A 113335-nucleotide genomic window follows, 5' to 3' on the forward strand; every position below is an offset into this window, starting at 1 on the left:
TCCGGTACGACACGGAAGGGGCGGTACGGGATCTCCCGCACCGCCCCTTCCGCGTCCCGGGCTACTTCACCGCGAGCACGAGGGTGTCCGAGGGCGACGCCCAGACCGGCCGGGCCTCGGCGAAGCCGGCGGCGCGGAGGATCTCGGCGTGACGGCGCGAGGACGGCATGTCGCCGTCGGCGTGCTCGCCGTAGATCTCGAAGCGGCGGGCGGTCGGCTCGGCGAGGACCGGGTCCGCGGCGGCCACGGCCCACCACTGCGCCCAGTCGAGGGCGCCCTCGGCCTTGGCGCGGTCCATGGCGGCGTGGCGGTGGGCCCGCTCGGCGGCGTTGATCCGGGGGGTGGTCTCGTCGATCATGTGGTCGGCGTTCATGAAGACGCCGCCGTCCGGGACGAGGCCGGCGAGCTGACCGTAGAGCGCGGTGAGCGGCTCGGTGTGGAGCCAGTGCAGCGCGGTGGCGGTGAGCACGGCGTCGTACGAGCCGTGCGGAAGCCTCGTGACCCACTCCGGGTCCTTGAGGTCGGCGGTCACGAAGGTGACGCGCTCGTCGCCGGCGAAGTACCCCTCGGCGATGGCGAGCAGGGCGGGGTCGAGGTCGACGCCGACGCTCGTCGCCTTCGGGAACCGCTTGAGCAGCCGATCCGTGATACTCCCTGTACCGCACGCCAGGTCCAGGACGCGGGGCTCCGGCCCCACCACGGCCTCGACCATGTCGAGCATCACGCGGAACCGCTCCTCGCGGTCCGGCATGTACCACTCCTGCTGACGGTCCCAGCTCTCCTGCCAGGCCGCCCAGTCGGTTCCGGTCGTCGCCGCGTCCGTCATCGCGCTGCCTCCACCCTCTTCGTAATACCCTCGGAGGGGGAACGTCCATTACCCCCTTCGCACCCGACACTAGACCTCCGCCGTAAGGACTACAAGTGGAACTGGCCTATTACTCGGATTACGCCGTGCGTCTGGTCAACACCGAGGAGCCGGCCCGTAACAAGGACTCCCTGACGTCGGTCGAGGCGGTCCGCGAGCTCTTCGGCACGGCCTCCCAGATGGCCCGGCGGGCGACGGACGCCGATGTGACGCGCTTCCGTTCGGTACGGACCCGGCTGCGCGCGGTCTTCACGGCGGCGGACGACGGCGACCACACCCACGCGGTGGACCTGCTGAACTCGCTGCTCCTGGAGTTCCCGGTCAGCCCGCAGATCTCGGGTCACGACTACCTGGACGACGAGGGGCACCCGCGCTGGCACATGCACCTCGCCGACCACCCCTCGAACGCGACATCGGGGTACGCGGCGATCGCGGCCATGGGTCTCGCCTTCCACCTCACGGAGTTCGGCGCCGACCGGCTCGGGCTCTGCCAGGCGCCGCCGTGCCGCAACGCCTACCTCGACACCTCGACCAACCGCTCCCGCCGCTACTGCTCGGACCGCTGTGCGACCCGCGCCAACGTGGCCGCCTACCGGGCCCGGAAGCGCCTGGAGGCCGAACGGTCCGACGTGACCGGCCTGAGCGCCGAGAAGAGCCAGGAGACCACCACACCGACCGACCGCTGACGCCCGGGCGTGACGGGCCGGTACCGCGCCCGTACGCGTCCCAGCACCAGCTCGGCCGGCACCGCACCGAAGACGCGGCTGTCGCCCTCGGTGTCCGGGTTGTCCCCGAGCACCCACCAGCCGGCGCCCTGTCGCTCGATCAGCCGCTTCACGATGAGCAGATCCTGCTGGAGCGGATGACGCAGCACGGCCACGCTTCCGGGCCGCAGCCGTCCGCCGTAGTGCACGAGGAGCTGGTCGCCGTGGAGCAGCGTGGGCACCATGGACACCCCCGTCACCTCGGCGATCCCGAACAGCGGCCCGGATCCCCGCCCCGGCTCCCGCCGCCCCGCGTCCGTCATCCGGCACCTCCCGATCCGATCGTCCACTCGTACACGAGTCCCATGGTGACCCTGGACTTTTGTCCTAAGCCCTAGGGGGCGCTCGCGAAAACAGCCTTCTCGGGGAGTAATCTCCCACCTGAGAAGACGATCACGAGGAAGGACAGCTCAATGCTCTCCCGCCTGTTTGCCCCCAAGGTGAAGGTCAGCGCCCACTGCGACCTCCCCTGCGGTGTCTACGACCCGGCCCAGGCCCGGATCGAGGCCGAGTCGGTCAAGGCCGTCCAGGAGAAGTACCAGGCCAACGAGGACGCGCACTTCCGCGCGCGTGCCACGGTCATCAAGGAGCAGCGCGCGGAGCTCGCGAAGCACCACATCTCGGTGCTGTGGAGCGACTACTTCAAGCCCCCGCACTTCGAGAAGTACCCGGAGCTGCACCAGCTCATCAACGACACGCTGAAGGCCCTGTCGGCCGCGAAGGCGTCGACGGACCCGAAGACGGGCGAGAAGGCGCTGGAGCTCATCGCCGAGGTCGACCGCATCTTCTGGGAGACGAAGAAGGCCTGATCTCCCTCCGGGCGCCCTGACCTGCTTCCGCGGGTCACGTCACCCACCTGCCCGCACCCGGTCCGCAGACCGCCGAACACGGCGACCCTGACGGTCCGGGTGCGGTCTTTTTCGGGCCACAGGTGCCCATGCCACTGACGGCGACGCCTGGTCGATCACGTAGGCATCGGTGTCAAAGACCTGCGCCCGCGGCCGTGCCCTGGCGCAAACGATTCGCTCGTACAACCTTTGGCTCTCCCGTGCGTCCCATGAGGCGTGAGGCGCTTGGTGCGCCTGATGCATCCGGGAGGAATGACACGTGCCTCAGGCTCGTCTGACCCGACGTCGACTCGCCATCGCCGTCGCCACCGCTCTCGCCGCCACCCTCGGTGCGAGTGCGGCGGCCGTCCCCGCGAGCGCCGTTCCGGCGGTCGGCGGGGTCCGCACGGCGCCCGCGGCGACCACCGCCGGGCACCCGATCCCGTACCCCCAGGGCGGCCGGCTCGACGGGGCCGGGGTGACCGGCTTTCTCACGACCGCTCCCGAAACCGGTACCTCGACCTGGAGGCGGTACGCGGACGGCTCCGGGCAGGCATACTCGAGCGTGACCTACCTGCGGTCGACGCGGACCACCGACTTCCTCGTCTTCCAGGGGTCGTACAGGATCACCCAGCGGAACATGACCACGGGCGGCTCCCTGGAGATCCCCGTCGGGTCGGCGACGGGCGACGCGACGTACGTGGGCGCGGCGGGCGACGCCGTCTTCACGACCCTCGTGACCGACACGGGCACGGTGCTCCGCAAGCACACCGAGGCGGACAACAACGCGACTGTGACCGGCCTCCCCGTGGGCGCGACCTCCCTCAAGGTCGCGCCGGCCACGCCCGACCACGCCAGGGTCACCTTCCTCCAGGGCTCGGTGGGTAAGTGGGGCCTGATCGATCTGGCCACCGGCACCGTCGGCTCCATCCGCGACAGGACGGTCGGTTTCGACGCCGTCTCGGCGACCCACACCGCCTGGGCGGTGGGCGAGACAACGGACCGGCCGCCGCAGGTCTTCGCCGCGGACCTCGTCACCGGCGCCGTGCAGGAGATCCCGGTGGCGCAGGCGACGTCGTGGGGCAACTTCCACGTCGGTCTGGTCGGCGACTGGGTCGTGTACGGGCAGATGGGAGGCTGGGGCAGCTCCCGGCCGGGCGTGCACTATCCCCTCACCGCGTACAACCTCACGACCAAAACGTCGGCGAGACTGCTCGACCACGCGCACGAGCTCGCGCCCGCCCCCGACGGCAGCCTCTACGTACGCGGCGGCCTCCTGGGGCAGGGCGAGGGCATGTACCGGATCGCGGACACGGGGAGCGAGGCGCCGAAGGTCGAGAAGGTCGCGACGACCGGCGAGCCCACCGAGGCCGTCGTCACGAACGGCGCCGTCCCCGCAGAGGTCCTCGACCTGGACGTGAACGACGGGTTCACCTTCCGGTGGAACGCGTCCCGGCAGGTGGAGAACGCGACGGTCACCGTGCGCCACGTGCGCACGGGAAAGACCCAGTCCTCCACACTGTGCTGCGGGATCAAGGAGTTGACGTTCGGCTGGGAGGACGACAACTGGGACGAAGAGGTGCACAACGGCGACTTCACCTGGGAGATCGTCGCCCGTCCGAGCGACGGCATCGGCCCGAACGCCGTCAGCACGGGCACCTTCAAGGTCGTCCGCAGGACCGCGCCGCACGACTTCAACGACAACGGCACCCCCGACCTGCTTGCCCGGGACTCCACCGGCCGCCTCTGGCGCAACGACCTCTTCTACCGTCCGATCGACGAGCAGCTCGGGATCCACGCGGGCGAGCCCAAGGCCCTCCTCGGCTCGGGCTGGAACATCTACGACCGGCTCGAGGCCGGCGGTGACCTGGGCGGTTCGGCGGTCGGTGACCTCCTGGCGCGGGACAGGTCCGGAGTGCTCTGGCTGTACCCGGGCGACGATGTAGGCAACTTCGGCGGGCGGATCAAGGTCGGCGGCGGCTGGCAGATCTACGACAAGCTCGCGTTCGGCAGCGACCTGACGAACGACGGCCGCCCGGACGCCCTCGCCGCCGACACGTCCGGTGGCCTCTGGCTCTACCCCGGCACCGGCGACGCCATGAAGCCCTTCTCCGCCCGCAAGAAGATCGGTGACGGCTGGGGCATCTACAACGACCTCGTGGCCGTCGGGAACCTGGCGGGCGGACCGGCCGGCGACCTGGTCGCCCGCGACGAGTCCGGTGTCCTCTGGCTGTACCTAGGCAAGGACGACGGCACCTTCGCGCCCCGCACGAAGGTGGGCGGCGGCTGGAACACGTTCGGTCAGCTCATCGGAGCCGGTGACGCCGACGGTGACGGACGCCCCGACCTCATCGGCATCAGCGCGACGTTCTACTCGCCGTCGCTGTACAAGGGCACCGACGACTGGAAGACCCCGTTCCGGAGCGCCGAGACGACGTACCTCGGTTCTCCGGTCAACGCGTCGAACCTCGTGTTCTGATCCTCTCCCCCTCACGGCGGGAGAGAACGGAACCGTACGCCCCCCGCGGGGCCACGCCCCCGGGCTCGTCAACCCTTACGGGCCCGGGGGTCCGGTTACGGGCCCGGGGGTCCGGTTACGGGCCCGGGGGTCCGGTTACGGGCCCGGGGGTCCNNTTACGGGCCCGGGGGTCCGGCCGGCGGCCGCTCGGCGTTCACGGTCAGGCGCGCCAGGTCGCCGACACGTTCCGCGAGCGGGGACGGATCGTGGCCGAAGAAGGCCCGGCCGGCGCCGTCGGGGACTTCGAGCCAGTCGCTTCGTTCGTCGAGCCCGTTGCAACAGCCCGGCAGCAGGACGACGCCCGTCGCGGTATCGGTGACCCTCAGGCCCCCGGTGGCGAAGGGGGTGTCCGTCGTGAGCAGGCCGTGCAGGAAGCTCCCCAGGGGATCGGCGGGCTGCGGCGAGGGGCCGTCGTCCTCCGGATCCACCTCGTTGCACTGGGCGATGCGCATCACCGCGGTGCCGACCTCGGCGGGGTTCAGCGCCCCGCTCAGCGGCAGGAAGTCGTACGCCTCGAACTCGGCCACCGGCCAGAGGCCGAAGCCACCGGTGGACGGGTCCCCAGGACGGGGTGCAGAGCGATCACTCCGAGAGTGTGCGGCCGTACGCGCCACGTCGGGGGCGTCGTCATCCCGTGGGCTCCACCCTGAGGGTGTAGCGGAGTTTGGGCTTGGCCGTGGCGCCCAGGCGGTCGTAGAAGCGGATCGCTCCCTCGTTCCAGGCCGGGGTCTGCCAATGGATCTCCGTCAGGCCGAGTGCCTGGGCCTCCGCGCGCAGGGCCTTCATGAACAGGGGCCCGAGGCCCAGGCCGCGTTCCGTCGCGGCGAGGTAGAGGCAGTCCATGTGGAGGTACTCGGCACCGTCCCACGTGGAGAGTTCGGGGGCGCACGTGGCGTAGCCGACGAGGCGGCCGTCGGGGAGCTCCGCCACCAGGCAGCGCAGGCGGGGCGGCTCGGGGCCGAAGAGGAGGCGGGAGAGGCGGTCCGCGAGGCCCGGGGCCGGCGGCGCGGCCTTCTCGTACCCGGCGTGCTCCGCGGCCAGCTCCGCCACCCGGTCGAGGTCCTCCGGGCGCGCGTGCCGCACCCGTGCGGCGGTCAACGGAGCTCGCCCTCCCCGACGTCCGCGCTCGCGGCGGTTCGCGTGCGGTGACCCGGCGGCACCGGGCCGCCCCCATGATCCTTCATACCGTCATCATGCCCGCGCCCACTGACATCCCATGCCTGCGGAGCCACTGCCGGTACGGCGCCGCCCGCAGCGCCGCCTCCCGGTAGGCCTCCGCGAGGTCGGCGTACAGCGGGTCGAGCAGCGCCCCGTCGCGGGCGTAGAGGAGCAGACGTACCGCCAGCGGGTCGTCCCGGAGCGGCCTGATCGCCATGTCCTCGCGTGGCAACGATGTCGGCTGGCAGGGCGCCACGGCCTCGCCGAGGACGATCAAGGACGCCGCCGTGTGGTAGTCGCCGTGCAGCAGCGGCGGGTCGATGCCGGCCTCGCTCAGGACCCGTCGCAGCCCGTCCCACTCGCCGTCCACCGTCGGGTCGACCATCCAGCGGTCCTCGGCGAGGTCCGCGAGCTCCACGACGGACAGCGCGGCGGCCGGATGGTCCGGGGCCATCGAGACGAACTGCGGCTCCCGCTCGACCAGGACCCGTGCCAGGAGGCCGTCCGGCACCCGCAGCGGGCACCCCTCCACCTCGTGGACGAACGCCACGTCCAGCTGGCCCGCCGCGACCGACCGCAGCAGGGCGTTGGCGGAGACGTCCATGTGGAGCGCGATGTCCGTGCCCGGGAGGCCCTGGCGCAGCCGGCGCAGCCATCCCGGCAGCGCCCTGCTCGCGGTCGAACCGACCCGCAGCCGCGGCCCGTCCGTACGAGCCGCCGCGGCCCTGGTCTCGGTGATCAGCGCGGCCATCTGGTCGACGAGCGGGCGCGCCCTGCTGAGCACCGAGCGGCCCAGCGGTGTCGGGCGGCAGCCGGTGCGCCCGCGCGCGAAGAGCTCCGCTCCCAGGGCGTTCTCGATCCGGCGCAGCTGCGTCGTCAACGAGGGCTGGCTCATGCCCAGTTGCCGCGCCGCCTTGTGCAGGCTGCCCGTGTCCGCGATGGCGCAGAGCACGCGCAGATGTCTCACCTCCAGCTCCATGCCCCGAGGGTAGGGCCGTACCGGGGGCCGCACCAGACACCCTCGTCACACCAATTCCCTTTATTTCGAGGGTAGTTAAGACTCATCCCCATCAGGTGATGATGCCTTCGCGCTATCCCCTGCTGCCATCATCCGCAGCGGCCCCGGCTCCCCCGACACTCTCTCCAACCGACCAGGAGGAGCCACCCCCCATGAGACACCCCAAGGTCCTCACCACCTCGCTCGCCGCCACCCTCGGCCTCGGACTCGCCGCCGCGCTGGGCGTCCCCACCGCCTCCGCCGCAGCCGTCGACTCCGCCGCCGCGCCCACCGGGTACGCCGCCTACGCCGGGTCCACCGAGGACGCGAAGGCGACCAAGGCGTTCCACGACGCCGTCATGAAGTCCGTGGCGAAGAAGCGGGCCGCCAACCCCGGCGCGGCCGCCGTCACCGTCGTCTACAGCGCCTCCAGCGCCCCGAGCTTCCGCACCCAGATCGCCCGCAGCACCCAGATATGGAACAGCTCGGTGGTCAACGTACGGCTGGTGGAGGGCAGCAACCCCGACTTCCGCTACTACGAGGGCAACGACTCGCGCGGCTCGTACGCCAGCACCGACGGCCACGGCAACGGCTACATCTTCCTCGACTACCGGCAGAACCAGCAGTACAACTCCACCCGCGTCACCGCCCACGAGACCGGGCACGTCCTCGGCCTCCCCGACCACTACTCGGGCCCGTGCAGCGAGCTGATGTCCGGCGGCGGCCCGGGCACCTCCTGCCAGAACGCCCAGCCCAACTCCCAGGAGCGGGCGCGCGTCGACCAGCTGTGGCGCAACGGTCTCGCCACCGCCTTCAAGTCCTTCTGAGCCCAGGGCCCACCCGGGCCCGTGCTCAGGCGGGGCGGACGGCTTCGGCCGTCCGCCCCGCCGAGAGCGAACATCCTTGGATCCGGGGCGCGTTGCGGGAAGGCTGGGAGGCCACATCCCGGATCCCGGAGGCGTTCGATGACCGCCGAGCACGCGAATACCCTGTACGAGGCCGTGGGCGGTGCCGACGCGCTGCGCCGGCTCTCCGAGACCTTCTACGAAGGGGTCCTGGCCGACCCCCTCCTCGCGCCCGTCTTCGCCGACTTCACCGCAGCCCATGTGGAGCGCGTCGCGGTGTGGCTGGCGGAGGTCTTCTCGGGACCCGCCGAGTTCACGGCGGAGCTCGGCGGGCATCAGGCCCTGCTCCGGGCCCATCTCGGACTGGGCATCACGGAGGAACAGCGGCTTCGCTGGATGGAGCTGATGACGGCGGCCGTGGAGAAGGAGCTGCCGGACGACGCCCTGCTGCGCCGCAGGGTGGTGGAGTACTTCGACTGGGGGACGCGGATCGCCAAGGACGTCTCGGCCTCGGCGCCGGGCACGGACCTCGGCGAACCCGGCCCCACCCCGCGCTGGGGCTGGAACGGCCTCGCCTGACCCCCGCGACGGCGCCGAGCCTCACACGAGCCGGCCCGCGCCCGAACGCCTCGGGACCGCGCCCGGTGCGCCACGCGCCCGTGCGCCACACGCGCCCGGTGCGCCACCCGCCGTCCCTTGCGCCACACGGCCCGCCCCCGACAGGCCGTCGTCAGGCCGTCGTCAGGCCGTCTGGAGCAGGCGGCGGCCGAACTCGGCCCCCGCAGGCAGCTGGCGCTTCACGCGGTCGAGCGCATCCTCGAAGTCGCCACCGGCGATGCCCGACTCGAAAGCCGTCCCGCCGTAGTGCAGTGTCAGGCTCAGGTCCGCCCGCTCACCGAGCGTCAGGAGGCAGCTGAGGGTGGCCTGCTGTGCGGCTCCGTCGACGACGACGGGGAGCGGGAGATCCCACTCCAGGACGCACCCGGTCAGGGCCTCGTCGGCCTTCTCCGCCGCGCACAGGGCGGCGAAGCTCGCGCCCGTGTACTCGACACCCCTGATGCGGGCGGACACCTGCCGTCCGTCCACCGTGATCGCGATCGCTTCCGCGCCGCTGCGGTCCCGGTACCAACCGGTCCAGACTTCCGTCGACTCCGATGACATGCGCGGACTGTAGCGGTCTGACCGGCTCCTTCGCGCGGCCGGTCACCCTGTGGCCGGACTTCTCCCGGTCTCGCCGTTCTTGCCGGTCACGTGCGTGGTAGCGGCTTCCGTGCCGTCCTCGGGAACCACCGTCGGGGCCGCCTCCGCGATCCCTTCCGCGGCCGTCCCCGGCTCGTCGTCCTCCCCGTCGGCGCGCTCGGGTCGGACGTAGAGCGCACACCGCGCGTTACGGCACGGCTGCACTTCCCACTCCGGCACCCAGGCCCCCAGGACCTTGTGCCGCTTCGCGACGATACCGAGGGGCTGTCCGCAGGCCGCGCACAGAGGCGTGGCCCGCGGGTCCCGTACCGTACGCGGGATGTCGCTGCCCATACCTCTCAGGGTAGGGCGCCCCCCTTGTCACCGCTTCCTGGTGTACGTACGGACGAGCACGCCGTTGTCGAAGGTCCGCACCGCGGACAGTTCGAAGTCACGGGCCTCGAAGTCGGCGCCGAACATCGGCATGCCGGAGCCGTAGACCTGCGGGTACGTCTTGATGATCAGCTCGTCGATCTCCTCGATGAGCTCGCCGGCGATCGTGGAGCCGCCGCAGAGCCAGATGCCGAGCGGGCTGTCCTCCGCCTTCAGCTCCCGGATCCGGCCGACCAGGTCCTCGGCGATCAGCTCGACGTTCGGGTCGGGCGACTCGGTGAGCGAGCGGGTCGCGACGAACTCCCGCAGGTGGGCGTAGGGGCTGGTGATGCCGATGTCCAGGGCGACCTTGTACGAACCCAGGCCCTGGACGACGGTGTCGAAGCGCTTGTTGTCGGCGTCGATCCCGAGGGCCACGCGCCCTTGTGTCGAGATGGTCTCCGGGTACTCGCCGCTCATGAACTCCATGAACGGTGCGTCCACGAACTGGTACATGGACGAGGCGTCCCCCTGGGGGTCGCCGATGAAGCCGTCGATGGTGCAGGCGATGTAGTACGTGAGCTTGCGCAAGCCGGTCCTCTTCTTCGGGGAAAGTGGCCGCTGTCGCAACCACGACGGCTATAGTGCTTCACCTGTAGTGGTTACGCAAGAGCTATCTTCCGGCGAGAAGTGGAATCAGGAGGTCCGGTGGTCAGGAACCCCGAGCGGCGCACCGCTCTGCTCGACGCGGCGATCGAGGTGCTCGCGGACGAGGGTGCCCGTGGACTGACCTTCCGGGCGGTCGACGCCCGGGCGAGCGTCCCCACGGGCACCTCGTCCAACTACTTCCCCGACCGGGATCAGCTGCTCTCCCAGGTCGCGGACCGGATCTTCGTCCGGATGACCACGGAGGACGGCGCCCTGGAGACGGCCTTGCGGCCCGAGCCCACGCGGGAGCTGGTCGTCGAGCTGATGCGCTGGCTCGCACGACGGATGGCCGCCGAACGCACCTGCTTCCTCGGCCTCTTCGAGCTCCGCCTGGAGGCCACCCGCCGGCCCGAACTGCGCACCCAGCTCACCAAGGTGCTCCGCGGGGACCTCGACGAGAACATCCGCTTCCATCTCGCCGCCGGCCTCCCGGGCGACGGCGACACGGTCCGGCTGCTCTACTTCGCCCTGACCGGGCTGCTCTTCGACCACTTCACGGTCCCCGGACTCCACGACGACCGTGACCTCGACGAACTCATCGAGACCGTGGTCACGCGGATCGTGCCGGAGGGCTGATTCGTCACGGTCACCGCGTCCGGCGCGTGACGAACTCCGCCAGGGCCAGCAGGTCCCCGGCCGCCGCCAGATCCGGCACCGCCCGGGAGAGCTGCTGCACCGCCCGGGCCATCCGGTCGGCCGCCTGGATCTGCGCCCAGTCCCGGGCGCCCGCCCGCTCGACCGCGTCCGCCGCCGCCCGTACGGCCGAGGCGTCGAGCTCCTTACGGGCGTACAGCTCGGCCAACTCCTTCCCCGCCGCGGTCCCCGAGGTGAGCGCCGCGACCACCGGCAGCGACTTCTTGTGGGCGACGAGGTCCGCACCGGCCGGCTTGCCCGTGCGCTCCGGGTCGCCCCAGATGCCGATCAGGTCGTCGATGAGCTGGAACGCGAGACCGGCCTCCCGTCCGAACGCGTCCATCGCCGCGACCTCCTCCTCGTCCGCGCCCGCGTACAGCGCGCCCAGGGCGCAGGCGCAGCCGAGCAGGGCCCCGGTCTTGGCGGTGGCCATCGCCACGCACTCGTCCAGCGATATCTCGTGCGGGGCGCGCTGCTCGAAGGCACAGTCCGCCTGCTGACCGGCGCAGAGCTCGATGACACAGGCGGCGAGCCGGGCCGAGGCCACGGCCGAGACCGGGTGGCCGTCCTCGGCGAGCAGCCGGAGGGCGAGCGCGAGCATGGCGTCGCCCGCGATCAGCGCGTCGGGGATGCCGAACACCGTCCAGGCCGTGGGCCGGTGCCGGCGGGTCGGGTCCTCGTCCACGATGTCGTCGTGGAGCAGGCTGAAGTTGTGCGCGAGCTCCACCGCCGCGGCGGCGCGCACCGCGGGAGCCGGGTCACCACCGAGCGCGCGGGCGGCGGCGAGCACCAGCGCGGGCCGGATCGCCTTGCCCGCCTGCCCTGTGGCCGGGGAGCCGTCGGCCTGCTCCCAGCCGAAGTGGTACATCGCCACCCTCCGTATGGAGCCCGGCAACGATTCGATGGTGGAACGTAGTTGGGGGTTGACGACGCTCCGCGTCTGGTCGAGGAGCGCCACGGCACCCTGGGTGTCGGCCACGGCGTCCGCCCGAGTCATGGTCACAGTTCCCCTCTTTCGCACAAGGCAGTTCTCGGTAGGGCGGTGTTCGGTACGGCGGGCGTGGCGGGGAGCCGGTCGGCGCGGCCCCCCGCCACGGTCACTGGAGCCGGCGCGTCAGCGCCAGCGGCTGACCTCCACGTTCTCCAGGACGCCCAGCGCGTCGGGCACGAGGATCGCCGCCGAGTAGTACGCCGTGACGAGGTAGGAGATGATCGCCTGCTCGTCGATGCCCATGAAGCGGACCGACAGGCTCGGCTCGATCTCGTCCGGGATGCCCGTCTGGTGCAGGCCGATCACGCCCTGGTCGGACTCGCCCGTACGCATACAGATGATCGACGTGGTCCGCGCGTCCGAGACGGGGATCTTGTTGCACGGGTAGATGGGCACACCGCGCCAGGTCGGGATCCGGTTGCCGTTGATCTCGATGGACTCGGGGACGAGCCCGCGCCGGTTGCACTCGCGCCCGAAGGCGGCGATCGCACGGGGGTGGGCGAGGAACATCTTGGAGCCCCGGCGGCGCGAGAGGAGCTCGTCCATGTCGTCCGGGCTGGGCACCCCGTCGTGGGGCTGGATGCGCTGCCCGTAGTCGCAGTTGGAGAGCAGACCGAACTCGCGGTTGTTGATCAGCTCGTGCTCCTGGCGCTCGCGCAGCGCCTCGACCGTGAGCCGCAACTGCTGCTCGGTCTGGTTCATCGGCTGGTTGTAGAGGTCGGCGACCCGGCTGTGGACCTTCAGCACCGTCTGGGCGACCGACAGTTCGTACTCGCGCGGCGAGCCGTCGTAGTCCACGTACGTGTGCGGGACGACCGCCTCGCCGACGTGTCCGGCGGAGAGGTCGATGGCGGCCTCGCCGTACTTGTTGGTGCGCTGGTGGGGCAGCGCGGCGACGCCGGCGAGATGTTCGGCGAGCGAGGTGGCCCGCTCGGCCAGGTTGCGCACGTCGTCACGGGTCAGTTCGAGGACGGTGCAGGTGGTGGCCGCGCGGGCGGTCCACTCCCAGGTGGTGTCCTCGTGGATCAGCGCGCCGTCGCCGAAGTACGCGCCGTCGGCGAGGACTCCGAGGACCGCCTCGTCGCCGTACGGCCCCTCGCCGATCTGCTCGACCTTGCCGTGCGCCAGGAGGTGGACGCGGTCGGTGCGCTCGCCGGCGGTGGCGATGACCTCTCCGGCCGCGTACTCGCGCTGGCGGCAGCGCGAGGCGAGTTCGGTGAGGGCCTCCTCGTCCTCGTAGCCGCGCAGCGCCGGGAGTTCGCCGAGCTCGGCCGGGATCACCGCGACACGCTCTCCGGTCTGGACGAAGGTGACGCGGCCGTCACCCACGGAGTAGCTGAGCCTCCGGTTCACCCGGTACGTACCGCCCTGGACCTGCACCCACGGCAGCATCCGCAGCAGCCACCGAGAGGTGATCTCCTGCATCTGCGGCGCCGACTTGGTGGTCGTCGCCAGGTTCCGCGCGGCGGCGGTACCGAGACTCTGCTGCGGGGCTGACTGTTCCGCGCGGACCTCGTCGCCAACCGAACCAACGGACATGGAACTCCCTCTCGATGTGAATGACCTGCGAGAGGAAGCCTGTCAGTACGGAGAGTGCCTGCGCCATTACACAAATGAGTGGGAGTGATCGGCTTCCGGCTGGGCATGTCACCCGGTTTCCACTCGAACAGCTCAGCCCGGCCGCCCTGTGGCCCGATGTCCGGAACGACTCGCACACGGTCCGAACGGATGGACCGGAGGGGATTGCTCCGGTACTCCGGTGTTCCGGGCACTTCGGTCCCCGTCCCGTTCCGCTTATCCCGAAGGAGGCGGTCATGGCTCCACCCATGTCACCGAGCAGATTCCTCGACGCCCTCCGCGACGAGGGCCTCTCGGTCGTCCAGGTCGGCGACTGGCGTACGCACAACCGCAATCACAAGGGCCCCTGGGGCCCGGTCCACGGCGTGATGATCCATCACACGGTCACCCGCGGCACCGCGAACACCGTCCGGCTCTGCCGGGACGGCCACGCGGCCCTTCCCGGACCGCTCTGCCACGGCGTGATCGCCAAGGACGGCACGGTCCACCTCGTCGGCTACGGCCGTGCCAACCACGCGGGGGCCGGCGACGACGAGGTCCTGCGCGCGGTCATCGCGGAGAAGCGTCTCCCTCCGGACAACGAGGCCACGACCGACGGCAACCGGCACTTCTACGGATTCGAATGCGAGAACCTCGGGGACGGGAAGGACCCGTGGCCGAAGGTCCAGCTGGAGGCCATCGAGAAGGCCGCCGCGGCGGTCTGCCGGGTGCACGGCTGGACCCAGCGCTCGGTGATCGGCCACCTGGAGTGGCAGCCGGGGAAGGTCGACCCCCGCGGCTTCACGATGGCCTCGATGCGCGAACGGATCGGGGAGCGCCTCCGGTAGCCGCCGCGCCCGCGGTGTGTGCCCGACCGCACTGCCCGACCGCACGCCCCAGCGGCCCGTGCCGGGGCCCGTACCGGGGCCCGTATCGGGAGCCCGTACCGGGAGCGCCCGCGGCGGGCCGGCGGGGACAATGGCCGGGTGAACGCGTTCGACCTCTCCCGCCTGCGGCCCCGGCTCCCTTCCCCCCTGGAGCCGGTCGAGGACGAGCGCTTCACCCGGCGCGGCCTGCGGCTGCTGCTCAAGCGCGACGACCTGATCCACCCGGACCTGCCGGGCAACAAGTGGCGCAAGCTGGCGCTCAACCTCCGGGAGGGCGACGGCCGTCCGGTGCTGACCTTCGGCGGTGCCTACTCCAACCATCTGCGCGCGACGGCCGCCGCCGGACGGCTCCTCGGCTTCGACACGATCGGGGTCGTCCGCGGGCAGGAGCTGGCCGACCGGCCCCTGAACCCCTCGCTGGCGCGGTGCGCGGCGGACGGGATGCGGCTGGTGTTCGTGGACCGTGCCACGTACCGGGCGAAGGCGGACCCGGAGGTACTGGCCGGGCTGCTCGCGCGGTCCCCTTCGGGGACGTACGTCGTCCCCGAGGGCGGCAGCAACGCGCTCGCCGTCGAGGGCTGTACGGAGCTCGGCCGCGAGCTGCGCGGTGCGGCCGACGTGGTCGCCGTCGCCTGCGGCACAGGGGGCACGCTCGCGGGCCTGGCGGCCGGTCTCGGCCCCGGGCAGCGTGCGCTCGGCGTCCCGGTCCTCAGGGGCGGCTTCCTGGGCGAGGAGATACGGAACCTCCAGCGCGCCGCGTTCGGCGGCCCACGGGGCGCGTGGAGCCTCGACGAGCGCTTCCACGGCGGCGGTTACGCCCGTACGGACCCGGCCCTCGACGCGTTCGCCGAGGAGTTCGAGGCGTGGCATGGACTCGCCATCGAGCGACTGTATGTCGCCAAAATGCTCTACGGACTTGTCACCCTCGCCGAGGAGGGCGCGTTCGCCCCGGGCACGACCGTCGCCGCGGTGATCACCGGCGCCCCTTCGTGACGGCCGACCCCGGCACCGGCGCCCCCGCCTGACGCCGGCCCGAAACCCCGCGCCCGTCGTGACGAGCGGTCCGGAACCGGCGCCCGTCCTGACGCCCGGCCCGGAACCCGGCGTCCCGTCGTGACAAGCGGTCGTGACGTCCGGTGCCCCGTCGGGACCAGCGGGCGTCACGGCCGGCGCCCGGGCTCAGGGCATGCCCTCGCGGTACGCCGCCGCCTCCTCCAGGTCGAGGCGGCGCAGCAGCGTGCGCAGCATCTCGTCGTCGATGCGGCGCTCGTCCCTGAGCCGGACGAACACCTCGCGTTCGGATTCGATCATCTCGCGGGAGAGCCGGCGATAGGTGTCGTCGGCCGTCTCGCCCGTGACCTCGTCGACCGCGCCGAGCCGCTCCCACACCGCGTTGCGGCGCCGTTCGAGGACCGTGCGGAGCCGGTCGGCCAGCGGCTGCGGCAGGGTGTTGTGCCCGTCCTCCAGCAGGGCGTCGAGGCGCTCCTCCGCCGCCCGGGACGCCTCGCTCTGCGCCTGGGCCTCCGCCAGGATCTCCGCGTAGGTGTCGCGGCCGGGGAGCTTCAGGAACCGGATCAGCGGCGGCAGGGTGAGCCCCTGGACGACGAGCGTCCCGATCACGGTGGTGAAGGTGAGGAAGAGGACGAGGTTGCGGGCGGGGAACTCCACCCCGTGCGTCATGACCGGGATGGAGAAGGCGATGGCCAGGGAGACCACGCCCCGCATGCCGGCCCAGCCGACGATCAGCGGGGCCTTCCAGTCCACCCCAGGCTCCCGTTCCCTGACCCTCTGCGACATCCACCGCGGCAGGAAGGTGGCGGGGTAGACCCAGACGAAGCGGACGACGACCACGGCCACGAAGACCCCGACGGCGTACCCGGCCGCCTCCCCGATCCCGTACTGCCCGAGGCCCTGGACGACGTACGGCAGCTGAAGGCCGATGAGGGCGAAGACGGCGGACTCCAGGATGAAGGCGACCATCTTCCACACGGCCTCCTCCTGGAGGCGGGTCGCGAAGTCCACCTGCCAGTTGCGGTGTCCGAGGAAGAGGCCGACGACGACCACGGCGAGGACACCGGAGGCGCCGACCTCCTCCGCCGCCGCGTAGGCGACGAAGGGGATCAGGAGCGAGAGGGTGTTCTGCAGCAGGGGCTCGCCGAGCCGGCAGCGGAGCCAATGGATGGGGGCCATCAGGACGAGGCCCACGCCGATCCCGCCGATCGACGCGAGCGCGAACTCGCCGAGGCCGCCCGCCCAGCTGACGCCCTCTCCGACCGCCGCGGCGAGCGCGACCTTGAAGGCGGTGATGGCGGTGGCGTCGTTCACCAGGGACTCGCCCTGGAGGATGGTGGTGATCCGGTGGGGCAGGCCGAGCTTGCGGGCGATCGCCGTCGCCGCGACGGCGTCCGGCGGCGCGACGACAGCGCCCAGCACGAGCGCGGCGGTCAGCGGGAGGTCGGGGACGAGGACGTACGCCAGCCAGCCGACCGCGACCGTGGCGAAGAGGACGTACCCGACCGAGAGCAGGGCGACGGGCCGGATGTTGGCCCGCAGATCGAGGTACGAGGAGTCCACCGCCGCCGTGTAGAGGAGGGGCGGCAGGATGAGCGGAAGGATGATGTGCGGGTCGAGGGTGTAGTCCGGGACGCCGGGGACGTACGAGGCGGCGAGACCGACGGCCACCAGGAGCAGCGGCGCGGGCACCGGTGTCCGGCGGGCCGCTCCGGCCACCGCGGCGCTCGCCGCGACGAGTGCCACCAGCTGCAGTGCGTCCATCCCTCGGTCCCCGTCCCCGGCTCGTTCCACCACGTAACCTGGCCATCATGAGCGAGTGCCCGCACGTTGCCGAAATGCCGCGCCCCGAACCGGTGCCGGTGACCGACACCTGCCCCGAGTGCCTGGCCGACGGCACGCACCCCGTCCAGCTGCGGCTCTGCCTCAGCTGTGGGCACGTGGGATGCTGCGACTCGTCCGCGGGGCGGCACGCCACCGGGCACTTCTCGACGACCGGTCACCCGGTGATGCGGACCTTCGAGCCGAACGAACGCTGGCGGTGGTGCTTCGTGGACGGTTCGATCGTCTGAGGGGTGGGTACGACAATCCTCCGCCGGTCGCTCGCAATTGGGCCCCGCAGACCTCTAGCCACTGTCCGTACTCATGGCCTTACCATGAGTGACAGACGGGGGCCGGGTCCCGACCGGGGTCCACGGCGACACGGCAGCATGGATCGCGATAGCGTCACGGCGGATTGCGCAACCGACTGCGTACCGCCCGGTTCGGGGGCTTTCTCCCCCGGGCCCCGAATGAGCTTGTGCCACCTTGGAGGTGAGGGTGTCCCAGATCGCAGGCGAGCCCGGGTCCCAGGACTTCGTGGAAGTCCGGCTGCCCGCTGAGGGTGCCTACCTGTCCGTGCTGCGTACGGCCACGGCCGGCCTCGCGGCGCGCTTGGACTTCACCCTCGACGAGATCGAGGACTTGCGGATCGCGGTCGACGAGGCGTGCGCCATCCTGCTCCAGCAGGCCGTACCGGGTTCCGTCCTCAGCTGTGTCTTCCGGCTGGTCGACGACTCGCTCGACGTGACGGTGTCGGCGCCGACGACGGACGGGCGGGCTCCGGAACGGGACACCTTCGCCTGGACGGTGCTCTCCGCGCTGGCCGGAAAGGTCGAGTCGTCCGTGGCGGACGACAAAACCGTCTCCATCAGCCTGTACAAACAGCGCGGCGCGGGGCCAGGCCCGGCGTGAGGAGCGGGGACGCGACGGCCGGCATCCCTGAGCAGCAGGCGCGGCCGCATCCGGAGGTCGAGATCGAGGTCGCTACGGAGCAGGCGGTCCAGATGAGCGAGCACGAGCAGCACAACGAGGTCCTCAAGGGTGCCGAGGAGGCGCCGGGGACCCACGAGGAGTCCCCGGAGGCCAAGGCCTCCGAGGACTCCGAGGGTTCCGAGGACTCCCTGCGGTCCAAGGCCGCGGAGGCCTCCGAGCACACCGCGGCCACCGAGCACACCGCGGCCACCGAGCACTCCGCGGTCACCGAGCCGCGGGAGGCTCCGGATCCGCACGACCGGAGCGGGGCGCGGGCGCTCTTCGTCAAGCTGCGCGAGCTTCCGGAGGGCTCCCCCGAGAAGGCGGAGCTGCGCAATCAGCTGGTACGGATGCACCTGCCGCTGGTCGAGCACCTGGCCCGGCGGTTCCGTAACCGGGGCGAGCCGCTCGACGACCTGACACAGGTCGCGACGATCGGTCTGATCAAGTCGGTGGACCGCTTCGACCCGGAGCGGGGCGTCGAGTTCTCGACGTACGCGACACCGACGGTCGTCGGCGAGATCAAGCGGCACTTCCGGGACAAGGGCTGGGCGGTGCGCGTGCCGCGCCGGCTCCAGGAGCTGCGGCTGTCGCTGACGACGGCGACGGCGGAGCTGTCCCAGCTGCACGGCCGCTCACCGACGGTGCACGAGCTCGCCGAGCGGCTCGGGATCTCGGAGGAAGAGGTCCTGGAGGGCCTGGAATCGGCGAACGCCTACTCGACGCTCTCCCTGGACGTGCCGGACACGGACGACGAGTCCCCGGCGGTCGCGGACACGCTCGGCGCGGAGGACGAGGCCCTTGAGGGGGTCGAGTACCGAGAGTCGCTCAAGCCGCTCCTGGAGGACCTGCCGCCCCGGGAGAAGCGGATCCTGCTGCTGCGGTTCTTCGGCAACATGACCCAGTCGCAGATCGCGCAGGAGGTCGGCATCTCGCAGATGCACGTCTCCCGTCTGCTGGCGCGCACACTGGCGCAGCTGCGGGAGAAGCTCCTCGTCGAGGAGTAGCGGGCGGTCGCCATACGGGCGGTCACCCCACGGGCGGCCTTGAGGCGGCCGCCTCGACGCGGCCGCCTTGTCAGGGGCCGCCTCGCCAGGTCACGGCCGCCCCGTCACGGCCGCCTCGCCCGTCACACCCGCTTCGTCACGCCTCGCCGCGGCGGCCGATGCCCAGTGCCTCGGTCGTCGCGGGGTTGACCAGGAGGGCCAGGCCGCCGACGGCGAGGACGGCGAGGGCGATGCCGGCCGGGATCATGGCGCTGTTCGCCTGGAGCAGCTGCCAGGCGACCGGCAGGGCCAGGATCTGGGTGATGATCGCCGGCCCGCGGCTCCAGCTCCGGCGCAGCAGCAGGCCGCGCGCGGCGACACCCGGGATCAGACCGAGCGCGATCAGCGTCGCCCCGCCCATGAGGGCCTGCGTCAGCCCGTCGGGGTCGCCGGTGAACGCCGTCACGAGCACGTACACGCCCCCGATCACCAGCGCGAGGGCTTCGATTCCGGCCACCGCGGCCGCCGCGGTCAACCGGACGGGTCGGGGGCTCTGCTCCGTACTGCTCATACCAGGCAGGGTAGCCGGGCCCATGGCGCGGGCCGGGGGCCAGGGGCCGTCCGACGGGGCGTCCGCCAGGTGGCCACGACTGGGATCGGTACCGCCGGGTAGGTACGCTGGCGGCCATGCGCGCACTTCTTGTGGTCAATCCGGCAGCCACCACCACCAGTGCCCGCACGCGTGACGTCCTCATCCACGCCCTCGCGAGCGAGATGAAGCTGGAGGCCGTCACCACCGAGTACCGCGGCCACGCCCGCGACCTCGGCCGCCGGGCCGCCGAGTCCGAGGACATCGAGATGGTCGTCGCCCTCGGTGGCGACGGAACGGTGAACGAGGTCGTCAACGGACTGCTCCACGGCGGTCCGGATCCGGACCGTTTGCCGGGCCTCGCGATCGTCCCCGGCGGCTCCACCAATGTCTTCGCCCGCGCGCTCGGTCTGCCCAACGACGCCGTCGAGGCGACGGGCGCGCTGCTCGACGCGCTCCGTGAGCGCCGTGCACGCACAGTGAGCCTCGGGCTCGCGTCCGGGACGCCTGGCACCGAGGACGAAGCCGTCCCGGCCCGCTGGTTCACGTTCTGCGCCGGATTCGGTTTCGACGCCAGTGTCATCGGGCGAGTCGAACAGCAGCGGGAACGCGGCAAGAGATCCACGCACGCGCTCTACCTCCGCCAGGTGTTCCGCCAGTTCCTGGAGGAGCCGAACCGCCGGCACGGCACGATCACCCTGGAGCGCCCCGGCGAGGCGCCCGTCGAGGACCTGGTCCTGTCCATAATCTGCAACACCTCCCCCTGGACCTACCTGGGCAATCGTCCGGTGTACGCGTCTCCGGAGGCCTCGTTCGAGACGGCCCTCGACGTCCTCGGTCTGAGCCGGCTCTCGACCCCCGCGGTGGCCCGTTACGCCACCCAGCTGCTCACTTCCAGCCCGGAGCGCGGGCCGCACGGCAAGCACGCCCTGACTCTGCACGACCTGACCGACTTCACCTTGCATTCGAAGGTTCCGCTCCCCCTCCAGATGGACGGAGACCACCTCGGACTGCGTACGAGCGTGACGTTCACAGGCGTTCGCCGTGCACTGCGTGTGATTGTGTGAGTGGAAGGGCCGAAAGTCCTTTCACTCGAACGTTTAGACTGGCATCCACCCCTTAGAAGTACGGCTGTGACCTAGCCGACACCGAGGAATCAAAAAAAACTTTCCGGAAGGGGTTGTATCCGGTGCTGAGGTTTGCGAGTCTCTTCTTGGCGATCGGGACGGCCCGCAAGACCGGCCTCCACTGAGAGTCAGAACCCCTCCTCAATCCAAGGACCACACCAGTTCATCTGGTGATCGGCCCTTCCCTTGCGGGGGGATTCGTGAAAGCGTTCACATTCACAAGCAACCTGCACGTAATACCAAGAGAGGTAGCAGCCATGGACTGGCGTCACAACGCCGTTTGTCGTGAGGAAGACCCCGAGCTGTTCTTCCCCATCGGCAACACCGGTCCTGCGCTGCTGCAGATCGAGGAAGCCAAGGCCGTCTGCCGCCGCTGCCCCGTCATGGAGCAGTGCCTGCAGTGGGCGCTCGAGTCCGGCCAGGACTCCGGCGTCTGGGGTGGCCTCAGCGAGGACGAGCGCCGCGCGATGAAGCGCCGTGCCGCTCGCAACCGGGCGCGCAACGCCAGCGCCTGAACACCCTGACAAGCCTGAGGCAAGCGGCGCGTACATCGCGTACGCAATCACCGCCCCCGAGCCGCAGCGCGCAGCAGTAACCCACAGCATTCGAGCCCCGGACCGATCTCCTTCGGTCCGGGGCTCGCTGCTGTGTGCCCTGCCGCTCGGCTGCTCGGCTCGGGCCGCTCCACTCGGCTACTTCTGGGACCGTACGGGGATGTCGAGGACGACCCTGGTCCCGCGCTCCACGCCCGGCTGCATGTCGAAGGTTCCGCCCAACTCCCCTTCCACCAGCGTCCGTACGATCTGCAGACCGAGGTTGCCGGCGCGCTGCGGGTCGAAGCCCTCGGGCAGACCGCGGCCGTCGTCCTTGACCGTGATCAACAGCCGGGCGTCGGCGCGGGGTTCCCCGCGGACGGCCGTGACCTCGACCGTGCCGTGCTCACCCTGCGCGAAGGCGTGCTCCAGCGCGTTCTGGAGGATCTCGGTGAGAACCATGGAGAGCGGGGTGGCGACCTCGGCGTCGAGGATGCCGAAGCGGCCGTTGCGCCGGCAGGTCACCTTGCCCGGGGAGATCTCGGCGACCATCGCGATCACCCGGTCGGCGATCTCGTCGAACTCCACGCGCTCGTCCAGGTTCTGAGACAGCGTCTCATGCACGATGGCGATCGAACCGACCCTGCGCACGGCCTCGTTGAGGGCCTCGCGCCCCCGGTCGGAGTCCATCCGGCGCGCCTGGAGGCGCAGCAGCGCGGCCACGGTCTGGAGGTTGTTCTTCACCCGGTGGTGGATCTCCCGGATGGTGGCGTCCTTGGTGATCAACTCGCGCTCGCGGCGGCGCAGTTCCGTGACGTCGCGCAGGAGTACGAGCGAACCGATGCGGGTGCCCTTGGGCTTGAGCGGGATCGCCCGGAGCTGGATCACCCCGCCGTTGCCCTCGACCTCGGCCTCGCGCGGGGCGTAGCCGGAGGCCAGTTTGACCAGCGCCTCGTCGACGGGGCCGCGGGAGGGGGCGAGTTCGGCGGTGATCTGGCCGAGGTGCTGGCCGACGAGGTCGGCGGCGAGCCCGAGCCGGTGGTACGCGGAGAGGGCGTTGGGCGAGGCGTACTGGACGATGCCGTCGGCGTCGAGCCGGATCAGTCCGTCGCCGGCCCGCGGCGAGGAGTCCATGTCGCTCGCCTCCCCGGGGAAGGGGAAGGTGCCGGCGGCGATCATCTGGGCCAGGTCGGAGGCGGACTGGAGGTAGGTGAGCTCCAGCCGGGACGGGGTTCGGACGGTGAGCAGGTTGGTGTTGCGGGCGATGACGCCGAGGACGCGGCCCTCACGGCGTACGGGGATGGACTCGACCCGGACCGGGACCTCCTCACGCCACTCCGGGTCGCCCTCGCGCACGATCCGGCCCTCGTCGAGGGCGGCGTCGAGCAGCGGGCGGCGGCCGCGGGGAACCAGGTGGCCGACCATGTCGTCCTGGTAGGAGGTGGGGCCGGTGTTGGGCCGCATCTGGGCCACGGACACGTAGCGGGTGCCGTCCAGGGTCGGGACCCAGAGAACGAGGTCCGCGAAGGAGAGGTCGGAGAGCAGCTGCCACTCCGAGACCAGCAGATGGAGCCACTCGAGGTCGGACTCACTCAGAGCGGTGTGCTGGCGTACGAGGTCGTTCATGGAGGGCACATGAGCGAGCGTACCTGCGGAATCGGGGCGCGATGAACCTGGATCTCACGGCGTTCGTGTTGGAGGATGGGCCGGGAACGCGACCTTGCCGATGGATGGACAGACGAGAATGGTCTAGTCCACAATGGCGGGGCAGCGTTCAATAGAAGACCTCCACCCTCCCCGCACAGGAGGGTGGACGAGGTGATCGGCGCTCTCTGCCCTGACTGCGCCGAGACCTCCCATCACGGCCGTGGGACCGCACATCCTCGGCCGGGCAACTCCGGGCTGCGGTGCCGGACGGGTTGAGGGTCCCGTCGGGCGCCGCGGCCCGCGGGTGTTTTCGGGGCAGGGAGATCCCCGCCCGCGGGTGTTCCGGGCCGGCAGGGCACCCCGCCCCCGCGGCCCGTGGCCCGCTTCAGTCCGTGGCGGCCGGTACAGCCGGCCAGGCCAGCATCGCCGCGTCCGCCACCGCTTCCAGCTCCGCCCTCGTCGCCCCGTCGCGCGCCTGCTGGGACATGCCCTGGAGGACCGCGCCGAAGAGCCGGGCCAGGGTGGCGGCGTCCGTGCCGGCCGCCAGCTCCCCCGCGTCCGCGCCGCGCCGGATCCGCTCCTCGAACGACGTCAGGTTGCTGTTGCGGCGGTCGCGCAGGGCCTGCTCGACCTCGGGGTTGGAGCAGTTGATCGCGGCGGAGATCATCAGGCAGCCGCGCGGGTGGGCCGGGTCGGTGAAGACGTCCGCCGCCTCCGTGAGCATCCTGCCGAACGCGCCGCGCGCCGTCGGCTCCTCCTCGAACGCGCGGCCGCCGTAGGCGCCGTAGCTGACGGCGTACGCCTGCACGACCTCCTCGAACAGGGCCTTCTTGTCGCCGAAGGCCGCGTAGAGGCTCGGGGCACTGATGCCCATGGCGCGGGTGAGGTCGGAGACGGAGGTGGTCTCGTAGCCGTGCTCCCAGAACGCCATCGTGGCCTGCTCCAGCGCCGTCAGGCGGTCGAAGGAGCGGGGGCGGCCGCGCGGTTTCGTCGTCATGGACTCAATTCTATAGCGGCCGCTACGGAAGGGTGGTACGGTTTCTTTCTGTAACGGCCACTACGGAAGTGAGGGGGGCGTCCGATGGGTGCGCTCGCGGGGAAGACGGCACTGGTCACGGGCGGTAGCCGGGGCATCGGGCGGGGCATCGCCGAGCGGCTGGGGCGGGACGGCGCTCGGGTCGCGGTGCATTACGGGACGAACGAGGCGGCGGCGAAGGAGACCGTGGCGGCGATCGAGGCGGCGGGCGGCGAGGCGTTCGCGATCGGCCAGGAGCTCGGGGTGCAGGGGGACGCGGCGGCGCTCTGGGAGCGGTTCGACGAGCTGGCCGACGGGCTGGACATCCTCGTCAGCAACGCGGGGATCGGGGCCTCACGACCGTTCGCGACGATCGACGAGGCGGAGTACGACCGGATCTTCGCGGTGAACACGAAGGCGGCGTTCTTCCTGGCGCAGCGGGGTGCCGAGCGGCTGCGCGACGGGGGCCGCATCATCAACATCTCCACCGGGCTCAGCCACGCGGCGATGATGCCCGAGCTGATCGCGTACGCGATGTCCAAGAGTGCCCTGGACACGTTCACGCGCTATCTGTCCAAGGTGCTGGGCGGCCGGGGCATCACGGTCAACGCGGTGGCGCCGGGGATCGTGGACACGGACATCAACGCGGACTGGCTGCGGGGGAACGAGGAGGCGTGGGCGGGGGCCGCGGCGCTGTCGGCGCTCGGGAAGGTCGGCACCCCGGCGGACATAGCCGATGTGGTGGCCTTCCTGGCCTCGCACGACGGGCGCTGGGTGACGGGACAGTGGATCGACGCCACGGGGGGCTCACTGGCCTGACGGAGAGGGGCGGGCTCCGGTGGCTGCGTGAGGCGTGCCGTTCGACGATGGGGAGGGCACCCGCGGCACTGTCCGCGGTTCGGAAGGGCCTGAGCGGACGGCCTCCGCTCTGCTAGATTGAACTTTGATTGGTCTATACCACCAGGCCCCTCACCAGCCCCTCACCAGATCGGCAGGCAAAGCGTGGAAGTTGTCATCGTCCCGGACGCCACGGCAGGCGGAGAGCTCATCGCGGACGGCATCGCCGGCCTCCTGCGCCGCAAGCCCGACGCGCTGCTCGGCGTTGCCACCGGTTCGACTCCGCTGCCCATCTACGAGGCCCTGATCGCCCAGGTCAAGGCCGGTTCCGTGGACGCCTCGCGCGCCCGGATCGCTCAGCTCGACGAGTACGTCGGGCTGCCCACCGGGCACCCCGAGTCGTACCGCTCCACCGTGCTGCGCCAGGTCGTCGAGCCGCTCGGGCTCTCCGCGGGCGCCTTCATGGGCCCCGACGGCTCGGCCGAGGACGTCCAGGCGGCCTGCGAGGCCTACGACCAGGCCCTGCGCGACGCCGGCGGGGTCGACCTGCAGATCCTCGGCATCGGGACCGACGGGCACATCGGCTTCAACGAGCCGTGCTCGTCGCTCGCCTCGCGGACGCGGATCAAGACGCTCACCGAGCAGACCCGTGTCGACAACGCGCGCTTCTTCGACAACGACATCGAGCAGGTGCCGCACCACGTCATCACCCAGGGCATCGGCACCATCCTGGAAGCCCGCCACCTGGTGCTCCTGGCGACCGGCGAGGGCAAGGCCGACGCCGTGGCCCAGACCGTCGAGGGCCCGGTCGCCGCGCTCGTACCGGCGTCCGCGCTCCAGCTGCACCCGCATGCCACGGTCGTCGTGGACGAGGCCGCCGCGTCCAAGCTGAAGCTCGCCGACTACTTCCGCCACACCTTCGCCAACAAGCCCTCCTGGCAGGGCATCTAGGGCCTGTGCGCACCGGCCGTACCCGCCGGGGTACGGCGAAGGGGCCCGGCACCTGGTTCAGGTGCCGGGCCCCTTGGCGTACCGGTCTCAGACTCCGGCGATGGCCTCCGCCGCGGCGCGGCCACAGACCCGGGCGGCGCCGTGGGTGGCGATGTGCAGGGCGCCGCGGGGTGCGGCCTGGTTCAGCCCCATCTCCACCACGACGGTGTCCGGACGGGCCGCGAGCAGGGCGTCGAGGGCCTCGGTCATCCACGGGTGCCGGTGGGCGTCCCGTACGACCGCGACGATCCGCCGCTCCCCCGCGGCGGCGAGCACGGCGTCCACCGACGGCTTGTCGAACGCGCCGGTCTCCGTGCCGGGCAGCAGCCGCTCCAGCTCCGCGGCGACGCCCCAGGGCGTCTCGTCGCCCACGGCGATGTTGGCGACCGGGGTGAAGGCGGCCACGTAGGGAGCGCTGGTCATCGGCGAGTAGGGCCGCTCCCCCGTCGTGACGGCCAAGGCCCGGCGGGCGGCGACGAGTCCGATCTCGGTGCCGGGCGCGGTCCCCTCCTGCACTGCCGCGCCCGGCCCCGATACAGCCCCCCTGGCCCGGTGAGCCTGGGTCCAGGCCGCCAGGGCGCGTACCCGCGCCGCGGCGTCGGCCAGCCGCTCCTCGGGCAGTTCACCGGTCCGTACCGCTTCGACCAGCGCGTCGCGCAGCCGCAGTACGGTGTCCTCGTCGGCCAGCCCGCCGCCGACGCAGATGGCGTCGGCGCCCGCGGCGATCGCGAGGACGGATCCGCGCTCGATGCCGTACGTCGACGCGATGGCCTGCATCTCCATGCCGTCCGTGACGATCAGCCCCTCGAAGCCCAGCTCCTGACGCAGCAGACCGGTGAGGATCTGCGGGCTCAGGGTCGCCGGGCGGTCCGGGTCGAGCGCGGAGAGCAGGATATGCGCGCTCATGACTGCTTTGGTACCCGCGGCGATCGCGGCGCGGAAAGGTACCAGCTCACGGGCGTGCAGTGTGGCGAGATCCACATCGATCCGGGGCATCGCGTGGTGCGAGTCCACGTTCGTGTCGCCGTGTCCGGGGAAGTGCTTGGTGCAGGCGGCGACGCCGACGGCCTGGAGGCCCTCGACGTACGCGACGGTGTGCCGGGCGACCAGGTCGGGGCCGGCGCCGAAGGAGCGGACGCCGATGACGGGGTTGTCGGCGTTGGAGTTCACGTCCGCCGACGGCGCCCAGTTGAGGTCGACGCCGCAGGCGGCGAGCCGGCGGCCGAGCTCCTCGGCGACGGCCCGGGTGAGCTCCACGTCGTCGACCGAGCCGAGCGCGTAGTTGCCGGGGAAGGAGGAGCCGTTGCGGACCTCCAGGCGCGTGACGTCCCCGCCCTCCTCGTCGATGGCGACCAGGACGTCGTCCCGCTCGGCCCGCAGCTGCGCGGTGAGCGCGGCGAGCTGCTCGGGGGAGGCGATGTTCCGGCCGAAGAGTCCGACGGAGGAGAGTCCCTCACCGATCCTGCGGAGCAGCCAGTCGGGCGCGGTGGTGCCGGTGAAGCCCGGCTGGAGGACCGTGAGCGCGTCCCGGGTCAGGGTGTCCGAGGCGGTTGCGAGTGTGGTCATGGGGCTTCGTTATCCCTTCACCGCGCCGGCCGTCAGACCCGCGGCCATCTTGCGCTGGACAAGGAGGAAGAGGATCACGATGGGAACGGCCATCATCGTGGAGCCCGCCATCATCGGGGCGTACTCGGTGCCGTTCTTCGTGATGAAGTTGCCGAGCCAGACGGTGGCCGTCTGGTTCTGCTGGCTCATCAGCATCAGCGCGTACAGGTACTCGTTCCACGCCTGGATGAAGCCGTAGACGGAGGTGGCGACCATGCCGGGGGCGAGCAGCGGGAAGACGACCCGGATGAACGCGCCGGTGCGGGTGCAGCCGTCGACCTGGGCGGCCTCCTCCAGCTCCTTGGGGATGTTGACGATGAAGCCGCGCAGCGTCCACACCGTGAAGGGCAGGATGAAGGTCAGGTACGTGATGATCAGGCCGGTGATCTTGTCGTACTGGCCCAGGTCGTTGAGCATCAGGAAGACCGGGATGATCATCGCGACGAGCGGGACCATCTGGACGGCGAGGATGCCGACGATGACGATCTTGCGGCCCCGGAAGGCGAAGCGGGAGATGGCGAGCGCCGCCAGCATGCCCACGATGATGCCGATGACCACGACCACGGACGAGACGACGAGGCTGCGGGTGACCGGGCCCCAGAAGTCCGCGATCTCCAGTGCGCGCTTGAAGTTCTCCAGCGTGAACGTGGAGGGGAAGAAGTGCGGGTTCGGGTCGATGGCGTCCTTGGCCGGCTTGAACGCCGTGTTGACCATCCAGTAGACCGGGAAGCCGACCGTGACGAAGACGAGCAGCCCGAGCACGTTCCAGCCGAGCTTGGACTTGCGGCGCTGTGTGACGGGGCGCCGGGCGGCGGGCGGCGCCGCGACGACGGGGGCGGCGGGAGCAGCGGTGTCCGTGGTCACTCCACTTCTCCGATCTTGAGCATCTGACGCATGTACACGGCGACCACGCCGAGCAGCAGCAGGACCGTGACGAGCGCGATCGCGGAGCCGGTGCCGTAGTCGTTGACGACGAACGCCTTGTCGAACGAGTACGTGGTGAGCAGCTGGAACTCCGCCTCGGGGTGGCCGTTGCGCATCACGTAGACCTGCGGGAAGACGCCCATGTCCCAGATGACCGAGAGCGTCGTCAGCATGACGATGATCGGCTTGAGGATGGGCAGGGTCACGAAGCGGAAGACGCCCCAGGCTCCGGCGCCGTCGAGGCGGGCGGCCTCCTCCAGCTCCTTGGGGACCTGGGTCAGACCGGCGCTGAGCGTGATGACGACGAAGGGCACGGCGCCCCAGACGACGAGCAGCATGATGACGGCAAGGCCCTGGGGGCCGCTGGCGAACCAGTTGTGGCCGATCATGTCGACGCCCGGGATCCTGCTGAGGATCCAGTTGAGGACGCCGTAGTCGGCGTCGAAGAGCCACTTGAAGATCGCGGTGGCGACGATGATGGGCATGCCCCAGCTCGCCACGAGCACGATGTTGATGAGCGCCTTGACCCAGCCGGAGACCCGCTGGAGCAGCAGCGCGATCAGCATGCCGATCACCATCGTGAGGACGACCGCGCCGCCCGCGAAGATCACGGTGCGCAGGACGACGGCCCAGAACTCGCCGTCACCCAGGATCTTGGTGAAGTTGTCGAGGCCCGCCCACTCCGCCTCCTGGAAGCCCCAGAGCTGGGGCTGTCCGAAGTACTGGAAGGAGAGCGTGACCAGGCGCACCAGCGGATAGCCGAGCACCAGGAGCAGGATGAGCAAGCAGGGCGCGAGCAGCATCCAGGGGATCCCACCCCCACCCGCGGTCGGCTTCTTCCCCGGCTTCGGGGTACCGGCTCCGGAGCCGGATGGTGGCGATTGCCGCACCGGCGGCACCTTCGCGGTGGTTGTGTCTGCGGCACTCATCCCGTGCTCCTCAGCGATCCCTCTCGTGGTACGGGAAGCAGGGCCCCGTCGTCCCTTTTCGAGGCGCGGTTCTCCGCCGGGGCGCTCTCAGCGTGCGTCGACGGTCGATCGTGCTCGGGTCGCTCGTTCCTCGCGACCCTCCGCGCGTTCTCCCCTTCGACACCCGCGCGCCCCTTCGGCTCACTCGCCAGGGTGACGGGGCCCTGCCCATAGGTCACTTGGTGTTGATGACCTTGTCGATGGCGGCGTCCGCGTCCTTGGCGGCGGCGTCGACCGACTTCTTGCCGTTGGCGATCTCGATGAGCATCGTCTTGAGGATCTGGGCCTTCTCGACCTGGCCCCAGCCCGGAGCGGTCGGGACGAACCAGCTGGACTCGGCAGCGGTGGCCGGGACCGTGGTGGCCGGGTCGGCCTTCAGCGGGGCGAGGTCCGCCTTGTTGTTGGGCAGGTTGCCCTTGGCGACGAGGCCCTTCTGGCCCTCGGGGCCGGTGAAGGCGGCGATCCACTCGGCCGCGACGCCCTGCGCCTTGGACTTGACCGGGATGGCCAGGTCGGAGCCGCCGAGGAAGACCGGGAGGTTCTTGCCGGACGGGCCGGGCATCACGAAGTTCTCGAGCTTGTCCTTCAGCCCGCCGACCTTGTCGCTCTTCGGGTCGGCCGCGGTGGCGCCCTCCCAGCCGGCGGCGAACATCGTCGCGGCGTTGCCCTGGCCGAAGACGACCGGGCGGTCGGCCTCGTCCTTGGTCTTGTCGCCGTGCATGTACTTGTCGACGATGTTCTTGTACTCGGTCAGGCCCTTGACGGACTCCGGCGAGGACAGGTTCGCCTTCCAGGTCTCGCCTTCCTGCTTGGCGATCGAGCCGCCGGCGTCGAAGACGAAGGACATCGCGGCGTACCAGTCGGGCGACGGCTGGTACCAGGCGCTGAACTTGTCGCCCTTCTTCTTCTGGATGGCGTCGAGCGCGGCGGTCAGCTCGGCCCAGGTCTTCGGGGCGGCCTTGACGCCGGCCTCGGCGGCGATGTCCTTGCGCCAGGTGCCCACGCGGCCACCGGCGTAGTAGGGGACACCGTAGGTCTTGCCGTTGTAGGTGACCGAGTCCTTGAGGGCGTCGAGCCACTTGTCCGAGTTCTCGAACTTCGACGCGTCGACCTCGGCGAAGGCGCCCTTGGCCATGTAGCTGATCATCTCGGAGTTGCCCATCTCGACAACGTCCGGGGCCTTGTCCGTGGCGAGCACCGCGTCGAGCTTGGTGTTCTTGTCCGGCCAGCCGTAGTACTCGTGCTTGATCTTGATGCCCGGGTGCTTCTTGGTCACCGCGTCGTCGGCGGCCTTGACCAGCTCCGGCCAGTTGTTCTGGGCGTCGACCGTCAGCCAGACGGTCAGCTCCTTGGCGTCGCCGCCGGCGTTGTCCCCGCTCTTGTCAGTACCACCACACGCCGCGATGCTGACCATGATGCCCGCGACGCCGATCGCCGCGATGAGCTTGCGCTTCACGCCACCCTCCTCAGGGATGCCTGCAACCCCCCCACCGCGCGAAGACATACGTCGAGTAGTGCTCGTGGGGCTGGGACCTGGTCTTTAATGGTTTAGACCAGTACCCGGAGCTTGGCCTAGACCTTTAGGGGTGTCAAGGGTGTATAAGAAGGGCAGTCGCGTCCGTTATCGGACCGACACCTGAGGGAGGGCGACGACCCGTGACCGGTCCGTGCCACCATGTGAGCCGCGACAGACGGAGGAGCCGGTGACGGCAGCAGCACAGGAGTCGGGAAGGCAGGCCATGGCCACGGACGCGGGCAGCCCGGAGAAAGAGGGCGGGATCGCCACCCGCACCGCCCGCGTGCCCAAGTACTACCGACTGAAGCGGCACTTGCTCGACATGACGGAGACCCTGCCGCCCGGCACTCCCGTCCCGCCGGAGCGGACCCTTGCCGCCGAGTTCGACACCTCGCGCACCACCGTGCGCCAGGCCCTGCAGGAACTGGTCGTCGAGGGCCGGCTCGAAAGGATCCAGGGCAAGGGCACGTTCGTCGCCAAGCCCAAGGTCTCGCAGGCGCTCCAGCTCACCTCCTACACCGAGGACATGCGGGCGCAGGGCCTGGAGCCCACCTCGCAGCTGCTCGACATCGGGTACGTGACGGCCGACGACACCCTCGCCGGCCTGCTCGACATCTCGCCCGGCGGGCGCGTCCTGCGGATCGAGCGGCTCCGGCTGGCGAGCGGCGAGCCGATGGCGATCGAGACCACGCACCTTTCGGCCAAGCGCTTCCCCGCCCTGCGCCGTTCGCTGGTGAAGTACACCTCGCTCTACACCGCGCTCGCGGAGGTGTACGACGTGCACCTCGCCGAGGCCGAGGAGACCATCGAGACCTCGCTGGCGACCCCGCGCGAGGCGGGGCTGCTCGGCACGGACGTGGGCCTTCCGATGCTGATGCTCTCGCGCCACTCGCTGGACGCCCAGGGCGAGCCGGTCGAGTGGGTGCGCTCGGTGTACCGCGGCGACCGGTACAAGTTCGTGGCGCGACTCCAGCGCCCCAACGGCTGACCCCCGACGGGCCCCGACCGGCCCCCAGCGGCTGACGCCCCCTCAGCACCCCGGCTGGCCGAAAAACTTCGCCCGCACATCGAACCAGTGCCCCGGCAGCTCCGTGAGGAGTGTCGGGGCACTGGCATGTCGCGTGCAGCGCGGCCGGTGGGGAGCGTACCGATATCCGTCCGTTATTCGGACCGGGGTTCCATGAAGTGGAACGGTCCCCTAGATTTCCCAGGCATTACAGATGCTGATCAAAGGTGAACGCGAGGGGACGGAGTCGCCGCATGGCAGAACAGACGCAAGAGAAGGAACCGGTCATCACACCGGTGCGCGTGGTGGTCGCACTCTGTCTGATCGCCCCGTTCGTGGCGATGCTCTGGGTGAGCTCGTACGCGAAGGTGGAGCCGACGTTCGCCGGCATCCCGTTCTTCTACTGGTACCAGATGGCCTGGGTGCTCATCTCGACCCTGCTGACGATGGTGGCGTACGCGCTCTGGAACCGTGACGTGAGGGCCCGTAAGGCCCGCAAGGAAGGTGCGTCGAAGTGAACGACGGCGTGAACGGCGTCGCACTCGCCGTCTTCATCTTCTTCTTCCTGGCCGTCACGGTCATGGGATTCCTCGCCTCGCGCTGGCGCAAGGCCGAGAACGAGAACAGCCTCGACGAATGGGGCCTGGGCGGCCGCTCGTTCGGCACCTGGGTGACCTGGTTCCTGCTCGGCGGCGACCTCTACACCGCGTACACCTTCGTCGCCGTCCCCGCGGCGATCTACGCGGCGGGCGCGGCCGGCTTCTTCGCCGTGCCGTACACGATCCTGGTCTACCCGCTGATCTTCACCTTCCTGCCCCGCCTCTGGTCGGTGTCGCACAAGCACGGGTACGTGACGACCTCGGACTTCGTCCGCGGACGCTTCGGCTCCAAGGGCCTGTCGCTCGCGGTCGCCGTCACCGGCATCCTCGCGACCATGCCGTACATCGCGCTCCAGCTCGTCGGCATCCAGGCCGTCCTGGACGTGATGGGCGTGGGCGGCGGCGAGAACACGCACTGGTTCATCAAGGACCTGCCGCTGCTCATCGCCTTCGGTGTCCTCGCGGCGTACACCTACTCCTCGGGTCTGCGTGCCCCGGCGCTCATCGCCTTCGTCAAGGACACCCTGATCTACATCGTCATCGCGGTGGCGATCATCTACATCCCGATCAAGCTGGGCGGCTTCGACGAGATCTTCGCCAAGGCCGGCGAGGCGTACGCGACGATCAACCCGGCGACCGAGAAGCCGCGCGGCGCGCTGGTGCCGGGCGAGCTGGGCCAGTGGGGCTACGCGACGCTCGCGCTCGGCTCGGCGCTCGCGCTCTTCATGTACCCGCACTCGATCACGGCGACGCTCTCCTCGCGCAGCCGTGACGTGATCCGCCGCAACACCACGATCCTGCCGCTGTACTCGCTGATGCTGGGTCTGCTGGCGCTGCTCGGCTTCATGGCGATCGCCGCCGGGGTCAAGGTCTCCAACGGCCAGCTCGCCATCCCGCAGCTGTTCGAGAACATGTTCCCGGACTGGTTCGCGGGCGTCGCGTTCGCCGCCATCGGCATCGGCGCGCTGGTGCCGGCCGCGATCATGTCGATCGCCGCCGCCAACCTGTTCACCCGCAACATCTACAAGGACTTCCTGAAGCCGGACGCCACGCCGGAGCAGGAGACCAAGGTGTCCAAGCTGGTGTCGCTGCTCGTGAAGGTCGGCGCGCTCGCCTTCGTCCTCACCATGGACAAGACGGTCGCGATCAACTTCCAGCTGCTCGGTGGCATCTGGATCCTCCAGACCCTCCCGGCGCTGGTCGGCGGCCTGTTCACCCGCTGGTTCCACCGCTGGGCGCTGCTCGCCGGCTGGGCCGTCGGCATGGTCTACGGCACGGCGGCGGCGTACGGCGTGGCCAGCCCGACCCAGAAGCACTTCGGCGGCTCGTCCGCCGAGATCCCGGGCATCGGCGAGATCGGCTACATCGGCCTCACCGCGTTCGTGATCAACGTGATCGTCACCGTCGTCCTCACCTTCGTCCTGAAGGCCGTCAAGGCGCCGGAGGGCGTGGACGAGACCTCGCCGTCGGACTACACGGCGGACGCGGGCGACCCGGGCGTCGAGACCGAGATGCCGAAGCTCGGGGCGAGCACCCACTGACCGCTCCCCCGCCGATGTGACGAAGGCCGTCGCGCCTCCTCCGGGAATGCGCGGCGGCCTTCGCCGTCCGTACGAAAGGATCCACGGATGCGCTCCGTTCCCCGCCTCGCCGTACTGCTGCTGCTTCCGCTCGCCCTGGCCGTCACCGGCTGCGGCACCAAGGTGCTCGGCGCCACCCCGCCCGACCGCGCGGAGCTCCAGGCCCGCGCCCGGGCCCTGCAGACGCTCCCCGAGCACGTGTACGTGACGGAGGCCGACGGCTTCGAACTGGCGGAGCAGTCCGTGGGCGTGCTCGGCGGCGACGGCTTCTCGGCGACCTACGTGTCGAAGACGGGCGGACAGATCACGATCGGCGTCGACCGTGGCACGGTCGACGAGAAGACCTGCGCCGCCGAAGCCTCCGCCTCCGGCGCCTGCGAGAAGGACGGCAAGGGCTGGTACCGCGCCTCCGGAGGCCGTCACGCGTACCTCCGTACGGAGAACGGGCTGCGCATCCAGCTCACCGCCGACACCGCCGGCGTGGACCGGGCCGTCCTGCGCGCCGCCGCCGAGAAGGCCCACCGCGCGGACGACGCCGAACTGGACGCCGTGCTGCCCGAGGAGACGGGCCCCGGCGAGCCGGTCGAGCGCGGCGACCTGCCGCCGGTGGGCGACGGAGCCCCCGACAACGGAGTGGGCGCGAGCGGCTGAGCGCGGCAGACTGCCCGGATGGACTACACCATCAGGGCGGTACGACCCGAGGAGTACGAGGCCCTCGGCGAGATCACCGCGCGCGCCTTCCTCGACGACGGGCACCTCGACTTCGGCGAGGAGGACGACTACCTGCACCTGCTGCGGGACGTGGCCCGGCGGGTCGCCGAGGCCGACGTGCTGGTGGCGGTGGACCGCGACGGCACGGTGCTCGGCGGGGTGACGTTCGCCCGGGGCGGCGAGGAGTGGGCGGACATCGCGCGCGAGGGCGAGGCCGAGTTCCGGATGCTCGCCGTGGCGAAGGGCGCGCGCGGCCGGGGTGTCGGCGAGGCGCTCGTACGGACCTGTGTGGAGCGCGCGCGGAACACCGGGGAGTACCGGCGCATGGTGCTCTCCACCCAGTCCAACATGGCCTCCGCCCACCGGATCTACGAGCGTCTCGGCTTCGTCCGCACCCCCGACCGGGACTGGAAGCCGCTGCCTGACATGGCCCCCCTGTTCACGTATGCCCTGGAGCTCTGACTCGCCAACGACACAACATGTGGGGGGTGCTTCGAGGGGCGCCCCCCACATGTATGCTCATCCTCGCTGTCCTCGCAGGGGAATCCGGTGGAAATCCGGAACTGTCCCGCAACGGTGTGGTTTCTGCGTGCTTGTACGCCGACCGAGTCCGAAGACCTGTGGACAGCGCGCCCGGTCCTTCCGTTCCGGGTGCCACAGACGTCCGGGCCTCGCGGAGTGGGCCGTGGCGCGGCTCCCCCTGCCTTCGGGGTGCCGCCGCCCGCCTCCCCCGCGCCGGCCCCGAGCCGAGCGAGGGAGAGCCCCACGTGACCATCGCGCCCGCCGATCCGGCCGCAGCGATCGAGAGCGACGGCAAGGAGAGCGACGGACCCGGGACCGTGCTTCTGCGGACCCTGACCGACCTCACCGCCGACCTCACCGACACCGACCCCGGCAGGGTCGCCGCCGCCGCGCTGCGCGGGCGGAACGCCGGTTCGGACGAGGCGGAGCTGCGCGAGCTGGCCACCGAGGCGGCCGCGGGTCTCATCGCCGAGGACCCCGCCTACTCCCGGCTCGCCGCCCGGCTGCTCACGATCACGATCGCCGACGAGGCGGCCTCCCAGGGCTCGGTCTGCTTCTCCGCCTCGGTCGCCGTGGGGCACCACGAGGGCCTGATCGCCGACCGCACCGCCGAGTTCGTCCGGCAGCACGCCGAGCGGCTCGACTCGCTCATCGACACGGACGCCGACGACCGCTTCGGCTACTTCGGTCTGCGCACCCTCTACTCGCGGTACCTGCTGCGCCACCCCATCACCCGCAAGGTGATCGAGACCCCGCAGCACTTCATGCTGCGCGTCGCCGCCGGTCTCGCCGAGGACGAGAGCGCCCGCGCCCTCGACGAGGTCGCCGCGCTGTACCGCCTGATGAGCCGGCTCGACTACCTGCCCTCCTCCCCCACGCTCTTCAACTCCGGCACCCGCCACCCGCAGATGTCGTCCTGCTACCTCCTGGACTCCCCGCAGGACGAGCTGGACTCCATCTACGACCGGTACCACCAGGTCGCCCGGCTCTCGAAGCACGCGGGCGGGATCGGACTCTCGTACTCCCGCATCCGCGCCCGCGGTTCGCTGATCCGCGGCACCAACGGGCACTCCAACGGCATCGTGCCGTTCCTGAAGACGCTGGACGCCTCCGTCGCCGCCGTGAACCAGGGCGGCCGCCGCAAGGGCGCCGCGGCCGTCTACCTGGAGACCTGGCACGCGGACATCGAGGAGTTCCTGGAGCTCCGCGACAACACGGGCGAGGACCAGCGCCGTACGCACAACCTGAACCTGGCGCACTGGATCCCGGACGAGTTCATGCGCCGGGTCAACGCGGACGCCCCGTGGTCGCTCTTCTCCCCGGCGGACGTGCCCGAGCTGGTCGACCTGTGGGGCGAGGAGTTCGACGCCGCCTACCGCGCGGCCGAGGCCAAGGGCCTGGCCCGCAAGACCATGCCGGCCCGTGACCTGTACGGCCGGATGATGCGGACCCTGGCCCAGACCGGCAACGGCTGGATGACCTTCAAGGACGCCTCGAACCGTACGGCCAACCAGACCGCCGAGCCCGGCCACACGGTCCACTCCTCCAACCTCTGCACGGAGATCCTGGAGGTCACGGACGACGGCGAGACGGCGGTCTGCAACCTGGGTTCGGTGAACCTCGGCGCCTTCGTGGAGAACGGCGACATCGACTGGGAGCGCCTCGACTCGACCGTCCGTACGGCCGTCACCTTCCTCGACCGGGTCGTCGACATCAACTTCTACCCGACCGAGCAGGCCGGCCGCTCCAACGCCCGCTGGCGCCCGGTGGGCCTGGGCGCGATGGGTCTCCAGGACGTCTTCTTCCAGCTGAAGCTGCCGTTCGACTCCGCCGAGGCGCGGGCGCTGTCCACCCGTATCGCCGAGCGGATCATGCTCGCCGCGTACGAGGCGTCCACCGACCTCGCCGAGCGCAACGGCCCGCTGCCGGCCTGGGACAAGACCCGCGCGGCCCGCGGCGTCCTGCACCCCGACCACTACGACGTCGAGCTGAACTGGCCGGAGCGCTGGGCGGCGCTGCGCGAGCGGATCGCGGCCGTCGGCATGCGCAACAGCCTGCTGCTCGCCATCGCGCCGACGGCGACGATCGCCTCGATCGCCGGCGTGTACGAGTGCATCGAGCCGCAGGTCTCCAACCTGTTCAAGCGCGAGACGCTGTCGGGCGAGTTCCTCCAGGTCAACTCGTACCTGGTGCAGGAGCTGAAGCGGCTCGGCGTGTGGGACGCGCAGACCCGTGAGGCGCTGCGCGAGGCCAACGGCTCGGTCGCCGACTTCACCTGGGTCCCGGCCGAGGTGCGCGAGCTGTACCGGACGGCGTGGGAGATCCCGCAGCGCGGTCTGATCGACATGGCGGCGGCCAGGACCCCGTTCCTGGACCAGTCGCAGTCCCTGAACCTGTTCCTGGAGACGCCGACGATCGGCAAGCTGTCGTCGATGTACGCGTACGCCTGGAAGCAGGGCCTGAAGACGACGTACTACCTGCGCTCCCGTCCGGCGACCCGGATCGCCCGCGCGGCCCGGGCCGCCGCGCCCACCGCCGCCACCATCCCCGTCCAGCAGGCCGCCGACCCCGACGCGGTCGCCTGCTCCCTGGAAAACCCCGAGTCCTGCGAGGCCTGCCAGTAATGAGCTCCAACGATCAGAAGAACCTCCTCGACCCGGGCTTCGAGCTGACCCTGCGTCCGATGCGCTACCCGGACTTCTACGAGCGCTACCGGGACGCGATCAAGAACACCTGGACCGTGGAGGAGGTCGACCTCCACTCGGACGTCGCCGACCTCGCCAAGCTGACGCCGGGTGAGCAGCACATGATCGGCCGGCTGGTGGCGTTCTTCGCGACCGGTGACTCGATCGTCGCCAACAACCTCGTGCTGACGCTGTACAAGCACATCAACTCCCCGGAGGCGCGCCTGTACCTGTCGCGCCAGCTGTTCGAGGAGGCCGTGCACGTCCAGTTCTATCTGACGCTGCTCGACACCTACCTGCCCGATCCGGCCGACCGTGCGGCCGCGTTCGACGCGGTGGAGAACATCCCCTCCATCCGGGAGAAGGCGCAGTTCTGCTTCAAGTGGATGGACTCGGTCGAGAAGATCGACCGCCTGGAGACCCAGGCCGACCGCCGCCGCTTCCTGCTGAACCTGATCTGCTTCGCGGCGTGCATCGAGGGCCTGTTCTTCTACGGTGCCTTCGCGTATGTGTACTGGTTCCGGTCCCGCGGTCTGCTGCACGGTCTCGCGACCGGCACCAACTGGGTGTTCCGTGACGAGACGATGCACATGAACTTCGCCTTCGAGGTCGTGGACACCGTCCGCAAGGAGGAGCCGGAGCTCTTCGACGACGCGCTCCAGCAGCAGGTCACCGACATGCTGAAGGAGGCCGTCGAGGCGGAGCTGCAGTTCGGCCGCGACCTGTGCGGCGACGGCCTGCCCGGAATGAACACCGAGTCGATGCGCGAGTACCTCCAGTGCGTCGCCGACCAGCGCCTGGTCCGCCTCGGATTCCCGCCGGTCTACGGCTCCGAGAACCCGTTCTCGTTCATGGAGCTCCAGGGCGTCCAGGAGCTGACCAACTTCTTCGAGCGCCGCCCGTCCGCCTACCAGGTGGCGGTCGAGGGCTCGGTGGACCTGGACGAGGACTTCTAGTCCGCCTCGCGCTCCAGGAAGCAAACGGCGAAGGGCCCGCTCCGGGGGAGGGGCCCTTCGTCGTGTGCGCGGAGCGAGATCAGTCGTTCGGGACCGTCTCGTAGCGGGGGGTGCCCTCTTCCATCTGGCGGAGGGCGTCCTTGCGGTCGCGCTTGGAGAGCTTGTCGATGTACAGGAAGCCGTACAGGTGGTCCGTCTCGTGCTGGAGGCAGCGCGCGAAGTAGCCGGTGCCGCGGACCTTGATCGGGTTGCCCTGGGCGTCCTGGCCGTGGACCTCGGCGAAGTCCGGGCGGGCCAGCGAGGCGTACGCGGTCGGGACCGAGAGGCAGCCCTCGTTGGAGTCGTCCAGAATGCGGCGGTCGGCCGGCAGGTCCTGGAGCACCGGGTTGACGACGACGCCGGTGTGGCGCACGCCCTCGTCGTCGGGGCAGTCGTAGACGAAGACCTTCAGGTCGACGCCGATCTGGTTCGCGGCCAGGCCCACGCCCTCGGCGGCCTTCTGGCTGGCGAACATGTCGTCGATCAGCGCCGCGAGCTTGTCGTCGAACTCCGTGACGTCCTTGCACTCCCGGTGGAGCACCGGGTTGCCGACGACCGTGATCGGGCGCGCCGTGCCGCGCTCGCGGTACGCGAGCTCGCGCGCCTCGCAGTCCTCCGTGTCGACGACGAAACCGTCGTTGATCTGCTCGTCAGTCTCCTGCTGCGCCATTCCGCCGCACGCCTTCCTCAGAACCCCAGTCGATGGTCCCGTACAGCCTAAGGGCAGGATCCGGGCCGTTCAGCAGACCTCTTCGAGATCCCGCCACTCGCGGCTGTCGGGGCTGTCCGCCACCCAGCCGTCCAGCAGCCCGCGGACCAGGCCCACGGGCGCGGCGATCCCGCACTCCCGTTCCGGGACCCAGAGCTCGCCGGGCGAGCGGTGGCCGAGGGGGCCGGGGTGGCCCGGCTCGCTGTGGTCGTGCGGGTCGAGGTGCTCGCCCTCGCCCTCCGCACTGGGCATGGTCGACTCGGAGCAGGCGCGACAGAGCAGCCGGACCGACGAGGACCAGTCCTCGGCGGCGAACCCGGCGTCCGCGGCGAGCTGCTCCAGCGCGTCCCGGTCGGCCTCCGTGGCGGCCTCCAGGAGCACCACCCAGGTGGGGACGGGCGAGGGCGCCCAGAGCTCGATCTCGTCGAAGACGGGGTAGGACGGGCCCGCGCTCGTCGTGCGCTCGCCGTTGGGCACGCCGTCGTGGAGGACGACCTCGCCCCAGCGGCGGCCGGAGGACGGCAGCGGGATGGAGAGCACCTCGATCCGGGCCGGGTCCAGCCTGCGGCCCCACACGACCTCGGCCTCGCCCTCCGGCGAGAGCCGGACCGCCGCGCTGCCCAGCTCCATCCCGGCCGGCTCCCCGGTCCCGGCGGAGGCACCGGGGACCTTGAGCCCGTACGCCTGCCAGGCACGACGGGCCAGCGGCCAGTCCTGGAGCGCGGTGGCGGCGATGCCGACGTTCCACCAGTCGGGGGCGCCCGTCTCCTTGTCGAGGAGCGCGACGGCGCGCAGCCCGGCGGCCCGGGCCTGCTCCCAGTCGTGCCGGAACTTGTGCAGCAGCGCCAGGTTGAACCAGGACTCCGAGAGCCAGGGCTCCAGATCCGCCGCGCGTGTGAGCAGCGCGCCCGCGTCCTCGTACCGGCCGTCGCCGATCAGCGTGAACGCGCGGTCGGTGGCCTGCCGCCACGAGGCGGAGGGCCGATGCCGTACCTTCCCGAAGATCCTCACGATTCCCGCCTGCCGGTCGCTTCACCCTCTTGTTCGCATCCAACCATGCCCGGTTGGACGCGCGCTCATTACCCATGGGTTACCCAGGAGGGACAAGGGTGACGCCCCCGGTCACACCGCCTCTCGCGAGGACTCGGGCGAGGGATTCGACGACCGCGGGGTGGTGGTCGCGGGCGGTGGAGAGGCGGAGCCGTTCGAGGGCGGTGAGCGACCCGCCGGCACCGCCGCCGGTCCCGGCCAGATCGTCGTAGGCGTTGACGGTACGGACGATCCGGGCGGGCAGCGGCTGGTCGCGGTACGGGTCGGCCTGGCGCTCCACGACGACGGCCACGGCCGCCGGAACGCCGGTCTGGCGGACGACCGCGCCGCCGAGGAGCGCGATCCGGCGCTGCTCCTCGGCCGGGAGGAGGGCGGTGGCGCCTTCGGGCACGGGGTCGACGAGGGAGAGCTGGCCGATGTCGTGCATGAGCGCGGCGTACTCAAGGACGGTCAGCTCGGCCCCGGAGAGCCCCAGCTCGCGGCCGACGGCCCCGCTGAGGGCGGCGACGCGACGGGCATGCCCCGGTGGGGTACAGCCCGCGATCTCGGTGGCGCGGGCGAGGGAGGCGATGGTCTGCCGGTTGACGGCGCGGACGGCCGCGTAGCGCCGGAAGGAGACCTGGGTCAGCAGCAGCGGCACGCAGAAGACGGGCAGGGCCCAGAGTCCGGCGGCGGCCACGCCGAGGGCCATGACGGCGCCGGTGGCGCAGACGGCGGAGCCGATGCCGAGCAGGGCGCGCAGCTCGTCGCGGAGGAGGGGGCCGTACGGAAAGCCGGTGCGGGCGCGGAGCATCAGGGCGGCGAGGACGGCGTCGCACAGAGCGGTGAGAACGAGGAGGAGCAGCAGGAAGAGGGCGTAGGCGGGGCCGTGGCCGAGGCGCTCGGAGAGCTCGCCGGAGTTGAAGAGCGGCTGGAAGCAGAGGGCGGCGAAGCCGACGGTGAGGATGCGGCGGGCCTGGTGGTCGAGGTCGGGGCCCTTGCCGCGGGCGATGTGCGGGACGATCCCGACGAGCCCGCCGGCGACGACGACGGCGACGACCTGGAGGACGCCGTGGGTGGTCGCGCGGCCCGCCTGCTCGCCGAGCAGGGCGTACGCGAGGGCTCCGGCGGTGGCGAGCGGCGCGGGCTCCCTGCCCCGCAGCTCGCCGGGTGCGGGGGGCGCGTCGGCTCCCGGCAGGCCGCCCCAGCGGGCGAGCTCGCCCACCGCGATGAGGACGCCGAACGCCAGGGCGTTCCCGGGGTCGCTGACCCCGCTCCAGAGCGTGGCGGCGAACCCGGCGGCGGTGAGCGCGAGCGCGGCGATGTGGACCGCACCGAGGGTGAGGCTCCCCGGCCGCCTCACGCGCGTCCGCCGGGCGGGACGTGCGCCTTCGGCGCGGAGACGCCGCGGGGGCGGGCGGACGGGCCCCGCGCCTCGGCGGCCGTGGGCGGCCCGGCGTCCGCGCGGGGCGCCCGGACGCCGGCCGGCGCGGCCGTGGCGGGCACGCGCGCGGGAAGCCCGCCTTCCGCCGCCCGCGTGTCGCCGGAAGCCGGTCCCTTTCCGACGGCGGCCGCCGGGGCTCGGGGCGCAGGCGTGCGGGGTTCGGGGGTTCGGGGCCCAGTGGCTCGGGGATCAGCTCGGGGTCCAGCGGCGGGGGTGGCCGGGGCTCGGGGCGCGGGCGTGCGGGGTGGCGGGGGCGGTGCGCCGGGTTCGTCGGCGGTCACGTCCGTCTGCCAGCCGTGCCGGTCCAGCGCCCGGACCAGTGCCCGGACCATCCGGGGGTCGAAGTGCGTCCCCGCGCACCGCTCCAGCTCCGCCACCGCCGTCGCCACCGGCCGCGCCCGGCTGTAGGACCGGGTCGAGGTCATCGCGTCGAAGGCGTCGGCGACCGCCACCACGCGGGCGAACTCGGGAATCTGGCTCCCGCTGAGCCCGTACGGGTACCCGCTGCCGTCCATCCGTTCGTGGTGGTGCAGGATCGCCGCCCGTGCCTCCCCGAGGAAGCCGATGCCCCGGACCATCTCGTGTCCGTACTCCGGGTGCAGTTCGATGATCCGGCGCTCCTCGGGGGTCAGCGGCCCGTCCTTCCTCAGGACCCGCGTCGGCACCCCGAGCTTGCCCACGTCGTGCAGGATCCCGGCGAAGCGGAGGATCTCCAGGCGCTCCTCCGCCATGCCGAGCTCATGGGCGATCAGCACCGACGCCCGCCCCACCCGTTCGCTGTGTCCGCGGGTGTACCTGTCCTTGATGTCGACGGCCTGCACGAGGGCTCGGATCGTCGCCTGGTGCGCGGCGCGTTCGCGGTGGTACTGCGCGAAGACCCAGCAGGAGATGTACATCGGCAGCAGGACGAAGAGCGCGGCGACGGGGCCGTACGCGCTACGCCAGAGCACCGCCATCATCAGCCCGGCGAGGCCGTGGACCGCGTGCGGGGCGAGCGCGCGGCCGAGCAGCCCGCGCCAGGCGGTGCGCGGCGGGATCCTCTCGGCGGCGATCCGGATCCCGCCGTCGAGGGCCGTCAGGACCAGGCAGAAGGTGAGCGCGGAGGCCGCGGCCGGGAGCAGGGCGTACGGGAAGTCGGGGGCGTGCGGGCCCTTCCCGAGGGCCTCGTCGCGGCCCAGGGTCTCGGCGACGAGCGCGGCGGCCCAGACGGTGATCAGGAGCTGGGACGTCCGCCAGATCCGCCGTACCCCCGCGGGCCGCTCGTCGACCCGGGCGAGGAGCGCTCCGGGCAGCGCGGTGAGCGCGGCGGCGGAGGGCGGGAGGAGGAGCGCGGAGGCGAGCAGGACGGGGAAGAAGGAGCCGGCGCCCATGGGCGAGGTGCCGCCGAGCAGCCGGCCGAGGATCCGGCAGCGGGCGGGGACCTCGCAGACGGCGTACAGGACGCCGAGGAGCGCGACGGCGCTCCAGGGGACGGGCGCGCCGGGGCGCAGGGCGGGCAGCGCGCAGCCGGCGGCGCCGACGAGGGCACAGCCGATGTACACGCGTGCCGTAACCGGAATCGCCTTCACGCCCATCACGCCTGTCACGCTAGCGAGTTGGACGGGTCCCGCGGGCCCTCGACGGCCGATTCGCACCATCGGGTGATGCAAGCTGATGTATGCGTGAGGGCCGCGGCGATCACATCGCGGCGGCCCTTCGTCGAGGCGGGGCGCGGGGCGCTACTCCTGAGCGGTCGCCGTGATGTCCTGCTCGGGGACCATCTGCCCCGAACGGATCAGGTCGATGCGGCCCATCACCTTGGCCCGCAGATCGGTGGGCACGTCGTCACTGCCGCAGCAGCGCTTGACGAGCTTCTTCACCGCCTGCTCCAGCCCGTACTTCTCCAGGCAGGGGGAGCACTCCTCGAAGTGCACCTCGAACTTCGTGCAGTCACTGTCGGGCATCTCATGGTCGAGGAACTCGTAGAGATGATCCAGGACCTCTGAGCAATCCGTCTCGTGCGGCTCTCCGCAGCTCATGAGCCCGAGCCTTTCAGATCGTTCGACGACTCTCCGGCGCCCGCGGGAACGAGCCCGCGGTCGCGGGCGTAGTCCTCGAGCATGCCGCGCAACTGGCGGCGGCCCCGGTGCAGTCGGGACATCACCGTACCGATGGGTGTACCCATGATGTCCGCGATCTCCTTGTACGCAAAGCCCTCGACATCGGCGAGATAGACGGCGATGCGGAATTCCTCGGGGATCGCCTGGAGCGCTTCCTTCACGTCGGAGTCCGGCAGGTGGTCGAGGGCCTGCGACTCGGCGGAGCGCAGTCCGGTCGACATGTGCGACTCGGCGCGGGCGAGCTGCCAGTCCTCGATCTCCTCGGCGGCGCTGCGCTGGGGCTCACGCTGCTTCTTGCGGTACGAGTTGATGAAGGTGTTGGTGAGGATGCGGTACAGCCACGCCTTCAGATTCGTACCCTCGCGGAACTGGTGGAACGAGCCGTACGCCTTGGCGTACGTCTCCTGCACCAGGTCCTCGGCGTCGGCCGGATTGCGCGTCATGCGCAGCGCGGCGGAGTACATCTGGTCGAGGAATCCGAGGGCGTCCCGCTCGAAGCGCGCGTTGCGCTCCGCGGTCGTCTCCTCGGGGCCGTCGTCGGTCCCTGTGTCGGTCCCAGTGACCGGACCCACCTCCTCCAGCGCTGCGGCGAACCCGAAGGCGGACCCGCTCGTTTCGGAGGATAGACGAGGAACCGCTCCGCCCGCCGCCCGAATAGGGGCGGTCTTGGGAGCGGGCAGCACCGTCCAGTCGAGGTCAGCGGCCTGCGCGCGCTCGGGGCAGATGGTCGAACCCATGCGACGGACTCCCTCTTCCTTGCTCTCACACCGACATGCGTCACAACCGTGGTCGCACGCTCAGCATTCCCGGAGTGACGCGACCCACGAAGCGACTTCTTCGACGATGAGTTCGAGCGTCTCTTCGGGTGTCACGGGGGCGCGCTTGGGGACGGCGAAGCCGTGATCGCCGTACGGCACCTCGGCGAGCCGGTACGGCCCTTCGGGGAATTCCGCGGGCCTGCCGAAGGAGTCGTTGCCGCCCTGGACGACGAGGGTGGGCAGGCCGGTGCCGAGCAGTTCGCCGGCCCGGGACTTCTCGGGCCTGCCCGGCGGGTGCAGCGGGAAGCTCAACGCGAGGACGGCGGCGGCGCCGAGCTCCTCGCCGGTCCGGCAGGCGACCCGCGCGCCGGCGCTGCGGCCCCCGGCGATCACGGGAAGGCCGGACCGCGCGCCGCCGGACTTCGCGCCGCCGGACTGCCCGGGGCCGGACCGCGCGAGGGCGGGCCAGATACCGCGCCAGCCCGTGTCCAGGGTCTTCGGCGCGGGGGCCACCTTCTTCCCGGCGACCCGCCACGGCTGCTCGACGAGGGCGACGGTCACCCCCCGCGGGGGCAGCGCTTCGGCGAGGGCCTGGAGGTCCCGTGCCTCGATCCCGCCCCCGGCGCCATGGCCGAGGGCCAGGACCGTCCAGGGCTTCTTCCCGGGGTGCCAGGTGATCCGGGCGTCCCCGGCGTCCGTCGCAACGATCTCGCTCGTGGTCACGCCACCATCCTGCCGCGCGGGACCGGCCGGGGCGGCGCTCAGAACAGCGTGCCGACCTCCGGGCCGTCCAGTTCCGTCAGGAGCTCCGGCCCGTTGTTGCGGACGTTGCTCACCGCCGTCGCCACCGGGAACGCCCGCATCAGCCCCTCGGACGGCGCCGCGAGCAGCCCCGTGAGCGCCTCCGTCTCCGTGTGCCGGGGGTCCAGCCACGCGTCCCAGCGGTCCGGGGTAAGCATCAGCGGCATCCGGGGGTGGATGTCCGCGAGCGAGTGGGGGCCCTCCTCGGGGGCCACGCCCAGCGGGGCCTTCTCCGCCTCCGTCGTGATGACCGAACACGTCACCCACCAGGCCGCCGGGTGGTCGTCCGGCAGCGTGCGGTCGCGCCAGAACTCGTACAGTCCCGCCATCGCGAAGACGGAGCCGTCCGCCGGGGTGACGAAGTACGGCTGCTTCCGCGGCCGCTTCTTCTTCCCCTCGACCTCCAGGTCCCGCTCCCCCGCCCCGGTGACCCACTCGTAGTAGCCGTCCGCCGGCAGGATGCACCGGCGCGTGGAGAAGGCCCGCTTGAAGGACGGCTTATCCGCGACCGTCTCCGCCCGCGCGTTGATCATCCGGGCCGCGCCCTCCGGGCTCTTCGACCAGGACGGGACGAGGCCCCACTTCAGTGCGCGCAGCTGGCGAACCGGCCGCGGCGAGTGCGCGTCTTTCAGAGGACGCTCCAGTACCGCGTAGACCTCCTTGGTGGGGGCCACGTTCCAGTCCGGAGCCAGGGTCTCCTCGGGCTCCCACTTCTCGATCTCGAAGATCCGCACCAGATCCTCGGGTCGCCGACTCGCTGCATACCGTCCGCACATACGTGCCACACTGCCACGACCCCCGACCTCGCTGAGGAGCCGATCCAGAAAATGAACGAAGTCCTCGGCACACAGCCCGCCCCGGAAGAGTGGCTGGTGATCGTCACCGGCGTGGCCGCGCTGCTCGTCACCGTGCCGCGCAGGATATGGCGGCTCTCGCGGAACGCCGTCACCATCGCCCACGAGGGCGGCCACGGGCTGGTCGCGCTCGTCACCGGTCGTCGGCTCCAGTCCATCCGGCTCCACTCGGACACCAGCGGGCTGACCGTCTCGCGCGGCCGCCCCACCGGCATCGGCATGATCCTCACCGCCGCCGCCGGCTACACCGCCGCCCCGCTGCTCGGCCTCGGCGGCGCCTGGCTGCTCGCCGACCACCGGATCACCCTGCTCCTCTGGCTGGCGACCGCACTGCTCCTGGTCATGCTGGTGATGGTCAGGAACGCGTACGGGATCTTCACCGTCCTCCTGACGGGCGCCGCGTTCCTGCTGGTCTCCTGGCTCACCGGCCCGGACGTCCAGTCGGCGTTCGCGTACTCCGTCGTCTGGTTCCTGCTCCTCGGCGGGGTCCGCCCGGTCTTCGAACTCCAGGGCAAGCGGCGCCACGGAGGGGCACCGGACTCGGACGCCGACCAGCTCGCCCGGCTCACCCACGTCCACCCGGCGCTCTGGCTCTTCTTCTTCCACGCGGTCGCGATCTGCTCCCTGATCGGCGGAGGCCGCTGGCTGCTGGGGCTGTAGCCGGCGCGTGCCCCACTAAAGTGAGGGCATGACCGATACCTCCCCGCGCTCCGACCTGCACACCGACCTCTGGCCCGCCCCGTACGCGAGCGGTGCCGTCGACGCGACCGTCACCGTGCCCGGATCGAAGTCGGTCACCAACCGCGGCCTCGTCCTCGCCGCGCTCGCCGCCGAGCCGGGCTGGCTGCGCCGCCCGCTGCGCTCCCGCGACACGCTGCTGATGGCGGAGGCCCTGCGCACCCTGGGCGTGAAGATCGAGGAGACGGTGAACTCCAGCTCCTCCGTCGCGGGGGGCCCGGACGGCACGGGCGAGGCCTGGCGGATCATCCCGGCCGGGCTGCACGGCCCGGCGACCGTGGACGTCGGCAACGCCGGGACGGTCATGCGGTTCCTCCCGCCGGTCGCGGCCCTCGCCGACGGTCCGGTGCACTTCGACGGCGACGCCCGGTCCCACGAGCGCCCGCTGCACGGTGTGATCGACGCGCTGCGCGTGCTCGGCGCCCGGATCGACGACGACGGGCGCGGCGCGCTGCCGATGACCGTGCACGGCGGCGGGGCGCTGGACGGCGGCCCGGTGGAGATCGACGCCTCCTCGTCCTCCCAGTTCGTCAGCGCCCTGCTGCTCTCGGCGCCCCGCTTCAACCAGGGGGTGGAGGTACGCCATGTGGGCGCGAAGCTCCCCTCCCTCCCCCACATCCGGATGACCGTCGACATGCTCCGCGTGGTCGGCGCCCAGGTCGACGAGCCGGAGACGGGTGGCGAGCCGAACGTGTGGCGGGTCTCCCCCTCCGCGCTGCTCGGCCGTGACCTGACCGTCGAGCCCGATCTGTCGAACGCGCAGCCGTTCCTGGCCGCGGCCCTGGTCACCGGCGGCCGGGTGACGATCCCCGACTGGCCGGCCAGGACCACCCAGCCCGGTGACGCGCTGCGCGAGATCTTCACCGAGATGGGTGGCTCCTGCGAGCTGACCGAGGCGGGGCTCACCTTCACCGGCACCGGCCGGATCCACGGCATCGACGTGGACCTGAGCGAGGTCGGCGAGCTGACGCCCGGCATCGCGGCGGTCGCGGCGCTGGCCGACTCGCCGTCCACGCTGCGCGGTGTCGCGCACCTGCGGCTGCACGAGACGGACCGACTGGCCGCGCTCACCAAGGAGATCAACGAGCTCGGCGGCGATGTGACGGAGACCGAGGACGGGCTGTCCATCCGCCCGCGCCCGCTGCACGGCGGTGTCTTCCACACGTACCACGACCACCGGATGGCGACCGCGGGCGCGATCATCGGCCTCGCGGTCGAGGGAGTGGAGATCGAGAACGTGGCGACGACCGCCAAGACCTTGCCCGACTTCCCCAGGATGTGGACCGAAATGCTCGGAGTCTGATCCATGCGGCGCTACGGCAAGCACACCGACGAGGACGACATCCGCCAGCGGCCCAACCGCAAGGGCAACCGTCCCCGTACCAGCATCCGTCCCAAGCACGAGGACGCGGTCGAGGGCATGGTCCTCACCGTGGACCGCGGCCGGCTCACCTGCCTCCTGGACGACCGGGTCGTCATGGCGATGAAGGCGCGCGAGCTGGGCCGCAAGGCGGCGGTCGTCGGCGACCGGGTCTCCCTCGTGGGCGATCTGTCCGGCGAGAAGGACACGCTGGCCCGGATCGTACGGATCGGTGAGCGCAGCTCCGTGCTCCGCCGCACGGCCGACGACGACGACCCGTTCGAGCGGGTGGTGGTCGCCAACGCCGACCAGCTGGCGATCGTCACCGCGCTGGCCGACCCCGAGCCCCGCCCCCGCCTGATCGACCGCTGTCTGGTCGCCGCGTACGACGGCGGGCTGACCCCGCTCCTGGTGCTGACCAAGTCGGACCTGGCCAAGCCCGACGAACTCCTGGAGATGTACGGCGCGCTCGGTGTGCCCTACGTGGTGACCACGCGCGACGAGTTCGTGGACGGGGTCGCCGCCGAGCGGGTCCACGAGCACCTGAAGGGCCGCACGACCGCGTTCGTCGGCCACTCCGGAGTCGGCAAGACGACCCTGGTCAACGCCCTGGTCCCGGAGGACCGGCGGCGGAGCACGGGCCATGTCAACGCGGTGACGGGGCGCGGCCGGCACACCACGACCTCGGCGCTCGCCCTCCCGCTCAACGACAAGGAGGGCGGCTGGGTGATCGACACCCCGGGCGTGCGCTCCTTCGGCCTGCACCACGTCGACCCGTCCCGGGTGATCCTCGCCTTCCCCGATCTCGTACCGGGTACGGAGAACTGCCCGCGGGCGTGCAGCCACGACGAGCCGGACTGCGCGCTGGACGCGTGGGCGGCCGAGGGGCACGCCGATCCGGCGCGGCTCTATTCGCTGCGGCGCCTGCTCGCGACCCGGGAGCGACGCGAGGGCGACTGACTCGCGCACGTTTGCGGTCCCGCGCTGCCGGTAAGGGCATAATCGCACCAAGTGCGACGAAGCAGTCACCTACAGCGTGGGAGGCACGGACGATGGCGTGGCTGCTCGTGGTGGTCGCCGGACTCCTGGAAACGGGGTTCGCGGTCTGCCTGAAGCTCTCGCACGGGTTCACCCGGTTCTGGCCGACGGTCGCGTTCGCCTGCTTCGCCCTCGGCAGCTTCGGGCTTCTGACGCTCGCGCTGCGGAAGCTGGACGTGGGTCCGGCGTACGCGGTGTGGACCGGCATCGGCGCGGCCGGGACGGCGATCTACGGGATGATCTTCCTCGGTGACATCGTGTCGACCCTGAAGATCGTGTCGATCACGCTGGTGATCGTCGGGGTCATCGGCCTCCAGCTCTCGGGGTCGGCCCAGTGACCGTCCGCGACGACGGGCACCGGGGCCACGACGTAGGAGAGCGCGAGCCGTAGGACGACCTCGCAGGCGTTCCGCACGTCCCCGTCGTCGTCGCCCTGGAGCGCCGCGGCGGCCCGGTCGCGGGCGAGCCCGAGCAGGTCGGCGGGGGACGGCACGCCCGCGTCGGCGCGGCGCTGCGCGGGTACGGAGGAGGCGCGGGACCCGGCCCTGGCCGGTCGGGGCACGGGGAGCCGCTCCCCCCAGCATCCGGTGAGCAGGGCCCGCAGGACCGGGCGGGTGAAGGCTTCGGAGACGGTCCATTCGGCGACGGCGGCGAGGTTGCGCCGGGGCGGGGAGGGCGCGGCGAGCACCCGTTCGACGCCCTGGAGGTACGCGTCGGCCTCACGGCGTACGAGTGCGCGGGCCAGGCCCTCCTTGCTGCCGAACTCGTTGTAGAGGGTCTGCCGGGAGACACCGGCGGCGGAGGCGACGTCGACCATCCGGACCGCGGACCAGGGCAGCTCCACGAGCGCGGCGAGGGCGGCGTCGAGCAGTGCCTCACGCGCAGTCGGCATCGTCGCCTCCCGGCCAGAACGGTTCTGCGCTCAGAGTTGACGGGTCGCCACGCACTGTCAAGGGCTCCCGTAAGGCCACGTCCCTTCGAGGGATAGAGTTTCGACCATGGCCGATTACCACGACGATCTGCGTCTCGCCCATGTCCTCGCGGATGCCGCCGACGCGGCCACCATGGACCGCTTCAAGGCGCTCGACCTGAAGGTCGAGACGAAGCCGGACATGACGCCGGTGAGCGAGGCGGACAAGGCGGCCGAGGAACTGATCCGCGCTCAGCTCAAGCGGGCGCGGCCGCGTGACGCGATCCTCGGCGAGGAGTACGGCGTGGAGGGCACGGGCCCGCGCCGCTGGGTGGTCGACCCCATCGACGGCACCAAGAACTACGTGCGGGGTGTGCCGGTCTGGGCCACCCTGATCGCGCTCATGGAGGCCGGTGACACCGGGTTCCAGCCGGTGGTCGGCGTGGTGTCGGCGCCGGCGCTCGGCCGGCGCTGGTGGGCGGCGAAGGGCGCGGGGGCGTACACCGGCCGCAGCCTGACCTCGGCGACGCGGCTCCAGGTGTCGAAGGTGGCGGAGCTGGGCGATGCGTCGTTCGCGTACTCCTCGCTGAGCGGCTGGGAGGAGCGGGGCCGCCTCGACGGTTTCCTCGACCTCACGCGCGCGTGCTGGCGGACCCGGGCGTACGGCGACTTCTGGCCGTACATGATGGTCGCCGAGGGTGCGGTGGACTTCTGCGCCGAGCCGGAGCTGTCGCTCTGGGACATGGCGGCGACGGCGATCGTGGTCCAGGAGGCGGGCGGCACGTTCACCGGCCTCGACGGCCGGCACGGCCCGCACAGCGGCAACGCGGCGGCGTCGAACGGACTGCTCCACGGCGAACTGCTGAGCTATCTGAACCAGAAGAACTGACGGCGGTCCGAGCCGGAAGAACGGACCGCACCTCGCGGGGCGCTTCGCGCGCCCTCCGAGGGCGCCTCGCGCGCCCCCTTGTTGACCGCCCCCTCTGGTGCCACTCTGAGAGTCCCCCCACTTGTGAACTTGTGAATTCGTTCTCGTTGAAGGCGGGAACGGTTCACCAAGGAGGTGGCTCCCTTCATGCTCGTCCGTGACGCCATGAGCACGGTGGTCCTCACCATCGGTCCCGCCCACACCCTCCGTCAGGCCGCCCGGCTGATGTCGGCGCGCCGCGTCGGCGCGGCCGTCGTCCACGACACCGACGCCGGCGGCTTCGGAATCCTCACCGAGCGCGACATCCTCAACGCGATCGGCGCCGACCAGAACCCCGACCGCGAGACCGCGGGCTCCCACACCACGACCGACGTCGTCTTCGCCGCTCCCACCTGGACCCTGGAGGAGGCCGCCGCCGCCATGACCCACGGCGGCTTCCGCCACCTCGTCGTCCTCGACGGACACGGACCCGTGGGCATCGTCTCCGTACGCGACATCATCCGCTGCTGGACCCCCGCGCGCCGCCACGCGACGACCCTGGCGAGCTGACACGAGAGAGGGCCGGCCCGCGTGATGCGAGCCGGCCCTCTCCCTTTCCACGGCGAGCGGCCTCGGCCGCGCAGGGCCTGGATCGCGGCCTCGGACCGCTCGCCGAAGTTCGGCCCGTGCCGGAGTCGAGCCTACAATGGACAATGTCTAAGTCAAGTGAACATCCAAAGTCACACCAGTTCGGGACCTCGGACCCTCCGCTGTTACCCTGGCCCTTATGAGTGACCTGTTGGAACGTCTGCGCGGCCGCGGCTGGCGAATGACCGCGCAGCGGCGCGTCGTGGCCGAGGTCCTCGACGGAGATCATGTCCATCTGACCGCCGACGAGGTCCATGCCCGCGCCGTGGAGCGGCTGCCGGAGATCTCCCGGGCGACCGTCTACAACACGCTGGGCGAGATGGTCACGCTCGGTGAGGTGATGGAGGTCGCGACGGACGGCCGCGCCAAGCGGTACGACCCGAACGCCCATCGCCCGCACCAGCACCTGGTCTGCGGCCGCTGCGGCGCGATCCGTGACGTGCACCCCTCCGGCAACCCGCTGGCGGACCTCCCGGACACCGAGCGCTTCGGCTTCACGATCTCGAACGTCGAGGTCACGTACCGGGGCATCTGCCCGAACTGCGCCACGACGGCCTGAGCCGACCCGGCAGAGCCCCCACCGCACGGTGGGGGCTTTTCGCGCGCCGCCGTACGCGGAGACGACGAAGGCCCGGATCCAGTGACTGGATCCGGGCCTTCGTTGCTACTGAGTAGCGGGGACAGGATTTGAACCTGCGACCTCTGGGTTATGAGCCCAGCGAGCTACCGAGCTGCTCCACCCCGCGTCGGTGAACCCAACCTTACGGGACGCCCCCGACCAGCGCAAATCGCTTAGGCGGTGAGCTCCTGGTGCAGTGCCTCGCTCAGCCGGGCGGCCCGTTCGGCCACCTCCGCAGGGCCGAGCTCCACGGCGTGTGCGCACCAGCGGCGGCCCTCGGTCAGCTCGCCGCGCCGCGCCGCGAGCAGCGCGAGCCGGAGCGCGGCGCGCCCGTGCCCGGCGCGGGCGGCGCGGGTCCACCACAGGGCAGCCTCGCGCTCGCTGCCCTCGCGGGCCAGGAGCAGGCCGAGGTTGAAGGCGCCGTTGCGGCTGCCCGCCTCCGCGGCCTCGCGGTACCAGTGGGCCGCCTCCGCCACGTCACCGCGGGCGGCGGCCAGCATGCCCACACGTACCTGGGCACGGCGGTGCCCCTGCTGGGCGGCGCGCTCGTACCACTCCTCGCACTCGGTCTTCTTCTCGTCGCGCGGGGCGCCGAGCGCGGGCTGGCCGGGCTCGGGGCGGCGCGCGTCGAGGACGCTGGCGAGCCGGAACGCGGCCTCGGCGCTGCCTCCGCCCGCCGCGCACCGCAGATGGCGCTCGGCGGTCTGCTCGTCGCCGTCGCGCAGGCTGGCGATGCCGACCTGGAGGGCGGCCTCGGTGTGCCCTGCGGCGGCCGCGCGCTCGTACCAGGACAGCGCCGTACGGTCGTCGTCGCGACCCGCGTAGAGGATGCCGAGGTTGAAGGCGGCGTCGACGCTGCCCGCCTCGGCCGCCTTGGAGAACCAGGGCTCGGCGCCGTTCGCGTCGCCGGCCTGGAGGAGGAGCACGGCGAGCGCGTTGGCGGCCTCGCGGTGGCCCGCGTAGGCGGCGCGGCGGTACCACTGCTCGGCCTGCTGGTTGCGGTCCTGGGCGGCGCAGAGCAGCCCGAGGTTGTACGCCCCGTTGACGTCGCCCGCGTCCATGGCGGCGCGGTACCAGCGCTCGGCGGTCTGCTGCTCGCCCCGGGCGGCGTGCAGGGCGCCCAGCGCGTTGGCGGCGTTGCCGTCGCCGTCCTGGGCGGCGCGCAGCCACCACACGGCGGCGCTCTCCTCGTCCCCGGCGTCGCGCAGCAGAAAACCGAGCGCGCAGGCGGCCTTCGCCTCGCCCTCCTTGGCCGAGCTCAGGTACCAGCGGCCGGCCTCCTTGAGCTCGCCGCGCTTCTCCAGGATCGCGCCGAGGTGCAGCGCGGCACGGCGGTGTCCCCGCGCGGCGGCCTGCCGGAACCACTGCTCGGCCTCTCCGAGCTCCCCGGCGGGCGGGGTGGGGACGCCGGCCTGACCGTCCGCCGCACCGGCCTTCGCACCGCGGGCGGCGTCGGCCCCCGAAGCCGGGGCCGGGGCCGCACCGGAAGCCGGGCCCGCGCCCGTGGCCGGGGCCGTGACCGCCGCCGCGCCGCTCAGGCGGGCCGGGCCGTCGGTCTCCGTCGCGCGGCGCTCCAGGGCCACGGCGAGGCGGTACGCGGCCTCACGGTGGCCCTGCTCGGCGGCGGCGCGGAGCCAGCGCTCGGCGCCGACGTCGCTGCGGTGCTCCAGGAGGTCGGCGAGGGCGTACGCGCCCAGGGCGTGGCCCTGCTCCGCGGACTGGCGCAGCCAGTACTCGGCGGCGGGCTCGTCGCCGCGCTCGCGGTGGTGGCGGCCGAGCGCGTGGGCCGCGGGCGCGGAGCCCGCGACGGCGGCGACCCGCCACCAGCCGGCGGCCTCGTCCGCGTATCCCCGCTGGTGCAGCAGGACGCCCAGGTTGTTGGCGGCGGCGCGGTCCCCCTCCGCCGTCGCGCCCCGCAGATAGGGCTCGGCGCCGTCCAGGTCGCCCCGGCGCAGCAGCAGCGCGCCGAGCACGCTCATGGACGCGGCATCGCCGTTCTCGGCGGCGCGACGGTGGCGTGCCTCGGTCTCCGTGTCGCTCTCGGTCTCCGTGTCGGCGGTGGTGTCGACGGCCGCATCGGCCGCCAACGCGGCCTCGATGATGTCATCTGCGGCACGTCGAGCGTGCCGTTGCACAAACCGCCCTGTCTCCAACAGAGTTGCCCTGTCCCCCATAAAAACCATCGTCGCACCACCCGCAACGCGCGTACACCTGGTATACCGCAGCCAGTGAGGTCACTTCAGCGTTTTGTCGACATGCCCACAGAGAGATAAGTCAAACACGACTCGCCTCAACTCGCCCCATCCCTACCGCTCTTCGGGGGCGCCGCGCGAGCCCCCGAACGCATGACAAGGGCCCGGATCCTGAAGGATCCGGGCCCTTGTCTTCAGTAGCGGGGACAGGATTTGAACCTGCGACCTCTGGGTTATGAGCCCAGCGAGCTACCGAGCTGCTCCACCCCGCGTCGTTGTTCCGTAAAGGTATCACGACGCGGGGTGGCTCCCGACCAGGGTGATCAGCCGGCCGGTGGGCTCGCACTCGTGGACGGCGTCGGAGCCGTCGACGGGGTCGCCCCCGGCTTCGGTCCGCCGTCGCCCGGCTTCTGGTCGGCCGGGGTCAGCTTCGCGCCGGCCTCCGCCGCCCGCTGGAGGGCGTCCTGCAGGGCTTCCTGGGACTTGCCGTACGCCGCCCAGTCACCCTTCTGCAGAGCGGCCTCACCGTCGTCCATCGCCTTCTGCGCGTCGGCGATGGCCTGCTTCAGCGCCGCGTCGTTCGTCGTCGGCGTCGTCGGCGGCTTGGTGCCCGGCTGCTCCGGCTGCTCGGGCGGCGTGGCGCCGTCCACGCCGAAGACCGCGTTCAGCGCGGCGGTGAGGTTGTCCTCGAACACCGTGGTGTCCTTGGTGGTGTCACCTTCCGGCTGGTCCGCGTCCACGTACGACACCGCGACCTTCTTCAGCAGCGGGTAGTGCGCGTTGCGGCCCTGGGCGTACACCGGCTCGACGTACAGGAAGCCGCCGTCGAGCGGCACCGTCAGCAGGTTGCCGTACTGGATGTCGGAGTCGGCGCCCTTCATGTCGCGGACGAAGGTGGCCACCGACGGAAGGCTGTTGAGCTTGTTCTGCACCTGCTCGGGTCCGGGGACCTCGGAGGTGACTCTCAGCAGCCTTATACGGCCGTAGTCCTTGCTGCCGGCATCGGCGTCGACCGCCATGAAGCCGCCCAGGTTGGGCCGCCCGTTGGGGGTGAACGTCGTCGTCAGCGAGAACTGCTGCTGCTTGTCCCCGGGCATCTTCATGCTCAGGTAGTACGGCGGGACCGCGTTGCCGTCCTTGTTGGTCGGGTCGTCCGGCACCTGCCAGGCGTCCGAGCCGCTGTAGAACTGCGCCGGGTCCTTCACGTGGTAGCGGGTGAGCAGCTCGCGCTGGACCTTGAACATGTCCTGCGGGTACCGCAGGTGCTGCATCAGCTCGGGGTTGATCGCCTCACGCGGCTGCACCGTGTCCGGGAACGCCTTCATCCACGTCTTGAGGACCGGGTCCTGCTTGTCCCACTGGTACATCGTCACCGTGCCGTCGTAGGCGTCGACGGTGGCCTTCACCGAGTTGCGGATGTAGTTGACCTGGTTCTGCTGGGCGACCACGGCGCGCTGCTGGTTGCCCACGGTCAGGGAGTCCGCGGTGGTGTCGCCGAGCGTGGTGCGCGAGGCGTACGGGTAGCCGTTCGTGGTCGTGTACGCGTCGACGATCCACACGATCTTCTTGTTCACGACCGCCGGGTAGGCGTCGCCGTCGATGGTCAGCCAGGGTGCGACCGCCTCGACGCGCTCCTTGGGCGTGCGGTTGTACAGGATCCGCGAGCCCTCGCCGATGGCCCCCGAGTAGAGGATCTGCGGCTCGCTGAACGCGACCGCGTAGGCCGCGCGGTTGAAGGTGTTGGAGAGGTTGACCCCGCTCTTGCCGTCGTAGCTGGTGGTCTTCTCGCCGTTGTCCTCGTAGTCCAGCTCCTTCTGCGGGCCGCCGACGATCGAGTACTGATCGGTCTTCTCGCCGTAGTAGACCCGCTGCTGGTACGGGCCGAGCATCCCCGTGGTCGGCAGGCCGGCCTCGGTGAAGACCGGGGAGCCGTTGGCGTCCGTCTGCGTGCCCGCGGCCATGATCGCGCCATAGCCGTGGGTGTACGTGAAGTGGTCGTTGATCCAGTTCCGCTTCGGGATGCCCTTGATGTTGAGCTCACGCAGGCCGACGACGGTGTCCTGGCCCTTGTAGCGGTCCACGTCGAGGGTGGTCGGGAACTGGTAGTACTTCCGCTTCTGCTCCAGCTGCTGGAACGTCGGCGAGACGATGTTCGGGTCGATCAGCCGGTAGCTGGCCGCCGTGTCGGAGTTCGCGCGGAGCTGGTCCTTGGCCTTGACCGTGGACTTGCCCGAGTAGTTCTCCGGCTCGGTGCCGTCGATGGCGTACGCCTTGCGCGTGGCGTCGATGTTCTTCTGGATGTACGGCGCCTCCTTGGCCTGCTCGTTCGGCTGGACCTGGAACTTCTGCACGATGGCCGGGTACAGGCCGCCGATCAGGATCGCCGACAGGACCATGAGACCGAAGCCGATCATGGGCAGCTGCCAGGTGCGGCGCCACAGCGTCGCGAAGAACAGCACGGCGCAGATCACGGCGATGCAGAACAGGATCGTCTTCGCCGGGAGGTAGGCGTTGGCGTCGACGTACCGCAGCCCCGTCCAGTTGCCGGCCGCCTTGAAGTCGCTGGACTTCACGGCGAGGCCGTACCGGTCGAGCCAGTACGCCACGGCCTTCAGCGAGACGAAGACGCCGAGCAGCACCGACAGGTGGCCCGTCGCGGCGGCGGTGGCCCGGGCGCCCGGGCTGGTGACGCGCAGTCCGCCGTACAGATAGTGCGTGAGGGCGGCGGCGATGAGCGACAGGACCGTGGCGGCGAAGCCGAAGGCCAGCAGCGAGCGGTACCAGGGCAGGTCGAAGGCGTAGAACGACACGTCCAGCTGGAACTGCGGGTCCTTCTGGCCGAAGGACACGCCGTTGACCCACATCAGCCAGGTCCGCCACTGACCGGAGGCCGAGGCGCCCGCGATCAGGCCCACGAGCGCGGTGATCGCGAGGAGCACCCACTTCTTGTAGGGCGCCAGACCCATGCGGTACCGGTCGAGGCTCTGCTGCTCCAGCGACATCGCGCTCAGCGGCGGCCGCAGCCGGTGCGCCAGCCAGATGTTGAAGCCTACGGCGAGCCCCATCAGCAGACCGAAGACGGCGAAGAGGCCGATCTTGGTCCACAGGGTGGTGGTGAACACGGACGAGTACTGGACCGAGCGGTACCAGAGCCAGTCGGTCCAGAATCCCGCGAACATGACGAACAGCATGGCCAGGACGGCCAGCACGCCCAGGGTCATGAGCAGCGTCCGGGCCCGCCGGGAAGGCCGGCCGACTCTCATCCTTGGCCCGGACGGACCTCCGCCGCCTCCGCGGTCCGGCATCTGGAAAGCCAACGTGCGCCCCTCGAGGTTGATGCGTCTATAAAGCAGGCCCCGCGATCGTAGAGCCCAATGGTGCAACTTACTGAGGCTTTACCTAGTTCCCGACTTCGGGGGAAGAGGAGGCAGGATGTTGTCCATGTCCAACGTTTCCCCCTCCGGCACCCCCATGGCCGCGAGCCCCCTGACCCGCGCGGTGCTCGAGATCGACGAGTACGCCTCCGGCCTCGGCTGGGACCGGCCGGCCCGGCTCTTCGCCCTGGTCGACACCGCCCGACTGCGTGCCCAGGAGCCGGGACTCGCCTCCCAGCTCGGCCTCGAAGCCGGCGAGGCCGCGGCCGCCTACACCCCCATCGAGCAGGAGGAACTTCCGAAGGGGAAGCCCCTCGACGAGTTCCTCGGCACCATCGCGTGGCCCGACGCGGTGGTCGGCTGCGCACTGACGGTGGAGCGGCTGATGCTCCCGCCGTCGGCCGAGGCCTCCGTGCCGGAGGGCCTGAACGAGGCCGCCCTGGCGAAGTGGGTGGCCCGGCACCCCGACCGGCAGGAGGTACGGATGACCGTGGCCGTGCTCCGTAACGGCGCGCGGGAGGCGGCGATCCGGCTGCGCGAGAAGGACTCGCCGAACGAGGTCCTGACCGGGGCGGACCTGGTCCCGGGCCTCGCGGAGGCCCTCGCGGCGACCTTCGAGGGCTGAGGACCCGCGTACGCGTGACGAAGGGGGCGCCCCGGTCGCTGACCGGGGCGCCCCCTTCCGTGCAGGCGGTCCTAGCTCTTCGAGCAGCTGGGGAGGGTCTTCGTGTCGCCGTTGCGGAGCTTCTCCAGCGACTTCGTCGCGTCGTCGATGGTGTTCACCCTGATCAGGGTGAGGCCGTCGGGGATGTCGGAGGCGGCGGTCTCGCAGTTGTCGGCCGGGGTGAGGAAGTACTCGGCGCCGGCGTTGCGCGCGCCGACGAGCTTCATCTCGATACCGCCGATCGGGCCGACCTGGCCCTTCTCGTCGATGGTTCCGGTGCCGGCGATGAACTTGCCGTCGGTGAGGCTCTCGGCCGTGAGCTTGTCGACGATGCCGAGCGCGAACATCAGACCGGCGCTGGGCCCGCCGACGTCGGCGAGCTTGATGTCGATCGTGAACGGGAAGACGTGGTCGGTCCCTGCCTGGATGCCGACGATCGCCCGGTCGCCCTCCGCGGACTTCACCGTGGTGACGGTGACCTTCTCGGTGGCGGTGGGCTCCTTGCCGGCCTTCTCGGCGGCCTCCGCCTCCTTGGCCGGGACGATCGTGAAGGCGACCTTCTCGCCCGGCGCGTGCGTGGTCACCTGCTTGGCGACGTCGCCCGGCTCCTTGACCGGGACGCCGTCCACGGCCTTGATGACGTCCCCGGCGTGCAGCTCGCCCTGGGCGGGGCTGTCCTTGACGACGGAGGCGACGACGACCCTGGTGGTCACGGGGATGCCCAGCTCTGTGAGGGCGGCGACCTTGGCGCTCTCCTGGGACTGGCTGAACTCCTCCGCGTTCTCCTGGGTCGACTCCTCCTCCGTCTTGCCGTCCGGGTAGAGGGTCTCCTTGGGGACGACCACGTTGTCGTGGGCCAGCCAGCCGTAGACCGCCTCGACCACGTTCATCCGGTAGTCCGCGCTCGTGACGCGGACGGTCGTCATGTTGAGATGCCCGTCGGTGGGGTAGGTCTTGCGCCCGGAGATCTGGAGGACCGGCTCGCCGGCGGCCTCCCCGAGCGTGTTGACCGTCGGACCGGGGCTCATCTCCGCGTACGGCACCGGGACAAGGACGCCCACACAGAGCAGGGTGATGAGGACCAGAGTGGAGGCGAGCATCGTCGCAGTGCGGCGTGGCATGGAACGACAGTACGGGACCGGTCTGTGAGTGCACCCGTGGGGCGGGTCCGTACGAGGCGGCCGGCGAGGGAAGTCAGCCGGAGACGTGGCTACTGCGTACGGGGGTCGAGGGTGCGGCCGGAGCCATCTCGCGATCGGCACCGTCGATGCCGGCGTGGGACCGCTCCATGGCGTCCCTGAACCGTGCGTAGCCGGCGAGCTCGGCGACGTCTCCGGTGGTCTTGTTCCTCTGTGCCCAGCTTCCCCATATCGCCGCGCCGACGACTGCGAAAAGCGGAATAAGCAACCAGGCGAGCGCTGCCATCCCGACCTCCCATCCCCAATGAGCCACCGCAACCGGCCGGAACCGGCCGATCAGCAGATTAACGATCTGCAGCACCAACGCTGCTGCCGGGGGCCCGGTTACGCAAATCGGGGCGTACGACTACGGCACGTCGGCGCGGTGCCTTCCCAGGCAGCCGCGGGAGGGCGACCGCGCTGGTCACGGGCCTGGAGCCGGTGCCGGGCTCAGCAGGCCCCCACCCACTCCTCGGTGCCGTCCGAGAACCTCTGGTGCTTCCAGATGGGGACCTCGTGCTTGAGGTCGTCGATGAGCTTGCGCGAGGCCTCGAAGGCCTCGCCGCGGTGGGGGCAGGAGACCGCGACGACGACCGCGATGTCGCCGACCTCCAGATCGCCCACACGGTGGACGGCGGCCAGGGCGCGGACCGGATAGTCGGCGACGACCTTCTCGGCGACCCGGCGCAGCTCGTCCTCGGCCGAGGGGTGGCAGGAGTACCCGAGCGCGTCGACGTCCGCGCCGCCGTCGTGGTTGCGCACCGTGCCCACGAAGAGCGTCGTGCCGCCGGCCGCCTCGTCGCCGACGGCTTGGAAGACCTCGTCGACCGAGAGCGGGGTGTCACGGATCGCGAGCAGCTTGATCGGGTCCGTCGCGGTCTGCTCGCCGGGGTGGTCGTAGGTGCGTGCCATGGGCCCATGGTGCCGCACCGCACGGACATCCCGGAATAGCGCTTTCGACCGGTGGAACGGATTCTTCGTAGGAGGGTCCTACAGTGGCCGGCGCGGGGGTGGTCCTACATGCCCCGCCGCTTGCGCATCTGGCGGACGAGCGCCGCCGTGCCCAGCAGGGCCACCGTCGCGCCGGCCGCTCCCGCCGCCGTCGCGTCCTTGCGGCCGAGCCTGCGGCCCGCGACCGTGTGCCGGCCCTCGACCTCCTCCAGGAGCGCGGCGAGCACCTCCTCGTTGGTCCAGGTCGGCCGCCAGCCCGCGTCGTGCAGCCGCCCGACGCTGACCACCCACGGGTGCATCGTGTACGCGAGGTCACCGGCCGGGGACGGGGTGAGCCCGATCCGGTGCAGCCGGGCCGCCGCGCCGAGGGCGACGGCGGAGGGCAGCTCCATGCGCCGGATCCCGGAGAGCTCCTCGACCTCCTCCTGCTCCAGCCAGCCGTCGCAGCCGACCGCGAACTCCCCGTCGACCTTCTCGAGCGCCGCGTACTCCAGCGCGCTGACCAGGTCCTCGACGTGGCAGAACTGCCAGGTGGGGCGCGACCCCGCCACGACGAGCAGCCGGGGGGACTCGAAGTAGCGGGTCAGAGCCGTGTCCGTGCCGCCCACCAGGACCGCCGGCCTGACGACGGTGACCTGGAGGCCGGGGTGGGCGCGGGGGGCGCGCCGGCCGAGCCGCTCGATCTCCAGCATGTCGCCCACGCCGGTGGCCTCGGCGGTGGCGCGCAGCTCCGCGTCCTCGGAGAGCGGGATGTCGTTGTCGGGCAGCGCGCCGTAGACCATCGCGGAGGTGCAGAGCACGACCCGGTGCACCCCAGCGGCCGCGGCGGCCGTCAGGACCGTCTGCGCGCCGCGCACGTTGTAGGCCGTTCGGGCGGCGGCGTCGGATTCCAGGTCGAGGTCGACGGCGAGGTGCACGACCACGTCGGCGCCCCGCAGCTTCTCGGCGATCGCCGGGTCGCGGACGTCGAGGATGTGCCACTGCGCCTCGGAGACCTCGCCCCGGCGCTCGTCGATCGCGATGACCTGCTTGATCTCCTCGGACGCGGCGAGGCGCCTGGTCAGCAGGTCACCGACCCCGGAGGCGGCGCCCGTGACCGCGACCACGGGGCCGCGCCCGGTGGACCGGGTCGAGATGTTTCGCGCTGCGCGAACCTGAGGATCTGGGGAACTCACCGGGCGTCTCCAGCGGTTGTCTTCAGTACGTACCCGAATGACGCGTACGTACCAGGTGGCGTCCATCCTGCCGCAGGCCGCGGCCCGGCGGAGCACCGAGCCCATATCCGGCCCGGATGTCTACGCTGGTGGTGTGCAGTCGGGCATCGAGCCGAGTCAGGAAAGCCGCCGTCGGCAGGAAGCCGGCGGCCCTACGAGCCGAGGAAACCTGTGAGTGACAGCCCATTCGGATTCGGCCTTCCGCCGGAGGAGCCGGAGAACGGCGACGAAGGCAAGAAGAAGGACCCCGCCGGAGGCGACCAGGGGTCCGGTGGTCAGGGCGGCGGCAACCCGTTCGGGGCCAATCCGTTCGGCTTCGGCGGCCTGCCGGGCATGGGCGGACCGGGCGGGGCGGACAATCCGTTCGCCGCGATGTTCGGCTCGCTGAACCCCAACGACCTGGGTGCCGCCTTCCAGCAGCTCGGCCAGATGCTCTCCTACGAGGGCGGTCCGGTGAACTGGGACATGGCCAAGCAGATCGCGCGCCAGGTGGTGGCCCAGGGCACGTCCGACGGCACCAAGGACGCCAGCGTGGGTCCGGCCGAGAAGTCCGCGGTCGAGGAGGCCCTGCGCCTGGCCGACCTGTGGCTCGACGGCGTGACCTCGCTGCCCTCGGGTGCGAGCACGGCCGTGGCGTGGAGCCGCGCGGAGTGGGTCGAGGCGACGCTGCCGGCGTGGCAGCAGCTGGTCGACCCGGTCGCCGAGCGGGTCGGCACGGCGATGGGCGATGTGCTGCCCGAGGAGATGCAGGCCATGGCGGGCCCGCTGATCGGCATGATGCGCTCCATGGGCGGCGCCATGTTCGGCCAGCAGATCGGACAGGCCGTCGGCGCGCTCGCGGGCGAGGTCGTCGGTTCGACGGATGTCGGTCTGCCCCTGGGCCCGGCCGGCAAGGCGGCGCTGCTGCCGCTGAACATCGAGACGTTCGGCAGGGACCTGGGTGTCCCCAAGGACGAGGTGCGGCTCTATCTGGCGCTGCGCGAGGCGGCCCACCAGCGGCTCTTCGCCCATGTGCCGTGGCTGCGCTCGCATCTGTTCGGTGCGGTCGAGGGCTATGCCCGCGGGATCAAGGTCGACACCTCGAAGCTGGAGGAGGCGGTGGGTCAGCTCGACCCGACGCATCCCGAGCAGCTTCAGGAGGCCCTCCAGCAGGGCATGTTCCAGCCCGAGGACACGCCGGAGCAGAAGGCCGCGCTGGCCCGTCTGGAGACGGCGCTCGCGCTGGTCGAGGGCTGGGTGGACGCGGTGGTCCACGAGGCCGCGAAGTCCCGGCTGACCTCGGCGGACGCGCTGCGCGAGACGCTGCGCCGGCGCCGGGCGAGCGGCGGTCCCGCCGAGCAGACCTTCGCCACGCTGATCGGTCTCGAACTGCGTCCGCGCCGGCTGCGGGACGCCTCGCGGCTGTGGGCCTCCCTCACGGACGCGCGCGGTGTCGACGGCCGTGACGACCTGTGGGAGCACCCGGACATGCTGCCGACGGCGTCCGACCTGGACGACCCGGACGGCTTCGTCCACCGCGAGCACCTCGACTTCTCGGAGCTCGACAAGATGCTGGGCGAGGCGGCGCGCGGCGGCGACAAGGGCCCGGACGACGCCTCGGAGAAGGGCTCGGACGAGGGCAGGGGTACGGACGAGGGCAAGGACGACGGCGCCAAGTGAGCCTGCACGACGACGCCGTACTCGTACTGAAGTCGTACGGGTCGAACGGAGCGCAGGGTGAGCTGCGCCAGACGTATCTGGACCACCTCGCGGCGCACGAGGACGGGATGTGGAAGGCCTGCGAGGCCGGGCACCTGACGGCCAGTGCGCTGGTGGTGGACCCGGAGCGCGGGCGGGTTCTCCTGACGCTGCACAAGAAGCTCGGCATGTGGCTGCAGATGGGCGGCCACTGCGAGCCGGGGGACGCGACGCTGGCCGACGCAGCGCTCCGGGAGGCGACGGAGGAGTCCGGGATCCCGGGTCTGACGCTGCTTCCGGGCGGGCCCGTGCGGCTCGACCGGCATCCGATCCCGGCACCGTGCCACTGGCATCTGGACGTGCAGTACGCGGCGCTGGCTCCGGCCGGTGCGGTGGAGGCGATCAGCGAGGAGTCGCTGGACCTGCGCTGGTACGCGTACGACGAGGTGGCGGCGGTGGCCGACACCTCGGTGGTGCGGCTGGTGGAAGGGGCGCGGGCCCGGCTGTAGCCGCAAGACGTACGCGTAAGGGGCGGCCTCCTGGGAGGCCGCCCCTTACGCGTTGCAGTCGTCCGGTCGGTCCCGGTGCGTCAGTTCCAGGCGTTGTTCTGGTTCTGGGCGCGGGAGCCGTGCTGGCCGGCACCGAACTGGGCGGCGACACCCTGGCCGATGGCGGCGTGCTGCGGCGGCATGACCTCGCTGGGCTGGACGAGGGCGAAGCCCTGGCCCAGGAAGCTGAGCTCCCAGCCCTCGCCCGTGTCGCCACGGCGACGGCGGATGTTCGAGTTGTGCGTCTGCGCCTGCATCTGCACCCGCAGCCCGGTGGACCAGGCGACGATCGCGTCCGCGTCGACGTTGACGTACTTGTCCGGGGTGACGTGCATCATCAGCGGCTGGCCGGAGGTCATGAGGGCGACCTTGCCGCGGCCGGAGATGTTGAGCTGGTACTTCCCGGTGCCGGAGACGCCGTACTGGCTGTCCACGGCGATGACCTCGGTGTGCAGCGTCGAGTCCAGCGCCAGGACGTAGGAGCTGTCGACGGTCATGCCCTCCTGCTCGACCTCCACCACGTGGATGTACTGGGCGAGGTTGGCGAAGTAGACCGTCCCCTGCCCGGAGCAGCGCATGAGGTCGAGGCCCTCACCGGTGCGGGCCTGGGCGCGACGCTGGCTGGAGGTCTGGTACTCGCCGTCGAAGTCGACGAGCCCCTGGTAGGCGACCATGGCGCCCTTGCGGGCGAGGATGTCGTCCGAGCCGGTCAGCGCCACCCGCAGCAGCTGCGGGTTCTGGATGACGTACCGTTCCTGGCTCTGCTGCTCGGCGTAGTTGAAAAGCGGGCTCTGCATGGTGTGTTCTCGCTCCCCCTCAGCCCCGGATCCGCAGGCGGTCGGTGCTGTCCTCGCTCGGCTGTACGACGACGATGCCCTGGCCGGAGAAGGCCATCTGGTACGCCTCGCCGCTGCCCCGCCCGATCAGGGAGGAGGCCTTGAAGCTGCGCTTGCCCTTGACCTTGAGCGCCGGCGACCAGGCGACGAGCGCGTCCGGGTCGACGTACGTCTCGTCCTCGCCGCGGCCGCAGTCGACGACGATCGGCGTGCCGCGCGAGGTGAGGGCGACCCAGCCGGTGCCCGCGATCTCGACGTTGAACAGGCCCTGGCCGGCGAACTTGGCGAGGCCCTTGACCTTCTCGACGCCCCACTGGAGGTGGGCGTCGAAGGCCAGCAGGTTGGTGCCGTTGACGGACAGCGAGTCGTTGTTGAGGTTGATCACGACGACGTCCGCGCCGTAGTCGGCGAGGTAGAGAAGGCCGTCACCGGAGCACTTCATGATGGGCGCGCCCTCGCCGGTGACCCACTGCTGGGCGACCTGGCGGGCGGCGGGCGGGTTGGGCTCGTAGGTGACGAAGCCCTCGTAGGCGACCATCGAGCCGGTGCGCGCGTACAGGTCGTGGCCGGAGGCCATGGCGACCTTGAGCATCGCGCGGCCGTGGTTCTCCATCCGGGCCGCCATCGGGGTCGGGGCGAAGCCCGCGAGTTGCTGGTTCATTCTTCGGGCTCCCTCAGACCTCGTACGGCTGGACGACGATGAAGTTGCCGGGGGCGCCCCGGAACTGGAGGTTGACGGTCTCGCCGCTGTGCCCGGGGTACGCGTTGCGGCGCAGCCGGACCTGGCTGGAGAGGATCACCTGGGACGCGGACGACCAGGCGACGACCGCGTTGCAGTCGGCGAAGGTGGTCGGCGTGACGGGCAGGACGACCGGGACGCCGAGCGTCTTGACGACGACGGTGCCGGTGCCCTGGAACTGCATGGTGAACAGGGCGCCGCCGGGGATGCCGTGGCCCTCGATCCTCCGTACCTCGTACTGGAGGGACTCGTCGAAGGCGAGCACGTTCTCGGCGGAGACGCAGATGCCGTCGCCCTGGAGCTCGATCGGGTGCAGGTGTGCGCCTTCCTCGGCGAGGAAGACCTGGCCGCGGCCCGTACAGCGCATCAGCTGCATCTCCTGGCCGGTGGCGTTGCCGACGATCCGGCCGGTGAAGCCGGCGCCCTTGTGGCTGAAGTCCACCTTGCCCTGGTACATCACCATGCTGCCCTGACGGGCGAGGACGGGGACGCCGCCCATCTGCAGGTCGACCCGCATGAGCTGCTGGTTCTGCGGTGCCCAGCGGGCGCCGGTCGCGGTCTCCTTGAACGGCTGGAGCGCGGCGGCGAGTCCGGCGCCGGCGGCGGGCGCGCCCTGGGGCACTCCCTGCGGCATGCCGGGCGGCATCCCCTGGGGCATTCCGCCCATCTGACCGGGGACCTGGCCGAACTGGGGCTGCTGCGGCTGTCCGTACGGAGGCTGTCCGGGGACCTGACCGCCCGGGACCTGGCCGAACTGCGGGGCCTGCGGAGGCTGTGGGGCCTGCGGGGGCTGGCCGTACGGCGAGGGGGCGGGCGGGGCCATCGGGGCGCCCATGGTGGGGGCCGCGTGCACCGGCTGGACGGGGGCCTGCGGGGCGGGCGCGGGAGCGACCGGCGGGGCGCCGAACTGCGGGGCGGGCTGGGGCACCTGGGGCGGCGCGGGCGCACCGAACGCGGGCGGCGCGGAAGCCTGCTGCGGCGCACCGAAGCCCGGAGCCGCCTGCGGGGGCTGGGCGGCGGGCTGCTCCTCGGCGACCTCGCCGCCGAAGTTCTTCAGCAGCGCGTCGAGACCGCCGTCGAAGCCCTGACCGATGGCGGCGAACCGCCAGACGTCCTTGAGGTAGAAGTCGCCCAGCATGACGGCGCGCTCGGTGGAGAACTCCGAGCCCGTGAACGGGTACCGGACGACCTCTTCGCCGCCGGCCACGATCCGGATGTAACCGGGGCCGACCTGCGACATCTGGCCGGCACCGTCGATGGTCGCGGTGAACGACAGCTTGTGGATGTTCGCCGGGATCCGGTCCAGCGTGACCCGGAAGGACTCGGTGTCGCCCGACTGCGCGCCGAGCAGCTGGATGGACTCCTCGGGCGACTTCGGCTGGTTGAAGAAGATGAAGTACCGGTCGTCCGAGAGCTGCTCGTTGGCGTCGAGGCCGAAGCAGCTGATGTCGAAGGTCAGTCCGGGCGCCGCGATCTGCACACCCACGTACAGATCGGTTCCCGGTGTGAGATCACTGATCTTGGCCTTGTGGCCGCGTTGGAATTCCCTGGCCATGCGTAACGACCGTCCCCCATCCCGAAATGTGAATGCCTCGCGACAGGCTAACGGCTGCGTGCGACATTGAGCCAAGCTGGTACGTATTCGGTACAGGACTGACGCGGTTCGCGACTACTCCCCGGGTGCCGTCGGCAGGTGGGGCAGACGGTCCGCGGCGACGACTCCTTCGAGGTATCCGCGAGCACGCTCGGTGCGCGGGTACGCCTCCAGGAGGCGCCAGAACCGGGGGCCGTGGCCCGGCACCAGAAGGTGTGCCAGCTCGTGGACGAGGACGTAGTCGACGACGTACTCGGGCATGCCCTGGAGCCGGTGCGAGAGGCGGATGCTGCCCTCCGACGGAGTGCACGAGCCCCAGCGGGTGTTCTGGTTGGTCACCCAGCGTACGGACGTGGGCCGTGCCCGGCCGCCGAAGTACTGGTCCGACAAACGCCCCGCGCGCTCGGTGAGTTCGGCGTCGCCGAGGACGCTCCTGCTCTCCTGTGCGGCGAGTTTGTCCAGCATGACCGTCACCCAGCGTTGCTCCTCCGCCTCGGACATCCGGGCCGGGATGAGCACGATGGTCCGGTCGCCCTCGCGGTAGGCGGAGACGGTTCTGCTCCGCCGGGAGCTTCTGCGGACCTCGACCGCACTCGTCCCCGGACCGCGGGGCGGCTTGTTGGTCACGCTGCGCTGAGGGTCGGCGGGCACGGGCCCGACGTTACCCGCTGTCAGCGGGGGAAGTCCTGCCTCCGGGCGCGGTTTCGGCGGCGATCCGGTCACACCGGCACCATTTGAATGATTAATACCCCGCCCCTGTGGACAACTTTCCGTGTCCCCTTCGACTGCCGGGCAATCTGACGACGGAGCGAAGAAGACGACCGATCAAGATCACGGGGGCGGAAATGCATCCGATGCTGAAACCCGCGCTGCGACGGGCATGGCGCGATCTGCGGAGCGTGCAGTTCGGGGCCACGTCGGCGCACGCGGTGGTGGTGGGTCCGCTCGACACGGCCACCGGCAGTCTGCTCGGACTGCTCGACGGCACGCGAGGCATCGCGCTCCTGCGGACCGAGGCCCGGGCCCTGGGACTGCCGGACGGGTGGCTGGAGGAGCTGCTCGGCCGGCTCGCGAAGGCGGGGCTGATCGCGGACGCCTCGGCCGGCCGGCCCGGAAGGACGGCCGGCGCCGGACCGCCGGACGGCGCCCTCGATCCACTCCGCGCCGATCTGGCCTCACTCTCCGTGTTCCACCCGGAGCCGGACGGGGCGTTACGGCGCGTGGCCGCCCGGCGGGCGGCGCGCGTCCAGGTCCGGGGCGCAGGGCGGGTCGGCGCCACGGTCGCCGCGCTGCTCTCGGCCTCCGGTGTGGGCGGCGTGGAGGTGCTGGACTCCGGCTCCGTCCAGCCCTGGGAGGTGGCGCCGGGCGGACTGCCGGCCGAGACGGTGGGTGAGCGCCGGGCCGCGGCGGCGCGCCGGCTCGTCGCGCGGTCGGCGCCGGGCGGCCGCCCGCCCCGTGCGTCCCGGCGGGTGACGGGTGAGGGCGGGCGGGAGCCAGGTCTCTCACTCGTCGTGGTGACACCGCGGGACGGTCTCGCCGCCTATCTCCCCGACCTGCTCCCGGCCGAGGCCTGGATCGCGACGGGCACTCCTCATCTCTACGCGGGGGTGCTGGAGGCCACCGGCGTGGTGGGGCCGCTGGTGCTGCCCGGCGGCACGGCGTGCGCGCGGTGCGCGCAGGAGGAGCGGACGGACCGGGAGCCGGTGTGGCCCCGCATGCTGGCGCAATGGCGCTCGGGCCCGCCCCCGCAGGTGCCGGCCTGCGATCTGGGCCTCGCGACGGCGGTCGCCGGGCTGGCCGCGGCCCACGCGCTGGCCTTCCTCGACGGCGAGTTGCCCGCGAGCACGGGGGCGCGCTGGGAGGTGTCGCTGCCGCTCCTGGAGTGGCGGGTGGAGCGGATGAGACCGCACCCGGCGTGTCCGTGCGGCGCGGTACGCCGCGGAGAGGGGGGACATGCCTCGGGGGTCGGAACCCCGCACGACACAATGGCGAGGTAACGGTCCTGTGGGGCACGGCAGTCTGGGATTTGGAGGGGCGCATGTCTGATCTTCCCCGGAAGGCGGTCACCCGGACCGCCAGGTTGGCCGCGTTGCCCCTGGGCTTCGCCGGACGGGCCACCTGGGGTCTGGGCAAGCGGATCGGCGGCAAGTCCGCCGAGCTGGTCGCCCGAGAGCTTCAACAGCGGACGGCGGACCAGCTGTTCAAGGTGCTCGGAGAGCTCAAGGGCGGAGCGATGAAGTTCGGGCAGGCGCTGTCCGTCTTCGAGTCCGCGCTGCCCGAGGAGATCGCCGGCCCGTACCGGGCGGCGCTGACCAAGCTTCAGGACGCGGCGCCCCCGATGCCGACGCGGACGGTCCACGCGGTCCTGGAGGAGCGGCTCGGCGAGGCGTGGCGGGAGCTGTTCCTGGAGTTCGAGGACAAGCCCTCGGCGGCCGCCTCCATCGGCCAGGTGCACCGGGCGGTGTGGCACGACGGCCGCGAGGTCGCGGTGAAGGTGCAGTATCCGGGGGCCGGTGAGGCGCTGCTCTCCGACCTGACGCAGCTCAGCCGTTTCGCCCGGCTGCTCGGCCCGCTGATCCCCGGTATGGACATCAAGCCTCTGATCACCGAGTTGCGCGACCGGGTCTCGGAGGAGCTGGACTACGGGCTGGAGGCCCGCTCCCAGCGGGTGCACGCGGAGGAGTTCGCGGACGATCCCGATGTCGTCGTCCCGTCCGTGGTCCACCAGAGCGAGCAGGTGCTCGTGACGGAGTGGATCGACGGGATCCCGCTGTCGGAGGTGATCGCGGAGGGTACGGAGGCGCAGCGGGACCGGGCCGGTCAGCTGCTGGCCCGCTTCCTCTTCTCCGGCCCGGCGCGCACGGGACTCCTGCACGCCGATCCGCACCCGGGCAACTTCCGTCTGCTGCCGGGCGACGACGACGAGGCGGGCCCGGAGGGCTGGCGGCTCGGGGTGCTGGACTTCGGCACGGTCGACCGGTTGCCGGGCGGGCTTCCGGAGACCATCGGCACCTGTCTGCGGCTGACCCTGGAGGGCGACGCCGAGGCGGTGTACGAGCTGTTGCGCGCGGACGGGTTCGTCAAGAAGTCGATCGATCTCGCGCCGGAGGCGGTCCTGGAGTACCTGCTGCCGATCATCGAGCCGGCCGCGGCGGAGGCCTTCGGGTTCACGCGTGGCTGGATGCGGACCCAGGCCGCCCGGGTCGCCGATCCCCGCTCCCCCGCGCACCAGCTGGGCAGGCAGCTCAATCTGCCGCCGTCGTATCTGCTGATACACCGGGTGACCCTGAGCACGATCGGTGTGCTCTGTCAGCTGAACGCGACGGTGCGGCTGCGCGACGAACTGGAGGAGTGGCTGCCGGGCTTCGTCCCGGCCGAGTGAGCCGAGCGGGCGGCGGCGTGGGGCGGACGGGCCGTCACCACCAGGAGGAGTCGAGGCGGCCCTCGATGGACCTGATGTTCTCGCGGGCGCAGGCCTCGCAGAAGTAGTGGCGGGCGCCGTTCTCCATCGAGCAGGTCCAGGTCACCGGGAGTTCCTCGACCGTGGTGCCGCAGCGGGCACAGACGAGGGGCTCCTCGGGCTTCCGGGCGTCGTTCACCCTCTCGACGATAGTCCGACACGGGCCGGAGCGCTCCGCAACGCACCGCGGGAGCCGGTCCGTTCGGACCGGCCCCCGCGTGGTTCTTCGGGTCAGTGCATGACAGCCATGGCGAGCGCGCGCCGGGCGCGCAGTGAGACGCGCTCGGCGCGCCGCTGCATCCGCCGGGCGGCTACCAGGCGCTGGGCCTGGCGTTCCGCGTCGGCTTCCCGCAGGCGGTCGTGCATATGCGCACGAGCCAGGGCTTCTGGGATGAGTTGCATTTCACGGGTCCTGTTCTGACGCGAGGCGTTCGCGCCGGAGATGGTGACGTCTGGGGTGGCGGAGCCGGACGGCTCACTGGTGGAAGAGGTCATCGGGGCCAGCTTCTGGGGATCGTGCGTGAGGGGTCGGTCGATGGTTCCGGTGACGTTCATGCCGCGACCGGGTTCTTGCGCGGGCGGCCACGCGGCCGCTTGCGGGCGACGACCACGCCCTGGACGAACAGCTCGCCGCCCCAGACGCCCCACGGCTCACGCCGCTCCTGTGCACCGGCGAGGCAGGCCTCCATCAGCGGACAGGTACGGCAGAGGGACTTGGCGTACTCGACGTCGGCCGGGGACTCGGCGAAGAAGACCTCCGGGTCGTACGAACGGCAGGGGACGGGTACGCCGAGGTTCTCGATGGCGTCGTCGAGCGCGGTGAGCGCGGTGAGGGGGGTCAAGGTGGAGTCCTCCGTGAGGCCGGGCGGCGGGATCGTTTCGGAAGGCGGTACGGACGGGGCGTGCGCTTCGAGTTGCACGGTGGTTTTTCCTCGTCTGGTCGTTCCGGCCTGTTGGGCCGGGGTTTCGGCTGGTACCGGATGGTGCTGGTTCCGAGGCCCCTTCGCTCCGCCGTCCCCGTTCGGGGACAAACAGAAGGGCCGCGGATCCCGGGTGGGGTTCCGCGGCCCTGAAGGCGCCGGCCTGATCAGATCAGGCTGGATCACTCCAGGGTTCGAGCCCACGGAAGGCCCACATCGTGTGGTGCTGCGTCGTCTGCTGCTTGGTTTCGGCACCGGTCGCCGCAAAGCCATAGGCCGTGGCCTTGACTGCTGCTACTCCTGCTTCCAGTGCCTTGGTCGGTCGCTCGTCGCGCTCCATGACGGGAAGACCCGCCAGGTCGGCAGCCGGCCGCAGGGAAGCGGCGCGGGCCATGCCGGCGCCGGACAGACCGGTGCCAGGAAGACCGCTGCCAATGAACGCCGAGCCGGAGAGGCCGAGCGAGCAGGCGGAGACGACCGAGCGATCGGTCATTTTGTCGGTGCTGACGAAGCTGACGTTGGTGCTGATGATGTTGCTGATCACTGGAATCGCCTCCTCTCGGCGTCTCGGAGGGCTCGGTGTGAGCCGGACCCTCATGTTCATTTGGACAAGTACAGCACGAAAGCAGGGCTTCGAAGAAGCCGCTGTTTCCGTGGTTAAGAACCTATGGGGCTTGACGGGGCGGGCGCAAACTATTTTTTCGACGAGTTTTCGTCAGGCTTCCTCGTCGTCTCCTCCACTGCCCTCACCTGGCTCTTCGCCCGCGCAGAGGGCGAGAACGTCGGCGCCGAACCGGTCGAGCTTGCGCGCGCCGACCCCGGCGATTCCGGCGAGCTCCCCGCCGGTGGCGGGCGTCAACTCGGCGATCGCCATCAGCGTCTTGTCGGTGAACACGCAGTACGCGGGCTGCCCGAGCTCCTTGGCCCGGTCGGAGCGCCAGTCACGGAGCCGTTCGTACAGCGCCTCGTCCATCTCGGAGGGGCAGTCCTCGCAGCGCATCAGCTTCATCTCACCCGCTTCGGTGAGCGTGGCGCCGCAGACGCGGCAGCGCACCGGGCCCCGGGCCCTGCGCCGGCCGCCGCCGAGACCCCGCTCCACGGAGCCGCCCCCGCCCGTGGAGGCCGCGCCGAGGGCGCCGGAGCCGGGCCGCAGCCCCTTGAGGAACCGGGTGGGGCGACGGGAGGCGCGGCCGCCCGGGGAGCGGGAGAGCGCCCAGGAGAGGGAGAGGTGGAGCCGGGCACGCGTGACCCCGACGTACAGCAGGCGGCGCTCCTCCTCGACCTGCTCGTCGGTCTTGGCGTACGTGATCGGCATCATGCCCTCGGTGAGGCCGACCAGGAAGACGGCGTCCCACTCCAGGCCCTTGGCCGCGTGCAGGGAGGCGAGGGTGACGCCCTGGACGGTCGGGGCGTGCTGGGCGGCGGCCCGCTCGTCGAGCTCGGCCACCAGGTCGGAGAGGGTGGCGCCGGACCTGGCCCGGGCGAAGTCCTCGGCGAGCCTGACCAGCGCGGCGAGGGACTCCCAGCGGTCGCGGACGGCGCCCGAGCCCGCGGGCGGCTCGCTGGTCCACCCCTTGGTGGAGAGCACGGCGCGCACCTGGGAGGGCAGGTCCTCGGCGTCGTCGAGCAGGGAGTCGTTGCCCCCGGCCCGGGCGGCGCCGCGCAGGGCGATGCCGGCCTCCCGTACCTCCTGGCGTTCGAAGAAGCGCTCGGCGCCGCGCAGCTGGTAGGGCACGCCGGCGTCGGCGAGGGCCTGCTCGTAGACCTCGGACTGGGCGTTGATGCGGTAGAGCACGGCGATCTCGCCGGCCGGGACGCCGGCGGCGATCAGATCGCGGATGCGGCGGGCGGTGCCCTCGGCCTCGGCGGGCTCGTCGGTGTACTCGGTGTAGGCGGGCTCGGGGCCCGGGTCGCGCTGGGAGATCAGCTCCAGGCGGTGCTCGGCGGCCCGGCCGCGGGCCTGGCTGAGCAGCCCGTTGGCGAGGTGGACGACCTGGGGCGTGGAGCGGTAGTCGCGGACGAGCTTGACCACCGTGGCGTTCGGGTGCCGGACGCGGAAGTTCAGCAGATGGTCGGGGGTGGCGCCGGTGAAGGAGTAGATCGTCTGGCTGGCGTCGCCGACGACGCAGAGGCTGTCGCGGTCGCCCAGCCACAGGTCGAGGAGCCGCTGCTGGAGCGGGGAGACGTCCTGGTACTCGTCCACCACGAAGTGCTGGTACTGGCGGCGGATCTGGTCGGCGATGTCGTGCCGGTCCTGGAGGACGCCGACCGTGAGCAGCAGCACGTCCTCGAAGTCGATCACCGAGCGGTCGCGCTTGAGCTGCTCGTACATCGCGTAGATCTGCGAGATCTCCGCCGGGTCGCGCGGTGCCTCGCGGACGGACTTGGCGACGACGGCCGGGTAGTCGGCGGGGACGGTCTGGGTGACCTTGGCCCACTCGATCTCGCCCGTGACGTCCCGCAGCTCGTTCCGGTCGAGCCGGACGCGGCAGCGCGCGGCGGCCTCGGCGACGAGCTGGATCTTGCGCTCCAGGAGCCGGGGAAGGTCGCCACCGACGACTTTCGGCCAGAAGTACTGGAGCTGGCGGAGGGCCGCGGAGTGGAAGGTGCGGGCCTGGACGCCTCCCGCGCCGAGCTGCCGGAGCCGGCCGCGCATCTCCCCGGCGGCCCGGTTGGTGAACGTGACGGCGAGCACGCTGCCGGACTGGAGTATCCCCGCCCGCACCCCGTAGGCGATGCGGTGCGTGATCGCCCGCGTCTTGCCCGTGCCGGCTCCCGCCAGCACGCACACCGGCCCGTGCAGGGCGAGGGCGACCTCGCGCTGCTCGGGGTCGAGCCCGTCGAGCACCGCGTCGGCCGACTCGGGGACCTGCGGGAAGAGAGTGGAGTGCGCTGCTGCTGTCACCCCGCCATGCTGCCAGGTTCGCGGGGGCGGGTGCCCCGCGTTGTCCACAGGCCGGGGCGAGCGGTCATACGAATCGGGAATGGCCACGGGATCGCATACGTTCTCCCCTCGGAGCCAACCCGCCCACCCCGATCCGCGAACAAGAGGAGCGCCTGGCCATGCAGGGCACTGTGACGATGTACAGCACCACGTGGTGCGGCTACTGCCGTCGGCTGAAGAGCCAGCTGGACCGCGAGGGCATCGCGTACACGGAGATCAACATCGAGCAGGACCCGGAATCGGCCGCGTACGTGGAGAAGGCCAACGGAGGCAACCAGACGGTGCCGACCGTGCGCGTCCTTCCCACCGCCGGGGGCGGCGAGGTCGTCATGACGAACCCCAGCCTCGCGCAGGTGAAGCAGGCGCTCAGCGCCTGATCGCGAGCGGGTCCCAGAGGCCCCGTGACCGGTTTCCGACCGGTCGCGGGGCCTTTTGCGATGATTCATCCACGCATACCGGACGGGCCTGTTCCCTCGTGAAGAGCGTCACAGTTGCGATCTTTTGTGCTGCCCGTGACGTCGCCCCTATGCTCTCGTCCCGACCGTGATTTGCGGCTGCACATCCAGGTGGGGAAGCCCCGTGCTCAACCAGATAGTCCCTGTTGTCAAGACGCCGCGCGAAGCCACAGTCGCGCCGAGCCTCGCACCGAGCTCCACGAGCAGAAAGCCCGGACGCCTCTACGTCCTCGACGGCCTCCGCCTCAGCGCGGCGGTCATGGTTGTGATGTACCACTACATGGCGGTGGGAGGCTGGCCCAGGCCGGTCGCCCAGATCTTCCCCGAGACCTTCCCCGCGGCCTCGTACGGCTACCTCGGGGTCGAGTTCTTCTTCCTCATCAGCGGCTTCGTCATCTGCATGAGCGCCTGGGGCAGACCCCTGAAGGACTTCTTCGTCTCACGCGTGGTGCGGCTCTATCCCGCGTACTGGTTCGCGGTCATCGCGACCAGCCTCGCCGTTGCGCTGATACCCGGCGGCCGCCGCCATCTGCCCTGGAACGACATCCTCACCAACCTGACGATGCTCCAGGAGCCGCTGGGGGTCGCCTCCGTCGACGCGGTCTACTGGACCCTCTTCGCCGAACTCCGCTTCTACCTGCTCTTCGCCCTGCTCGCCTGGTGGGGACTGACGTACCGCAGGGTGCTGCTCTTCTGCTGCGTCTGGGGCGCGGCCACCATTCTGGTCGCCCCGGCTCCGCCGGGCCCCCTGCGCCTGCTCGTGATGCCCGAGCACAGCTGGTTCTTCATCGCGGGCATGGCGTTCTACCTCATGTACCGCTTCCGCCCGAACCTGATGCTCTTCGGCATCGTCGGAGTCTGCTACTGCGCCTCGCTGGCGCCGACCATCGACAGGTTCAAGCAGCTCACGTTCCTCGGCGACCGGCCGGCCTGGCCCGTCCTCGTCATCCTCGCCGCCTTCTTCGGTGTGATGGCGCTCGTCGCCACCGGGAAGCTCTCCGGCATGCGGTGGAAGTGGCTTCCGATCGCGGGAGCGCTGACCTACCCGCTGTACCTGCTGCACGAGTTCATCGGCTGGGAGTTCTTCCGCTACTTCACCTACGCCACACCGCAGGTCTCGCCGTGGGCGCTGGTCACCGCCGTGTTCCTCGGGATGCTGGTGCTGTCCTACCTGGTGCACCGCCTCGTCGAGCGGCCGCTCGGCCGGTACCTCAAGCGCGGTCTCGCCCGCATCTGACGACCGTGCGAGGAGCCCCCGTCCGGCGGTGCCGGGCGGGGGCTCTTTTCGGCCATGGAAGCCGGTGGGAGTACAGGTACTCCTGTGATCAGACGACGTCGCCCGGCTTCGGGAGCGGCTTGCCGTACCAGAGCTCGATCAGCCGGGAGGCGATCGAGATGCCGTACGGGGGCAGCACCTCGCCGGACTCGAACCCCGCGGCAAGCTCCTCGCGGGAGAACCAGCGGGCCTCGTGGATCTCCTCGCCGTCCACCTCTATCTCCGAGGAGGTGGCGTGCGCGAAGAAGCCCAGCATCAGGCTGGACGGGAAGGGCCAGGGCTGGCTGGCGACGTACTCGACCTCGCCGACCGTGACACCGGCCTCCTCGAAGACCTCGCGCACCACCGACTGCTCGATCGACTCGCCGGGCTCGACGAAGCCCGCCAGGGTCGAGAAACGGCCCTCCGGCCAGTGGACCTGGCGGCCGAGGAGGGCGCGGTCCTGGTCGTCCGTCACCAGCATGATCACGGCCGGGTCGGTCCGCGGGTAGTGCTCGGCGCCACAGGCCTGGCAGCGGCGGATGTGCCCCGCGGCCGCGATCACCGTGCGCTCGCCGCAGCGGGAGCAGAAGCGGTGGAGCCGCTGCCAGTTCTCCAGGGCGACCGCGTGCACCATCAGGCCCGCGTCCCGAGGCGAGAGCAGCAGACCCGCCTCGCGCAGCCCCGCGGGCCTGGCGGACTGGTCGATGCGACCGGGCAGCGCGTCCTTCTGGAGGGCGAAGTAGGAGACACCGTCGTCGTCCGTACCCAGGAAGTAGCGGTGGGTCTCGGTGACCGGGGCCTCGAAGGCCGGGGTCATGACGAGTTCCGTACGGCCGTCGGGGGTGTCGTCGATCAGCACCTGACCGCCCGAGACCACGAAGACGCGGGTCGACGGGTGGCTCCAGGCCGCCGCGAGCCAGGCCTCGTCGAGACGGTGGTGGGCGGCGCGGTCGATGCCGCTCGGCGCGGTGAGCGAGATCGGCCGGTCCGCGAACTGGCTGTTCAAGGTGGACACAGGTACTTCCAACTCCCCCGGATCGTTGTGTGGGTTCATCGCGCGGCGGTGTGCAGGGCGGCGGGCAGGTCGCCCCAGAGGTGGGCCGCCGTCTCGACGCCCTTGAGGAGGAGATCGAGCTCGATCTTCTCGTTGGGGGCGTGCCAGCCGTCGGACGGCACGGAGATGCCGAGGAACAGCACCGGCGCGCCCAGGACGTCCTGGAGGTCGGCGGCGGGGCCCGAGCCGCCCTCGCGGGTGTAGCGGACCTTGGCTCCGTCGAAGGCGCGGCTCATCGCGCCGGCGACCGCCTTGAGGGCCGGGTGGTCCAGCGGCGTGAGGCAGGGCCGGGTCGGGGCGCCGAAGACGATCTCGTACCGGATGCCGGCGGGGACACGGGCGGCGAGCCAGTCCCGTACGGCGAGCTCGATCTTGTCCGGGTCCTGGCCGGCGACCAGCCGGAAGGAGAGCTTCAGCTGGGCGGAGGCGGGGACGATCGTCTTGCCGCCGGGGCCCTGGTAGCCGCCGCCGATGCCGTTGACCTCGGCGGTCGGGCGGGCCCAGACGCGCTCCAGGGTCGAGTGGCCCGCCTCACCGAGGGTGCCGTGGGACTTGGCGGTGGTCAGCCAGGCGGCCTCGTCGAAGGGCAGCTCGGCGACGAGGGCGCGCTCGGCGTCGGAGAGCTCGGTGACGCCCTCGTAGAAGCCGGGGATGGCGACCCGCTCGTCCTCGTCGTGCAGGGCGGCGACCAGGCGTCCGGCGACGGTGGCCGGGTTGGGCACGGCGCCGCCGAAGGAACCGGAGTGGATGTCCTGGTCGGGGCCGAAGAGCGCGATCTCGCAGTCCGCGACGCCGCGCATGCCGGTGCAGACCGTCGGGGTCTCCTCGGACCACATGCCGGTGTCGGAGACGATCACGGCGTCGGCGGCGAGCCGGTCCGCCCGGGCCTCGACGAGGGCCCGGAAGTGCGGCGAGCCGGACTCCTCCTCGCCCTCGACGAGCAGCTTGAGGTTGACGGCGGGCGCGGTGCGGCCGGTCGCGGCGAGGTGGGCACGGACACCGAGGGTGTGGAAGAGGACCTGGCCCTTGTCGTCGGCGGCACCGCGCGCGTACATCCGGCCTTCGGTGACGTGCGGCTCGAAGGGGTCGGTGTGCCAGCCGTCCTCGCGGGCGGCGGGCTGGACGTCGTGGTGCCCGTAGACGAGCACCGTCGGGGCGTCCGGGTCGCCGGAGGGCCACTCGGCGAAGACGGCCGGTGCGCCGTCCGTCTCCCAGACCTCGACCGTGGGGAAGCCCGTCCCGGACAGCTTGTCGGCGAGCCACCGCGCACTGCGCCGGACGTCCTCCGCGTGAGCCGGCTGCGCCGACACGGAGGGGATGCGCAACCAGGCCACGAGGTCGTCGAGGAAGGCGGCGCGGTGCTGCTCGATGTACGCGCGCACTGCCTGGGTACGTACGGTCTGGACGGCGCTGTCCGGGGTCTCGCTCATGCTCCTGAGCCTATCCGGCGCCCGGGGTGCCCCCGCCCAGCAGGATCCCCTCCAGCTCGGCACGGCCGGGGAGTGCGCGGGGGCGGACGACCTCACCCGTACGGACGTAGACGAAGGCCGCGGTGATGTCGTCGGGGTCGAGGCCGTGCTGCTCGGCCCAGGCGAGGCGGTAGACGGCCAGCTGGAGGGGGTCGGCGGTGCGGAGGTGGCTGGTCTTCCAGTCGACGATCTCGTACGCGCCGGTGTCCGGGTCGCGGTAGACGGCGTCGATCCTGCCGCGGACGACCCGGCCCGCGAGGGAGAGGTGGACGGGCACCTCGACGCGGTACGGGGTGCGGTGGGCGTACGGGGTGAGGGCGAAGGCGTCCTTGAGCGCGTCGAGGTCACGCTCGTCGGCGATCTCCGGTTCGCCGGCGAACTCCTCGCCGCCGGGGAGCTCGTCCGGGCCGAGCATGGGGAGCGGGAGCTCCTCGAACCGCGACTCCACCCACGCGTGGAACCGGGTCCCGCGCCGGGCGGCCGGCTGCGGCGGCCGGGGCATGGGGCGGGCCAGGTCCTGGGCGAAGCCGTCGGGGTCGGCGGCGAGGCGGAGGACCTGGGAGGCGGAGAGGTAGGCGGGCAGGAGGACGTCGCGGGTGGTGGCGCGGGCGCGCCGCAGTTCGGTGGTGAGAGCGGTGAGGTCGCGGTCCCAGGACGCGATCGTCTTCCTGTCCTCGGGGGTGAGGTCGTCCTGGGGGGCCCGCGGGGCGGGGAGCTCGTCGGCCAGGGGCGCGTCGGCGAGAGGCGCGTCGGCCGGGGGCTCGTCGGCCGGGGGTTCGTCGGCCCACGGGGGCTCGTCGTCCCAGAGAGGTTCCTCGTCGGGCCAGAGGTCCTCGGGGTCCTGGGGTGCGGGACCTTGTGCGGGCAGCGCGTCCGTGGCGTCGTGCGCCGTCGTTCCGCCCCGCGCCGCGACGGCCCACAAGGCCGCTTCGACCGCGGCCGCCGCCCTGCGGCGCCGTACGAACGACTCGGGGTCCAGTGGAAGTGGCCAGGCCTCGTCCGGGCGGTTGTCGTCGAGGGACGGGTTCTCCGTGCCCTTCTCCGGTTCGTCCGCCCAGGCCTCGATCTCGCCGAACCCGGCCGCACAGTGGTCGTACAGGGCGTGGAGGAAGTCCGAGGGGCCTCGGGGCTTCTTCTGGGCCGGTCCCCACCAGTGGGCGGAGCCGAGGAGGAGGGAGCGGGGGCGGGTGAGCGTCACGTAGCCGAGGCGGAGCTCCTCGGTGTGCTGGTGGTCGCGCATCTCCTCCTTGAACGCCTTCAGGGAGGCCGCGTCCCAGGTGCCGATCTCCGGCAGGGTCGCGGCGTCGCCGCGCAGGGCGTGCGGCAGCACCTGTGGCTGGGAGGTCCACGACTCGCGTGACCTGGTGCTGGGGAACTGGGCGGAGACCAGGCCGGGGACCGCCACGACGTCCCACTCCAGGCCCTTGGACTTGTGTGCCGTGAGGACCTTGACCGTGTTCTCGCCGCCCGGAAGCGCGTTGTCGAGGCCCTTCTCGTACTGCGCGGCGGTGCGCAGGAAGCCGAGGAAGGCCAGCAGCGTCGCCTCGCCGTCCAGGGAGGCGAAACCGGCCGCGATGTCGAGGAAGTTCGACAGGGTCTCGCGGCGCCTGGCGGCGAGCGCGCGCGGGGAGGCGGAGAGCTCGACCTCCAGGCCCGTGGTGGCGAGGACCCGGTGGAGGACGTCCATGAGGGGGTCGGCGAGCGAGGAGCGCAGGGACCGCAGCTCGGCGGCGAGCCGGGCGAAGCGGACGCGGGCCTCCGCCGAGAACGGCAGGCCGTCGTCCTCCCCGCCGGAGTCGAGGAAGGTGTCGAGCGCGTCGGCGAGCGAGACGACCTCGGCCGGGTCGACGCCCTCGACGGCCGCCGCGAGCCGCTGGTCGGTGTCGGCGGCGTCGTCGTCCCCGCCCCGCTCCCGGTGGACGAGCAGCCGGGCACGGCGGCCCAGGAGGGCCAGGTCGCGGGGGCCGATGCGCCAGCGGGGGCCGGTCAGAAGGCGCACCAGGGAGGCGTTGGCCCCGGGATCCTGGAGGACCTCGCAGACGGCGACCAGGTCGGCGATCTCGGGGAGGTGGAGCAGCCCCGAGAGGCCGACGACCTCGACGGGTACGTCACGGGCGACCAGCGCGGCCTGGATGGCGGGGAAGTCGGTCGCGGTCCTGCACAGGACAGCGATCTCGCCGGGTTCCTTGCCCGTACGGACCAGGTGGGCGAGGGAGTCGGCGAGCCAGTCGATCTCCTCGGCGTGGGTGGGGAGGAGGGCGATCCGTACCGAGCCGTCGCGCTCCGCGCCGGGCGCGGGGCGCAGCGCCTCCACGCCCGCGTGCATGGCCCGCAGGGGCGTGGCGAGGCCGTTGGCGAGGTCGAGGAGGCGGCCGCCGCTGCGCCGGTTCTCGGAGAGCGCGTGGCGGGTGGCGGGACGGCCGTCCTCGTACGGGAAGTGGGCGGGGAAGTCGTCCAGGTTGGCGACGGAGGCGCCGCGCCAGCCGTAGATGGCCTGGCAGGGGTCGCCGACCGCGGTCACGGCGTGCCCGGTGCCCCCGCCGAACAGTCCGGAGAGCAGCAGCCGCTGGGCGACGGACGTGTCCTGGTACTCGTCGAGCAGCACCACGCGGAACTCGTCGCGCAGGATCGCGCCGACCTCCGGGCGCGTGGTGGCGAGCTCGGCGGAGAGCGCGATCTGGTCGCCGAAGTCGAGCAGGTCGCGGGAGCGCTTGGCGGCGCGGTAGCGGACCACGAGGTCGAGCAGTTCGCGGCGGGAGGTAGCCGTCTCGGGGACCTTGCGCAGGTCGGCGTTGGTGAGCTTGGCCCGGGAGAGCGCGTCGAGGAGCTCGGAGTCGTACGCCCTCAGCTCCTCGGGCCGTACGAGGTGTTCGGCGAGCTCGGCGTCGAGGGCGAGGAGGTCGCTGACGAGGGTCGGGAAGGACTTGGTGAGCGCCGGGTACGGTCCGGGCGCCTCGCGCAGCACGCGCGCGGCGAGCTGGTAGCGGGTGGCGTCGGCGAGGAGCCGGGAGGTGGGCTCCAGGCCGATGCGCAGGCCGTGGTCGGTCAGCAGCTGTCCGGCGAAGGCGTGGTACGTGGAGATGCGGGGCTCGCCCGGGGGGTTCTCCGGGTCGATGACGTCGGGGTCCGTCACGCCGGCCCGGACGAGGGCGGTGCGGACGCGTTCGGCGAGCTCGCCGGCGGCCTTGTTGGTGAACGTCAGGCCGAGGACCTGTTCGGGCGCGACCTGGCCCGTGCCGACCAGCCAGACCACCCGGGCGGCCATCACCGTCGTCTTGCCGGAACCGGCTCCGGCCACGATGACCTGCGGGGCGGGCGGCGCGATGATGCAGGCCGTCTGCTCCGGGGTGAACGGGATGCCGAGGAGCTCCTTGAGCTGCTCGGGGTCGGTGATGCGTGCGGTCACCCCAAAGAGGCTAACGGGGACCACCGACAGCGCCGACCATCGCGACCCGCGGGCGACCATCGCCGTCCGCGGGCGACCATCGCCGTCCGTGGGCGGTCTCACGCGCGCGTGGGCCGTACGGGCCGCGGGCGGTCCCACGCGCGCGTGCCCGGGTCCGGCCTGGTGGGGTCCACCGTCTCGTCCGCGGGCGGTACGAAGAAGGCGCGCGTCACTCCACGATGTGGCGGCCCTCCGGCTGGGCGCTGCACGACGACCGGAAGGTGCAGTGGGTGCAGTGCTGGCCGGTGGTGGGGGTGAAGCGCTCGTCGAGGACCCTGCCTGCCGCGGTGGCCAACAGGTCGCCGACCCACTCCCCCGCCAGGGGTTCCTGGGCCTGCACCTTCGGGAGCGCGTCCCCGCCCTCCTTCTTCGGGGCGGGCTGGCGCAGCTGGACGAGTTCGGCGCCGCCGGGGTCGGGGCGCCGGCCGTCGAAGACCTCGTCCAGGGCTCCTTCGCGTACCGCGAGCTGGTAGACGGCGAGCTGGGGATGGTGCGCGACCTCGTCCTTGGTGGGCGCGGACTTGCCGGTCTTGAAGTCGACGACGTACGCGCGGCCGTGCTCGTCGGTCTCCACGCGGTCCATGGAGCCGCGGATCCGTACCTCGTACGCCCCGGCTTCGAGGGTCACGTCGAAGTCGTGCTCGGTGGCTGCGGGGGTGCGCCCGCCACGGTCCATGACGTGCCAGCGCAGGAAGCGTTCGAGCGCCACGCGCGCGTGCTCCTTCTCCTGCGCGGACTTCCAGGGGGCCTCGAAGGCGAGCGCGTCCCAGACCGAGTCGAGGCGCGCCATGAGGACGTCGAGGTCGGCGGGGGTGCGGCCGGAGGCGACCTCGTCGGCGAGGACGTGGACGACGTTGCCGAAGCCCTGGGCGGCGGTGGCCGGGGCGGCGGCCTTGACCTCGCGGCCGAGGAACCACTGGAGCGCGCAGGTGTTGGCGAGCTGGTCGAGCGCCGATCCGGAGAGGGCGACGGGGTGGTCCCGGTCGCGGAGCGGTACCCGGCTGCGGGTGGGCTCGAACAGGCCCCACCAGCGGTCCGGGTGGGCGGCCGGCACGAGCGGCTGGCCCTCGTCGTCGGTGAGCGCGGCGAGCTGGGCGAGGCGCTGTGCGGCGGCGTCGCGGAGCGCGTCGGAGGCGGCCGGGTCGACGGTGGTGGCGCGCAGTTCGGCGACGAGCGCGGCCACGGCGAGGGGGCGGCGGGGACGGCCGGAGACGTCCTTGGGCGTGGTGCCCAGTTCGGTCAGGAAGCGGGAGGGCTGGTCGCCGTCGTCGGCGGGGGTCTTCACGGCGGTGACGACGAGCCGGTCGCGGGCGCGGGTGGCGGCGACGTAGAAGAGGCGGCGCTCCTCGGCGAGGAGGGCGCCGGGGGTGAGGGGTTCGGCGAGGCCGTCGCGGCCGATGCGGTCGGCCTCCAGGAGGGAACCGCGGCGGCGCAGGTCGGGCCAGAGGCCCTCCTGGACGCCGGCGACGACGACGAGGCTCCATTCGAGGCCCTTGGAGCGGTGGGCGGTCATGAGGCGGACTGCGTCGGGGCGGGACTGGCGCTTGGAGAGGGTGTCGGCGGCGATGTCCTGGGCGTCGAGCTCTTCGAGGAAGTTCAGGGCGCCGCGGCCGCCGACGCGGTCCTCGGCGCGGGCGGCGGTCTCGAAGAGGGCGCAGACGGCGTCGAGGTCACGGTCGGCGTTGCGGCCCGCCGCGCCGCCGCGGAGCGCGGCGCGCTCCAGCCGGCCGGGCCAGGGGGTGCCGTTCCAGAGCAGCCAGAGGGCCTCTTCGGCGGTGCCGCCGGCGGCGAGGCGGTTGCGGGCCTGCCGGAGCAGTTCGCCGAGCCGCCTGGCGCCACGGGCGTACGACTGGTCGTGCGCGACGAGCCGCTCGGGCTCGGCGAGCGCGCGGGCGAGCAGGACGTCGGAGGGCGGCGGCACCTTGTTGCCGCCGGCCCGCTCCTCGTCCCGCAGGGCGCGCCCGAGCCGCCGCAGATCGGCCGGGTCCATGGCCGCGAGGGGCGAGGCGAGGAGGGAGAGCGCGGTCTCGGTGTCGAGCAGGTCGGCGCCGACCGGGGCGGTCTCGGTGTCGAGCAGGTCGGCGCCGACCGGGGCGGTCTCGGTGGCGGACTGCTGCCCGCCCCCTTCGGGGCCGGCGGCCTCCGTCACGTCGTCCGTCGCCGCATCCCCCGCCCCGTCCGTCACGTGCCTCCCGTCCGTCACGTGCCCGGCCGGTGTCGCTGCCGTGCGGAGGGCCAGGAGCAGGGGGGCGACCGCCGGTTCGTGGCGGAGCGGAGTGTCGGCCGTGTCGGTCTCCAGGGGGACACCGGCGGAGGTGAGGGCGCGGCGGAGTGCGGGGACGGAGGTCGTCGCGCGGACCAGGACCGCCATGTCGTGCCAGGGGACGCCGTCCTCCAGATGCGCCCGGCGCAGGAGGTCGGCGATGTTGTCGGACTCCGTGGAGGCGGTGGGGTACGTGAAGACCTCCAGCCGGCCCCCGTCGCGCACCGCCGCCAGGTCGCGGTGCGCACGGACCTTGTCGGCGGGCAGCCGTGGCAACGGCATGCGCCGGGTGAGTTCGCGGGTCGCGCGCAGCAGCTCCGCGCCCGAGCGCCGGGAGCGCGTCAGGACCCGGACCTGCGCCGGCCGCCCGTCCGGGCCCGCGAACGTGTCGGGGAAGTCGAGGATGCCGTTCACGTCGGCGCCCCGGAACGCGTAGATCGACTGGTCCGGGTCGCCGAAGGCGACCACCGTCCTCCCGCCCCCCGCCAGCGCCCGCAGCAGCCGCACCTGGGCCGGGTCCGTGTCCTGGTACTCGTCCACGAAGACCGCGTCGTAGTCGGGCAGCGTCGTCCGCTCCGAGAGCAGCACCGCCCGGTGCACCAGCTCCGTGTAGTCGAGCACCCCCTGGAGGTCCAGGACGTCCAGGTACTCCGCCAGGAAGCCGGCCGCCGCCTTCCAGTCCGGCCGCCCCACCCGCTGGGCGAACTCCGCCAGCGACCGCGGCCCGAGGCCCAGCTCACGGGAGCGCGCGAGGACGGCCCGTACCTCGTCGGCGAAACCACGCGTGGTCAGGCAGGCCCTCAGCTCGTCGGGCCACCGGATCATGCCGGCCAGCCCCGACTTCTCCAGGTCGAGCTGGCCCGCGAGAAGCTCCCGTACGAAGAGGTCCTGCTCGGGTCCGGAGAGCAGCCGCAGCGGCTCCGCGAAGAGCTCCGCGTCCTGGTGCGCGCGGATCAGGGCGTAGCAGTACGAGTGGAAGGTGGTCGCCTGCGGCGGCCGTGAGCCCCCCAGACGCGTCGCCATCCGGTCGCGCAGCTCCACCGCGGCCTTGCGGCTGAAGGTGAGGACGAGGATGCGCTCCGGGTCCGCGCCCTTGTCGATCCGGGCGGCGACCGCCTCCACCAGCGTCGTCGTCTTGCCGGTGCCAGGGCCCGCCAGCACGAGAAGCGGTCCGCCCGCGTGGTCAACCACTTCCCGCTGCGTTGCGTCAAGGACAGGGGGATCCACCCGCTCCGGGGCGGTACGCACCAGTCGGTACGCGCCCGTGGTCCGCCCCTGGTACGGCGTACGCCGGGTGGTGGAGGAGGAACTCACGTGGATCGACCGGTCCTGAGCGAAGTGGTGGAGAGGCGGAGAGGTGTACGGGGCGAACGACGACGTTACGGGATACGGAGGGCAACGGTGCCGTACTCCGTACGGGCCTCCGTACCGTCATCGGGCCGCCCGGCCCGTCCGGCCATGGGCGAAGCTGTCACGTGTGAGTTCCCGCACGCGGCTCCCGGCCCGCGCCGACCGCGCCGACCGCGCCGCTCTCCCCGTGCGCGCCGCCCGTGCCGTCCCACCGCGCCCGCCGCATGTCGAGCTTCGGCACATGCCCCTCGGCGGCGCGTCCGGCCTCGCGCAGCGGGGTGCCCTCGTCCCGGTAGTGGCCGAGGGCACGCAGCTCGTGGCCCGGCAGCAGCGTGCCGTCCGCCCGCACCACACGCCACCACGGCACCGCCCCGCCGTACAGGGCCATCGCCCGGCCGACCTGGCGCGGCCCGCCCTCGCCGAGCCATTCGGCCACGTCTCCGTACGTCATCACGCGGCCCGGCGGGATCAGCTCCGCGACTTCGAGAACCCGCTCCGCGTACTCCGGAAGCTCCTCCACGCTCATCCGCCCCATCCTGCCTCACCCCACCGACAACGCCCTGTTGCCTCCGTCGGCCCCCGCTTCATGCCACCATCGTCCGGGCGGTGACTGGTGATACGAGATCAAGAGCGACAAGACGAACAAGAAGAACAACAATTCGTACAAGGCGACGAACGTACGGTACGTACGACACGGGCAGAGATGGACATGGTGATGGGGCACGACGCTCAGCCTCCTGAGGAGGAGGCGCGCCCCGGCACGCCCGCCCACGGCACACCCGCCCCGCAGAGCGCCCCCGAGAGCGTCCCCGAGAGCCCCCCGGAGAGCACCCCCGAGCCCGTTCCCGGCGGCCGCCACGGTCACGGTCACGGCCCGTCCCCCGAGCTCCTCCCGGACACCGTCCCCGAGGGCGAGCCCAGCGAGCGCGTCTCGCAGGACGAGCCCCTGCTCGCGGCCCGGGTGCACCGGCCCTCCGACCTGATGCGCCTGCTCATCGGCGTCGTCGCGATCGCCCTGGTCATCGCCATCGCCGCGTTCGCCCACGGCACGACCTCCGGCCTGGAGGAGGACATCAACAAGGGCGCGGGCGGCGCCCCCGACGTCTTCGTCAAGATCGCCGGTCTTGTCTCCAGCATCGCCGTGCTGCTCGTGCCGGTCGCCTTCGCCATCGAGCGGCTGATCAAACGGGACGGACTGCGGATCGCCGACGGCGTCCTCGCCGCCGTACTCGCCCACGGCGTCACCCTCGCCACCGACCTCTGGGTCGCCCAGGCCGCGCCCGGCACCATCCAGGACGCGCTGACCCAGGCCGCCACCGGGGGCGGCCTCACCGACCCGGTGCACAACTACCTCGCGCCGGTCATCGCGTACATGACCGCCGTCGGCATGGCCCGCCGGCCGCGCTGGCGGGTGAGCCTGTGGGCGGTGCTGCTGCTCGACGCGTTCACGATGCTCGTCGCCGGGTACACCACCGCGTTCTCGATCATCCTGACCGTGCTGATCGGCTGGACCGTCGCGTACGGAACGCTGTACGCCGTCGGCTCCCCCAACGTCCGGCCCACCGGCCAGACCCTCCTCGCCGGTCTGCGCCGGGTCGGCTTCCGGCCGGTCACGGCGCTGCGCGCGGAGGGTGCGGGCGTGCCCGACGCCGCCGACAGCGGGGACCGCGGACGCCGGTACATCGTCACCCTGGAGGAGGGGCCACCGCTCGACGTCACGGTCGTGGACCGCGAACAGCAGGCGCACGGCTTCTTCTACCGCGCGTGGCGCCGGCTGACCCTGCGGGCCATCACCACCCGCCGCTCCATCGTCTCGTTGCGCCAGGCCCTGGAGCAGGAGGCGCTGCTCGCGTACGCGGCGATCGCCGCCGGAGCCAACGCGCCGAAGCTGATCGCCACCTCCGAGCTCGGTCCGGACGCCGTGATGCTCGTCTACGAGCACCTGGGCGGCCGGACCCTGGACTCCCTGGACGACGACGACATCACCGACGAGCTGGTGCGCAGCGCCTGGCGGCAGGTGCGCGCGCTCCAGTCGCGCCGCATCGCGCACCGCAGGCTCACGGGTGACGCGATTCTGGTGGATCGTTCCGGCAAGGTCATCCTGACGGACCTCCGCGGCGGTGAGATCGCCGCGGGCGACCTGGTCCTGCGGATGGACATCGCCCAGCTGCTCACCACCCTCGGTCTGCGGGTGGGCGCCGAGCGTGCGGTGGCCGGTGCCGTGGACGTGCTCGGCCCGGACGCCATCGCCGACTGTCTCCCGCTCCTCCAGCCGATCGCGCTGAGCCGCTCCACGCGCGCGACGCTCAGACGACTGGCCCGCGAGCGCTCCAAGCGGGAGCGCGAGGCCGTCCTCGAAGCGTCCGAGGCGGCGAAGCGGGCCCGGGTGGAGGCCGCGGCTGCCGAGCCGCCGGCCGCCACCACCGCCGAGGTCAAGGCCGAACGCAGGTCCGACCGGAAGCTGGAGAAGGCGGAGAAGCAGGCCGAGAAGCGGGCCATCGACGAGGCGCTCGACGATGCCCGCGAGGAGGACCTGCTGGCGCAGATCCGCCGCCAGGTGCTGCTGATCCGGCCGCAGGCGCCGGTCGAGCCGGTCCGTCTGGAGCGGATCAAGCCGCGCACGCTCATCAGTCTCATCGCCGGCGCCGTCGCCGCGTACTTCCTGCTGTCGCAGATCGCCCGGACCCCGCTGTCCACGATCAGCTCGGCCGACTGGCGGTGGGTGGCGGCGGCCGTGCTGTTCTCGGCGCTGAGCTACATCGCCGCCGCGATGAGCCTGCTCGGTTTCGTACCGGAGCGGGTCGGGTTCTGGCGGACGGTGGTCGCTCAGGTGGCCGGGTCGTTCGTGAAGATCGTCGCCCCGGCGGCGGTCGGCGGTGTCGCGCTGAACACCCGGTTCCTCCAGCGCTCGGGGGTGCGGCCGGGGCTCGCGGTGGCGAGCGTCGGCGCGTCGCAGCTCTTCGGGCTCGGGGCGCACATCCTGCTGCTGCTCTCCTTCGGCTATCTGACGGGTACGGAGAAGTCGCAGTCGTTCACCCCGTCGAGGACGGTCATCGCCGGTCTGCTGACGGTGGCGGTGCTGGTGCTGGTGGTCACGGCGATCCCGTTCATGCGGAAGTTCGTGTCGACGCGGCTGCGGTCGCTCTTCGCGGGTGTCGTGCCGCGCATGCTGGACGTGCTCCAGCGGCCGCTGAAGCTCCTCACGGGCATCGGCGGGATGCTGCTCCTGACCGGCCTGTTCGTGCTCTGCCTGGACGCCTCGATCCGCGCGTTCGGGCACGACAGCCAGGGACTCAGCTACGCCAGCGTGGCCGTCGTCTTCCTCGCGGGCAACGCGCTCGGCTCGGCGGCGCCGACGCCCGGCGGCGTGGGCGCGGTCGAGACCGCGCTGACCCTCGGTCTGGTCGCGGTCGGCCTCCCCATCGAGGTCGCGACCCCGGCGGTCCTGCTGTACCGGCTCCTGACGCTGTGGCTGCCGGTGCTGCCGGGCTGGCTCTGCTTCAACTGGCTGACGAAACGCGGCGCGCTCTAGCCTTCTCCGGCGAGCGGCGGCCGCGGAGTCGGGGCGCACCGGGGAACACCCGTGTGGCGGTTCCGCTCGCGCGGGGGCGGGGGGTTCGGACCAGGATGGCTCTATGCCGATCTCCGCCGCGCAGCGCGCCGCCCTGCTGACCGCGACCACCGTGCTGCTCGCCGCCGGAGTCACCGGATGCTCGGACAGCGGTGACGGCGACACCGCCTCCGACGCGCCCACGGATCTCACCGGGCTCACCGCGCAGACGCTGGACTGGGCGCCCTGTCCGCCCCCGTCCGCCGCCGAGGGCGGCGGCCCGGCGCCCTCCCCGCTGCCCGGCGGCACCCCCTGGCAGTGCTCCTTCATGGACGCGCCGCTCGACTACGCCAAGCCCGACGGCGAGACCATCGAACTGGCCCTGATCCGCGCCCCCGCTCGCGACCGGGCCAACCGGATCGGCTCCATGATCTACAACTTCGGCGGCCCCGGCGGCTCCGGCGTCACCGGTCTGCCGTCCTTCGCCCCGGACTACGAGAAGCTCCGCTCCCGCTACGACCTGGTCTCCTTCGACCCCCGGGGCGTCGGCCGCAGCGAGCCCGTCGAGTGTCTGAGCGACAAGGAGCTGGACGACTACTACGCCCTGGACTTCACCCCGGACGACGCCGCCGAGGAGCGGACCCTCTCCGACGCGCAGAAGGACTACGCCGCCGGCTGCGAGCGCGAGGCCGGCACGATGCTCCCCCACGTCGGCACCGAGAACGCCGCCCGGGACCTCGACCTGATGCGCCAGGTCCTCGGCGACGACAAGCTCCACTACTTCGGCATCTCGTACGGCACGGAACTGGGCGGCGTGTACGCCCACATGTTCCCCAAGAACGTCGGCCGCGCCCTCTTCGACGCCGTCGTCGACCCGAACTCCGGTACCGAGGCGGGCGCCCTCGGCCAGGCCAGGGGGTTCCAGCTCGCCCTCGACAACTTCGCGAAGGACTGCGTGGACCGCGGCGACGAGTGCACCCTGCCCGGCTCGACGGTCGCCGAGATCGAGGGGTTCATCCTCGACCTCCTCGCCGAGCTCGACAAGAAGCCGATCCCCGGGATCGGGGACCGCAAGCTCACCCAGACGCAGGCCACCAACGGCATCGCGCAGTCGCTGTACTCCAAGGAGTTCTGGCAGTACCTGGAGCAGGGCCTGGACGCGGCCGACGGCGGCGACGGCGCGCTGCTGCTCGCCCTCTCGGACTCCATGAACGGGCGGGACCAGAACGGCAGCTACAGCAACATCCAGGCGGCGAACGCGGCCATCAACTGCGTGGACTTCAAGGAGCGCTACACCCTCGGCCAGGCCAAGGAACGGCTCCCGGAGTTCCGCAAGGCCTCCGCGGTCTTCGGGAACTACATGGGCTGGGCCTTGTCGAGCTGCTCCCAGTGGCCGGTCCCGGGCACCTGGGAGCACCCGGACGTCTCCGCGCCCGGCTCCGCCCCGATCCTGGTCCTCGGCACGACGGGCGACCCGGCGACGCCGTACGAGGGCACCAGGGCGATGGTGGAGGCGCTGGGCAAGGGGGTCGGCGTGGAGCTGACGTACGAGGGCGAGGGCCACGGCGCGTACAACGGCGGCAACGCGTGCGTGCAGAACACCGTCAACGCCTACTTCCTGGACGGGAAGGTGCCGGCCTCAGGGACCGTCTGCAAGTAGCCCCGCACCGGCGCCTAGGATGGCGGTTTTCCGGTACGGATCACGGGGGTTCACTTGTCCATACGGAACGTGTCCATACGGAACGTGTCCCCGCGGATTCCGTCCCTACGGACCTCGTCCGTCCGGACCCGGGCGGCGGCCCTGGCCGTCACCGGGCTGCTGGTCGCGGGCTGTTCGAACTCCGGGGCCCCCTCCGACACCCCCGGGAGCATCGGCAGGACCCCGCCGCCGACGGCCGACGCCAAGCCGTCCGAGGACGTCGCGCTCCCCGCGTCGCTCACCGGCCAGCGCCCGGAGTGGAAGCGCTGCGCCGCCCCCGAGAGCGGCGAGAGGCCCGGCGCCGACTGGCGCTGCGCCGAGGTCCGCGTCCCCCTCGACCACGCGCGGCCCGACGGCGAGACGATCCCCGTCGCGCTGATCCGCAAGGAGGCCCGCGACAAGGACCGCAGGATCGGCTCGCTGCTCTTCAACTTCGGCGGCCCGGGCGCCTCGGGCGTCGACATACTCCCCCGCGCGGCCCAGGAGTACGGCGACCTGAACCGCCGTTACGACCTCGTCGGCTTCGACCCGCGCGGTGTCGCCCGCAGCGCCGGTGTCGTGTGCCGGGACGACAAGGAGCTGGCCGCCGCGGAGGCCCGTACGGACGTCACGCCGGACACGGCGGCCGAGGAGGCCGCGTACGTCGCGGACGGCGCCTCGTTCGGAGCCGGCTGCGCCCGCCGCTCCGGCACGGTCATCCGCCACACCACGACCTCCCACACCGCCCGTGACCTGGACCTCATCCGGCACGTCCTCGGCGACGAGAAGCTGAACTACTTCGGCATCTCCTACGGCACCCAGCTCGGAGCCGCCTACGCCCACCAGTTCCCGTCGCGCGTCGGCAGGACCGTCCTCGACGCGGTGGTCGACCCGACGGCCGACGGCACGGGCCACGCCCGCAACCAGACGATCGGCTTCCAGCGGGCCCTGGACAACTACCTCAGGAGCACCGGCGAGAGCCCCGCCGCGGGGACCGCCCGGATCGTCCGCCTCCTGGAGCGGCTGGACGGGCGGCCGCTGCGCGTCGGCGACCGGAAGCTGACCGACGGCCTGGCCACCACCGGCATCGCGATCACGCTCTACTCCCAGAGCAACTGGCCCCTGCTCACCTCCGCCCTCGCCAAGGCCGAGAGCGGCGACGGCTCCGAGCTGCTGCGCCTCGCCGACTGGTACAACGACCGGGACGAGAACGGCCACTACGGCACCCAGTCGCACTCCCAGCGGGCGATCTCCTGCGCCGACTCGAGCGAACGCCCCACGCCCGCGCAGGCGAAGGCGCTGCTCCCCGAGTTCCGCGGGCTCTCGCCCGTCTTCGGCGCGTTCCTGGCCTGGGACACGGCCGGCTGGTGCGCGCAGTGGCCGGTGAAGGGCGAGCGGGTCGACCCGGACGTGAGCGCGCCCGGCGCCGGGCCGGTCCTGGTCGTCGGCACGACCGGTGACCCGGCGACGCCCTACGAGGGTGCCGAGCGGATGGCGAAGGAGCTGGGCGCCGGGGTCGGCGTCCTGGTCAGCAACGAGGGCGAGGGACACGGGGCGTACGGCACGTCGTCCTGCGTGACCCGGACGGTCGACGCCTATCTGCTGGACGGCAAGGTCCCGCCGTACGGCAAGCGCTGCTCCTGACGGCATGCGGAAGGGCCCGGACCTGATGTCAGGTCCGGGCCCTTCCCGTTCACGTACGCGGGTCTAGTAGACCGGCTTCTCGGGCTCGATCTGGTGCACCCAGCCGATCACGCCGCCGCCGACGTGCACCGCGTCCGCGAAGCCCGCGGACTTGAGCACGGCGAGGACTTCCGCACTGCGGACGCCCGTCTTGCAGTGCAGGACGATCCGCTTGTCCTGCGGAAGGTCCTGGAGGGCGGTGCCCATCAGGAACTCGTTCTTCGGGATCAGCCGCGCGCCGGGGATCGAGACGATCTCGTACTCGTTGATCTCCCGGACGTCGATGATGTCGATGTTCTCGCCCTCGTCGATCCACTCCTTGAGCTGCTTGGGAGTGATCGTCGAGCCGAGCGCCGCCTCCTGGGCCTCCTCGGACACGACGCCGCAGAAGGCCTCGTAGTCGATGAGCTCGGTGACGGTCGGGTTCTCGCCGCAGACCGCGCAGTTCGGGTCCTTGCGGACCTTCACCTGGCGGTACTGCATCTCCAGGGCGTCGTAGATCATCAGCCGGCCGACCAGCGGGTCGCCCACACCGGCCAGGACCTTGATCGCCTCGGTGACCTGGATGGAGCCGATGGACGCGCAGAGCACGCCCAGGACGCCGCCCTCGGCGCAGGAGGGGACCATGCCCGGCGGCGGGGGCTCCGGGTAGAGGCAGCGGTAGCAGGGGCCGTACTCGGACCAGAAGACGGAGGCCTGGCCGTCGAAGCGGTAGATCGAGCCCCAGACGTACGGCTTGTTCAGCAGCACGCACGCGTCGTTGACGAGGTAGCGCGTGGCGAAGTTGTCCGTGCCGTCGACGATCAGGTCGTACTGGCTGAAGATCTCCATCACGTTCTCGGCCTCGAGCCGCTCTTCGTGGAGGATCACGTTCACGTACGGGTTGATGCCGAGCACCGAGTCCTTGGCGGACTCCGCCTTGGAGCGGCCGATGTCCGCCTGGCTGTGGATGATCTGGCGCTGCAGGTTCGACTCGTCGACCTCGTCGAACTCCACGATGCCGAGCGTGCCCACACCGGCCGCGGCCAGGTACATGAGGGCCGGCGAGCCGAGGCCGCCGGCGCCCACACAGAGCACCTTGGCGTTCTTCAGCCGCTTCTGCCCGTCCATCCCGACATCCGGGATGATCAGGTGGCGGGAGTACCTGCGGACCTCGTCTACGGTGAGCTCGGCAGCCGGCTCGACCAGGGGTGGCAGCGACACGGGGGCTCCGTTGGTCGGTATGTCAGTACGGTTGTTCTCCCCGTAACACTGCCACGGCCCTTCTCATTCCGAGACACCTGGTCCAATGCGCGAGACGATTTCGTCCCAGTAGCCGGGCAGGGTCTGGAATGCGCCGCTCTGTCCGATCCGGTCTCCGTGGCCGGTGCGGCCGGTGTGATCGGTGAAGAAGATCGTCCCGGCGCCCTGCCAGCGGGCGATCCGCATCGCCTCGTCGAGATGGTTCCGGGGCACCCCGTGGACGAGGTGGACGAACTTCTCCGGCGGGTGGTCGGCGGTCCACTCGGCCACCTGCGACCAGCGGTAGTCGGCCCACGGCCCGGAGAAGGTGACCAGCTGGTCGGCGGCCTCGGCGTAGCCCGGGTACGGATGGGTGCCGTGGCTCAGGACGAGGTGCGCCTCGCCGTCGAGCACCGCCTCCAGGGTGGCCGTGACGCGCCGCACCTCGGGCAGGTCGGCCCGGTCGGTGGGACAGCGGTCCAGGTAGAAGCCGTCGACCTTGTACCAGTCGAGGAAGCGGTGGGCGTCCGAGACGATCTCGCCGAAGTCGCGCGAACCGTGGCGGAGGTCCAGATGCCCGAGGACCTTCACGCGCGCGTTCTTGAGCCGGCCGGCCGCCTCCAGACAGTGCGGGTCGGGCCGGTCCCCGGGCCCGTCGGCGACGTTGAGCACGGCCCAGTGCACGGGGGTGCCGGGACGGGTCAGCTCGGCCCACTCGACGGGGGCGAGCAGCGGATGGGCGTAGCCGGGGACGCCGAAGCCCGTCTCCCGCTCCTGGACGGCGCCGGTGGTCGTCGTGGGTGTGGTCAGATGCGGCATGCCGCCTCCATCCAGATGTCGGCGAGGGATTCCTCGAGGTTGATCCGGGGCCGCCAGCCGAGCCGGTCGCGGGCGGTGCGCACGTCGGCCTGCTGCCAGCTGCCGCAGCCGTCGGGGTACGGGTAGGGCTGGGCGGCCAGCTGTTCGGCGATGCTCTCGGTGCGCGGGGCGCCGATGACCGGCCGCGGGGGCGGGCCGTCGAGTTCGTGCAGGGTCCCGGCGAACCCGGCGACCCGGGCCAGGACGGCTGCGGCGTCACGGAGCTTGACGGCCCGTCCGGTGCCGATGTTGACGACGCCCTGGGCGGCGGAGAGCGAGGCCGCGTGGACGGCGCGGGCGACGTCGCGTACGTCGACGAAGTCGCGCTGGACGCCGAGGCCGCTGAGCTTCAGCTCGCCGTCGCCACCCTGCATCGCGCGGCGCATGGCCTCGGCGAGGCGGCCGAGCGGGGAGCCCGCGGGGGTGCCGGGGCCGACCGGGGAGAAGACCCGGAGGACCACGGCGTCGAGGCCCGACCCGAGGACGAGTTCGGTCGCGGCGAGCTTGGAGACGCCGTACGGGCCGCCGGGGCGGGGCACGGCGTCCTCGGCGGTGGACGAGCCGGGCTGGGAGGGGCCGTACTCCGAGGCGCAGCCGACCTGGACGAGCCGGGCGCCGCAGCCGCTGCGGCGCAGGGCCTCGCAGACGGTGGCGACGGCGACGGTGTTGTGCCGGGTCAGATCGCGGGCTCCGCCACGGGTGGCGCCGGCGCAGTTGACGACGACTCCGGGGTGGACGGCGTCGAGGAAGCGGGTCAGGGCGCCGGGGCTGCCTCCGGCGAGGTCGAACCGCACGTCGGCGTCGTCGCCCCGGCCGAGGGCGGTGAGGTGCACCGCCGGGTCGGCGAGCAGCCGGTCGGCGACGAAACGTCCGAGGAATCCGTTGGCTCCGAGCAGCAGCACCCTCATCGTGCGGCCCCTTCGTGCCGACCGGCCGTTGCTGGGGGTTGGGAGGTCATGTCTCTTTCGTCTCCTTGGAATGGTTCCTGCGCTGTGGGTGCGCCCGCGGCGTCGGCTCCGCGGGTGCGCCTGGGTTCACGGGAGCGTGGTGCGGTCCGGCCGGGTCAGGGGGCGGCGGCCGGCGCCTGGGCGTGGGCCGAGGCCCGGGAGAGGGTGGCGGTGGCGTGGGCGAGGAGGCCGAGGGCCGCGGCGCCGCAGGCGAGGGCGGGTACGGCTCCGGGGCCCCAGGTGTCGACGAGGGTGCGGACGGGGGTGGCGAGGAGGTCGCAGCCGGGGACCCGGCCCGCGAGGACGCTCGCCAGGGCGAGGGCCTCCGCGGCGCAGGCCGCGGCGAGGCCGTTGGCGGCGGTCTCGGGGAAACCGTGGACGGCGAGGAGCCGGGCCAAGAGGAGCAGGGCACCGAGGGCGAGGGCGCCGGGGGCGAAGCCGGTCAGCCCCAGCAGGCCCGCGAGGGCGGCGAGATGGAGCGCGACGGTGGCCAGGAGCAGGGGGCGGGTGCCGGCGGCGAAGTCCTCCAGACCGCGGCTGGCGGCGAGCCTGCCGCGTGCCCTGGCAGCGAAGAGCCGGGCGCACCAGGCGGCGGGGGCGACGGCGAGCGCGAGGCCGAGGAGGGGGGCGGGGGCGACGGGCCAGGGGCCGTCGGGTCCGCCCGTGAGCGTGGCCTGGAGGAGACCGTCCCCGCCGAACGCGTACGCGAGGAGCCAGAGGGTCCAGACGCGGGCGGCGGGGACGGTGCGGCCGGCGGCGCGCAGGGGGCCGCGCCGGACGGCGACGGCGAGCGCGGCGGCCAGGCCGAGGGCCCCGGCCGCGCCGACGGCGAGGCGCACGGGCCCTTCTGTGAGCGCGAGTGCGGTGACGGCGAGGGCGGCGACGGCGCCGGGCGCCAGGGCGGCCAGGGTCCACCCGGCCCACCCGGCGCGTGTCCCGTCCTCGGGCGCGGGGCGTGCGGGCGCCCCGTCTCCACGCGGCACGCGCGCGTACAGCTCTTCGGCGAGCGAGAACACGTCCCGGTGCCGGAACCGCGCGGCGGTCCGGTCGGTGACGCCGTGGGCTTCGAGCCCCGCCGCGATCTCCAGCGGGTCGACGGCCTGCTCGCACAGCTCCCGGTGCCGGTGCATGAGCGCCCTGACGGGGTCGGCGGGCCCCCGCCGCACCGCCTTGGGCACGGCCTCGCCGCCGGACCGCCCGGCAGCGGAGGCATCCGGCTGGGGGGCGCCCGGCTGGGGGACGAGGGCGCCGTCCGGCTCGGCGGCGTCCGGCGCGGGGGTGAGGCTTTCGGCCGCCTGCGGCACCGTGGTGGCGCGGGTCGTTCGGTCCGCCGGTCGCTCGCCCTCGACCGCTGCGGCCGCCCGGCGCGGGCCCGGCGACCGGAGGTCGAGGTCCGCAGCGCCGGGCGCGGCCGGCGCCGGGATGACGGCTCCGGCCTCCGGGCGGCGGGCGGTGCCGCGGCTCCCCGTCCTCTCGGGCCCCTCGGTCGTCACGGAGACCGTCACGGCCACCGTGAGGGCCGTCGTCTCGAGGAGGGACTCGGAGTGGGAGTCCCAGGGTCCGGGGGTCGTCGGGGCGGCGGGGCCGCGCATGGGGGTGCCTCCTTCAGGCATCGGTGTCTCCCGCTCCGGCGGCGGCGCTCACGCGCTGGTCCGCCCAGATGCCGGGGACGTACGCCTCCGCCGGGTGCGCGAAGGGGACGCCCTCCCCGGCACGGCGGCGCACCGGCGAGTGGGAGAGCAGTTCGAGGTAGATGCCGCGGAACGCCGCGAGGTTCTGCTCGACGGTGAAGAGTTCGAGCGCGCGGGCCCGCGCCGCCGCGCCCAGCCGGTAGCGGCGCTCGGGGTCGCGCAACAGCGCCAGACAGGCGTCCGCGAGCGCCCGCGGATTGCGCGGGGGCACGACGAGCCCCGTGCCGCCGATGACCTCGACGACCGCGCCGACGTCCGTCGAGACCGTCGCCCGCGCGCAGAACATCGCCTCGACCAGGCTGATCGGGAAGCCCTCGACGACGCTGGAGAGGACGACGACGGCGCCCGCCGCGTACGCCTCGGCGAGCGTCGGCGCCTCCGGCCCGCCGATCTCCTCGAAGGAGACCGGGTTCTCGCCGACGGCGTGCGCCCCCGGCGCCTCGTCGGGGAAGAGCTGGGCCGCGAGCGCCTTGCAGTGCGTGATGTACGCGTCCGCGCCCGGCTCGCGCACCGGCGCGGCGATGACCCGCAGCCGTACGTCGGGCTGCTGCCTGCGCACCTCCGCGAAGGCGTGCAGCAGGGCGATCAGGTCCTTGGCGGGTTCCACCCGGCCGACCCACACGAGGGTCGCCGGGTCACCGCTCTCCTCGTCCTCGCCGACCTCCGTGAACCGTTCGGACTCCATGCCCGGGTAGACCGTGCGCAGCTTGGCGCGGTCGGCCCCGCACCGCTCCTGCCAGCGCCGGGCGTGGGTGTTGCCGGGGGTGAGGAGCGCGGCCTGCCGGTAGACCTCGCCGGCGAGCCTGCCGTGGAAGGCGGCGAGCAGGGCACGGACGGGGGCCGACCGGGGCGCACCGGCGGCGGCGAGGTAGTGCGCGCGCAGCTGTACGCCGTACTCGGTGACCAGCAGCGGAGTGCCGAAGAAGCGTTTGGCCAACAGCCCGGGCAGCGCCGCGGATCCGCCGGACGCGGCGTGGCAGAGGTCGACCGCGCCGAGTCCGTCCTCGCCGTACCAGTCGAGCGACAGCGGGCGCAGGGCGCGCTCCAACTGGTCGACGGTGTCGAGGTAGTCGGGGACGGTGGCATCGGCCACACCCCGGCGCGCGCCGGGCGCGCGGCAGGCGGACTCCAGGGTGCGGACGGCGAGTTCGGAGCGCAGGGCCGCGTAGAGGCCTCCGCGGTCGCCGGCGAGTTCGGCCAGTCCGTAGAGCCCCTCGGCGAAACGGGCGGCGGCGGGCGTGCCGTCCTCGACGCAGATGCCGGTCACGAGCGCGCCGAAGTGTTCGGCGAAGCGCCGCCGTTCGCGCCGCCCGTAGGTCCGGCCGTCGTCCTCGGGCGCCCAGAGCGCGGCCGTGCGGACCCGCTGGACCTGCGGGGGCAGGTCGACCCAGCCGGCCTCCTCCTGCCGGGCGCTGCGGCTGAGGGCGTACAGGTCGAACTCGTGCGGCGCGAGCCCGCGTACGAGCCGGTCGCACCAGAGCCTGGACTCACCCGTGGCGTACGGGTAGCCACCCTCCGTAAGCAGTCCGATCCGCATGAGTACACCCCCGATCTCGCTTGACTCCCGCCACCGTGGTCCGGCGACTCGCAGCGGGAAGAACGTAAGCGGATGGAGCGGTGGCGCGACGGACGGTTGTCCGTCGCACCACCGGAAGGGGTGAATGCACGTAACTTTCCCACCCCGGTCGCGTTCCGTCGCGCTACGGGGCGTGTCGCCTACGCAGAGTCATGCTGCGGCCAGCTCCTGGAACCGTCGGGCAGCGCCGGCGGTACCGGGCCGGTCACGGCTGCCGGGAAGGCCTCCGGGCGGGCGTCAACTCCCGGGGTGCACCCAGGGGTTGGGACGGCACTTGATGCCGTCCACGTCCAGCGACTTGGTCTGCTGCTGCATCACGGGCGCGAGGGCGCCGGGCGTGCGGCAGCTGACGTGGCCGTGTCCGAGGCGGTGTCCGACCTCGTGGTTGATGAGCATCTGGCGATAGGCGAACATCGCCTTCGCGCCGAAGGTGTCCGATCCCTGCGCCCAGCGGAAGGCGTTGATCATCACCCGGGAGGTGGACGCGGAGTCGCAGGACACGTTGTCGACGGTGGTGTCCAGATCGGACTTCGCGCACCAGACGCCGGTGGTGCCGGGGCTGGCCAGCGTGATCACGAACTCCGGGTCCCCGCTGGAGATCCGCTCGAAGGTCATGGCGCCCTTGCCGGCCCAGCTGCGCTCGTCGTTCAGGGTCTTCTGCACGGCCTCGGCGAAGAGCTTCGGGTCGAGCCCGATCCCCTTCTCGACGTCGACGCGGTACCGGACCTTGCGCCCCTTGCCCGGCGCCCGGTCGAAGCCGGCCACGGCCTCGAACTCACCGGAGCCCTTGAGCTTGGGGTCGATGGCGAACCGAGTGGCCATCAACTGCTCGTACGTGGGCGGCTTGACGGGTTGGGCGGGCAGCGGCTTCGTGGGGGTCAGCCGGTCGTCGGAGCGCGACGCGCCGCCCTTGTCGACGGCCCGGTCCGTGGGCTTCTCGGCCGAGTGGGCGACGGCGCCGTCGGCCTCCCGGTCGGTGACCTGACCGGCCACGACGACGGCGAGGACGGTGGTGACGGCGGCGGCCGCGATACCGGTGAAGGTACGCCCCTTGCCGGCCTTCCTGGCCGGCGTCTCCTCGGGGAGCTCCTCCGGGGCGTCCTCGGGGTCGCGCTCCCGGCGCGGGGCGGGGATGAAGGGGCGCGCGGCGGTCTCGTCCGGGGCGTTCGAGCGGGTGCCCGGCAGGTCGCCGTAGCGCTCGGGCGGCCGCGGCATCGTCTCGGTGTGCTCGGGATGCCCGCCCCGTACGGCCGTCTCGCCGGGGGCGGTGTAGACCGGGGTGCCGTGCATCGGCGTGTCCCAGACGGGCCTGCCGCCGCCCTGCTGCCGCCCGTACGCGCCGGGGCCGGGCCCCTGGCCGTACGCACGCGGGCCCTGACCGTACGTGCCCTGGGCGTACCCGGTCCGCTGTCCGCGCGCCCCCGGGGAGTACGGGTCCGAGGGGTACGGGTCCGGGGAGTACGAGCCCCCGGAGTACCGCTCCTGGGAGTACGTGTCCTGGCCGTCCTGCGCACGCCTGCGGCGTCCCGTCCCCGGCTCCGCCGCTTCGCGCCGCCCCGGATCCGCGGGGGGTGCGGGCGCGGGGCCCTTGCGACTATGTCGTCCCACGCCCCGGATCAGCTCCCGCCGCTGTCGTCGCTGGTGTCGCGGTTCTCTGCGCTCTCAGCGTTCTCTACGCGCTCTTCGCTCTGTTCGTTCAACTCGATCAGTTCCCGTACGGCCTGGGCGACCGTCTCGGGGTACTCCATCATGGCCACGTGCCCGGCGTCCGGAAGCGTCAGGAGCCGCGAACCGCGGAACGCGGCCGCCGCCCTGCTCGCCATCCGGTACGAGACCAGCTGGTCACGGCCGCCGTAGATCAGCAGCGTCGGCGCCAGCACTCGTTCCGCCTGCCGCCAGAGGCCGTGTTGACCGCCGAGCGTGTACGCGTCCACGACACCGCGCGAGGAGCGGGCCATGGCATCCCAGAAGTACGGGAGTTCCAGGCGCCGTTCCATCTCCTCCACAGCATGCCGGAAGCCTTCGTCGGTGACCCTTCCGGGGTCTCCATAGCAGAGGGCGAGCATCCCGCGGACCCGCTGCTCCGGCGTCCAGTCCCTGGTCAGCCTCGCGAAGAGGGGCGCGACGCCCGGCAGGGCGAGCATCACGGTCGGCCAGACGGTGCGCTGGGCGCGCAGCTCGGGCAGGGCCGGGGCGACCAGGGTGAGGGTGCGGACCAGGTCCGGGCGGACGGCGGCGATCCGGGTGGAGACGGCGCCGCCGAGCGAGTTGCCGAGCAGATGGACCGGGCCGCGGCCCGCCGCGTCGAGGTGGCGGATGATCGCCCGCGCGTGTCCGGTGACCGAGTAGTTGCCGTCGTCGGGCGGCGGGGAGTCGCCGAAGCCCGGCAGGTCGACGGCCTCGCCGTCGACCTTGTCGGCGAGCAGCGGCATCAGGGCCGACCAGTTCTGGGACGAGCCGCCGAGGCCGTGGACGTACAGCGCGGGCGGGAGCCCCGGCCGGTTGCCGGGCCGGGCGCGGATGGTGAGCGTGAGCCCGGGCAGCGAGACGGAGCGCAGCTTCTCGCCGTCGGCGACCCGTACGGCGCGGTTACGCGACGAGGAAGGTGCGGCGGCGGTCCGGGTTTCCGGCAGCTCGGTCGACGACATGGCCGCAATATTACGAGACGATCACGCGGGGACGCGTGTGTGTGGCGTCACAGGTTCGGGTGCGCCGCGGGGAGTGTGCTCCTAGGCTCGGTAGAGAGGGCCATCGGAGAGAGACCCTCACGCCGGAAGGAATCGCATGACTGTCGATCCGACCGAGCCGGACACATTCGCCGAGGAAGAGGACGACGTGCTCGACGAGGAAATCCCCGAGGCCGACGCGGCCGAGCAGCGCACCGAACTGCAGCAGCGGGAGGACGAACAGCACAACCACGTGGAGCGGGACTCCGCGAACGAGGCGGACTCGTCCGAGCAGGCGCGCGTCGTGGCGCTGGACGAGGACGACTACCGCTGATTCGTTCGGTTCAATGTTGGATCGCCTATCGCCCTCGGCGTCCGGTCCGTGAAATTCTGCGTCCGCACCGCGCACAGCCGGGTTACCCAAAAGTACGATGGCGGGCGCGGCGCCACACAGCGCATGGATCGATTTTTGGGAGGCGGCGTGACAGCCATCGAGCAGACAGAGGCAGCACGCCCTCGGGGCACGCGCCTGCCGCGCCGAGCCCGACGGAACCAGCTCCTCGGCGCGGCCCAGGAGGTGTTCGTCGCCCAGGGGTACCACTCCGCCGCGATGGACGACATCGCGGAACGCGCGGGCGTCAGCAAGCCAGTGCTCTACCAGCACTTCCCGGGCAAGCTCGAGCTCTACCTGGCCCTGCTCGACCAGCACTGCGAGGCCCTGCTGCACGCCGTGCGCACCGCGCTGGCGTCGACGACGGACAACAAGCTCCGGGTCGAGGCGACGATGGACGCGTACTTCGCGTACGTGGAGGACGAGGGCGGCGCGTTCCGGCTGGTCTTCGAGTCCGACCTCACCAACGAGCCGGCCGTGCGCGAGCGTGTGGACCGGGTGAGCCTGCAGTGCGCCGAGGCCATCTCCGACGTGATCGCCGAGGACACCGGCCTCTCCAAGGACGAGTCGATGCTGCTCGCCGTGGGTCTGGGCGGTGTCTCCCAGGTCGTGGCGCGCTACTGGCTCTCCAGCGGTTCGGCCATCCCCCGCGACAAGGCGGTGGCGCTGCTGACCTCGCTGGCATGGCGCGGTATCGCGGGCTTCCCGCTGCACCCGACGGACGGCCAGCCGCTCACCGACGGCAACTGAGCCTCACCGACGGCCACGGGGCTCGTCGGCGGCTCCGGGCCGCGCCCGCCGTCGGATGTTCGCTCCTGGCGTTCCGCCGGTGCGCCGTACGGATCGCCTCACCGGGCTAATGTGTGCAGCGTACGGCGCGGGAGACGCGCAACGCTGACCGTTCGGAGGGACATAGCCGTGGAGGTCAAGATCGGCGTGCAGCACGCACCCCGGGAGATCGTTCTGGAGAGCGGGCAGTCCGCCGAGGAGGTCGAGAGCGCGGTGGCCGACGCTCTGGCCGGCAAGGCGCAGCTGCTCAGCCTCACGGACGAGAAGGGCCGCAAGGTCCTGATCCCGGCCGAGAAGATCGCGTACGTGGAGATCGGCGAGCCGGCGGTGCGCCGGGTGGGCTTCGGCGCGCTCTGAGACGTACGAGGACAGCGAAGGGCCCGGCGGATCCGATCCGCCGGGCCCTTCGTCCGTTCGGGTGGGCTCCGTTCCGGCGCGGCGCCGAGGACTCGGGCAGAAGGTGCAGGTGAGGCGGGCGAGGAGGATTGCGTCCGAGTCGCCACGGGTAGGACGGCCTACGACCGAATGTCCCGCCCCGCACCGCACGCGAGGTGATCCCGTGTTCCTGGAAGCCCTCGGCTCCGCCCTGCTCGGATTCGCCCTGGCCTGGGCCGCCGTGCACCGGCTGCCCGACCGCCTCCCCGCACGTGGGGTCGTCCTCACCACGGGCACGCTCGGCGCCGTCTTCGGCTCCCTGGTGACCCACGGAGCGCTCGGCCCGGGCCATGCCCTGGCGACGCTCCTCGGCGCCCTGGCGATCGCGACGGTCCTGCTCTCGCTGCTGATCCGCCCGGCCACGCGCCGTCTGCGCCGATCAGCGGCGGCGTGAACAGCGCCTCCAGGCGAACGCCGCGACGACGGCCGCACGACAGCGCGCCGCCACGGCCGCCGCACGACAGCGCGCCGCGACGACGGCCGTACCACAACGGGCCGCCACGGCCGCCGTACGGCAGCGGGCCCGCGGTCTGAGCCGCGAGCCCGTTCGGTCGGCGCCGCTCAGCGGTTACGCCGCAAGCCCCAGCGCGGCCATCCGCTTCGTGTGGGCCTCGGTGATCCGGGAGAACATCCGGCCGACCTCGGCCAGGTCGAAGCCGTCCGCGACACCACCGACGAGCATCGTGGAGAGGGCGTCGCGCTCGGCGACGACCCGCTGGGCCTGCGAGAGCGCCTCGCCCATCAGACGACGCGCCCACAGCGCCAGCCGGCCGCCGACGCGCGGGTCCGCCTCGATCGCGGCGCGGACCTTCTCCACGGCGAAGTTGCCGTGGCCGGTGTCGTCGAGCACGGAGAGCACGAGGCCCCGCGTGTCGGAGTCCAGCCGGGCCGCCACCTCCCGGTAGAAGTCGCTCGCGATCGAGTCGCCGACATAGGCCTTGACCAGGCCCTCCAACCAGTCCGACGGAGCGGTCTGGCGGTGGAAGTCGTCCAGCGCCTTGGCGAACGGCTCCATCGCCGCCGTCGGCTCCGCGTCGACCGCGGTCAGCCGGTTCCGCAGCTGCTCGAAGTGGTGGAACTCGGCGGAGGCCATCTTCGCCAGCTCCGCCTTGTCCGCGAGGGTCGGCGCGAGCTTGGCGTCCTCGGCGAGCCGTTCGAAGGCCGCCAGCTCGCCGTAGGCCAGCGCGCCGAGCAGGTCGACGACCGCGGCGCGGTACTGCGGCTCGGCGGAAGCGGTGGCCCAGTCCTGGGCGGCGATCCCGGTGAGCTCCTCGGCGGTCTCGTCCACGGTCTCTTCGGCGGGCGTGGCGTTGTCAGGCGTCTCCATGAAGCGCACAATAGCCCGCTCTCCGGCCCGCTCAGGGCGCCGGTCAGTCACTGTGACCGCGCCCTCATCGCGAATTCTCCCAACACACATGCGCGAATCCGGGGTACAGTGGTAAAGCGCCTGCTGAGTATGCGGACAAGCTTTTCGCACGTTCGGACGTACTCGGTAGGCCGACTCATGAATGAGGATGCCCGGTCGGTGGCCCGACTGGCTCCGACCCGACAGCCCTCCACGCGCACCCGCACGGAGGGTCCCTCAGCGGCACGACGCTCGAGCGACGGCAGTGGTCCCGCGCCACCCGGCTGTGATCCATTCGTCGATCCGGCCGGAAGCGAATCGGCACGGTACGACCCCCAGCGTTCGCCTCGCGCCGCGTCTCACAGAAGAGGCAGCACCCTGACTACGACTTTCCGAGAGCTCGGGATCCTTCCCGAGACGGCCGAGGCGCTCGAAGCCGTCGGCATCGTGTCCCCCTTTCCCATCCAGGAGATGACCCTTCCGGTCGCCCTCTCCGGCACCGACGTCATCGGCCAGGCCAAGACCGGCACCGGCAAGACCCTCGGTTTCGGTCTGCCGATCCTGGAGCGCGTCACCGTCCCCGCGGACGTCGAGGCCGGCCGGGCCAAGCCCGAGCAGCTGACCGACGCCCCGCAGGCCCTGGTCGTCGTCCCCACCCGCGAGCTGTGCCAGCAGGTCACCAACGACCTGCTCACCGCCGGCAAGGTCCGCAACGTCCGCGTGCTCGCCATCTACGGCGGCCGGGCGTACGAGCCCCAGGTCGAGGCGCTCAAGAAGGGCGTCGACGTCATCGTCGGCACCCCGGGCCGCCTGCTCGACCTGGCCGGACAGCGCAAGCTGGACCTGTCCCACGTCAAGGTCCTCGTCCTCGACGAGGCCGACGAGATGCTCGACCTGGGCTTCCTGCCCGACGTCGAGAAGATCATGAACATGCTTCCGGCGAAGCGTCAGACCATGCTGTTCTCGGCCACCATGCCGGGCGCGGTCATCGGTCTCGCCCGCCGCTACATGTCGCAGCCGACGCACATCCGCGCCACCTCGCCCGACGGCGAGGGCGTGACCGTCGCCAACATCAAGCAGCACGTCTTCCGCGCGCACTCGATGGACAAGCCGGAGATGGTCTCCCGCATCCTGCAGGCCAACGGCCGCGGGCTCGCGATGATCTTCTGCCGCACCAAGCGCACGGCGGCCGACATCGCCGAGCAGCTGCAGCGGCGTGGTTTCGCCTCCGGCGCGGTCCACGGCGACCTCGGCCAGGGCGCCCGCGAGCAGGCGCTGCGCGCCTTCCGCAACGGCAAGGTCGACGTGCTCGTCTGCACCGACGTCGCCGCCCGCGGTATCGACGTCGAGGGCGTCACGCACGTCATCAACTACCAGTCGCCGGAGGACGAGAAGACGTTCCTGCACCGCGTGGGCCGCACCGGCCGCGCGGGCAACAAGGGCACGGCCGTCACGCTGGTCGACTGGGACGACATCCCGCGCTGGCAGCTCATCAACAAGGCGCTCGGCCTCGACTTCCACGAGCCGGTGGAGACGTACTCCAGCTCCCCGCACCTGTACGAGGAGCTGGACATCCCGGCGGGCACCAAGGGCGTCCTGCCCCGCGCCGAGCGGACCCGCGCGGGTCTGGGCGCGGAGGAGCTGGAGGACCTGGGCGAGCCCGGCGGCCGTGGTGGCCGCGGTCGCAAGCAGGCCGCCCCGGCGGCCGAGGAGGCCCCGGCCCGTACGCGCACCCCGCGCCAGCGTCGCCGTACGCGCGGTGGCCTGGACGAGGCCGCCACGGCTCCGGTCACGGCCGCCGCCGCTCCGGTGGCGGAGGACGCGGCTGCCGAGCCGCGCACGCCGCGCCGTCGTCGCCGCACCCGCGCCACGGGCGTGTCGAACGCCCCGGTCGTCGAGGCCGCTGTCGCCGCCTCGGTCGCGGCCCCGGTCGCGGAGGCCCCCGCCCCCGCCGCCGCTGCCCCGGCCACCGTGGTGGCCGCCGTGGTCGAGCAGGCCAAGCCGGTGGACGAGGCCCCGAAGGCCCCGCGCCGCCGCCGTACGCGCGTCCTGAAGCCCGAGACGGAGACGGTCGGCTTCCAGACCGTGGAGACCGCGGCCGCCGCCCTCGCGGCGGCGAAGCCGGTCACCCCGGTCGCCGAGACGGTGGCCGAGGAAGCGGTTGTCGAGGCGCCGAAGAAGGCCCCTCGTCGTCGCGCGGCGAAGAAGGCCGTCGCGGTCGAGACCGTCGAGGCCGTCGAGCCGACCCCCGTGGCCGCCGCTGTCGTCGAGGCCGTCGAGGAGCCGAAGAAGGCTCCCCGTCGCCGTACGGCCAAGAAGGCCGTCGCGGCCGAGGCCGTCGTCGCGGTCGAGGCCGTCGTCGAGACGCCGGCCGTCGAGCCCGCCGCCGAGGAGGCCCCCAAGGCCCCGCGCCGCCGGACGGCCAAGAAGGCCGTAGCCGCCGAGGCGCCGGACGCCTCCGAGCCGAAGACGGCGCCCCGCCGCCGTACGGTGAAGAAGGCCGTCGCCGCTCCCGCGGAGGCCACCGAGGCCGCCGCCGAGACCGCCGAGGCCCCCAAGGCCCCGCGCCGTCGCACGACGAAGAAGGCCGCGGCCGCGCAGCCCGAGAGCTGACGCGCCGTCGCACCTTCCGCAGTGGCCCGGTCCCTCCCCAGGGACCGGGCCACTGTGCCGTCCGCCCGCCGCTGAACAGCGGTTACAGTCCCTCTATGAGCAAGCCCCGGTCCCTGGCGCTGCCGCCGCGCACCCGTGCCTACCGGCTGGAGACCACGCGCGGCGGCTTCGCCGTCCTGGACACCGCGCCCACGGGCGAGACCCGTGGCACGGTGCTGCTGCTGCCCGGCTACACCGGCAGCAAGGAGGACTTCCTCGCCCTGCTCGGCCCCCTCGGGGAGCACGGCTACCGCGCGGTGGCCGTCGACGGGCGCGGCCAGCACGAGACGCCCGGGCCCCGTGGGCGCCACGCCTACAGCCGCCGGGCCCTCGCCCTCGACGTGGTGGCGCAGGCCGCCGTGCTCGGCGACGGCCCGGTGCATCTGCTCGGCCACTCCTTCGGCGGACTGGTGGCCCGTGCCGCGGCCGAGATCGCGCCCGGGGCCTTCCGCTCGCTGACCCTGCTCTCCTCGGGGCCCGGCCGGGTCGCCCGTCCGCAGCGGATCAGGGTCCGGATGCTGCGCGGGGCGCTCGCCGTGCTCTCCAAGGAGCGGGTCTGGCTGGCGACGCGCTGGCTGGACAGCCGGGGCGAGCAGCCGGGGATCACCGACCCCCCGGAGATCGTGGGGTTCCTGCGGCGGCGCTGGATGCGCACCCGGATCGCCCAACTGTCGGGAGCGGGGCGGCTGTTGCTCCGCGACCCGGACGGTACGGCACGGCTCGCCGCGCTGCCGATGCCGGTGCACATCGCGTACGGCGCGGAGGAGATGGTCTGGCCGGTGCACGGTCTGGCCGCGGCGGCGGCGAGTACGGGCGCGCACCACACGGTGGTCGCGGGCGCGGGCCACTCCCCCAACGTCTCGCACCCCGAGGAGCTGGCGGCCCGCCTGGCCGCGTTCTGGCAGCACGTCGAAGCCGGCGCCGGCGCGGACCGGGCATCAGGGCCGTGAGCCGCCGGACCGCCGGTGCGGGCCGGGCACCACGACCGTGAGCCGCCGGGCAGCTTCTAGTGCTGCGCCTGGAGGTGCTGCCAGAAGCCGTCGCGCAGCGCCCTGCGCAGGGCGGCGTGCCCCCGCAGCGAGCGGCTGAGGAGCTTCTCCGCCTCGATGAGCAGGTCCTGGTCGACGGGTCCGGGCAGGTACGGGTGCCCGGGCAGCAGCTCGGCCATCGCCTCGCCGCCCCGTTCCGCGAGCCAGATCGCGGCGATCTGGGCGCCGATGAAGCGGACCTCGTCGCGGGACGGCGGGGGTTCGCCCTCGTTCTCGTACGTCGTGACGGGGCGTCGGGTGACGTAGGGCCGGCAGAAGTCGAGGTCGAAGGTGCGCCTGCTGTCGACCTCCCAGAGCAGCGGTTCGGCCTGGTTGCGCCCTTCGGCGGCCTCGATGCCCCAGAGGTGGACGCGGGCGCCGTAGCCCTGGGCGGCCTCGACGGCCGGGACGAGGTCCTCGTCGCCGCCGACGAGGGCGGCGTCGCTGATGGCGCGGTGGCGGGCCAGGGACTCCAGGTCGGAGCGGATGAGGGAGTCGACGCCCTTCTGCTGGTTGTTGGCGTTGAGGTTGCCGAGCCGGACCTTGACGTCGGGGAGTTCGGCGATGGCCTGCTGATCGGGGGTGTGGATGCGCCGCCGGGCGCCGTCGTACCAGTAGACGCGCAGCAGCCTGCTGTCCGCGAAGATCGTGCGGGCCTTGTCGATGAAGGCCTCGATCAGTCCCTCGGCGTCGAGGTCGAAGGAGCGCCGGTCCTCGGTGCCCGCCACCAGCAACCCGGCCGCAGCATAGACGTAACCTGCGTCGACGAAGATGGCATGGGTCGACGGGGTCTTCGACACTTCGGCCAGCATCCGCCGGAGGAGCTCATTGGTGCGCTCCAGGCGGTCGTGCAGCGCGTGGACGGGGTCGCCGGACGGTTTCTGAGGTGTCTCTGCGTCGTTCATACGGGCCTCATTCTCCGCTGGTCGCGCCGCTCCCGCCAACGTCCCCTACCGCTTAGTAGTTAGCCATCCGAAAAATTTCCTTAGCGTAGGGAATGTTTGCAGGGTGCATCTCGTTGGACACCACGTAACACAGTTCTCCACCAGGAGGATCAACTCCAGACGAAGGGAGAAGCCCATGCGCTTCGAAATCCTGCGACTCGACGACATCGACGGCACGCCCGTCGACCGGACCGTCGTGGACGCCGCCTCCGTCAACCGGATCGTGCAGCAGGCCGCCTCGATCGGCCAGCGCATCTGGATCCGCCCGGCCGAGACCTCGGCCTCATAACAAGGCAGACGCTCCAAGCGCACCGCGCCCCCGCACGGACTCCGTGGAACGGAATCCGTACGGGGGCGCAGTGCTGTCCGGTCCCGGCCGGAGGCGTCGCTAGGCTCCCTGGACGACCTGGGTGACGCCGTTGATGATCTGCTGCACGGCGATGGCCGAGAGCATCATGCCGGCGAGCCGGGTGACCAGGACGACGCCGCCGTCCTTGATGACGCGGATGATCAGCAGCGAATAGCGCATGGTCAGCCAGAGGACGACGTGCATGGCGACGATCGCGGCCCAGACGGAGACCTGCGCGCCGACGCCGTCGGCGTGCTGCACGGCGAGGATCACGGACACGATCGCACCGGGCCCCGCGAGCAGGGGCATGCCGAGGGGCACGAGGGCGACGTTGACGTCCTTGGTCTGCTTGGGCTCGTCGGTCTTGCCGGTGAGGAGGTCGAGCGCGATGAGCAGGAGGAGCAGACCGCCGGCGATCATCAGGGCGGGTACGGAGACGTGGAGATAGGCGAGGATCTGCTGCCCGAGGATCCCGAAGACGGTGATGACCCCGAAGGCGACGGCGACGGCCTGCCAGGCCATGCGCCGCTGCACCTTGGCGGGGCGGCCGGAGGTGAGGGCGAGGAAGATCGGGGTGATCCCGGGGGGATCCATGATCACAAAAAGGGTCAGAAACAGCGAGCCGAATACGGCGACGTCGAACACGGTGTGCCTTGCGTGTGGGGTGTACGAGGGGTGGGTGTGGGGTGGTACGGGGCGAGCACGGCCGGGCCCGGTTCCGCGGGGCACGCTCGGCGCACCCCGGACGGGGCGTCGGCGTTCCGGCGGAAGGGCGCGTGAGCGGACTCGGACGCCCCCGCGCGGGGGGGCGGGCCGGGCGACACGGGCTCCAGGGCGCGCGGGCGGGCATGGACGTGTGCCAGGAACCGGCACCGGCCGTCCCGTAGGGGTTAGGGGGTGTCTTGTGGATCAGGCCGGAAGCCCGGCATGATCCACAAGACACCCCCTAGGCCGGTCCGCCGGCGCCCGGGACGGGGAAGGCGCCCGTCGCACGGCGGGTGATCTCGCCGTAGATCTCGGGGTCCGTCGTGTACTCGCCGAGCACGCACGTCTTACGGCTGCCGTGGTAGTCGCTGGACCCCGTGGGCAGCAGCCCGAGCTCCTTCGACAGCCCCCTCAGCCGCGACCGCGTCGCCTCGTCGTGGTCCATGTGGTCGACCTCGATGCCGTCGAGGCCCGCCTCCGCGAGTCGCGCGATCGCGGCTTCCGGGACGACCTCGCCCCGCTTGACCGCGAGCGGGTGCGCGAAGACCGTGACCCCGCCGGCCGCCTTGACCAGGCGGATCGCGTCGAACGGGTCCAGCTCGTGCTTCGCGACGTACGCCCGTCCGCCGTCCGCCAGCCACTCCGGCGTGAACGCCCCGGACACGTCCGGTACGACGCCGAGTTCGACCAGGGCCTCCGCGACGTGCGGGCGGCCCACCGAGCCGTCCCCCGCGATCCGGGCGACCTGCTCCCAGGCGACCGGGACGCCGAGCTCCTGGAGCTTGCCGACCATCGCCCGCGCGCGCGGCACCCGGTCGTCCCGGACCAGCTCGCGCTCGGCGGACAGCTCCGGCTCCTCGGGGTCGAAGAGGTACGCGAGCATGTGCAGACCGACGCCGTCGAGACGGCAGGACAGCTCGGCCCCGGTGACGAGGGTCAGCCCCTCGGGCAGCGCCGCTGTCGCGTCCGCGTGGCCCCGCGTGGTGTCGTGGTCCGTGAGGGCGACGACGTCCAGACCGGCGGCGGCCGCGTTGCGGACCAGCTCGGCCGGGGTGTCCGTACCGTCCGAGGCCGTGGAGTGGGTGTGCAGGTCGATGCGCACGACGCGTTGCTCCAGGGCTCAGGGGGCGGACGAAGGGGACGCTCCAGCATAACGGGCGCATCGCACGCACTTACCCGCCCCACACATCGGACCCGGCCCCGCACGCCGGCCCCGCACCTCGCCCGCGCGCCCCCGGCGCCCGCACCGCACTCCGCCCCCGCTGCACCCCCGGCGCCCGTCGCTCCCCTGGGGCCCGCCCCTCGCCGCCTCCTACGACAGCAGACGGGGCGTCAGCGCCCCGCACGGGAGCAGTTCCACCTCCGCACCCGCGTCCCGCAGGTCCGTCAGCACCAGCTCGTCGTACATCAGCAGTCCGGACTGCTCCGGCCACACGATCGCCCACAGCCACAGCCCGCGCGCCTCCCCCGCGAAGACCGCCCGGTCGTGCGGGGTGCCGCTCACGTGCCACAGCGGCGTCGGCCGGCCGGCGGCGAGCACCTTGGTCTGCGCGGCCTTGTCGATGGCCATGCCGGGGCCGGGGTCGGGTCCGTCGATCCCCGCGTAGCGCGCACCGAGTCCGACGCCGAGTTCCTCCGCCACGAGCAGCAGCTCACCGATGCCGCCGAGCGGCCCGGGCCCCGAGCAGGCGACGGCGGTCGCGCGTCCCCCGCTGCGGTCGTCACCGGCGTAGGCGACCCCGGTGAAGAGCCATCCGACGGGCAGGGGCCACGGCATCCACACCGGCACCTCGGCCCGGTGCACCACGACACCGAGAGCCTCGACACTGGGTGGGATCACGGGCTGCAGCGGGTGCACCGAGCCATGCACGTCGCACTGCCACGAGTCGGCAAAAAGACCGGGCGCCCTGACCCGGCCACCGCACTTCGGGCAACTGGGTTCGCCCCTCATAGAGCCCAACGGTCCTACCCCTCCGCGCCCGCGTCAAGGACGATCACCCGTCCGGCCCGACCAGTTCACCCCGAGTGATAGGTGCGCGGTGCAGCCGAAGGGGGTCCAGTCAGGCGGAACGCGTCAGTCCAGGGTCACCGACCTGCGCAGCGGATCGCGCAGATCCGTACCGTTCACCAGCCAGCGCTCCTGAAGCGCCTCCGCGCCGTGGACCCGCTTCCAGGCCGCCTCGTTGGACGTCATCGGCAGCAGCGGCAGGAATCGCACCGGGTCCATCGGGTCGTCGAGGTCCAGGTCCTCCACCAGACCTCCCGGCTCCGCGACGAGCACCGAGCTGAACGGGGCGCCGGGCCAGAGGGGTTCACCCACGTCGAGCGAGGCGCCGGCGGCCACGACCACGCCCTCGACCTGGGGGGTCGAGGCGAGGACGGCGAGCGG

Annotated in this window: 106 protein-coding genes, 2 tRNA genes and 1 riboswitch (1 of these 109 cut by a window edge); of the genes, 46 read left to right on the forward strand and 62 right to left on the reverse strand. The window is 71.9% G+C overall.

What is annotated here, in order from left to right:
- Window positions 1-61: 61 nt before the first annotated feature.
- Entirely contained in the window at window positions 62-826 is a 765-nt protein-coding gene (locus tag M5362_RS19535) for a class I SAM-dependent methyltransferase (RefSeq protein WP_260228907.1), read from the reverse strand.
- 95 nt (window positions 827-921) lie between these two features.
- On the opposite strand from M5362_RS19535, the gene M5362_RS19540 reads away from it, so the two are divergent.
- Window positions 922-1551, forward strand: a complete 630-nt coding sequence (locus M5362_RS19540) for an ABATE domain-containing protein (RefSeq protein WP_260228908.1) — start codon at window positions 922-924, stop codon at window positions 1549-1551.
- On the opposite strand, the gene sodX is transcribed toward M5362_RS19540, so the two are convergent.
- Window positions 1455-1892, reverse strand: a complete 438-nt coding sequence (gene sodX / locus M5362_RS19545) for a nickel-type superoxide dismutase maturation protease (RefSeq protein WP_260228909.1) — start codon at window positions 1890-1892, stop codon at window positions 1455-1457. The two genes, M5362_RS19540 and sodX, sit on opposite strands and share 97 nt — an antisense overlap.
- Before the next feature lie 150 nt (window positions 1893-2042).
- On the opposite strand from sodX, the gene sodN reads away from it, so the two are divergent.
- A complete protein-coding gene (gene sodN / locus M5362_RS19550; RefSeq protein ID WP_137993403.1) occupies window positions 2043-2438 on the forward strand; it encodes a superoxide dismutase, Ni in 396 nt (131 codons plus the stop codon).
- Between the two features lie 298 nt (window positions 2439-2736).
- Window positions 2737-4935, forward strand: coding sequence for a VCBS repeat-containing protein (locus tag M5362_RS19555; protein ID WP_260228911.1), 2199 nt, complete (start codon window positions 2737-2739; stop codon window positions 4933-4935).
- Between the two features lie 155 nt (window positions 4936-5090).
- On the opposite strand, the gene M5362_RS19560 is transcribed toward M5362_RS19555, so the two are convergent.
- From M5362_RS19560 to M5362_RS19570, 3 genes are all read right to left on the reverse strand, one after another.
- Entirely contained in the window at window positions 5091-5501 is a 411-nt protein-coding gene (locus tag M5362_RS19560) for a hypothetical protein (RefSeq protein WP_260228912.1), read from the reverse strand.
- A gap of 100 nt (window positions 5502-5601) precedes the next feature.
- The gene (locus tag M5362_RS19565; RefSeq protein ID WP_260228913.1) at window positions 5602-6072 is read right to left on the reverse strand and encodes a GNAT family N-acetyltransferase; all 471 of its coding nucleotides are present in this window, start codon (window positions 6070-6072) and stop codon (window positions 5602-5604) included.
- Window positions 6073-6154: 82 nt separating this feature from the next.
- A complete protein-coding gene (locus M5362_RS19570) occupies window positions 6155-7111 on the reverse strand; it encodes a LysR family transcriptional regulator (RefSeq protein WP_260228914.1) in 957 nt (318 codons plus the stop codon).
- Between the two features lie 191 nt (window positions 7112-7302).
- Here M5362_RS19570 and snpA point away from each other — a divergent pair, with 191 nt between their 5' ends.
- Together snpA and M5362_RS19580 are read left to right on the forward strand one after the other, a co-directional pair.
- Window positions 7303-7956, forward strand: a complete 654-nt coding sequence (gene snpA, locus M5362_RS19575; RefSeq protein WP_260228915.1) for a snapalysin — start codon at window positions 7303-7305, stop codon at window positions 7954-7956.
- 138 nt (window positions 7957-8094) lie between these two features.
- Window positions 8095-8553: a group II truncated hemoglobin gene (locus M5362_RS19580; protein WP_260228916.1), complete on the forward strand. Its 459-nt coding sequence runs from the start codon at window positions 8095-8097 to the stop codon at window positions 8551-8553.
- 162 nt (window positions 8554-8715) lie between these two features.
- Here the strand turns inward: M5362_RS19580 and M5362_RS19585 are convergent, their stop codons facing one another.
- The 3 genes from M5362_RS19585 to M5362_RS19595 are packed head-to-tail and all read right to left on the reverse strand — an operon-like array spanning window position 8716 to window position 10116.
- Window positions 8716-9135, reverse strand: a complete 420-nt coding sequence (locus M5362_RS19585) for a DUF6304 family protein (protein ID WP_260228918.1) — start codon at window positions 9133-9135, stop codon at window positions 8716-8718.
- 42 nt (window positions 9136-9177) lie between these two features.
- Window positions 9178-9507, reverse strand: a complete 330-nt coding sequence (locus M5362_RS19590) for a hypothetical protein (RefSeq protein WP_260228919.1) — start codon at window positions 9505-9507, stop codon at window positions 9178-9180.
- A 27-nt stretch (window positions 9508-9534) separates the two neighbouring features.
- Window positions 9535-10116 carry a dihydrofolate reductase family protein gene (locus M5362_RS19595; RefSeq protein WP_260228920.1) on the reverse strand — a complete coding sequence of 194 codons (582 nt, stop codon included), beginning with the start codon at window positions 10114-10116 and terminating at the stop codon, window positions 9535-9537.
- 117 nt (window positions 10117-10233) lie between these two features.
- Here M5362_RS19595 and M5362_RS19600 point away from each other — a divergent pair, with 117 nt between their 5' ends.
- Entirely contained in the window at window positions 10234-10809 is a 576-nt protein-coding gene (locus tag M5362_RS19600) for a TetR/AcrR family transcriptional regulator (protein ID WP_260228921.1), read from the forward strand.
- 10 nt (window positions 10810-10819) lie between these two features.
- Here the strand turns inward: M5362_RS19600 and M5362_RS19605 are convergent, their stop codons facing one another.
- Both M5362_RS19605 and M5362_RS19610 read right to left on the reverse strand, forming a co-directional pair.
- A complete protein-coding gene (locus M5362_RS19605; protein ID WP_260229240.1) occupies window positions 10820-11863 on the reverse strand; it encodes a family 2 encapsulin nanocompartment cargo protein polyprenyl transferase in 1044 nt (347 codons plus the stop codon).
- A gap of 117 nt (window positions 11864-11980) precedes the next feature.
- Window positions 11981-13396, reverse strand: coding sequence for a family 2B encapsulin nanocompartment shell protein (locus M5362_RS19610; RefSeq protein WP_260228922.1), 1416 nt, complete (start codon window positions 13394-13396; stop codon window positions 11981-11983).
- Between the two features lie 275 nt (window positions 13397-13671).
- On the opposite strand from M5362_RS19610, the gene M5362_RS19615 reads away from it, so the two are divergent.
- Entirely contained in the window at window positions 13672-14262 is a 591-nt protein-coding gene (locus M5362_RS19615) for an N-acetylmuramoyl-L-alanine amidase (RefSeq protein WP_260228924.1), read from the forward strand.
- 138 nt (window positions 14263-14400) lie between these two features.
- Window positions 14401-15294, forward strand: coding sequence for a 1-aminocyclopropane-1-carboxylate deaminase/D-cysteine desulfhydrase (locus M5362_RS19620; protein ID WP_260228925.1), 894 nt, complete (start codon window positions 14401-14403; stop codon window positions 15292-15294).
- A gap of 186 nt (window positions 15295-15480) precedes the next feature.
- On the opposite strand, the gene M5362_RS19625 is transcribed toward M5362_RS19620, so the two are convergent.
- Window positions 15481-17076: a Na+/H+ antiporter gene (locus tag M5362_RS19625; RefSeq protein WP_260228926.1), complete on the reverse strand. Its 1596-nt coding sequence runs from the start codon at window positions 17074-17076 to the stop codon at window positions 15481-15483.
- A gap of 47 nt (window positions 17077-17123) precedes the next feature.
- Between M5362_RS19625 and M5362_RS19630 the strand changes: the two genes are divergently transcribed.
- The 3 genes from M5362_RS19630 to M5362_RS19640 all read left to right on the forward strand — a co-directional run bounded on the left by M5362_RS19630 (window position 17124) and on the right by M5362_RS19640 (window position 19112).
- Window positions 17124-17384 (forward strand): UBP-type zinc finger domain-containing protein, encoded by a 261-nt coding sequence (locus M5362_RS19630; protein ID WP_260228927.1) that lies wholly within the window; start codon window positions 17124-17126, stop codon window positions 17382-17384.
- Between the two features lie 247 nt (window positions 17385-17631).
- Window positions 17632-18045 carry an anti-sigma regulatory factor gene (locus M5362_RS19635; protein ID WP_260228928.1) on the forward strand — a complete coding sequence of 138 codons (414 nt, stop codon included), beginning with the start codon at window positions 17632-17634 and terminating at the stop codon, window positions 18043-18045.
- A complete protein-coding gene (locus tag M5362_RS19640) occupies window positions 18042-19112 on the forward strand; it encodes an RNA polymerase sigma factor SigF (protein WP_260228929.1) in 1071 nt (356 codons plus the stop codon). Before M5362_RS19635 ends, M5362_RS19640 begins: the two co-directional genes overlap by 4 nt.
- Before the next feature lie 136 nt (window positions 19113-19248).
- Here the strand turns inward: M5362_RS19640 and M5362_RS19645 are convergent, their stop codons facing one another.
- The gene (locus M5362_RS19645; protein WP_260228930.1) at window positions 19249-19662 is read right to left on the reverse strand and encodes a hypothetical protein; all 414 of its coding nucleotides are present in this window, start codon (window positions 19660-19662) and stop codon (window positions 19249-19251) included.
- Between the two features lie 116 nt (window positions 19663-19778).
- On the opposite strand from M5362_RS19645, the gene M5362_RS19650 reads away from it, so the two are divergent.
- Entirely contained in the window at window positions 19779-20747 is a 969-nt protein-coding gene (locus tag M5362_RS19650; protein ID WP_260228932.1) for a diacylglycerol kinase family protein, read from the forward strand.
- Window positions 20748-21064: 317 nt separating this feature from the next.
- On the forward strand, window positions 21065-21322 hold the full coding sequence (locus M5362_RS19655) for a WhiB family transcriptional regulator (RefSeq protein ID WP_003953983.1): 258 nt from the start codon (window positions 21065-21067) through the stop codon (window positions 21320-21322).
- Window positions 21323-21499: 177 nt separating this feature from the next.
- Here M5362_RS19655 and M5362_RS19660 read toward each other — a convergent pair whose 3' ends face one another.
- Window positions 21500-22966: a sensor histidine kinase gene (locus M5362_RS19660; RefSeq protein WP_260229241.1), complete on the reverse strand. Its 1467-nt coding sequence runs from the start codon at window positions 22964-22966 to the stop codon at window positions 21500-21502.
- A gap of 406 nt (window positions 22967-23372) precedes the next feature.
- A complete protein-coding gene (locus M5362_RS19665; RefSeq protein WP_260228933.1) occupies window positions 23373-23984 on the reverse strand; it encodes a TetR/AcrR family transcriptional regulator in 612 nt (203 codons plus the stop codon).
- An 84-nt stretch (window positions 23985-24068) separates the two neighbouring features.
- On the opposite strand from M5362_RS19665, the gene M5362_RS19670 reads away from it, so the two are divergent.
- Both M5362_RS19670 and nagB read left to right on the forward strand, forming a co-directional pair.
- Window positions 24069-24821, forward strand: a complete 753-nt coding sequence (locus tag M5362_RS19670; RefSeq protein WP_260228934.1) for an SDR family oxidoreductase — start codon at window positions 24069-24071, stop codon at window positions 24819-24821.
- Between the two features lie 183 nt (window positions 24822-25004).
- Window positions 25005-25790, forward strand: coding sequence for a glucosamine-6-phosphate deaminase (nagB, locus tag M5362_RS19675; RefSeq protein WP_260228935.1), 786 nt, complete (start codon window positions 25005-25007; stop codon window positions 25788-25790).
- Window positions 25791-25877: 87 nt separating this feature from the next.
- On the opposite strand, the gene M5362_RS19680 is transcribed toward nagB, so the two are convergent.
- The 4 genes from M5362_RS19680 to M5362_RS19695 form a co-directional block, all read right to left on the reverse strand.
- The gene (locus M5362_RS19680) at window positions 25878-27395 is read right to left on the reverse strand and encodes a glycoside hydrolase family 3 protein (protein ID WP_260228938.1); all 1518 of its coding nucleotides are present in this window, start codon (window positions 27393-27395) and stop codon (window positions 25878-25880) included.
- A 9-nt stretch (window positions 27396-27404) separates the two neighbouring features.
- Window positions 27405-28298 carry a carbohydrate ABC transporter permease gene (locus M5362_RS19685; RefSeq protein WP_374214495.1) on the reverse strand — a complete coding sequence of 298 codons (894 nt, stop codon included), beginning with the start codon at window positions 28296-28298 and terminating at the stop codon, window positions 27405-27407.
- Entirely contained in the window at window positions 28295-29287 is a 993-nt protein-coding gene (locus M5362_RS19690; RefSeq protein WP_260228941.1) for a carbohydrate ABC transporter permease, read from the reverse strand. The genes M5362_RS19685 and M5362_RS19690 overlap by 4 nt, the downstream gene beginning before the upstream one ends.
- Before the next feature lie 214 nt (window positions 29288-29501).
- A complete protein-coding gene (locus M5362_RS19695) occupies window positions 29502-30782 on the reverse strand; it encodes an extracellular solute-binding protein (protein ID WP_260228943.1) in 1281 nt (426 codons plus the stop codon).
- A gap of 283 nt (window positions 30783-31065) precedes the next feature.
- Between M5362_RS19695 and M5362_RS19700 the strand changes: the two genes are divergently transcribed.
- The 7 genes from M5362_RS19700 (at window position 31066) to M5362_RS19730 (ending at window position 38900) form a co-directional block, all read left to right on the forward strand.
- A complete protein-coding gene (locus tag M5362_RS19700; protein WP_260229243.1) occupies window positions 31066-31830 on the forward strand; it encodes a GntR family transcriptional regulator in 765 nt (254 codons plus the stop codon).
- A 272-nt stretch (window positions 31831-32102) separates the two neighbouring features.
- On the forward strand, window positions 32103-32366 hold the full coding sequence (locus tag M5362_RS19705) for a DUF3311 domain-containing protein (protein WP_260228945.1): 264 nt from the start codon (window positions 32103-32105) through the stop codon (window positions 32364-32366).
- Window positions 32363-33988: a monocarboxylate uptake permease MctP gene (gene mctP, locus M5362_RS19710; RefSeq protein ID WP_260228946.1), complete on the forward strand. Its 1626-nt coding sequence runs from the start codon at window positions 32363-32365 to the stop codon at window positions 33986-33988. Before M5362_RS19705 ends, mctP begins: the two co-directional genes overlap by 4 nt.
- Before the next feature lie 87 nt (window positions 33989-34075).
- A complete protein-coding gene (locus tag M5362_RS19715; RefSeq protein WP_260228948.1) occupies window positions 34076-34678 on the forward strand; it encodes a hypothetical protein in 603 nt (200 codons plus the stop codon).
- An 18-nt stretch (window positions 34679-34696) separates the two neighbouring features.
- Entirely contained in the window at window positions 34697-35200 is a 504-nt protein-coding gene (locus M5362_RS19720; protein ID WP_260228949.1) for a GNAT family N-acetyltransferase, read from the forward strand.
- Between the two features lie 78 nt (window positions 35201-35278).
- A riboswitch (cobalamin riboswitch) is annotated at window positions 35279-35357 on the forward strand.
- 148 nt (window positions 35358-35505) lie between these two features.
- Window positions 35506-37884 carry a ribonucleoside-diphosphate reductase subunit alpha gene (locus M5362_RS19725; RefSeq protein ID WP_260228950.1) on the forward strand — a complete coding sequence of 793 codons (2379 nt, stop codon included), beginning with the start codon at window positions 35506-35508 and terminating at the stop codon, window positions 37882-37884.
- The gene (locus M5362_RS19730) at window positions 37884-38900 is read left to right on the forward strand and encodes a ribonucleotide-diphosphate reductase subunit beta (protein ID WP_260228951.1); all 1017 of its coding nucleotides are present in this window, start codon (window positions 37884-37886) and stop codon (window positions 38898-38900) included. The genes M5362_RS19725 and M5362_RS19730 overlap by 1 nt, the downstream gene beginning before the upstream one ends.
- Before the next feature lie 79 nt (window positions 38901-38979).
- Here M5362_RS19730 and def read toward each other — a convergent pair whose 3' ends face one another.
- The 8 genes from def to M5362_RS19770 all read right to left on the reverse strand — a co-directional run bounded on the left by def (window position 38980) and on the right by M5362_RS19770 (window position 46555).
- Entirely contained in the window at window positions 38980-39609 is a 630-nt protein-coding gene (gene def / locus M5362_RS19735; protein WP_260228952.1) for a peptide deformylase, read from the reverse strand.
- 69 nt (window positions 39610-39678) lie between these two features.
- Window positions 39679-40659, reverse strand: a complete 981-nt coding sequence (locus M5362_RS19740) for a hypothetical protein (protein WP_260228954.1) — start codon at window positions 40657-40659, stop codon at window positions 39679-39681.
- Between the two features lie 79 nt (window positions 40660-40738).
- Window positions 40739-42040, reverse strand: a complete 1302-nt coding sequence (locus tag M5362_RS19745) for an HD domain-containing protein (RefSeq protein WP_260228955.1) — start codon at window positions 42038-42040, stop codon at window positions 40739-40741.
- Window positions 42037-43689: an HD-GYP domain-containing protein gene (locus tag M5362_RS19750; RefSeq protein WP_374214502.1), complete on the reverse strand. Its 1653-nt coding sequence runs from the start codon at window positions 43687-43689 to the stop codon at window positions 42037-42039. Before M5362_RS19750 ends, M5362_RS19745 begins: the two co-directional genes overlap by 4 nt.
- Window positions 43690-43839: 150 nt before the next feature.
- Window positions 43840-44139 carry a mycothiol system anti-sigma-R factor gene (gene rsrA, locus M5362_RS19755; protein WP_260228957.1) on the reverse strand — a complete coding sequence of 100 codons (300 nt, stop codon included), beginning with the start codon at window positions 44137-44139 and terminating at the stop codon, window positions 43840-43842.
- Window positions 44136-44792 carry a sigma-70 family RNA polymerase sigma factor gene (locus tag M5362_RS19760; RefSeq protein WP_055641410.1) on the reverse strand — a complete coding sequence of 219 codons (657 nt, stop codon included), beginning with the start codon at window positions 44790-44792 and terminating at the stop codon, window positions 44136-44138. Before M5362_RS19760 ends, rsrA begins: the two co-directional genes overlap by 4 nt.
- Window positions 44793-45017: 225 nt before the next feature.
- Window positions 45018-45701: an alpha/beta family hydrolase gene (locus M5362_RS19765; RefSeq protein WP_260228958.1), complete on the reverse strand. Its 684-nt coding sequence runs from the start codon at window positions 45699-45701 to the stop codon at window positions 45018-45020.
- A gap of 38 nt (window positions 45702-45739) precedes the next feature.
- Window positions 45740-46555: an SOS response-associated peptidase gene (locus M5362_RS19770; protein ID WP_260228959.1), complete on the reverse strand. Its 816-nt coding sequence runs from the start codon at window positions 46553-46555 to the stop codon at window positions 45740-45742.
- A gap of 51 nt (window positions 46556-46606) precedes the next feature.
- Here M5362_RS19770 and M5362_RS19775 point away from each other — a divergent pair, with 51 nt between their 5' ends.
- The 4 genes from M5362_RS19775 to M5362_RS19790 all read left to right on the forward strand — a co-directional run bounded on the left by M5362_RS19775 (window position 46607) and on the right by M5362_RS19790 (window position 50107).
- Entirely contained in the window at window positions 46607-47293 is a 687-nt protein-coding gene (locus M5362_RS19775) for a M50 family metallopeptidase (protein ID WP_260228960.1), read from the forward strand.
- A gap of 28 nt (window positions 47294-47321) precedes the next feature.
- Window positions 47322-48674: a 3-phosphoshikimate 1-carboxyvinyltransferase gene (gene aroA, locus M5362_RS19780; protein WP_260228961.1), complete on the forward strand. Its 1353-nt coding sequence runs from the start codon at window positions 47322-47324 to the stop codon at window positions 48672-48674.
- Window positions 48675-48677: 3 nt separating this feature from the next.
- Window positions 48678-49691 carry a ribosome small subunit-dependent GTPase A gene (gene rsgA / locus M5362_RS19785; protein WP_260228962.1) on the forward strand — a complete coding sequence of 338 codons (1014 nt, stop codon included), beginning with the start codon at window positions 48678-48680 and terminating at the stop codon, window positions 49689-49691.
- 92 nt (window positions 49692-49783) lie between these two features.
- A complete protein-coding gene (locus M5362_RS19790; protein WP_260228964.1) occupies window positions 49784-50107 on the forward strand; it encodes a multidrug efflux SMR transporter in 324 nt (107 codons plus the stop codon).
- Here M5362_RS19790 and M5362_RS19795 read toward each other — a convergent pair.
- A complete protein-coding gene (locus tag M5362_RS19795; protein WP_260228965.1) occupies window positions 49999-50661 on the reverse strand; it encodes a TetR/AcrR family transcriptional regulator in 663 nt (220 codons plus the stop codon). The two genes, M5362_RS19790 and M5362_RS19795, sit on opposite strands and share 109 nt — an antisense overlap.
- A 106-nt stretch (window positions 50662-50767) precedes the next feature.
- On the opposite strand from M5362_RS19795, the gene hisN reads away from it, so the two are divergent.
- The 3 genes from hisN (at window position 50768) to M5362_RS19810 (ending at window position 52793) form a co-directional block, all read left to right on the forward strand.
- Entirely contained in the window at window positions 50768-51568 is an 801-nt protein-coding gene (hisN, locus tag M5362_RS19800) for a histidinol-phosphatase (RefSeq protein WP_260228966.1), read from the forward strand.
- A gap of 186 nt (window positions 51569-51754) precedes the next feature.
- Entirely contained in the window at window positions 51755-52156 is a 402-nt protein-coding gene (locus tag M5362_RS19805) for a cyclic nucleotide-binding/CBS domain-containing protein (protein ID WP_260228967.1), read from the forward strand.
- Window positions 52157-52373: 217 nt separating this feature from the next.
- Complete coding sequence (locus M5362_RS19810) at window positions 52374-52793, forward strand: Fur family transcriptional regulator (RefSeq protein ID WP_260228968.1); 420 nt, start codon at window positions 52374-52376, stop codon at window positions 52791-52793.
- 113 nt (window positions 52794-52906) lie between these two features.
- On the opposite strand, the gene M5362_RS19815 is transcribed toward M5362_RS19810, so the two are convergent.
- From M5362_RS19815 to M5362_RS19830, 4 genes are all read right to left on the reverse strand, one after another.
- Window positions 52907-52980: transfer RNA gene (locus M5362_RS19815), tRNA-Met, on the reverse strand.
- 46 nt (window positions 52981-53026) lie between these two features.
- Complete coding sequence (locus tag M5362_RS19820) at window positions 53027-55036, reverse strand: tetratricopeptide repeat protein (protein WP_260228969.1); 2010 nt, start codon at window positions 55034-55036, stop codon at window positions 53027-53029.
- A 207-nt stretch (window positions 55037-55243) separates the two neighbouring features.
- Window positions 55244-55317: transfer RNA gene (locus M5362_RS19825), tRNA-Met, on the reverse strand.
- Between the two features lie 51 nt (window positions 55318-55368).
- Complete coding sequence (locus tag M5362_RS19830) at window positions 55369-58350, reverse strand: UPF0182 family protein (protein WP_260228970.1); 2982 nt, start codon at window positions 58348-58350, stop codon at window positions 55369-55371.
- A gap of 136 nt (window positions 58351-58486) precedes the next feature.
- Here M5362_RS19830 and M5362_RS19835 point away from each other — a divergent pair, with 136 nt between their 5' ends.
- Window positions 58487-59044: a PPA1309 family protein gene (locus M5362_RS19835; RefSeq protein ID WP_260228971.1), complete on the forward strand. Its 558-nt coding sequence runs from the start codon at window positions 58487-58489 to the stop codon at window positions 59042-59044.
- Between the two features lie 71 nt (window positions 59045-59115).
- On the opposite strand, the gene M5362_RS19840 is transcribed toward M5362_RS19835, so the two are convergent.
- The 4 genes from M5362_RS19840 to M5362_RS19855 all read right to left on the reverse strand — a co-directional run bounded on the left by M5362_RS19840 (window position 59116) and on the right by M5362_RS19855 (window position 62387).
- Window positions 59116-60204: a PDZ domain-containing protein gene (locus M5362_RS19840; RefSeq protein WP_260228972.1), complete on the reverse strand. Its 1089-nt coding sequence runs from the start codon at window positions 60202-60204 to the stop codon at window positions 59116-59118.
- A gap of 73 nt (window positions 60205-60277) precedes the next feature.
- Window positions 60278-60508, reverse strand: coding sequence for a hypothetical protein (locus M5362_RS19845; RefSeq protein WP_260229245.1), 231 nt, complete (start codon window positions 60506-60508; stop codon window positions 60278-60280).
- 203 nt (window positions 60509-60711) lie between these two features.
- Complete coding sequence (locus tag M5362_RS19850) at window positions 60712-61173, reverse strand: molybdenum cofactor biosynthesis protein MoaE (RefSeq protein ID WP_260228973.1); 462 nt, start codon at window positions 61171-61173, stop codon at window positions 60712-60714.
- A gap of 104 nt (window positions 61174-61277) precedes the next feature.
- Window positions 61278-62387 carry an SDR family oxidoreductase gene (locus M5362_RS19855; protein WP_260228974.1) on the reverse strand — a complete coding sequence of 370 codons (1110 nt, stop codon included), beginning with the start codon at window positions 62385-62387 and terminating at the stop codon, window positions 61278-61280.
- Window positions 62388-62597: 210 nt separating this feature from the next.
- On the opposite strand from M5362_RS19855, the gene M5362_RS19860 reads away from it, so the two are divergent.
- Together M5362_RS19860 and M5362_RS19865 are read left to right on the forward strand one after the other, a co-directional pair.
- Window positions 62598-64085, forward strand: a complete 1488-nt coding sequence (locus tag M5362_RS19860; RefSeq protein ID WP_260228975.1) for a zinc-dependent metalloprotease — start codon at window positions 62598-62600, stop codon at window positions 64083-64085.
- The gene (locus M5362_RS19865; protein WP_260228976.1) at window positions 64082-64612 is read left to right on the forward strand and encodes an NUDIX hydrolase; all 531 of its coding nucleotides are present in this window, start codon (window positions 64082-64084) and stop codon (window positions 64610-64612) included. The genes M5362_RS19860 and M5362_RS19865 overlap by 4 nt, the downstream gene beginning before the upstream one ends.
- 80 nt (window positions 64613-64692) lie before the next feature.
- Here the strand turns inward: M5362_RS19865 and M5362_RS19870 are convergent, their stop codons facing one another.
- From M5362_RS19870 to M5362_RS19885, 4 genes are all read right to left on the reverse strand, one after another.
- Window positions 64693-65448, reverse strand: a complete 756-nt coding sequence (locus M5362_RS19870; protein ID WP_260228977.1) for an AIM24 family protein — start codon at window positions 65446-65448, stop codon at window positions 64693-64695.
- A 19-nt stretch (window positions 65449-65467) separates the two neighbouring features.
- On the reverse strand, window positions 65468-66148 hold the full coding sequence (locus M5362_RS19875) for an AIM24 family protein (RefSeq protein ID WP_260228978.1): 681 nt from the start codon (window positions 66146-66148) through the stop codon (window positions 65468-65470).
- Between the two features lie 13 nt (window positions 66149-66161).
- Entirely contained in the window at window positions 66162-67781 is a 1620-nt protein-coding gene (locus M5362_RS19880; RefSeq protein WP_260228979.1) for a TerD family protein, read from the reverse strand.
- A 114-nt stretch (window positions 67782-67895) separates the two neighbouring features.
- On the reverse strand, window positions 67896-68471 hold the full coding sequence (locus M5362_RS19885; RefSeq protein ID WP_260228980.1) for a M48 family metallopeptidase: 576 nt from the start codon (window positions 68469-68471) through the stop codon (window positions 67896-67898).
- A gap of 194 nt (window positions 68472-68665) precedes the next feature.
- On the opposite strand from M5362_RS19885, the gene M5362_RS19890 reads away from it, so the two are divergent.
- Together M5362_RS19890 and M5362_RS19895 are read left to right on the forward strand one after the other, a co-directional pair.
- The gene (locus tag M5362_RS19890) at window positions 68666-69817 is read left to right on the forward strand and encodes a TOMM precursor leader peptide-binding protein (protein ID WP_260228981.1); all 1152 of its coding nucleotides are present in this window, start codon (window positions 68666-68668) and stop codon (window positions 69815-69817) included.
- Window positions 69818-69858: 41 nt separating this feature from the next.
- Entirely contained in the window at window positions 69859-71202 is a 1344-nt protein-coding gene (locus tag M5362_RS19895) for an AarF/ABC1/UbiB kinase family protein (RefSeq protein WP_260228982.1), read from the forward strand.
- A 34-nt stretch (window positions 71203-71236) separates the two neighbouring features.
- On the opposite strand, the gene M5362_RS19900 is transcribed toward M5362_RS19895, so the two are convergent.
- From M5362_RS19900 to M5362_RS19920, 5 genes are all read right to left on the reverse strand, one after another.
- Window positions 71237-71419, reverse strand: a complete 183-nt coding sequence (locus M5362_RS19900; protein WP_260228983.1) for a hypothetical protein — start codon at window positions 71417-71419, stop codon at window positions 71237-71239.
- A 92-nt stretch (window positions 71420-71511) separates the two neighbouring features.
- Entirely contained in the window at window positions 71512-71835 is a 324-nt protein-coding gene (locus M5362_RS19905; RefSeq protein ID WP_260228984.1) for a hypothetical protein, read from the reverse strand.
- Window positions 71832-72200 (reverse strand): WhiB family transcriptional regulator, encoded by a 369-nt coding sequence (locus M5362_RS19910; RefSeq protein ID WP_260228985.1) that lies wholly within the window; start codon window positions 72198-72200, stop codon window positions 71832-71834. The genes M5362_RS19905 and M5362_RS19910 overlap by 4 nt, the downstream gene beginning before the upstream one ends.
- A 172-nt stretch (window positions 72201-72372) precedes the next feature.
- Window positions 72373-72732, reverse strand: a complete 360-nt coding sequence (locus M5362_RS19915; protein WP_260229246.1) for a hypothetical protein — start codon at window positions 72730-72732, stop codon at window positions 72373-72375.
- Window positions 72733-72915: 183 nt separating this feature from the next.
- A complete protein-coding gene (locus M5362_RS19920; RefSeq protein ID WP_260228986.1) occupies window positions 72916-75105 on the reverse strand; it encodes an ATP-dependent DNA helicase UvrD2 in 2190 nt (729 codons plus the stop codon).
- 158 nt (window positions 75106-75263) lie between these two features.
- On the opposite strand from M5362_RS19920, the gene M5362_RS19925 reads away from it, so the two are divergent.
- Both M5362_RS19925 and M5362_RS19930 read left to right on the forward strand, forming a co-directional pair.
- Complete coding sequence (locus tag M5362_RS19925) at window positions 75264-75521, forward strand: mycoredoxin (protein ID WP_260228987.1); 258 nt, start codon at window positions 75264-75266, stop codon at window positions 75519-75521.
- A 202-nt stretch (window positions 75522-75723) separates the two neighbouring features.
- Complete coding sequence (locus M5362_RS19930) at window positions 75724-76836, forward strand: acyltransferase (protein WP_260228988.1); 1113 nt, start codon at window positions 75724-75726, stop codon at window positions 76834-76836.
- Between the two features lie 88 nt (window positions 76837-76924).
- On the opposite strand, the gene nudC is transcribed toward M5362_RS19930, so the two are convergent.
- The 5 genes from nudC to M5362_RS19955 all read right to left on the reverse strand — a co-directional run bounded on the left by nudC (window position 76925) and on the right by M5362_RS19955 (window position 86973).
- Window positions 76925-77872, reverse strand: a complete 948-nt coding sequence (gene nudC, locus M5362_RS19935) for an NAD(+) diphosphatase (RefSeq protein ID WP_260228989.1) — start codon at window positions 77870-77872, stop codon at window positions 76925-76927.
- A 35-nt stretch (window positions 77873-77907) separates the two neighbouring features.
- Entirely contained in the window at window positions 77908-79341 is a 1434-nt protein-coding gene (locus M5362_RS19940; RefSeq protein WP_260228990.1) for a dipeptidase, read from the reverse strand.
- Between the two features lie 10 nt (window positions 79342-79351).
- Window positions 79352-82786, reverse strand: a complete 3435-nt coding sequence (locus tag M5362_RS19945; protein ID WP_260228991.1) for a UvrD-helicase domain-containing protein — start codon at window positions 82784-82786, stop codon at window positions 79352-79354.
- 208 nt (window positions 82787-82994) lie between these two features.
- Window positions 82995-86402, reverse strand: a complete 3408-nt coding sequence (locus M5362_RS19950) for an ATP-dependent DNA helicase (protein ID WP_260228992.1) — start codon at window positions 86400-86402, stop codon at window positions 82995-82997.
- Between the two features lie 157 nt (window positions 86403-86559).
- Window positions 86560-86973 (reverse strand): MGMT family protein, encoded by a 414-nt coding sequence (locus M5362_RS19955; protein WP_260228993.1) that lies wholly within the window; start codon window positions 86971-86973, stop codon window positions 86560-86562.
- Between the two features lie 174 nt (window positions 86974-87147).
- Between M5362_RS19955 and M5362_RS19960 the strand changes: the two genes are divergently transcribed.
- The 3 genes from M5362_RS19960 to M5362_RS19970 all read left to right on the forward strand — a co-directional run bounded on the left by M5362_RS19960 (window position 87148) and on the right by M5362_RS19970 (window position 93310).
- Window positions 87148-89970 (forward strand): lysylphosphatidylglycerol synthase domain-containing protein, encoded by a 2823-nt coding sequence (locus M5362_RS19960; protein ID WP_374214503.1) that lies wholly within the window; start codon window positions 87148-87150, stop codon window positions 89968-89970.
- A 103-nt stretch (window positions 89971-90073) separates the two neighbouring features.
- Window positions 90074-91648, forward strand: coding sequence for an alpha/beta hydrolase (locus tag M5362_RS19965; RefSeq protein ID WP_260228996.1), 1575 nt, complete (start codon window positions 90074-90076; stop codon window positions 91646-91648).
- Window positions 91649-91717: 69 nt separating this feature from the next.
- Complete coding sequence (locus M5362_RS19970) at window positions 91718-93310, forward strand: alpha/beta hydrolase (protein ID WP_374214496.1); 1593 nt, start codon at window positions 91718-91720, stop codon at window positions 93308-93310.
- A 63-nt stretch (window positions 93311-93373) separates the two neighbouring features.
- On the opposite strand, the gene moeZ is transcribed toward M5362_RS19970, so the two are convergent.
- The 7 genes from moeZ to M5362_RS20005 all read right to left on the reverse strand — a co-directional run bounded on the left by moeZ (window position 93374) and on the right by M5362_RS20005 (window position 102290).
- Window positions 93374-94552, reverse strand: coding sequence for an adenylyltransferase/sulfurtransferase MoeZ (gene moeZ / locus M5362_RS19975; RefSeq protein WP_260228997.1), 1179 nt, complete (start codon window positions 94550-94552; stop codon window positions 93374-93376).
- A gap of 63 nt (window positions 94553-94615) precedes the next feature.
- Window positions 94616-95389: a spherulation-specific family 4 protein gene (locus M5362_RS19980; RefSeq protein WP_260228998.1), complete on the reverse strand. Its 774-nt coding sequence runs from the start codon at window positions 95387-95389 to the stop codon at window positions 94616-94618.
- On the reverse strand, window positions 95377-96336 hold the full coding sequence (locus M5362_RS19985) for an NAD(P)-dependent oxidoreductase (RefSeq protein WP_260228999.1): 960 nt from the start codon (window positions 96334-96336) through the stop codon (window positions 95377-95379). Before M5362_RS19985 ends, M5362_RS19980 begins: the two co-directional genes overlap by 13 nt.
- A 155-nt stretch (window positions 96337-96491) precedes the next feature.
- A complete protein-coding gene (locus M5362_RS19990; protein ID WP_260229000.1) occupies window positions 96492-97967 on the reverse strand; it encodes a hypothetical protein in 1476 nt (491 codons plus the stop codon).
- 13 nt (window positions 97968-97980) lie between these two features.
- Window positions 97981-99603, reverse strand: coding sequence for a DUF3492 domain-containing protein (locus M5362_RS19995; protein WP_260229001.1), 1623 nt, complete (start codon window positions 99601-99603; stop codon window positions 97981-97983).
- A gap of 276 nt (window positions 99604-99879) precedes the next feature.
- Window positions 99880-101250, reverse strand: coding sequence for a DUF3152 domain-containing protein (locus M5362_RS20000; RefSeq protein ID WP_260229002.1), 1371 nt, complete (start codon window positions 101248-101250; stop codon window positions 99880-99882).
- 8 nt (window positions 101251-101258) lie between these two features.
- Window positions 101259-102290: an alpha/beta fold hydrolase gene (locus M5362_RS20005; RefSeq protein ID WP_260229003.1), complete on the reverse strand. Its 1032-nt coding sequence runs from the start codon at window positions 102288-102290 to the stop codon at window positions 101259-101261.
- A gap of 136 nt (window positions 102291-102426) precedes the next feature.
- On the opposite strand from M5362_RS20005, the gene M5362_RS20010 reads away from it, so the two are divergent.
- The 4 genes from M5362_RS20010 (at window position 102427) to M5362_RS20025 (ending at window position 104317) form a co-directional block, all read left to right on the forward strand.
- Window positions 102427-102642, forward strand: a complete 216-nt coding sequence (locus M5362_RS20010) for a hypothetical protein (RefSeq protein ID WP_260229004.1) — start codon at window positions 102427-102429, stop codon at window positions 102640-102642.
- 147 nt (window positions 102643-102789) lie between these two features.
- Window positions 102790-103449 carry a TetR/AcrR family transcriptional regulator gene (locus tag M5362_RS20015; protein WP_260229005.1) on the forward strand — a complete coding sequence of 220 codons (660 nt, stop codon included), beginning with the start codon at window positions 102790-102792 and terminating at the stop codon, window positions 103447-103449.
- A gap of 168 nt (window positions 103450-103617) precedes the next feature.
- Window positions 103618-103845: a DUF3107 domain-containing protein gene (locus M5362_RS20020; protein WP_260229006.1), complete on the forward strand. Its 228-nt coding sequence runs from the start codon at window positions 103618-103620 to the stop codon at window positions 103843-103845.
- A gap of 202 nt (window positions 103846-104047) precedes the next feature.
- Window positions 104048-104317 carry a hypothetical protein gene (locus M5362_RS20025; protein ID WP_260229007.1) on the forward strand — a complete coding sequence of 90 codons (270 nt, stop codon included), beginning with the start codon at window positions 104048-104050 and terminating at the stop codon, window positions 104315-104317.
- A 174-nt stretch (window positions 104318-104491) separates the two neighbouring features.
- Here M5362_RS20025 and M5362_RS20030 read toward each other — a convergent pair whose 3' ends face one another.
- Window positions 104492-105250 carry a ferritin-like domain-containing protein gene (locus M5362_RS20030; RefSeq protein ID WP_260229008.1) on the reverse strand — a complete coding sequence of 253 codons (759 nt, stop codon included), beginning with the start codon at window positions 105248-105250 and terminating at the stop codon, window positions 104492-104494.
- A 489-nt stretch (window positions 105251-105739) separates the two neighbouring features.
- Between M5362_RS20030 and M5362_RS20035 the strand changes: the two genes are divergently transcribed.
- Window positions 105740-107881 (forward strand): DEAD/DEAH box helicase, encoded by a 2142-nt coding sequence (locus tag M5362_RS20035; RefSeq protein ID WP_260229009.1) that lies wholly within the window; start codon window positions 105740-105742, stop codon window positions 107879-107881.
- 95 nt (window positions 107882-107976) lie between these two features.
- Entirely contained in the window at window positions 107977-108870 is an 894-nt protein-coding gene (locus tag M5362_RS20040) for an alpha/beta fold hydrolase (RefSeq protein ID WP_260229010.1), read from the forward strand.
- Window positions 108871-108926: 56 nt separating this feature from the next.
- On the opposite strand, the gene M5362_RS20045 is transcribed toward M5362_RS20040, so the two are convergent.
- The gene (locus tag M5362_RS20045) at window positions 108927-109853 is read right to left on the reverse strand and encodes an NYN domain-containing protein (RefSeq protein WP_260229011.1); all 927 of its coding nucleotides are present in this window, start codon (window positions 109851-109853) and stop codon (window positions 108927-108929) included.
- A 175-nt stretch (window positions 109854-110028) separates the two neighbouring features.
- On the opposite strand from M5362_RS20045, the gene M5362_RS20050 reads away from it, so the two are divergent.
- On the forward strand, window positions 110029-110181 hold the full coding sequence (locus M5362_RS20050; protein ID WP_086024648.1) for a hypothetical protein: 153 nt from the start codon (window positions 110029-110031) through the stop codon (window positions 110179-110181).
- A 99-nt stretch (window positions 110182-110280) separates the two neighbouring features.
- Here M5362_RS20050 and M5362_RS20055 read toward each other — a convergent pair whose 3' ends face one another.
- The 4 genes from M5362_RS20055 to M5362_RS20070 all read right to left on the reverse strand — a co-directional run.
- Window positions 110281-110886, reverse strand: coding sequence for a MarC family protein (locus M5362_RS20055; RefSeq protein WP_260229013.1), 606 nt, complete (start codon window positions 110884-110886; stop codon window positions 110281-110283).
- 301 nt (window positions 110887-111187) lie between these two features.
- Window positions 111188-112048: a PHP domain-containing protein gene (locus tag M5362_RS20060; protein ID WP_260229014.1), complete on the reverse strand. Its 861-nt coding sequence runs from the start codon at window positions 112046-112048 to the stop codon at window positions 111188-111190.
- 210 nt (window positions 112049-112258) lie between these two features.
- Window positions 112259-112897, reverse strand: coding sequence for a DUF6758 family protein (locus M5362_RS20065; protein ID WP_260229015.1), 639 nt, complete (start codon window positions 112895-112897; stop codon window positions 112259-112261).
- Between the two features lie 123 nt (window positions 112898-113020).
- Window positions 113021-113335: the 3' portion of a suppressor of fused domain protein gene (locus M5362_RS20070; RefSeq protein WP_260229016.1), read on the reverse strand. 270 nt of this gene lie beyond the right edge of the window; 315 of the gene's 585 nt are visible here — the last part of the coding sequence; its start codon lies beyond the right edge, outside the window — the gene reads right to left on this strand; the stop codon is at window positions 113021-113023.

Source organism: Streptomyces sp. Je 1-79 (genome assembly GCF_025195125.1).
GTDB lineage: Bacteria > Actinomycetota > Actinomycetes > Streptomycetales > Streptomycetaceae > Streptomyces.

Excerpts from the sequence above, each read along its gene's own strand:
- M5362_RS19535 (WP_260228907.1), bottom strand. The coding sequence starts at position 826 with ATGACGGACGCGGCGACGACCGGAACCGACTGGGCGGCCTGGCAGGAG.
- M5362_RS19645 (WP_260228930.1), bottom strand. The coding sequence starts at position 19,662 with ATGAGCAGTACGGAGCAGAGCCCCCGACCCGTCCGGTTGACCGCGGCG.
- M5362_RS19705 (WP_260228945.1), top strand. The coding sequence starts at position 32,103 with ATGGCAGAACAGACGCAAGAGAAGGAACCGGTCATCACACCGGTGCGC.
- snpA (WP_260228915.1), top strand. The coding sequence starts at position 7,303 with ATGAGACACCCCAAGGTCCTCACCACCTCGCTCGCCGCCACCCTCGGC.
- M5362_RS19980 (WP_260228998.1), bottom strand. The coding sequence starts at position 95,389 with ATGCCGCATCTGACCACACCCACGACGACCACCGGCGCCGTCCAGGAG.
- M5362_RS19690 (WP_260228941.1), bottom strand. The coding sequence starts at position 29,287 with ATGAGTGCCGCAGACACAACCACCGCGAAGGTGCCGCCGGTGCGGCAA.
- M5362_RS19845 (WP_260229245.1), bottom strand. The coding sequence starts at position 60,508 with ATGGCAGCGCTCGCCTGGTTGCTTATTCCGCTTTTCGCAGTCGTCGGC.
- M5362_RS19870 (WP_260228977.1), bottom strand. The coding sequence starts at position 65,448 with ATGCAGAGCCCGCTTTTCAACTACGCCGAGCAGCAGAGCCAGGAACGG.
- M5362_RS19850 (WP_260228973.1), bottom strand. The coding sequence starts at position 61,173 with ATGGCACGCACCTACGACCACCCCGGCGAGCAGACCGCGACGGACCCG.
- M5362_RS19925 (WP_260228987.1), top strand. The coding sequence starts at position 75,264 with ATGCAGGGCACTGTGACGATGTACAGCACCACGTGGTGCGGCTACTGC.
- M5362_RS19775 (WP_260228960.1), top strand. The coding sequence starts at position 46,607 with ATGAACGAAGTCCTCGGCACACAGCCCGCCCCGGAAGAGTGGCTGGTG.
- M5362_RS19810 (WP_260228968.1), top strand. The coding sequence starts at position 52,374 with ATGAGTGACCTGTTGGAACGTCTGCGCGGCCGCGGCTGGCGAATGACC.
- M5362_RS19580 (WP_260228916.1), top strand. The coding sequence starts at position 8,095 with ATGACCGCCGAGCACGCGAATACCCTGTACGAGGCCGTGGGCGGTGCC.
- M5362_RS19880 (WP_260228979.1), bottom strand. The coding sequence starts at position 67,781 with ATGGCCAGGGAATTCCAACGCGGCCACAAGGCCAAGATCAGTGATCTC.
- M5362_RS19905 (WP_260228984.1), bottom strand. The coding sequence starts at position 71,835 with ATGAACGTCACCGGAACCATCGACCGACCCCTCACGCACGATCCCCAG.
- M5362_RS19955 (WP_260228993.1), bottom strand. The coding sequence starts at position 86,973 with ATGGGGCGGATGAGCGTGGAGGAGCTTCCGGAGTACGCGGAGCGGGTT.
- M5362_RS19700 (WP_260229243.1), top strand. The coding sequence starts at position 31,066 with ATGGCCACGGACGCGGGCAGCCCGGAGAAAGAGGGCGGGATCGCCACC.
- M5362_RS19890 (WP_260228981.1), top strand. The coding sequence starts at position 68,666 with ATGCATCCGATGCTGAAACCCGCGCTGCGACGGGCATGGCGCGATCTG.
- M5362_RS19605 (WP_260229240.1), bottom strand. The coding sequence starts at position 11,863 with ATGACTCGGGCGGACGCCGTGGCCGACACCCAGGGTGCCGTGGCGCTC.
- M5362_RS19655 (WP_003953983.1), top strand. The coding sequence starts at position 21,065 with ATGGACTGGCGTCACAACGCCGTTTGTCGTGAGGAAGACCCCGAGCTG.
- M5362_RS19720 (WP_260228949.1), top strand. The coding sequence starts at position 34,697 with ATGGACTACACCATCAGGGCGGTACGACCCGAGGAGTACGAGGCCCTC.
- M5362_RS19665 (WP_260228933.1), bottom strand. The coding sequence starts at position 23,984 with ATGACGACGAAACCGCGCGGCCGCCCCCGCTCCTTCGACCGCCTGACG.
- M5362_RS19650 (WP_260228932.1), top strand. The coding sequence starts at position 19,779 with ATGCGCGCACTTCTTGTGGTCAATCCGGCAGCCACCACCACCAGTGCC.
- M5362_RS19590 (WP_260228919.1), bottom strand. The coding sequence starts at position 9,507 with ATGGGCAGCGACATCCCGCGTACGGTACGGGACCCGCGGGCCACGCCT.
- M5362_RS19875 (WP_260228978.1), bottom strand. The coding sequence starts at position 66,148 with ATGAACCAGCAACTCGCGGGCTTCGCCCCGACCCCGATGGCGGCCCGG.
- M5362_RS20050 (WP_086024648.1), top strand. The coding sequence starts at position 110,029 with ATGCGCTTCGAAATCCTGCGACTCGACGACATCGACGGCACGCCCGTC.
- M5362_RS20005 (WP_260229003.1), bottom strand. The coding sequence starts at position 102,290 with ATGTCGTCGACCGAGCTGCCGGAAACCCGGACCGCCGCCGCACCTTCC.
- M5362_RS19790 (WP_260228964.1), top strand. The coding sequence starts at position 49,784 with ATGGCGTGGCTGCTCGTGGTGGTCGCCGGACTCCTGGAAACGGGGTTC.
- M5362_RS20030 (WP_260229008.1), bottom strand. The coding sequence starts at position 105,250 with ATGGAGACGCCTGACAACGCCACGCCCGCCGAAGAGACCGTGGACGAG.
- M5362_RS19670 (WP_260228934.1), top strand. The coding sequence starts at position 24,069 with ATGGGTGCGCTCGCGGGGAAGACGGCACTGGTCACGGGCGGTAGCCGG.
- M5362_RS19585 (WP_260228918.1), bottom strand. The coding sequence starts at position 9,135 with ATGTCATCGGAGTCGACGGAAGTCTGGACCGGTTGGTACCGGGACCGC.
- sodX (WP_260228909.1), bottom strand. The coding sequence starts at position 1,892 with ATGACGGACGCGGGGCGGCGGGAGCCGGGGCGGGGATCCGGGCCGCTG.
- M5362_RS19610 (WP_260228922.1), bottom strand. The coding sequence starts at position 13,396 with ATGTCCGTTGGTTCGGTTGGCGACGAGGTCCGCGCGGAACAGTCAGCC.
- rsgA (WP_260228962.1), top strand. The coding sequence starts at position 48,678 with ATGCGGCGCTACGGCAAGCACACCGACGAGGACGACATCCGCCAGCGG.
- M5362_RS19985 (WP_260228999.1), bottom strand. The coding sequence starts at position 96,336 with ATGAGGGTGCTGCTGCTCGGAGCCAACGGATTCCTCGGACGTTTCGTC.
- M5362_RS19615 (WP_260228924.1), top strand. The coding sequence starts at position 13,672 with ATGGCTCCACCCATGTCACCGAGCAGATTCCTCGACGCCCTCCGCGAC.
- aroA (WP_260228961.1), top strand. The coding sequence starts at position 47,322 with ATGACCGATACCTCCCCGCGCTCCGACCTGCACACCGACCTCTGGCCC.
- M5362_RS19630 (WP_260228927.1), top strand. The coding sequence starts at position 17,124 with ATGAGCGAGTGCCCGCACGTTGCCGAAATGCCGCGCCCCGAACCGGTG.
- M5362_RS19830 (WP_260228970.1), bottom strand. The coding sequence starts at position 58,350 with ATGCCGGACCGCGGAGGCGGCGGAGGTCCGTCCGGGCCAAGGATGAGA.
- M5362_RS19805 (WP_260228967.1), top strand. The coding sequence starts at position 51,755 with ATGCTCGTCCGTGACGCCATGAGCACGGTGGTCCTCACCATCGGTCCC.
- sodN (WP_137993403.1), top strand. The coding sequence starts at position 2,043 with ATGCTCTCCCGCCTGTTTGCCCCCAAGGTGAAGGTCAGCGCCCACTGC.
- hisN (WP_260228966.1), top strand. The coding sequence starts at position 50,768 with ATGGCCGATTACCACGACGATCTGCGTCTCGCCCATGTCCTCGCGGAT.
- M5362_RS19840 (WP_260228972.1), bottom strand. The coding sequence starts at position 60,204 with ATGCCACGCCGCACTGCGACGATGCTCGCCTCCACTCTGGTCCTCATC.
- M5362_RS19990 (WP_260229000.1), bottom strand. The coding sequence starts at position 97,967 with ATGCGCGGCCCCGCCGCCCCGACGACCCCCGGACCCTGGGACTCCCAC.
- M5362_RS19835 (WP_260228971.1), top strand. The coding sequence starts at position 58,487 with ATGTCCAACGTTTCCCCCTCCGGCACCCCCATGGCCGCGAGCCCCCTG.
- M5362_RS19820 (WP_260228969.1), bottom strand. The coding sequence starts at position 55,036 with ATGGTTTTTATGGGGGACAGGGCAACTCTGTTGGAGACAGGGCGGTTT.
- M5362_RS19940 (WP_260228990.1), bottom strand. The coding sequence starts at position 79,341 with ATGAGCGAGACCCCGGACAGCGCCGTCCAGACCGTACGTACCCAGGCA.
- rsrA (WP_260228957.1), bottom strand. The coding sequence starts at position 44,139 with ATGAGCTGCGGAGAGCCGCACGAGACGGATTGCTCAGAGGTCCTGGAT.
- M5362_RS19770 (WP_260228959.1), bottom strand. The coding sequence starts at position 46,555 with ATGTGCGGACGGTATGCAGCGAGTCGGCGACCCGAGGATCTGGTGCGG.
- M5362_RS19995 (WP_260229001.1), bottom strand. The coding sequence starts at position 99,603 with ATGCGGATCGGACTGCTTACGGAGGGTGGCTACCCGTACGCCACGGGT.
- M5362_RS19570 (WP_260228914.1), bottom strand. The coding sequence starts at position 7,111 with ATGGAGCTGGAGGTGAGACATCTGCGCGTGCTCTGCGCCATCGCGGAC.
- M5362_RS19715 (WP_260228948.1), top strand. The coding sequence starts at position 34,076 with ATGCGCTCCGTTCCCCGCCTCGCCGTACTGCTGCTGCTTCCGCTCGCC.
- M5362_RS20010 (WP_260229004.1), top strand. The coding sequence starts at position 102,427 with ATGACTGTCGATCCGACCGAGCCGGACACATTCGCCGAGGAAGAGGAC.
- M5362_RS19895 (WP_260228982.1), top strand. The coding sequence starts at position 69,859 with ATGTCTGATCTTCCCCGGAAGGCGGTCACCCGGACCGCCAGGTTGGCC.
- M5362_RS19660 (WP_260229241.1), bottom strand. The coding sequence starts at position 22,966 with ATGAACGACCTCGTACGCCAGCACACCGCTCTGAGTGAGTCCGACCTC.
- M5362_RS19625 (WP_260228926.1), bottom strand. The coding sequence starts at position 17,076 with ATGGACGCACTGCAGCTGGTGGCACTCGTCGCGGCGAGCGCCGCGGTG.
- M5362_RS19965 (WP_260228996.1), top strand. The coding sequence starts at position 90,074 with ATGCCGATCTCCGCCGCGCAGCGCGCCGCCCTGCTGACCGCGACCACC.
- M5362_RS19680 (WP_260228938.1), bottom strand. The coding sequence starts at position 27,395 with ATGACCACACTCGCAACCGCCTCGGACACCCTGACCCGGGACGCGCTC.
- M5362_RS20040 (WP_260229010.1), top strand. The coding sequence starts at position 107,977 with ATGAGCAAGCCCCGGTCCCTGGCGCTGCCGCCGCGCACCCGTGCCTAC.
- M5362_RS20045 (WP_260229011.1), bottom strand. The coding sequence starts at position 109,853 with ATGAACGACGCAGAGACACCTCAGAAACCGTCCGGCGACCCCGTCCAC.
- M5362_RS20065 (WP_260229015.1), bottom strand. The coding sequence starts at position 112,897 with ATGAGGGGCGAACCCAGTTGCCCGAAGTGCGGTGGCCGGGTCAGGGCG.
- M5362_RS19960 (WP_374214503.1), top strand. The coding sequence starts at position 87,148 with ATGGTGATGGGGCACGACGCTCAGCCTCCTGAGGAGGAGGCGCGCCCC.
- def (WP_260228952.1), bottom strand. The coding sequence starts at position 39,609 with ATGGCGCAGCAGGAGACTGACGAGCAGATCAACGACGGTTTCGTCGTC.
- M5362_RS19795 (WP_260228965.1), bottom strand. The coding sequence starts at position 50,661 with ATGCCGACTGCGCGTGAGGCACTGCTCGACGCCGCCCTCGCCGCGCTC.
- M5362_RS19730 (WP_260228951.1), top strand. The coding sequence starts at position 37,884 with ATGAGCTCCAACGATCAGAAGAACCTCCTCGACCCGGGCTTCGAGCTG.
- M5362_RS20035 (WP_260229009.1), top strand. The coding sequence starts at position 105,740 with ATGACCCTTCCGGTCGCCCTCTCCGGCACCGACGTCATCGGCCAGGCC.